Genomic DNA, 115,343 nt, shown 5'->3' with positions numbered 1-115,343 from the left:
GGGTCACTTTCCGCGCGATTATTCTTACTTTGTTCTTAACCGCTGTGGGCTGGTCTAACTATCTCGCCGTCGCGATGCAGCAATCTTTAACGCGTTATCTTAGCAACCTTGGTAAGTTGGCACTAGGAGCTGGGTTAGTATCACTAGGGTCATGGTTGATGTTTCCAAATAATTGGATCTTTTTTGGAATCTTGCACTTTATTCTTATCGCTGGCCTGGTTGGTCGCTCCATTGCTCACTTACCGGTACTCTCTGGTGCGCTAGGTATACTGCTAATTAGTTTGCCCTATATTTTGCCCCAGGTAGATATGAGCGAGCTACGTCGCTGGTTTTCAAGCGCTCTCGGTATGCCAAGGCAGACCCTCGACTATGTCGCCCCTCTTCCCTGGCTGGGTGTGGTGCTAGTCGGCCCGCTGCTGGGTAAACTCGGAGTACACCACATCCATTTACCTTCCACCAAAGCTGTCACGTGGGTGATATCATTGGGACGCTACGCGCTACCCATCTATCTCTCCCATCAGGTAATTTTATTCCTATTAGTTGCCCTAATTCATTTTGGTTGGCAATGGGTTCGTGGCTTGTGATAGGCCTGCGCACCTTGGAAAAAAACACAGAAAAAAGTTTTAGCACTTGCATTATCAAGGGTTCCGAAAGCTTGGGCGCAGAACGGTGAGTGAACACTTAGGCTTGGAAGCAGGTATAAATTTGGCAATTTTTCAAGCCTTGATTTTCTCGGATCAGGGAACTATTGTTGCGCCATTCCAATCAACTCATTACTACATCTAGTGCTAATAAACACCCTCTAGCACTAGATACAGTATTTATATTTATTACTTCATGGCATTAACGGGAAGCACGGCATGAGCACTTTGACAGTTACGAAGCGTAACGGCGCCACCGAAACAATCAACCTAGAGAAAATACATCGCGTGATCACTTGGGCCGCCGATGGTCTAGAAAACGTGTCTGTATCCCAGGTGGAATTAAAGGCTCAAATCCAGTTCTTCGAAGGTATACGCACGACAGATATTCATGAAACACTGATCAAATCCGCCGCTGACCTTATTTCAGAAGACACCCCAGATTACCAGTACTTAGCAGCTCGCCTGGCTATCTTCCACCTGCGTAAAAAAGCGTTTGGTGAATTCGAGCCACCACATTTATTTGATCACGTGAGCAACTTGGTCGAGCAAGGCCGTTATGATCGTCATATTCTAGAAGACTACTCCAAAGAAGAATTGGACACGATCAATGGCTTTATTGACCACAGTCGCGATATGAACTTCTCCTACGCTGCAGTAAAACAGCTTGAAGGTAAATATCTGGTACAAAACCGCGTTACTGGTCAGATTTATGAAAGCCCTCAGTTCATTTACATTTTGGTTGGAGCTTGTCTATTTGCCAAATACGACAAAGCGCAGCGTCTTGATTTGATCAAGCGTTTTTACGACGCTGTATCTCTGTTCAAGATTTCCTTACCCACTCCAATCATGTCGGGTATTCGTACGCCAACGCGCCAGTTCAGTAGTTGTGTTTTGATCGAGTGTGGTGATTCCCTCGACTCCATTAATGCAACCTCTTCTGCTGTGGTGAAATATGTCAGTCAACGGGCTGGTATCGGTATCAACGCGGGCGCGATTCGTGCTTTAGGTAGCCCAATTCGTGGTGGTGAAGCCTTTCACACTGGTTGTATCCCGTTCTACAAGCATTTCCAAACGGCGGTGAAAAGCTGCTCCCAAGGTGGGGTGCGTGGCGGTGCTGCGACAGTCTTTTACCCTATCTGGCACTTGGAAGTAGAAAGTCTATTAGTATTGAAGAACAACCGTGGCGTAGAAGAGAACCGCGTTCGTCACCTAGACTACGGCGTTCAATTCAACCGCCTGATGTACCAACGCCTAATCAAGGGCGGCAACATCACCCTATTCAGTCCATCTGACGTGCCTGGGTTGTATGATGCCTTCTTCGCCGATCAAGAAGAGTTTGATCGTCTGTATACGCAGTACGAGCAAGACCCCAATATTCGCAAGAAATCACTAAAAGCGGCGGAGCTATTTACTCTATTTGCCTCTGAGCGCGCCAGCACAGGCCGTATCTACCTACAAAACGTTGACCACTGTAATACCCATAGTCCGTTTAACCCGAAAGTGGCACCGGTGAAACAAAGTAACCTTTGTTTGGAAATCGCGCTACCGACGAAACCTCTAGAACGCGTTGATGACCCGAACGGGGAAATCGCGCTATGTACCCTATCTGCATTTAACCTAGGTGCACTAGAGAACCTAGATGAGCTCGAAGAGCTGGCGGAATTGATTGTACGCGCTTTGGATAGCTTACTTGATTACCAGAATTACCCCATTCCGGCAGCGCAAAGAGCCACTGAAATGCGTCGTACATTGGGTGTCGGTGTGATCAACTACGCATACTACTTAGCCAAAAACGGCGTTCGTTACTCAGATGGCAGCGCCAACAACCTAACCCATGAAACCTTTGAGGCGATTCAGTACTTCCTACTAAAAGCGTCAAACAAATTGGCTCAGGAATTTGGCCCATGTAAAGCCTTTGACGAAACTACTTACGCGCAAGGGCTCTTGCCAATTGATACCTACAAAAAAGATATTGATGCCATTTGTAGTGCCGAACTTAAGTACGACTGGGAGAGCCTACGTAAGAGCATAGTAGAGCATGGCTTACGTAACTCTACTCTGACAGCTTTAATGCCGTCTGAAACCTCGTCTCAGATTAGTAACGCAACCAATGGTATTGAGCCTCCACGTGGCTACGTCTCGGTAAAAGCCAGTAAAGACGGAATTCTGAAGCAAGTGGTACCGGAATTCGAACGTTTACGAGATCAGTACGAGCTACTTTGGTCTATTCCTTCTAACGATGGATATCTACAACTTGTGGGAATCATGCAGAAATTCGTTGATCAAGCGATTTCAGCTAACACCAACTATGATCCATCTAAGTTTGAGTCTTCCAAAGTACCGATGAAGTCTATTCTGAAAAATCTACTCACCGCCTATAAACTTGGGGTGAAAACTCTGTACTATCACAACACCCGTGATGGTGCCGATGACAAACAAGACGACATGAATGACTGTGCTGGCGGTGCTTGCAAGATATAATTTTGATACATCCACTTTACGCCCTGCTGCGTAACGATAATGTTTAGAACGATTTAAGGCATCGGTAACGATGCCTTTGCTACGTAAGGAACTAAGTACTCGATGAGTTATTCCACATTTAACCGCAAACAATTTGATAGCCTGCAAGAGCCGATGTTCTTTGGTGAAAACGTCAATGTCGCGCGCTATGACCAGCAGAAGCACCCGATTTTCGAAAAACTGATCGAAAAACAGCTATCATTTTTTTGGCGCCCGGAAGAAGTGGATCTTTCTACCGATCGTAAGGACTACCTAAAGTTAGAGCCCCACGAGCAGCACATATTTTTGAGTAACTTGAAGTATCAAACCCTGCTCGATAGCGTACAGGGGCGATCCCCCAACGTGGCATTGTTGCCGATTGTTTCCTTGCCAGAGTTAGAAACCTGGATTGAGACATGGTCATTTAGTGAAACCATACACAGTCGTTCATATACCCATATCATCCGTAATATCGTTAATGATCCATCAAAAGTCTTTGACGATATTGTCGTTAACGAAGAAATCACCAAACGAGCTGACAGCGTATCTCGCTATTACGATGAGTTAATTGAGAAAGTCAGCTTATACAACACCCTAGGTCTAGGCAAACACCATGTGCCGGGCAAAGGTGAAGTTGACGTTACCTTACGCTCGCTGAAACGTACTTTGTATCTCACTATCGCCTCGGTAAACGTACTCGAAGCCATTCGTTTTTATGTCAGCTTCGCCTGTAGCTTTGCCTTCGCGGAACGCACGCTGATGGAAGGCAATGCCAAAATCATTAAGCTGATTGCCCGTGATGAAGCCCTTCATCTTAATGGCACGCAGCATATGCTCAACCTGATGGCATCAGGCCGTGATGATCCTGAAATGGCAGAAGTCGCGCAAGAATGCCGTGATGATGTGATCCGTATCTTCGTGGAAGCTGCTCAGCAAGAACGGGATTGGGCGAGTTACCTATTTAAAGATGGCTCCATGATTGGTCTAAATGCACAGATTCTTAGCCAATATGTGGAATACATCACCAATATTCGTATGCAGGCAATCGGTCTTGAGCCACAGTTTGCGACCAAAAACAATCCAATTCCTTGGATCAATGCTTGGTTGGTAAGTGATAACGTGCAGGTAGCGCCACAAGAGGCCGAAATCAGCTCTTACCTAGTCGGACAAATCGACAACGATTTAGACGAAGCGGATTTTGATGACTTCGACCTTTAAGGAAGACTCATTACATCGAGTCAAAATTGGCGCGAAAGAAGTGCTTGTGACTGAGGAAGAACCTCTTCTTCCTCAGTTGGAGCGCTCTGGCCTAGTTCTAGAATATCAGTGCCGAGAGGGCTACTGCTCTTCCTGCGCTCTTAAGCTCGTATGGGGCAAAGTCTATTACCCAGAAGAACCCATGGCCTGGGTACAAGGGGGCCATGTATTGTCTTGCTGTGCCTACGCCAAAAGCGATATAGAAATCGCTAGTCTCTAAGTGCTACATAGCTGCTATAAAGTCTTGTGGCAGTGGTGATCAAACAGGCTGTACCAAATAGATAAGCGAGGACAGCAAAACTATTTGGCAACAGGCACATCAACACAAACACCATAATGGTTTCGCTGCCTTCTGTAAGTCCCCCCAAAAAGTAGAGAGACTTGGGACCGTAAAGTTTATTCTCAAGATTACGTTTAGCTGCCATTACTGAAAAGGCAAGGAAAGTACTTCCGGTTCCCATAAAACTAAACAGCAAAAATGTGGCTGCCAAGGCGTTAGCTTGAGGGTTAGCAATGGCAAAAGCGAAAACGATACCGCCGTAAAAGATGAAATCTAATGTAATGTCTAAATAGCCCCCCAAGTCGGTGGCACCATTCAGACGAGCTAACGCCCCATCTATGCCATCAGCTAATCTATTAATTAGCACTAGAAAAACACCGAGTGTATAAAACTCATTGGCGATACTAAGCATCGCTAGCAAACCCACGATGAACCCACCAACGGTCACCTGATTTGCGCTAATCCCAGCGGCCTGAAAGCGCTTAGCAAGCTGCGTAAGCGGTTCACGTAAGTATGGTAAAACATGTCGATCTAACATCTAGATTCCTTTTCGCTGACGAGGACACCGTTATCTTGGTAACATACCCCAAATTTACTCATCATATTTAGACGACACTAGCCCCATGATATTTCACAAACAATATGGTTCCCAAGGTCCTGCATTAGTAGTCATACACGGATTATTCGGAAATGCCGACAATTGGCACACTCTGGCACAGTCGTGGGCGGATACGTTTACCGTATACTGCCTAGATTTACCAAATCATGGACGCTCTGACACATTATCGCCACTAGACTATCCCCTACTAGCCCAGCAGGTTGCCTCATGGGTTGACGCGCAGCAGCTCTCTCAATGCTTCTTGCTAGGTCATTCCATGGGAGGAAAGGTTGCCATGCAGTTTGCCCATGACCACCCAAATAGAGTGACAAAGTTAATTGTTGCCGATATCGCTCCGGTAACCTACCAAGGCAGCCATCAACAAATTTTCGCCGGTTTACATGCCATCGACGCCGCCAAGCCGACTACTCGCCAACAGGCCGATGCCATCTTAGCCGACTATGAAGATAACCGTGGTGTGAGACAGTTCCTCTTAAAAAGTTTAGTGCGAGAGCAGGATCACTTGCGCATTGGCATCAATTATCCTGCATTAGAGCAAGATTATAAGCAAATTCTTAACGCCCCTTCATTTGCTCGACCAATAGAGATTCCAACGTTATTTATCAAGGGGGAGCATTCAAACTACATACTCCCTGAGTACGCTGACGTAACACAACGCTGGTTCCACAATATTCAGGTGAAAATTATCCCTGGCACCGGTCACTGGCTCCATGCAGAGAAGCCCCAAGTATTTGGCAGTTTAGTAAAGCGCTTTCTCACAACCTGACTCGGGGCAGACACCGAACTTGTTAAACAGAAAGACATCCGTTGGTAAGACCAAACCATAGGTCTTTACTAGGTAGGGATTAAAAACAATTTTAAGCGGGGTTGGGTAAGTCGCCAGTGGCAGCTGGCCGCTAGCTTGATAGTAATTGATAGCCCTCAACACCCAATTTAGTTTTGCATCTAGGTCAGAGTAAACGGCAAATAAGGCCCCCGCTTTGACCATGGCAGCAGAATGAGGGGCGAGTAGCTTTTGTCGATGGAATGACATACGAATAGCATCGCGAGCAAATTCAGAGCTAAACAAGGTACTGTCATATAGAGATAGGGTTAAGCGACTGTCAGTAAAAGCGCGCTGTAAAACTTTCAGCGCTTCGACCTTATCAGCGCTCGTGGGGTACAACCTTAGAGATAAGCCGTGTTTTTTCGCATACTGGGTGACTTCTCTGGGATCCGACAACAAGGGTTCATAGTAGAACAAACTCAGAGGGGCAGGATCCTCCCAAAATGAAGCCAAAATCCCCAACCGTATATCTAAACTCCCCCCGGAGAACACCGCTGATGCAGAATGACGGCAGGATTTCTCAAAGAGACGAAACTCCTCTTCCCCAACAAACATAGCCACCACAGATCCTTTGGAAGCTTCACACGCTTGCTGCAACGACGATTTACCAATCGCCACCACAACATCGCCTTCTGTCACAGCAGACAACGGCTGTCCAACCAGCACTTGCTGACCCAACATGGATTCTAGCTGCATCGCCAGCATACGAGTTACTGTACCCTGCCCGTCATGGTGCAAAAAAACACTTGCAGTGACTGGCAGAGCAAAGACTAATCCAATAATAAACGCAAATATCCGTTTCACGAGATTACCTAGGTGCTAAAAAGTCACGTTGGCAAACGCATACAAACGATCTTTGTCGTCAGAAATATTTTCAGTAATGATATAGGGCTCCTTGTCCAAACGTTTACTGCCTCCAAAGCCTAGATCAAAGTAACTGGTTCTACCAAGTTTAAACTGATATGAGGCCCATAAATTCACATTTTTGTATACCCAATCTGGCATACCATACACATAGTAATAGCTAGTACTTAATTGCCATTTATCCGTTACGGGATAGCTAAATAGAACACTCGCGGTATTGATTGGCACCGTGTTTAGTGTGGCATTTTCGTCTGTCTGCGTATTCTGAGTAGCATAGGTAAGGCGCGCTAAAATTCCTGTTGGGGAACGCCAATCCACCTCCAACTCAGCTCCTTCGATTATGAAATCGATGGTATCGCCTTCGACTAAAACGCCAGTACTATCATAAGACATTGATTGTTTTGTAGCGCTATCTATCGAATTTAGATAGTTTTTACCTGATACCACCATTCCATCGAACACTTCGCGATATACCATTAGGTCAAAGCTCAAACCATAAGCAGGTAAATCGTGAAAGTAACCGATCTCATAGGAGGTAATCTCCTCGGCCTGCTCCCCGTTCACCGCATAGACAGAACGACTACGCACATCGTTAAAGACGTAACTCCAGTCCGCTTCTTGGTCAAACAAATCGGGGGTTCGGTAGGCTTTAGAAACATTGGCACGAACCGAATTTGATGGGCTAAATAGCCATGTCACGCCAGCTTGTGGGGACCAGTACTCGCCGCTTAACTTGCTCTTCTCCCACATACCCCCTAAATTGACAACCAGCTGATCACTAGGTTTGACCGACATCACAGATGAGGTTCTAAGCAGATTCTCTGTGTATTCACCGTTAAAATAGGTTTTAGAGTAAGCCTTGTCGATACGGTACAACGCGGAGTTCACCCATGAAAACGACGAGCTTGGTACCCAACTACTTTGTATTTCAAGATCTTGGCGCTGCTCATCAAGATCAATGAGTAAGTCTCCGGTGAGGTCCGTTAGCTCTCCTTTAAATAATCCCAAATTTATATCTTGAGGTAACTCTAGGTGATGTTTGTCGACCCATCTGCTTTCTTCATATGTAAATTGGGCCTTGAGCTCATGGTCACGAGAAGTTTGAACGGAATGAACTAAAGATACAAAAGACCTTTCAACATCTCGTAACGGAGCACTTTTGGGGTATGTCAAAGGAATCTTTTTATTACCAATTTTAACAGACAATTTGTCTAGCTCACCGGCTAACTGTGATCCACCGAACTCAATATCTGTGGTTGAATAGCGCCCTGTATGGTTTATTAATATATTAGCCGTATTTTTTTGGTGTCCATCATTGCGGACGATATCATCTGTACCATCGTAGCCTTCTTCCACGGTCTGAGAGGCTGAGGCCCGCAGTGACCATTGATCCCCCACAACACTGTATTGCCCATACAGGGAACGGCCGCCTGCGTCATTGGAAAAATACTTCGCTTTGCCACCCACGGTTTCAAGTGGTGAGCGAGTGATGATATTAATTACCCCGAGGAAGGAATTCGCACCGTATACCGCTGCATTGGGGCCTCGATTGACTTCAATACGCTCCACGTCATCCACGGCCAACGGTAACATTGCCCAATTCACCCCCGCATAAGCTGAGCTATAGACCGAGCGGCCATTGATCAGTACTTGCATACGGCGGAATCGGTCCAACTGAGTACCATGATAAGCCACGACCTTGCTACTAGAGCTATCGTAGGGACCGACAATAAAGCCAGGTACATATTGCAGTAGTTCTTCTACCGTTTGCGCATTGCTACGTCGAATAAACTCACTATCGAGTACTGATATGGTCGAAGATACTTCAACTCTAGGTTGGCTTAACTTTGCAGGCGTCACCACCATCGGAATATCCTGCAAAGCTAAGTCACTCATATTGTCTAGGGACAATCCATCGCCAATAAACATATCTTCCATAGATAAGGTGTCCGCTGCACAGGTCGCAGCAAACAAAACAGAGAATGCAATGGGTAATGTTTTGGACATAATTATTATTGATTTCGATAGGGGTCTGCCACATACGTCCCCAGTATGCGGATCTCCTCGGAAAAGAAACGAAGCTCGTCCAGAGCCGCCTGCATGGACGAAGATTGGTAGTGCGCCTCCACATCCACGTAAAACTGAGTTGCGGTAAACTTACCATTAACCATGTAGCTTTCTAACTTAAGCATATTAATGCCATTGGTGGCGAAGCCCCCCATAGCCTTATACAGCGCTGCGGGCAAGTTACGGACAGTAAATAGAAATGAGGTAATGTAACGCTCGTCGGGCATAAAGTCTGGTAATTTATGTTGTTTGGCAAAAACTAGGAAACGGGTCGTATTGCCAGCCACATCATTAAAATGGGAGCGTAAAATATCTAATCCATAGAGGCTCGCTGCTAACTCCGAGGAGATTACCGCTAAGCCTGTCGCTTTTGTTTGCGCCAAATGCTTCGCGGCACCGGCCGTATCGTACATAGCTACGTTGGTTGCGCCTAAGGCTCGAATATTGCCATCACATTGGGCCAACGCCTGAGGATGACTACCAATTCTAGTTACCTCTTCAAGCTGCATTCCCTTGGGACCAATAAGGCAGTGATTAATCGGCTCAAAGTGTTCCTGTACGACATACAATTGTGTATGTTTCAACTCCCGATAGATTTCTTCCACTCGACCTGCAGTTGAGTTCTCTACCGGTATCATGGCGTACTTTGCTTTTCCTTCTTCCACCATTTGTAGTGCTTGGTTAAACGAGGCACAATGAACAGCATTCCAATCAGGAAAGGTATGTTGGCAAGCAAGATGGGAATAAGCTCCTGGCTCCCCTTGATAAGCTACTGTTGTTTCGGTTGCGAGGGAAAAAGCCTCAGACATACATGAATTCCATTGTTGATCAATTGTGTAAGTTAACCCCGTAGTCAATTTACCATTTGACCTAGTTATTAGGCTATCTCTAAAGACCGATTACACTGATGAAAAAGATGATAATTGCCATAGTAAAGGGCTATCAATGGCTAATCAGCCCACTTTTGGGCAATAACTGTCGTTACTATCCGACTTGTTCAAGCTACATGATTCAAGCTATTGAACGCTTTGGCGTATTAAAGGGAGTTTGGATGGGCTTGAAACGTCTAGGACGATGCCATCCGTTTCATGAAGGCGGGATTGACCCAGTACCGGAAAAAGATGACCACAAACATTAAGTGGTCATCTTCTTTGATTAGTTATCGATTTGTAGCTTCAACTCGCTGGCTACCAATACCGCCTGAGTACGATTGTTGATATTCAGCTTGCGGAAAATTGCCGTTATGTGAGCTTTTACGGTCGCTTCAGAAATATTCAGCTCGTAGGCGATCTGTTTATTCAACAGTCCCTCGTGTAAATAACACAACACCTTGTACTGTTGCGGCGTCAATTCCGCGACCCGCTGCTGCAATTCCAGATCAGGTTTCGGCATATCCGCTATGGCTTGCTCCATGCCTTCCGGCAACCACATGTCGCCATCAAGAATAGCCTGAATGGCGGCGGCAAACACCTTCAAATCACTGGTCTTGGGAATAAATCCTAATGCACCAGCTTCGATTACTTTGGCAACTATTTCAGGTGCTTCACTGCCGGAGATCACCGCAATTGGCACTTCAGGAAAGTCTGTTCGAATACGGATCAGACCATAGAGTTCGCCGGCCCCAGGCATATTCAGATCAAGCAACAACAAATCTACGTCATCTTGCCCCTTCAGACATTCCAACGTAGATTCCAAGTCTTGAGCTTCCCGAATTGCAACGGCACCCAGCTCTTCTTGCAGGGCACCGCATAAGGCAGTACGAAATAATGGATGATCGTCAGCGATAACTAGTGATATCACACTATTTCCTTAACAGTTAATTAGACTTATCTATTTAACCTGTTATCGATCAAATCATCAACCACACTTGGGTCAGCAAGTGTGCTGGTATCACCGAGTGAATCATGTTCATTGGCCGCGATCTTGCGCAAAATACGGCGCATGATTTTGCCCGAACGGGTTTTCGGTAAACCACGCTCCGCCCACTGCACCATATCTGGTGTCGCAATAGGACCAACTTCCTGACGCACGAACATTTTCACAGATTTAGTGAGTTCTTCATCAGGAACAACCCCTGATACTGGCGTAACATAGACGTACAAACCCTGACCTTTCAGGTCATGTGGGTAGCCCACTACAGCGGCTTCGGCAACGGATGGGTGTGCCACTAGTGCACTTTCAATTTCCGCAGTACCTAGACGGTGACCCGATACGTTGAGCACATCGTCCATACGACCTGTGATCCAATATGCACCATCAGCATCGCGACGGGCACCATCACCGGTAAAGTATAAACCCTCGAAAGTACTGAAGTAGGTTTGCTCAAAACGCTCATGATCGCCATAGACGGTACGCGCTTGGCCTGGCCATGAATCTTTAATGACCAAACCACCTTCTACTTCCGCACCCATTTCAGTGATCTCTACACCATTAGCATCGACAAGCGCAGGGATTACACCAAAAAGAGGGCCAGTACAGCTACCTGGTTTCGGGTTTTGCTCAGTAACACGAGGCGTCATTAGGACACCACCAGTCTCGGTTTGCCACCAAGTATCGACTATCGGGCACTTACCGTTACCAATACGTTCGTGATACCAATGCCAAGCTTCTGGGTTAATCGGTTCACCAACTGACCCCAATACTCTTAAGGACTCACGGGTACTAGTGGCCGTTGGCTCATAACCTTTTGCCATTAAGGCACGGATTGCTGTTGGCGCTGTGTACAAGATAGATACATTAAATTTGTCTACCACACGCCCCATACGCCCGGAGTCTGGGTAAGTAGGTACACCTTCGAATAGAACAGATGACACGCCGTTTGCTAGCGGGCCATAAACAATATAACTGTGACCCGTGATCCAACCCACGTCAGCCGCACACCAGTAAACGTCATCGTCCTTAAGATCGAATACCAATTCATGGGTTAATGATGCGTAAACCAAGTAACCACCGGTGGTATGCACAACACCTTTTGGTTTACCAGTAGAACCTGACGTGTACAGGATAAATAGCGGATCCTCCGCATTCATCGGCTCTGGTGCACACTCTGTGCTCTGCTCAGCAGCAAGCGCCCCCCAATCAAGGTCACGACCTTCGACCCAAGGAATATCCGCCTGGGTGTAACGGTATACCAATACCTTTTCAACAGAAGGACAAGCATTATTTTCTAACGCTAAATCCACATTGTGCTTCAATTGAACTGGGTTGCCGGCACGTTTGCCTTGGTCAGACGTCAACACTACTTTGACTTCACAGTCATTTAGGCGGTCTGCAATAGCATGCGCTGAGAAGCCTCCAAAGATAACGCTGTGAATCGCACCAATACGAGCACAAGCCAACATGGCATAGGCCGCTTGTGGGATCATTGGCATATAGATAGCGACACGATCACCTTTCTTAACGCCTTGAGCCTTTAGCAGGTTGGCAAGACGCCCCACCTCATCGTGAAGCTCTTGGTAAGTGACTGAGGCTTCTAGGCCTTCTTTGTCACCTTCTAGGTAAAAAGCAACTTTGTCGGCTTTTTCTGGTAAATGGCGATCGATACAGTTATAGGCTGCGTTCAACTCACCATCTTCGTACCATTTAATATTGACATTACCCTTTGCGAAACTGGTGTTCTTCACCTTGGTATAAGGTTTAAACCAATCAAGACGAAGGCCTTCTTTGCCCCAGAATTCATCCGGAGTTTGGATTGATGCATCATAACGTTCGTTGAACTCACTGATGCTCACATTTGCGGTACGGTCTGCCATAAATTGCTCCATTTTTAAATTTGTTATGAGGATGCTTGGCTTAACTATAAGTCTGAGCCTAGCCTAAGCCATTCCACTTTAGTCTAACTAACTCACCACCCGCTCCAGGAGTCGTGACCAGCTAAACCCGCCCAGCATGGGCAAAGAAAGGCATCGACACAGGTTTCTTGTCACCAGCATTACCCCAACATTCACGCAGCTTCTGTTCAAAATTTTCCAAAATTTCTTGCCCACCATCGGCCACAAAGAACTGAGTAGCGGACCAGGTACGAATAAAGTCACAGGTTTGACCAAGCGTCCACTGGGTCTCTAGCTTGAAATCTGGCACTTCAATACGCTGAAAAGGGAACGCCATATCGTCGTAGCGCGTCCATAACAATCGACTCTGAGGAGGCCAATATGGCTTCAGCAAGGGCAACAAGGTTTCATCGACTAGCTGTCCCGCCACATCATCAAGACGAAACCAGTGATACCCCCAAACCACAATAACGCCGTTGGGTTTGAGCACTCGCTTTACCTCTTGCCAGAAGTCTGGCAAATCAAACCAATGCAGAGCATGAGCGACACAGATAGCATCAAAGTAGTGGTCAGGAAACGAGGTTTCTTCGGACTTTTGTACCGAATAATGAACTTTACGATGGGGGGTCGCCTTAGCAATTTGAGCGGCACTCAGGTCCGTTGCCTCGACTCGATCAAAGTAAGCTGCTAAGTCGATGGAAGCTTGGCCAGTACCACATGCGCAATCCCATACAACTCCGGTATTAGCTACTTGCTGAGAAAGCCACAAATACAATTCAGGGGGGTAACTAGGACGCACCCGAGCGTAATTGGCTGACAAATTCAAATCGAATATCCGGATCAAAAACTTCTCCTCAAGTAGCTGTAGGGTTGGTAGTCTTTAGCAGCGGAAGATAATTGGCTAAATAATGATGAAGACCTTTACACCCATTTCATCCATTAAATAGGGCATTTATTAAGGCAATGTAACACAACTTTATGAACTAATGGTTGGCACAAAGTCAAAGCTAGATAATAAAAATACCACCTTTACAGTACATTACTTTACAGCTGGTACAATTCATTACATTATCGATCTCTAGTTTCATAATGACCCGTCGTTAAACCGTACAGGGTTCGTTTAGGTTAAATAGGATTCACGTTATGAAGATCAACTCTAAGCTACTGATATCTTTAGTTGCAGCGACATGTACTGCCTCAGCAATTGCAGCGGAAAGCGTGACATCTACCGCGACGGTAGTCGTGCAAAACGCGTTTGTGCTGACTGAAAACCAAGCACTCAACTTCGGAACTATCCGAGCCAAAGCAGACACCTCTGGCAGCACCACCGCTTCACTTATTATTCCTGCTGATGGCAGCGCCCACTCAGTTACTCGCACGGGTAATTCCATCTCCCAATCCAATATCATCGAAATCACAGCAGGCGCCCCAGCCACTTACAGTGTCTCCAGTGCTGCCCCGTTGACAAATCTGACAATTACGTTGCCTACTACTGCTATTGCTCTTACCAACAATAACAGTGTAGCGTCCTTTACCATGGGGTCATTTGGCGCCTACATTACCAGTGGAGCTAATTCTGGGTCGGCATACAGCGCCAGCAACTTGCAAACTGATGCCAATGGTGCAGTGAACTTTTCTGTCGGCGCCACCCTAACGACCGATGGTTCTACTCCCGCAGCGGACTACACTGATGGCACATTTACTGGCACTTATACAATTACAGTTAGCTACTGATAGTAACGATGCGGAGTACCACGCTTGGTGTTCTCTCGCTCATTTTGATCTGCACGGCAACCTTCCTGTCTGATGTGGTCAAAGCGGATATCACTGAAGTAACCCCATTATCCTTTGGCACCATCGCGGTTACCCGGAACCAGAGTGTTGAATACGTTGCTATCGATTATAATGGCAACGTTTCGCGTTCTTCTGGCATTCATGTCATCTCTGCGCCGCAAGTGGGCGAGTACACGCTCTCCAATTATCCTGCCAACCAATTGGTGTTTTTGAGCGCTACCAGCGTGCAGGCAACTTCCAATAGCGTGATGATATCACCTGAACAATTTCGTCTTACGGCTACCAGCATTCCAAACTCCCTCACTACTGATGGAAGCGGCAATGGCAGTTTTTATGTAGGCGGCACCCTTAGCACATCGGGTAGCGGATCGACTGTCTTTGTTGATACGACTTATCGTATTAATTACCTGATTTCGGTGAATTATTAGTAGAACCTATGCTTATTCGAGCCTTCACCTCCATCTTACTTGCTTTTGTTGTCCATTCAGCTTGGGCTGACCTGCTAATTTCCCCCACCCGAGTGGTGCTGGATGAGCGTCAACGGCAAGCTACGGTCACTCTGATTAACTCAGGCAGTGTCACTCGTACCTATCGAGTTGGTTGGAGTCAGTTCGTGGCCTTACCTGAAGGTGGCTACCGGGAATACACTGACGAAGAGAAACGTCGATTTGCTGGCTTAGAGCGCTTTACCCGTATCAGCCCTAAACAGGTCACACTTGCTCCAGGCGAACGTCAAAGTATCAAAATCCTATTGCGCCAAAGACAGCCATTGCCAACTGGTGAGTATCGATCTCACTTAACCTTGACAGCTCTGCCTCCGGCGCAACTGCAACAAGAGCAAGAGAGTGGGCAAACGAAATTTAAGCTGAATATGTTACTCAGCTATACTTTTCCTGTGCTGTACCGAGTGGGTAGTCCAAAGGTAAGCGTGACCCTAGACAGGTTATCTATCGTCACCCGTAAAGAAAACAACGCGACCTTTGTGCGTGTCAATTTGTCTCACAACGATATGTACAGTACTACTGGTCGTCTCGTGGCATTATGGCAACCTCAAAGCGGTGAGCAACGCCAAGTGGGCTTGCTTAATGGCTATAATTTTTACCCAGAGGTCAGAGAAGGACAAACAGAGATACACTGGCCAGAGTTTCGACTCGAACCCGGCACCCTAACTGTTATCTATGAAGGGCAACAGGAGTTTCAAGGTACGGAATTTGCCAGAAAATCCCTAACCATCACCAAAGATATGATTCCCTAGGCAAATTTATGGGAAACGGCTGTCTTAAATGGTTACTACTCAATGCCCTGCTTCTTTGCCAAGTAGCTATGGCCCTAGACATAGACGGTCTACGAGTACTAAAAGACCGTTATGAAGCCGTAAACTCCCCCGCTGTACTCAAAGCCGCGGCAGAGGACGCCCTAGCAGATGGGGAACTGCTGATACTCGATATGTATTTGGGCAAGTATCATCTAGGCAGTATTTTGGGTATTAAGGACGGCAACTCGGCTAAACTGAGCCTTGCTGATATTAGCCGAGCACTGGATTTTCCCATTGAGGTTACGCTAGATCCTATCACAGCAACGGGCTGGGTAAGGGCTGAAGAAAACCGCTTTTCCATAGTCGAGTCAGATCCAGGATTCAACCTCAACTTCGAAGGAAAAACCGTACCAATTCCACTCGAAGCGTTAGCTTTGGAAGACGACCTGTATATTAGCAGTCAGTTGTTAGATTCTTGGTTTGCGCTACGCTCCCGCTATGACTTTCGTAAACTACGTATCGATATCGAGACCCTCAAACCTATCCCATTAGAACAAAAACTGGCTCGGCAGCAACGGGCACAGCAAAGTCGCAGCGACTTAAATACGGCACGTTTCCCTACTGAGCCCCATGACTACCAGCAACTCAGTACGCCTTTATTAGATATCCAATTAAGCACAACCAGCACACGAGACGAGACGAAAGCCAATCTATCTATGCTGGGTGCCAATGACCTCTCATATCTAAATGTTCAGTATTTTCTGGCACTTAATGAGCAGGGTGAAGTCAACAATGCCCGCCTACTAGCAGAGCGCCTTGACCCACAAGGGAGTTTACCGGGTAACGCCACAGCGATTACCTTTGGCGATATCTACTCCAGCAAACCAAGTCCACTAAGCACCAGCCTTGAAGGCATTGGCCTGCGTTTGCATAACTTCCCTCTCAATCATCAATTTGGCAACGAGGTAGAGCTTAGTGGGTCAGTACAACCCGGCTGGGATGTGGAGGTATATCGCAATAATTTGTTAATTGATAGTCAACTCGACATTCAAAGTGGTGAGTACCGCTTCCAACAACTGCCGCTACTCTACGGTGCAAATAATATCGAAATCGTTCTTTACGGGCCCCAAGGCCAAATTGAACGGCGCTACGATAGCTATTTTGTTGGTGCCGCGACGGGCGGACGTGGTCGTATTTATTATGACTTCAGCATCAACGACCAAGGACAACGCCTCATTGAAGAAACCAATAACTCAGTGCGTCAGGGGCTAACATTCAGCGCTCTTGGTCGCGCTGATTTAACCGATTGGTTTAGCGTTAATGTTGGTGCAAGACAACTGTCAGAAAGCGAGTTTACTGATTATAACCAGGAGGCATGGGGAACTCGCACTTCACTACTTGGTGTGGCTATGTTGCAAACCGACAGCCTACGAGAGCAAGGAGGCAGCTATGAAGACCATTATCAGTTTACTACCGGGATGGATGGACAGTCGCTCAATGTGAGTTATCGAGATAAACAAGTCATCGACAATGGCACCCCGACCCTCACCCGAGAAATCTGGCAGCTACGCCTAAATGGCTACAGTAAGGGTGATCGCACCCAGTCATGGGAGCAGTCATTTGAATATATCGACGAAAATAGCGTTAGCTATGGTCGCTATACGAATCAATTTGGCTGGAGCCTGAATGACCACTACTTCTCTCACCAATTGATCTTACAAAATAATCCAGTTATCGATACCAATGCTAGTGGCGAATTTAATTGGCAGACCTATTGGCAGCAGGTTTTCAGTCGCTTCTCTGTGGGTTATGACCTATCGCCACATAGCGCTTTCACGTCTTGGGCAATAGATCTAAATTCAAACCTATCCCCTACCACATCGATGAAAGCCAACTACACCGATAATCTGGCGCTCGATGTGCAGCAGGGCTATATTAGTCTGGGCTGGCGCCCGAGCGCTTTATCCGTGTCTGCACGCCTCGGAAAACACAGTCAAAATGGTGTGTTTGCTGCATTGTATGCCCAGACCAGTATCGGTAAAACACCTCAAAGTAACCTATTTACTTCGAATCGCTCATTAGTAAACCGTGGCAGTGTTGCAGTTCGAGTGTTCCATGACAAAAACAACAACCAAATTTACGACGCCGATGATCAGATGTTGCCCGGAGTATTAGTAAAAAGTATTCAACAGCCAACTCGGGCGCAAACCGATGAAAATGGTGTCGCGGTGTTGGCCTCGATCGCTACCTTCGATGCAACCGATATTGAGGTGGATACTGGAACCATCGCCGACCTGTTTCTAATGCCCGGCAGAGAAAGCCTTTCTGTTTCTCCGCGCCCAGGCGCCATTCAGTTGATTGATATGCCAATGGTAACGATTGGAGAGATTGAAGGCTTCATCAACAAGCGTAACAATAGCGGCAAATTACAAAACGCTGCCTACGTGCCCATCTCTGTCTATGATGAGAGTAACCAACTGGTAACGACAACCATGAGTGAGTTTGATGGGTACTATTTGGTATCAGACATCAAGCCGGGACGTTACCGCATTGAAATCGATTCCGACTATCTGTCTCAACATAACTTACTAGGCACTAGCCACATAGAGAAAATAGTGACACAGCAAAATCCGCTGGTTAGCGGTGCGAATTTTATTTTGCGGGAACCCATGTCAGCGAAGCGATTCGCGACGACGATTGGCCGCTTTAAATCGTTAGCCAGCCTAAAACTTTACTGGCAAATTCAACAACGGCAGGTGGATCAAGCGCTGGTTCAAAATTGGTTCTACACCAGTGCAGAAAACGCCAATGAACACCTTTTACACCTATCCCATCACGACACTGAGTCAGCGGCACAGGAGCGTTGTCAGCAAATTACTAACCTTGATTCTAAGCTAACCTGTGAAGTCACCGAAGTCACCCTTCAATAACTTCAACCATTGATGCGCAGATGCTAACAACCTAGCATCGACTAAAGCGGAGTAAATGGTTCCCCATCGTAACGAGATAATAGACAATCCATCTGCATCTGTTTTAAACGATTACAGAAATCATTGCTGTATGCGTTGCTGAGAAATGGCCCCACTTTTAATTGATAGTACTTTTTGTCACTCACCATGACCGCTTTGATACGAGGAGCAACCCCGACAAAAACTTCTGCATTTTCAGTGCTGATTTTACGCCACCCAGCCTTGGCCAAATTCATACTGGCGTAGGCCGCTAACTGCACTGCGTAAAGGTTTTGTTCATCACCGGGTGCTTGGTAAAACTGTGCCACCACGGCACGTGCTGGGGGGGTATCTTGAAAAGGCTTATCCGTGGTCGAAGGATCAGTCTTGGCGGTGCTTGCTCCCGATACCGGTTTTGTTTGTTGTGAGCCCGACAGCGGCGACGCCGAAGACTCTGGCGGAGTGACCGGAGCAGACTGAGCCAACTTGGCGCTTGGCACGATACGTGGAGACTCCACAATAACTTGCTCGTTTGATTCTGGGGCTGAGACGCTATCACTTGCAGGAGCCAAAACTTGTGTTTCATCTGGCGGCAGCTCGATGGAATCGACCAAGAGTTTTAAATCCCCTTCTAACGCCAGTACACGATCCAGTTGGGGTTTAATTGCTTGCCACTCTTCCCGCTGTTTGAGCAGTTCGGCTTGGAGTTGTTCATTGGTCATAACATCAGTGCCCCCTTGCTTGCTTGCGCAACCAGACACCACAAATACCCCACCTAGGGCCAACCACCATTCCTTTCTCACTACAGGACTCCCAAACCAATCAGCCTACTGACCAGTGACAGACAACACACCTATCACTACAAAAGCGTAGCGTACAAACTTACCAAGAAATACGTAAATTAAAAAGCGTCGCAACGGGTAATGACATAATCCAGCACAAACACAGAAAACATCTCCCACCACCGGCAGCCAACTAAACAACAGCGTTAAGGCACCATAGCGACGGTAGAAACCTTGTGCATAATTCAACTGGGATGGGCTAGGGTAAAAACGCGAGCCCTCGAAACGGTGGCTCCACACCCCAAGCCACCAATTGGTGACTCCACCTAAAGTATTCCCCGCAGCTGCTACGCCTAACCAAACCATCCAAAGCGATGAATACTCTGAAGTCAGGTAGCCAAGATAGGCTTCCGATCCCATAGGCAAAAGCGTGGCTGACAAAAACGCCACTGCAAATAAGGATAATGTCTCGATTAGCACGACTGCTGGCTAACCATTCAGTCTGATTGCGTGATGGAACTTCGCCCAAGAATCCAACGGGCTACCCAGTAAGCGACGAAAAAACAGATATAACCAGCGAATATGATATCACTTAAAAAATGACCGCCTTGCATCACTCGAATTAAGCCCATCGCCACACCGGTACCAACACCAAGAAAAAACCATCGGCGGCTAGCGAATACCCAACCTAACGCGAAGAAAGCATATCCCATCGCAGCATGGCCACTGACAAAGGAGCAGTTTTTGTCACACTGATCAGAGATCACCCAAGCAGGCGTAAATTGTTTTTCTCCCCCCAACTCAACCACATCTCTAGGTCGGGCTCGATCCCAATTATCTTTGAAAACCGTATGTACGATAATGCCGGGACCAAGTAGCAAGAACACGAGCAAAAACACCCACTTGCGCTGCTGCCGTTTGCTCCATGCTGGTGCAAAACGAAACAAGGGTAATAGGCTCATCACCAACAACAGGGGCAAAATAACCTTGGGCATTTCTTTAAACAGCCAATAGATAAACTGCACAACTGCGTTATCATTTGCAGGAAAACTATTCAGGCTAGCATTATAAAACCAACTCGATACGACAAGATCTAGCTCCGGCCATAGTGCAAACAGCACAACAAAAAACACAAAACTCCAGCTTGCCACTCCTGGACGCCAGGACATCGTCATCATCAAGTCACCTTTTTATGATTTACTTTTATGCTTGAACGGCATACGCCAGCTTCCCCGTTAAGATGAAAATATCTATGGGTGGGTAGCCAGCCAGCATCCAGGCCTTATAATTGCATGATACTAGACTCAACCGAACACGCCTAGCATGGGTCTTGGCAGTAAAGGTTGTGCGACTAGCCCTACAACCAAGAGAACATTACGTATGACACCGGAACATCTAAAACAGCTCGATGATTTTTATCACCATGTCAATTCCGTCATACTTTCAAGACAACATCCGGTAACGGGGTTATTCCCAGCAAGCACAAGTATTAATAGTCACGGCAACTATACCGATGCTTGGGTGCGCGATAATGTTTACAGCATTCAAGCGGTTTGGGCCCTTTACCTAGCGAATAAACGGGCGTCTGATCCCCACAAACGCGCCCATGAGTTAGAGTATGCCTGCATCAAAATGATGCGAGGTTTGTTGTTCGCTATGATGCGTCAAGCCCACAAAGTGGAGCGTTTTAAACACACGCTGAACCCGTTAGATGCGTTACACGCCAAATATGATACCAAAACGGGCTTAGAGACCGTGGCGGATGACGCTTGGGGACACCTACAGGTGGATGCTACCAGCTTCTATTTGCTTATGCTGGCACAGATGACTAAAGCCGGTAGCGTGGTAATTTACACCCAGGACGAGCTCAACTTCATTCAGAACCTGATTTATTACATCTCGCGCACCTACCGCACCCCCGACTATGGCATTTGGGAACGCGGCAATAAGGTCAATAACGGTAAAGCGGAAATTAACGCCAGCTCCGTGGGGATGGCGAAAGCCGCGATGGAAGCACTGGATGGGCTCAACCTATTTGGCGAACAAGGTCCCGACTGGGCAGTGATCCATTCTTTCCCGGACGCGGTAGCACGGGCTGGCTCGGTGTTGGAATCTTTACTCCCAAAAGAGTCTCGCTCGAAAGAGGTTGATAGCGCATTACTTAGTATCCTTAGTATCCTTAGCTTCCCAGCTTTCGCCGTCAATGACGAGCAGTTGAAGCGTCGTACCCGCAAAGAAATCATGGATAAGCTTGCTGGCAACTATGGTTGTAAGCGGTTTTTGCTAGATGGACACCAAACCGTATTAGAAGACCCTAGCCGCATCTACTATGAATACGACGAACTGATTAACTTTGAGCACATTGAATCCGAGTGGCCGCTCTTTTTCACTTACCTGTATATCGACCGTTTGTTTGCCGGTGACTGGGAACGGGCCAACTTTTACCGCTATCGCCTTGAAGAGCTGATGGTTGAAAAAGACGGACAGCGATTACTTCCAGAACTTTACTATGTGCCGCAAGAATCCATTTTGGCGGAAAAAGAAAATCCGGGCAGCCAGAAACGCGTACCAAACGACAACCTACCTTTGGTCTGGGCTCAAAGCCTTTACATCGTTGGCCGCTTACTCGATGAAGAGCTGATTACCAAGCATGATCTTGACCCTCTAGGACTGCACCGTATCCAACATAACCGCCGTCGCATGAATATTTCCTTGGTGGTGCTCACCAAGAATGAACAAATCAAGGAGCAGCTGATTGCCAATGGTTGCTTATGCCAAACCATTGATGAAATTGCGCCAATTAAGGTCATCAGTTCAGAGCAGTTGATTGATGTGTATCGTCACTTAGGCACCTCCTCGGCGTTGGGCTTGAGCGGTCGACCAAGTCGCGCCCTGTATACATTGGGCACGTCTCAGACCTATTTGATCAACAACGAACGCCATTTATGTTTGGCTTGGTTCCAAAATGAAAATAAGGATTACCGCAAAGCCGACCCCAAACTATTCGAGCGTCACATCCTAAATGAATTACACATTCTATCGGATAATTGGTACTACCCAGCTAATGGCGTGTTTACGGTACTCATCGATGAAGTGATTGCTTCCATGCCAGGTGTGGATGACCTCTACCAGTTTATCCGTCGTTTACAGCAGGGAGAGTTTGGAGATCTGCGCATTTTACCCCAGTCAGCTAAAAACGCCTTCAAGTCTGGTAACCGTCGCTCCATGCGATTGAATACACCAGATTATTCTGCGATCAGCCCGAAACTCCCCGTTTACGAAACACCGTGGCCGCTCACTGAGGCAGCAGGGGATGATAAATCCTTTAACGCCCATGAATTGGATTCCAACAGTTTGCTGGCTCGACTGACGGATCACCCCACCCTATCACAGGCGATTGATATTTTGCTCGTGCTCGCACAGCGGGGCGCACTGTCGTTACCACTGCCTAATACCACGCCACACTGCACTGCCAACACCGTGCTAGAGTCCATTTATGTACGCACTATTATTGAACAGCGATGGCGTGATGCTCGACGTCTTTACGCTTTACTGCTGACACCGAGTACGGATCTGGCCACTTATATCGCCGACATCACAGTGCGCCAACGTACTTTGGTCATCGGTGATTGTAGCGCCAATGAATTCAGTATCAGCTCTCCACTTGATAAGGAAGACATATTCCAGCTACTACAACAAAGTACCAACAGCGGACTTGCTTTGGTGCTTTACCACGAATTAATAGCTGTGGTCGGAACATTAATTAAAGATAGCCCAGACTACTTCAGCGGCGTGCGCACCATACGCCTGCATAATCTAGCGCAACTGTGTTGCTATCAGTTGATGCCTAATAAAGAAAAGGCAACCATCGAAGATCTCGCCACCTGCTCCCCTTCGGAGCTTTATCGCGCCCTAGAAAATGTTTTGACAACCCAGCACCATGAATATGCCCATATCACCACTTCCATGAGCGTAGATCGACATATCCATCTGCAAACCGGAAAGCTCGACGATGTGGACTGGTTTGAATGGCGTGAAACCCAAGGTTTGATCACCAAGTTACCGGACAATATGCTGTTACCACTTTGGGACTGTTTAAGCCAAGCACAGCGTATCGTGTTCGGTGATAGTCAAAGCAACACCACCCTAGATTGTTCGCGCACTTTGAAATCCATGACGCCAGGTGAAGATACCTTCGCTTTACTAATCGAGCAGCTAACTGCAGACATTCACCCGAGTTGGTTTAAAAGTCTCATATTCGAAGGCTTATTTGCTTTTATTCAGTTTTGCCAGCAACACAAGGGCAAAGTCGTACTCGAAGAAGTGAATTTACCGGTTTTAGTTTCCAAAGCGGCAGCAGATCATGTACAACAACGTAAGATAGTTGAAGTAGAAGGTGCAGCATTAGATGAATTCGCCCAATTACCACCTAGTCGCACAAATTATTATTTGAAATGGGCTGTTAGCAAACTGCACAGTCAGCAACGTCACTAAATCGGCGTTCCATCGGTGGCTGCTTCTCGCACCACCGACTTGCACTCAAAATTTGGTTGGAGAAGTACATGGACCTACGCAATGATCTCGTCAACACTCGCTGCTCAGACCCGTTTGGCTGTTTGGGTTTACACCCAATCAAGACCGGTGGCTTACAGCTGACCGTTTGGCGCCCGGGTGCTCTGAGCGTCGAAGTACTCGCCATTGATACGGATCTGAGCCTAGGAAAAATGCTCCCGACGCCTCACGAAGGCTTGTTTGAACTTAGCTGGCCCCAAAAAACCGAGCACTTCCATTATCGTCTTCGCTTTAACTTCGGCGACCATGATGTCACCCTAGTCGATCCCTATCAGTTTGCTTCTACGACTTTCTCAGACCCTGACCATCACATCGCCAACCGGTATTTGAGTGAAGGCGCGATTCATCGCAGCGCACCAGTTTCAGATCGTTTGGCAATTGACGGGGTAAGATTTGCTGTCTTCGCCCCCGCTGCTCGTTCGGTGGCGGTAGTTGGAGATTTTAATGGTTGGGATGGCAGGATACATCCGATGGCCGCCAACGGGGATGGTGTATGGCGCTTATTTATCCCGGATCTAAAACCAGGGGATCGCTACAAATTCGAAATACGCAGTCAGGAAGATGAACTACTTCCACACCGTAGCGACCCGTTTGCTAAGCGTATCGAGCAATTTCCTTCCTTTGCTAGTGTCGTCCCCGAACGAAACCAATATGAATGGCAAGATAACCAATGGACGAATCGCCCCATTCGCGATGTTTACGAACAGCCCATGAGTATCTATGAAGTGCATTTGGGCTCATGGCGTAGGGAACAAAACAATCGCTCATTGACTTACATTGAGCTAAAAGAACAACTCGTCCCTTATGTGGTTGAAATGGGTTACACCCATATCGAATTGTTACCCGTCATGGAGCACCCATTTGATGGGTCATGGGGTTACCAACCGGTTGGCATGTATGCGGTGACCTCTCGCTACGGCACTCCAGAAGAATTTAAGGCGTTGGTGGATGCGTTTCACCAAGCCGGCATTGGTGTCATCATGGATTGGGTGCCGGCCCACTTCCCTGCCGATAGTCATGGTTTAGCCAATTTTGATGGCACCAAACAATATGAATACCCTGACCCACGTAAAGGCTGGCACCCAGAATGGAACTCGCTGATATACGACTTCGGCAAAGACCATGTGGTGAACTACCTGATCAGCAATGCGAACTATTGGTTAGACGAGTTCCATATTGATGGCCTGCGGGTGGATGCGGTGGCATCTATGCTGTATCTAGATTATTCCCGTAAAGATGGCGAGTGGATACCCAACGTTGACGGGGGCAACCACAACTACGAGGCGATTCGCTTCTTACGCCAGCTCAACGAGACCCTATATTTAAATCATCCACGCTGCTTTACCATCGCCGAAGAGTCCACTGCGTTCCCTGGTGTTTCCAAGCCAACTCATATGGATGGTTTGGGGTTTGGCTTCAAATGGAATATGGGCTGGATGAACGACTCGCTGGATTACATAAAACGTGATCCTTTATATCGCCAGCATCACCAGGGTCAGCTAACTTTTTCCATGGTGTATGCTTTCGATGAACAGTTTATTTTGCCGATTTCTCACGACGAAGTAGTTCATGGGAAGGGCTCCATGCTCACCAAAATGCCCGGAGATACTTGGCAAAAATTCGCCAACCTACGAGCCTTCACTAGCTATATGTACTTCCATCCCGGCAAGAAGCTAAATTTTATGGGCAACGAAATTGCCCAAGGCTTGGAATGGAACCATAGCGATACCTTGCAATGGCACCAATTGGATATTGACTTCCATCGGGCACAACAAGCAACTACCCGTGCGTTAAACCAACTTTATCGGGAAGAAAGCGCATTACATCTCGATCACCAACATCGTGGATTCGAGTGGCTCAGTCATGATGATCACCAAAATTCGATCATTGCCTTTGTCCGTTTTAATAAAGAACGTAATGAACACTTGGTGATCTTGGTTAATTTCACGCCGCTAACCCATGAAGGATATCGCGTCGCCACACCGGCTACTGGCAACTATCGATTGGTATTTAACTCAGATGCTGAAAATCTGTGCGGCAGTGGCTTTGTAGTGCCAGAGCATTATGAAACCGAAGAGGTACCAAGCCATGGCCGTGAGCAGAGTATTCTAGTTAGCATACCGCCATTGGCGGCCATTGCGCTGAAGTATCAACCAACAACACCATCACGGAAAAAATAGCCGCATGTTCTTTGGCAATTTCGAATTTGGGGTAGGTTCTGCTACCCAGCTAGGATCTGTTGTTACAGCAACTGGTGTGAACTTTGCGGTATATGCGGATCAAGCCGAACAGCTTCATCTGTGTTTATTTGATAGTGAAGATCAGCCCCAAGGTCAACTATCTATGTTTCGCCAGGCGGGTGGTTACTGGAGTATCGAAGTCTCCGGGCTAACAGCTGGGCAAGCCTATGGATTCAGGGCCGACGGGGCGTTTTGTCCTGAGCAGTTGGTCGTATTTAATGCTAATAAACTGTTGCTCGACCCCTATGGGAAGTCCTTGTCTCATACCCAGTGTTACCACCCTCACCTCAGTGCGATGGACAATAACGGCCAGTTTTGCTCCATAGACAGCGCGGACTTAGTTGCCAAAAGCATAGTAACCGCTACCTTAGAGCCGATTGAAACAGCTAGAAATCGAGTCGCCCCCCAACAACGCTGTCTCTACGAACTCCATGTAAAAGGGTTCACTCAACAGTTACCCATCGCCGACCATTTAAAAGGAAAATACCTCGGTTTAGCGGAACCTGCCGCTATTAACCATTTGAAGTCTTTGGGAATTACTACCATCCAACTGATGCCTTGCTTTAGTTTTATGGATGAAGCACACCTAGTTGCGAAAGGGTTAACCAATTACTGGGGCTATAACCCAGTGAGTTTTTTTGCTCCAGACCATAGATATGCCATTACAGACCCGATATCTGAATTTCGCTCTATGGTGGCGGCTCTTAGGCAAGCTGGCTTCGAAATCATTTTGGATGTGGTATATAACCATACTGCCGAAGGTGAACTTCAGCAGGCGATGCTAAACTTCCGTGGTCTTGCTAACACTACCTACTATCGCCATGAACAAGGGCGCTATCTCAATTTCACCGGCTGTGGCAATTGCGTAGATACCTACCAACCAATCGTGAGCCGATTGGTATGTGACAGTTTACGTTACTGGTACAACATCATGGGCGTAGATGGCTTCCGTTTCGACCTAGGCGTAGATTTGGGACGCACCCATCATGGGTTCGATCCTTACGCCCCGCTACTGACCGCCATAGCACAAGACCCTATTTTGAGTCAGGCTATTCTAGTCTCCGAACCTTGGGATATTGGCCCCGAAGGCTATCAGTTAGGGCGTTTTCCGGTGCCATTTTTAGAATGTAATGATCGTTACCGGGATACCGTACGACGCTTCTGGCGTGGAGACGAAGGCGTGGTCGCGGACTTTGCTACCTGCCTGATGGGGAGCAGAGATATTTTCCACAAGGGCAAACGCCCCGCTAACCATAGCGTCAATTACATCACCTACCACGATGGCTATACTTTACGGGACCTCGTCTCATACCACCGTCGTCACAACCTTGCCAATGGCGAGAATAATCGCGATGGTCATGGTGAGAATCTCAGTCAAAATTTCAGTCATGAAGGCGATACCGAGATTGCTGAAATCAATCATCAGCGACTGAATCAGCAACTGTGTTTTATTGCTACCCTCTTACTAAGTCAAGGAACTCCCCACCTACTTGGTGGTGATGAGCTAAACCGCAGTCAACGAGGCAATAACAATGCTTACTGCCAAGATAACGAATTGACCTGGCTGAACTGGCAAGAGAACTCCGAGAAAAGCCAATTAACGGAAGCCATTCAGCAATTACTGAAACTGCGTCGCAACTATCCGATGTTGGCTCAGGTGCACTTACAAGATGATGCCCTGTATAAAAATCACCCTTATCACCAGGTAAGTTGGGTTAATGAGTGTGGGCAACAGATGAGTCATGAGGATTGGCATGACCCGGAGCGAGATTTCCTTTCTGTCATAATGGGTGAACACTCTACGACCGACTGTTTATGGCTGCTGTTCTATCGCGATGATCAACCTCTTAGAGTCAGTCTTCCCTGTGGGTACGCCTTTGGCGATCAGCTTTACAGCACCAGGGAAATTAAGCAGCAAGACGGAACATTGCACCTAACTCAACGTTGCGTGGCGTTATTTACTTTGAAGGTCTCTTGATCGGCTATTCTGACGAAACGCGGTAACTGGTTACAAAAACACTACACTTTCTGTATCAATAAATGTTGTGGATCAATAAGCCCCCGTTGACCACAACCATATTAAATAAACTTACTTGCTTTTATCGCCTTGTCCCATCTGGTATAAAGTTAGATAGATTACAGAGAATGGAAGTGTAGAGATCCCGTGGCAGAAGTAACCGTACCGAATTTCACCGACGTAATTAAACAAGGAAGTAATAAACCCGCTGGCAACGATAAAAAGCGCGTGTTGATCATCGAAGACTTGGGCGAAATGCGCATCATGCTCAAATCCCTTATGGCTTCCATGGGGTATGCCAAGATTGATGTGGAGCCTTCCGGTCAGGGAGCCATAAAACGCATTCTTGAAGGGCGTTATGACATTGTCCTATCGGATTACAATTTAGGTGGAAGCATCGATGGTCAGCAGATTTTAGAAGTCACTCGCAAGACCTACTCCCTAGACCATTCCACAATTTTCATTATGATCACCGCCGATACCGCCTATGAGGCGGTGGTCAGTGTGCTTGAGTATCAGCCTGATAGCTATTTAGTTAAACCTTTCCCGCCAGAGGCCTTTTTTCGCCGCTTTAATCGGGTAGTACAACAGAAAAAGGCTTTTACCAAGCTTAATGAAGCACGCAAAAAGCAACATTGGGACGAGGTTCAGGAAGAAGCAAAGCATATCATGAAGCACCACCCCAATTATGGTAGCTTATGCTTGAAGTCAATTGGTGAAGCCTTGTACTCCAAAGGGCAGTATAAAGAAGCCAAGACCCACTACATGTTGATCGTGCAACGTCATAAGAACTTGGCTTGGGCCCATTTTGGTATCGCCCAATGCGAGCTGAAACTTGGCGCCATTGCCGCTGCGATTAAAAACCTTGAACAAACGATTACGTTAAGCCGCCATTTCTTGTCTGCTTACGACTTGTTGGCGGATGCCCACGAGATGCTTGAGGACTACGCCAGCGCCCAAGCGGCAATGAAATCCGTCTTAGAAGTTTCACCTCGCTCGGCGGAACGTAGTAAGCGATTAGGGGATTTAAGCGCAAAAATCCAGGACTGGGAAACCGCTGAACAAGCCTACTCACGGGTTATTCGTGTTAGTAGAGACACCGCCAACGAAAAAGTTGATATGTACTATGACCATCTTCAGGCCATTACTGCCCTAATTGCCAGTGGAGCCGACGGCAAGAAGTATGGCGAGAAATTTAAACGATCTCTCACTCGTCTGCGTATTATTGGTAAAGCGAGCCCCGTTGCCGTCACTAACTCGTTCCGTATCGAAGTACAGCAGTACGTCACCCGTAATCATATGGGCGAAGCCATCAAATCTTGGCAGACTTGGAACCGCTTGATTAAACAAGGCAAAGCATCACCGTTGACGGAAGCTCAAGAATACACCTTGAAAAAACGTCTCGGGGTCTTGTAATTCATGGGCACAATACAAGCCAATATGGCGTTCCAAAGCCTCACCCCTGATTTGGTGATCGATGCAGTGGAGCAATGTGGCAAGTTTAGCGATTTTCGGGTAACTGAACTCAATAGCTACGAAAATCGTGTTTTTCGAGTAGGTATAGAAGACAGCTCCCCTGTTATCATCAAGTTTTATCGCCCAGAACGCTGGCTAGATGTGCAATGTCTGGAAGAACTGGATATACTCGCGCGACTGCATGAAATCGGCATCCCCGTCACTACTCCAATTGCCGTAAATGGCACATACTTGCAGCAAATAAAGGGCTATCGTTTTGCTTTATTTGAACAGGTAGTTGGTCGCAATGCCGAACCCGACAATCTTGATCATCTTTACCAAATTGGTGAAAGCATCGGTCAGTTACACCAAGCTTGTCACGACAAGGTCGTTTGCCAACGCCCTGATTTATCACCGTCCCAGCGTATTGACCAAGCTGTTCAACAAGTACTTACCAGCAAACTACTTCCTATCGCAGCTCAAGCTAACTACCTCAGCGCGGTAGAACAGGCACAACACGTTTTTGCGGAAGACATGGCCGATTACCATTCCTATCCCAAATTTCTGATTCATGGGGATGCCCATGTGGGTAATATTCTGATATCCGAATCAGCCGCTTGTCTGATTGATTTTGACGATTGCCGTTTAGGCATTGCAGTTGAAGACTTGTGGATGCTGATGGGGACCCAGGCCCCGGAAGTCATGAGTGAGATTCTAGAGGGCTATGGTTCGTTTATGGACTTCGACACTAAGCAATTACAGCTGATCCCACTGTTAAAACTACTACGACATATACAGTACGCAGGTTGGCTTGCCCAGCGCTGGCAAGACCCAGCGTTCCCCAAAGCCTTTCCTTGGTTCGGCACAACAGATTACTGGCAACAACACATAAAACACATCAAGGAACTGTGTACGAAGCACTAACGGTTAAGCCCCGCTAGTTGTATGTGGACACTTCTATCAGATTTTGGTCTGGATCATTAAAATAAACCGACGTGATCTCACCGACGGCGCCCGTTTTGCTCACCGGCCCTTCTAAAATAGTAACGCCCTGTTCGCGAAGATGTCCGACAACCACGTCGATCGGCCAAGTGGAAATCAAACAAATATCCCCTGAACCTTGCAATGCGTGGTTGCGAAGTTCCTGCCCTAGGGTCTGGAAATTGATTTTCTGTTGGCCAAATCGAACAGCTTTTCGGCCATTAGCAAATTCAATCTCTTCCATACCCAGTACCCGCACATAAAATGCAACGGCTCGGTCAATATCCTGCACGGTTAACACGACATGGTCGATGTGACTGATCATAATTACTCCTGTGATGATAACGGCCAATAACTTCTAGCTTAGTCGTTATCCAATACAATCATCTTACCATTGGCAATCATGGCGCGCTTTTGTTGAGCTGACAAGCGTTTGATGTGGAGTTCTAGGCGACTCGCCACACGTCGGTCTGGGACGCTCTGTTGCCAGACTAATTGCAGTGGTCCTTTACCTCGTAGATATTTCGCTCCTAGCCGCCCCCCTTGCTCATGCTCGTTGAAACGGCGTTGCACGTCGGTGGTGATGCCAGTATACAAGGTCCCAGCTGCGGTACGAATCATGTAAACAAACCAAGCCAAACTCTATATCCCCTAGTTTCTAGTAGCTTTAGACAATACTTATACAATATATTGAGGAACTATTGTAAAGGGAGTGCAAGGCCACTCCAACGGTCACAATTGATCCGTTATTCTTATCATCTGCGTACCAGAGAAACCCACTTGGCGGAAAAGGAAGTTTATGCATCGCTCCTTGTCGAAATTGACTGTGACCCTATCATTGGCAAGCCTACTGACGGCATGTGCCAATATTGCTCCCGAACGTCATGACTATCAGTCTGAAGCTGGATCCATAACTCAAGACGCGCAACAGCAAGTGGAAAATCTAGAACTCTCTGGACTGCAACAAACCGTATTGCTCACGGATTTGATGCAATCCCAAGAATTATCTTCCTTGGTCGAGCAAGCTTTAACGGCCAATCCCAGTTTGCAAAAATCCCGCCTTGCAGTGGAGTCCAGCACTTGGAGCGCAAGACAAGCTGGCGCAGGACAATTACCAACCGCGTCCGCATCCTTGTCCGCCACAGAAGATGATGGCACCTCCACGACCTACAAAGCGGGGATCAATGTCAGTTGGGAAATCGATATTTGGCAACGCCTAGCCGATAGTAACGCCGCAGCGGACGTCTCCCTAGCCATGGAAAAACTCACTTATGACGGCGCAAGAGCAAGTCTCGTTGGCAATGTGATGAAACGCTGGCTGGGATTAGTGGCGGCAAACCGTGCCCACGCTATTCAGCAACAGCGCTTGGCGTTACTAGAAAAGAATGAAAACCTGATTATTGCTCGTTATCGTAATGGACTAGGCACACTTTCTGGTCTGGATAATGCGCGCACTCAAACTTCCCAAGCAAAGGCGACACTAGCCGAATATGCCGAGGAGATTGCCATTCAAGAACGAGCGCTAGCATTACTGCTAGGTAGAAATTCACTTTCTGAACCCATCGTTGCAGCAGCCTACCCACTGGTCATTTTACCGATCGTGGCATTGCCGGAACAGAACCTCGAGCAGCGTCCAGATGTTCAAGCGGCGCGACTCGCTATCAAAGCAGCGGATTTGAACGCAGATGCCACTTTCAAAAATCGTTTACCCTCATTTAGCCTTTCCGCGGCCTTAAATGACAGTGGCACCAGCTTTAGCGACGCCTTGTTTGTGTCTCCCATCTGGTCCCTAGTCGCACAGCTTTCAGCGCCAATCTATGAAGGTGGGAAGCGCAAGGCGCAAAGTGAGATTGCGAATATTGCCGTGGCGCAACGCTACCAAGAATATCGCGATACACTGCTAACGGCGGTAAATGAAATCAATAACAGCGTTGGTCAAGAAAAAGTTCTTTCTGCCCGAATTGGCCATACCACGAGTGCCATAGCGACCGCCGAGAGCGATCTTCGCCTTACCGAACAACAATATCGGTCGGGGCTGTCGTCACTGACTGACCTGATTAGCGCTCAGCAAACTCTGTTCGATCTGCAGGCACAGCTGGATACCTTACATTACCAACAACTTTCAAATCGCATTGACCTAGGTTTAGCCCTTGGTTTAGGAATCGCACAATCATGAGAAAAGCCTTCCCTTGGATCACCTTCTTAGCTGCGCTGGCCATACTAGCAGCGGCAGGCGTCTATATACAGCAGGCCATTGCAGCACAGCAGAATCAAGTGAAACAACAACGTCCTCCGGCACCTCAACCACCACTAGAAGTTTCCGTGGTTGAGGTGGTGACCACACCTCACTCAGCCCGAGTGAATCTAGTTGGCATTGCTCATCCACGTTATGAACTAACTCTCACGTCTCAGGTTAGTGGCGAAGTACATAGTTTGGGCAAAGAATATGAAGTCGGCCGCTTTATCAAGCAAGGCACTGTACTCATCACCTTGAAGAATCCAGAACTTATCGCGAACTTAGCCAGTGCAGAGAATAGTGTTGCCAACGCAGAATTAGCACTTAAAGAAGAAGAACGACAAGTGCAACAAGCCCAAGCGGAATGGCAAGCAGCAGGATTAACAGGGCAACCTTCGTCAGAATTGGTACTACGAAAACCCCAACTAGCTGCCGCACGAGCAGCATTGAAAGCGGCGCAAGCCAACCTACAGTTAGCCCGGGAACGCCAACAAGACCTTGTCATTCGTGCCCCTTTCGATGGGGTGATTACCGCTACCCAAGTTGCACCAGGGCAGTACATTAACGCTAATACTACGGTAGCAACAATTCATAGCGCCGACTATGCCATGATCGAACTGCAACCCAGCAATCAAGACTGGTTTAAATTACCCGCTACTGATGACATGGTGGAACAGCGTTGGCCAGCACAAGTCGAGAGTGTCGATAGTTCCGCTACTTGGCGTGGCTTTGTTGCCAGTGTGAGTCAGCATTTAGATAGTAACAGTCGCCTACGCTCATTGTTTGTACGAGTTGACGCGCCATTTGATCAAGTACAACCGTTACTTTCCGGTAGTTACGTATCGGTTCAGCTACAGGGCAAAACGATTGATGGGCTATGGCAATTACCCAACTCCAGCCTCAGTCAAAAAAGCGAGATTTGGTATGTTGACGAAAAGCAGCAACTTAAAAATTTCGCAGCCTCACCGGTCTTTGTGGACAACCGCTTTATTTATATTCGTCCACCGGTCCAGTTGGCATCGCAAAAACAACAGGTATTAACTCATCCCTACAACAGCTACTTGGTTGGCACAAAAGTCAGACCCTTGGTACAAGATAGCAACATCCTAGTGGCGGGGCAAAAGCAATGAGCATTCACCCTCCCCGCGGCATTATCCCTTGGTTTGCAGCTAACCCAGTAGCGGCCAATTTACTCCTGGTGCTCGTAATTGCACTGGGTATCATCAATATGGGTGACCTCAATAAAGAGGCATTTCCTAGCTTGTCACCCAATCGGATTGGTATCTCAGTTGGTTACGATAGTGGTTCTGCCCAAGCATCCGAGGAAGGTGTCGCGATTCCCCTCGAACAAGCACTACAGGGTATCAGTGGCGTTAAAAACTTAACCACAGTGTCTACTTCCTCCGGCGTTAGTACCAGTATTGAAATGCAAGATGGTTACGATATTGATGTCTTGCTTGATGATGTGAAGGACAAATTGGAGTCCGTGAGCGGTTTACCGGACGAAGCAGACACGCCCACAGCCGTCAAAGCAACTCGGGAAGAACACGCCCTATGGATCCAACTCTACGGCGACACAGACCAAAGAACCCTGCAGAATTTAGCGACTGAGTTAAAAAATGACCTTCTTGCCAACCAATATATTAACTCCGTCGCCATTACCGGTTGGTTAGATCCGACGATATTAATCGAAGTGGATCGTTCACTATTACAAGCATACGGATTGTCATTAACCGATATTGCTAATGCAATTAACGCAGAGTCGTCCCCTGCGCGTGTTGCCACCATTCGTAACGAATCACTTTACCTACATGTCCGGGCTTCCCAGCAAGCTTATCTCAAACAAGAATTTAGCCAGATCCCGGTCGTTAGCCAAGTCACTGGGGCACAGTTGACCCTAGGGGATGTCGCCATCATCCAAGACACCTTCGATACCGATAAATTTGTCTTATCTCGGTTCAATGGTCATCAAAGCCTGGCATTACAGGTAATAACCACCGGCGCTGATGACATTACCGACTCAGTAAAAGGCGCCCGAGAGGTAATCGATGAATGGATGGCAACAGGGCGTCTACCCGACTCCGTCTCATTATCTACTTGGTACGATCGCAGCGAGTCCATCAACCAACGTCTCGAACTGATGGTCAATAATGCCGTCACCGGTGTGCTGTTAGTATTCGTCTTACTGGCGGTATTTTTGAACATTACCGTGGCCTTTTGGGTGGCAATGGGCTTACCGTTTATTTTCTTCGGTACGCTTTATTTTATGGGTATCGAGAGTATTAACCTTAGTCTAAACCTCTTTACTACCTTCGGTTTTATTATGGCGCTGGGGATCGTTGTAGACGATGCTGTTGTGGTAGGGGAAAGCGTCTACTCGGTACGTAAGGAAGAAGGTGATACTCTGGCCAATACCATCAAGGGTACCCTGCGCGTAGCCGTCCCCACCCTGTTTGGGGTCTTTACCACGGTTGCCGCATTCTGGGCACTATCCAATATCGAAGGTCGAATGGGACAGCTTTATTCCCAGTTTGCAACGGTCGTCGCCATTTGTTTGGTCTTGTCGGTCATCGAGTCAAAGCTGATTTTGCCTGCTCACTTAGCCCACTTAAATACCCATCGCCGTAAATCTAGCAATCCTTTTTCGATCGTTTGGGGGGCTATCCAACACGGGGCTGATAGTGGCTTACTGTGGTTTAGTCGCGTACTCTACCGCCCTGCAATCGAGTTCTCTATCCATCATCGTTACGCCGTCGCCCTGGTGTTCGTGGCAATCTTTGGTCTCGTTATTAGCATGCCCTTTACTGGGGCCATTCGCATGAGCTTCTTCCCTAGCATTCCCGGTGATACGGTGCGTGCATCCCTTTCTATGTACAACGATGTGAGTTACGGTCAAACCCATAAAGCGCTAATGTTGCTAGAGCAAACCGCACGCAAAACCGATGAGCAGTTACGCAAAGGCGCTGGCGAATCAGGGATTCTAAACCTGCAAGTTACCTCTAGCGGAGACCAAGGTGGCAGTCTACGCATTGAGTTAGATGAAGACGCTTCCTACTCTGCTAGAGAATTTGCCAATCTTTGGCAAAAGCTAGCTGGCACGCCGGAAGGTGTCAGTTCGCTACGTATCAGAAGCCAGCGAGAAACCGTCGATGCCCTTCGGGTAGAGTTTCGGGGGAATGATGCTCAGCTGTTAAATGGTGCCATGGGGCAGTTTATGGAAAAACTTGCTGGCCTCCCAGCTGTAACGGGCATAGAAGAAAACGATGCACCTGTTGAAGCCCGTCTCGCGTTTGTACTCAATGCTCAAGGGCGTGCTTTGGGTCTCTCTACTTCCGATCTTGCTGGTCAAGTGGCACGTAACTTTGACGGTCAAGTGGTACAAAAATACCAGCGGGACAATGCGGAAATAGAAGTTCGCATCGGCTACCCCGAGGGTGAAAAAGAAAGCCCAGCCAATGTGATGAGCACTCTAATTCGCCTTAGCGATGGCACTTATGTGCCGTTAAGTAGCGTCGCCAGCCTACAACCAGAGGTGGCTGAGACTCGTATTACTCGAATTAACGGAAAACGCTCCCGTTACCTATCGGCAGAAGTAGACAAAGATGTCATGTCTTCCACCGAGGTAGTGACCTACTTGAAGAATGCGGTGGTGCCGGAGATGACGCAACGTTTCCCAAGTGTTGATATCTTTTTCTCCGGTGAAGCGGAACAGCGAGAACAAACCCAATCTTCCATGATCCAGATGTTTGCGCTTGCCATGCTGCTGATTTATGGACTGCTGGCAATCCCGTTAAAGTCCTATTCTCAACCCGTGATCATCATGATGGCGATCCCGTTCGGTATTATCGGTGCACTTCTCGGCCATTGGTTTAATGACCTTTCTCTTGGTATTTTATCTTTGAACGGGATCATTGCCTTGAGCGGTGTAGTGGTAAACGATAGCCTGCTGTTGACATCCCGCTATAACGAACTAAGAGCCGAGGGCATTGCCACCAAAGAAGCCATCTTTAAGTCATGCCAAGGGCGTTTACGGGCAGTGCTACTGACATCATTAACGACGTATGCCGGATTAATTCCAATCTTGGGAGAGACGTCACGACAAGCACAAATGCTTGTGCCTGCGGCTGTATCGCTGGCGTATGGAATACTATTTGCGACCGCCATTACTCTAATATTGATTCCGGTTTTGCTAATGGTTCAAGAAGATATACGACATGGTTTACGCTGGATAAAAAATCTAATCACGGGAGCAGAAAATGACAAAAAATCGGTTATTTCCTGATCAAGATCTCTCTATTTAGCGCTGACTGCTCTATACTCAAACTATCTCAAAGGAGGAAGTGTTATGAGTATCAGTATTTCAGGTTCGTCCTACGTTAACAGTGCCGCCACCCAGAGCTTGGCATCGTCTTCCGAAGCTTTGGCTAGTGGTAGTCGTATTAATAGTGCTGCTGACGATGCGGCGGGGTTACAGATATCTAATCGCCTTACCTCTGAAATTGATGGATCTGCTCAGTCCTTTGCCAATGGCATGTCTGGAATTTCGGTAACGCAAACCATAGACGGAGCGTTATCCGGCATCACCAATGACGTACAAGCGTTACGTGAACTTGCGTTGCAGTCAGGCAACGGCATCTACACAGCCAATGACCGCCAAGCGCTACAAAAGCAAGCCGATGAGTTGATGGCTAATATTCAAAACACCATCGACAATACGAATTTTGCGGGGCAATCTTTGCTTACTCAAGATGGTCAGATGGACTTTCAAGTGGGTACACAAGGGGCTGATATCGTTGGGGTAACGACTTACAACCTCAACAACAGTTTAGGTGCATCGGGTCTGACAGGAATAAATATCAGTGATCCAGCTACACTGGGGGCAGCATTGGATGCCATTGATACAACCCTGAATAACCTTGGCACTATGCAAGCTGAAACAGGCGCCACTCAGAATGCCTTTAGCAGTCGGGTTGATGCCTTGCTACAGGGCCAAGAAGCCGCCTCTGCCAGCCGCTCCCGGATTACAGATACGGATTTTGCTGCGGCTGTTTCCGAGCAAATCATCAGTCGTATTCAAGAGCAGTCTTCGCTAACGGTTCAAGCACAAGCGAATGTCGACTCCAAGCGTGCTCTAAGTCTACTGACTAGCTAATTAACCGCATACTGGGTAATTTACTTACAAACGGTCTCTTTGAGGCCGTTTTTTGTATTTATTGTTCACACTCTGTAACCACATTATTTACTCGTTTCGACTAAAGTCTCAATTCCCCTTTGACACGGCACTGCTACATTACAGGTGCAAATAAAAATAACTAAAAAGGAGATCGACCGTGTCAGATCATACTCAAAACCAAGAAAAGTACTGGCAAGCGAACGTTCGCTTGATCTTAGGTAGCCTCGTCGTTTGGGCGTTGGTGTCCTATGGTGGTGGTATTCTGCTACGCCCAATGCTTTCGGGCATTGAAATCGGGGGAACAGACCTAGGGTTCTGGTTTGCTCAACAAGGTTCTATTCTTAGCTTTATCGCGCTGATCTTCCATTACGCATGGCGTATGAATCAGCTAGACAAAGAATTCGGGCTTGAGGAGTAATTACCATGAGTCAATTCGCAATTAACTTGTTATTCGTAGGTGCATCTTTTGCACTCTACTTTGGTATCGCTATCTGGGCACGCGCAGGCTCCACTAAAGAGTTCTACGTTGCCGGTGGTGGTGTGCACCCGGTGATGAATGGTATGGCAACAGCCGCTGACTGGATGTCTGCCGCATCGTTTATCTCTATGGCAGGTTTGATCGCTGCCGGTGGTTATGCCAACTCGACCTTCTTGATGGGTTGGACTGGTGGTTACGTACTGTTGGCTATGCTACTTGCTCCTTACTTACGTAAGTTCGGTAAGTTTACCGTGCCAGACTTTATCGGTGACCGCTTTTACAGTCGTACAGCACGATTAGTGGCCGTTGCCTGTTTGATCATCGCTTCTGTTACTTACGTAATCGGTCAGATGACTGGTGCAGGTGTAGCTTTCTCTCGCTTCTTGGAAGTAGATAAAGAAACCGGCTTAATCATCGCAGCGGTAGTCGTATTCTTCTACGCAGTATTAGGTGGTATGAAAGGTATTACCTACACTCAGGTGGCTCAGTACTGTGTGCTAATCGTGGCATACACCATTCCGGCGGTATTCATTTCCCTTCAGCTAACTGACACCTTTATCCCTGCAATCGGCTTGTTCTCTGAACACACACAATCCGGTGTGCCTTTGCTACAGAAATTGGATGAAGTTGTTCGCGAGCTAGGTTTCAATGACTACACCGCAGATGTGGACAATAAAGTGAACATGGTTCTGTTTACCTTATCTCTAATGATTGGTACTGCAGGTCTACAACACGTTATCATCCGTTTCTTCACGGTACCTAAAGTAGCCGATGCTCGTTGGTCTGCTGGTTGGGCGCTAGTGTTCATTGCTTTGCTATACCTAACTGCGCCTGCAGTAGCGTCTATGGCTCGTTTGAACCTACTAACCACCATCTACCCAGATGGTCCAACTGAACAAGCTATCCAATACGACGAACGCCCTACTTGGATGCAAACTTGGGAACAAACTGGTCTTATTAAGTACGAAGATAAAAACGGTGACGGTCGCATCCAACTTTACAACGACACTGCAGCATTCAAAGAGGAAGCAGCATCTCGTGGTTGGGCTGGTAACGAGCTAGTGGTTAACCGTGACATACTAGTATTGGCGAACCCAGAAATCGCCAACCTACCTGGTTGGGTTATCGGTTTGATCGCCGCCGGTGGTTTAGCTGCAGCACTATCTACCGCAGCAGGCCTACTATTGGCGATATCCTCTGCAGTAAGTCACGACTTGATCAAAGGTTCGATCAATCCTGACATTTCAGAGAAAGGCGAGTTAACTGCAGCACGTATCTCCATGTTTGTCGCTATCATAGTAGCTACTTACTTGGGTATGAACCCACCAGGTTTCGCCGCACAGGTAGTAGCTTTGGCATTCGGTATCGCCGCAGCCTCTATCTTCCCTGCGCTTATGATGGGTATCTTCTCTAAGAAAGTGAACAACAAAGGCGCTATCGCCGGTATGTTGGCAGGCCTTGGTTCTACTCTAGTGTACATCTTTACGTACCTAGGCTGGTTCTTCATCCCTGAAACAAACATGCTAGCGAATACACCTGACAACTGGATCTTCGGTGTGTCTCCTCTATCATTCGGCGCGATTGGTGCAGTGATTAACTTCGCGGTAGCCTTCATCGTATCTGGTATGACAGAAGAAGTACCAGCTGATATCCAAGAACTGGTAGAAAGCGTGCGTTACCCTAAAGGTGCCGGTCAAGCAATTGATCACTAAGCCTTAGGTTGAGACTTGGGCGGGGCCACATATAGTGGCTCCGCCTTCTCCTTGAGTAAGTAATAACTATAACAAGAAGGTAAAGACGATGATTTGGGAATTAATTGCAACCGTATGTGCGGGTCTGGCTGGTGCCGGGATCGCTTTGTTCCTTCGTAAAATTACCCTACAAAAATCTCCGAAATGGCTGATCCCAACGTTTGCAGGCATCGGTATGCTCGGCTTCCAAATTCAAGCGGAGTACACTTGGTACGATCACCAAGCAAGCCTACTTCCTACCGGCGTTGAGGTTGTCAAAACGGTTGAAGAAGAGACACTGCTTCGTCCATGGAGCATGTTATACCCACAAACCACCCGCTTTATTGCTGCCGATGTAGATAACGCAGCAGTCAATAAACTTAATCCAGATATTGTTTTAGTGGATTTGTATTTCTTTGAACGACGCTCTATGGCAAAACGCGTCCCACAAGTGATTCACTGTGGACAAGCTGCCCGCGCCGATTTCACGAATCAGTTTGAGCTCCCCACTACCAACTCTCTGGACAAAAACTGGCAGAAACTTGGCCAAGATGATCCACTCGTACAAGCAGTTTGTCATTCCTGATTGATGAATTTAACTCAACTATAAGCGCAATATATATCGCTTTTTTAATCTGAGTCCCATAGTTAACATGTGTTCATCAACTGAGCACATGTCTACAACTGTGAGGACACTATGAATAAAACTACCGCTGATCTAATCAAACAAGCAGACTTCCAATACTTATCTGACCTAGATCGTGACTTGGCAATCGCCCAAGCTGAACGGGCTCAAGCTATCATTTCTCTTTTAGACGGATTGGGTAAAACAACGTTATCCGTAACTAAATACTTTATTAAATTAGTAGCACACTTCGTTCAGAACGCGAAAGCCACGCCAGCAGCATCTCTGCCAACTAAATAAGTGCTCTTAGCGCCTTGGCGCGAACACATCACAAAATCTGTAGACAAAAAAATGCCCACATCACAGTGGGCATTTTATTTTCAATAACGAAATACCAACTTAGTGGTGATGACCACCTTCGCCATGTACATGACCATGTTGGATTTCTTCGGCAGAAGCTTCACGCACGGAAACCACTTCCACATCAAAGTTTAATGTCTTGCCGGCAAGCGGATGATTACCATCTAGTTCGATACCATCATCGGCGACACCAATTACCATAACAGGCTGCTGACCCATTGGAGTCTGCGCCATAAACTGCATGCCAACTTCAATTTCATCAATGCCTTGGAAGTTTTCACGAGGCACAACTTGAATCAATTCTTCACGCTTTGGACCATAGGCTTCATCAGGAGCGACTTCTACTTTCAACGTATCACCAGCCACTTTGCCTTGAAGCGCTTTGTCTAGCCCTTCGATAATATTTTGCGCACCGCTCAGAAATACTAACGGCTCTAAACCAACGGAAGAATCTAAGGTTTGACCACCTTCGTCGGTCAAAGTGTAGTGCATACTGACAACGGTATTTGGGGCGATTTGCATCGTCAACTCCTGCTCGCTTTTGTAATGGAGGCTGACCTCCAGTGAATTTAGACTTCCATCATACTTATCTGTTTTCCTGATGACCACCTTAGAAACGACAAACGCCACACAGATTGCAGCAAATCAAGAACGGATCATGCCGTAGAAGAGTTTGCCACCTTAGTAGTAGAGGAGCGTCTTCGAGATTATGATACATTGTCCGTTACCCAAACTGGCTGTGGAACCATCATGACATTCTTCTGGATAATTCTTGCCATCCTTTACATGCTGGGGTTGTTTTGGATTGCTCTTTGGGGCGATAAAGAAAATTCCATTGCTAGACGCTTAACACGCCACCCAATTGTATACAGTCTATCGCTGGCTATTTACTGTACTGCTTGGACGTTTTATGGCGCCATCGGTGAAGCCTCCCGTTCCGGATGGAGCTATCTGCCGATCCTACTTGGGCCAATTTTGCTCTACCTGTTTGCCTACCCTTTTATTGGCAAGCTCATTACGGTGAGTCATAAACAAAATATCACTTCAATAGCCGACTTTATTTCCTCCCGCTATGGCAAGCGCCCGATGACGGCGCCATTGGTTATCCTCATTGCTATGTTGGCTGTTATCCCTTACATCGCCCTACAGCTTAAAGCAATCGGGTCCACTTTCGCCCTATTTGTAAATCAAAACGAAAGCTCCGCTAGCGCTGTGGTCATGATCGCCACCTTTATGATCGGTGTGTTTGCCATGCTCTTCGGCACTCGCAAGGTCGAAGTAACCGAGTACCGCTCCGGCATGATGCTAGCGATTGCGGCGGAATCTTTGTTTAAATTAGTCGCTATTGTCGCGGTGGGTATAGTGGCGCTGATGGCGAGCCAAGATATTAGCGTTGATAACTGGCATACTCGCTTCGACCCGCAGATATGGAATCTTGAGCAAACTCTTTCGTTTCCGTTTTTGATGCAAACCGCTATGGCCGCAGTAGCGGTGATATGCCTGCCACGACAGTTTCATGTGACAGTAGTCGATCATCAAAATCATCGCCAATCGCGTATGTCCCGCTGGGTGTTTCCGCTGTACCTGTTGATTTTTGCCTGTGTGATTCCACCTATAGCGATTGTGGGACAAAGTCTATTCCCAGCTGAAATTAATGCGGATACCTACGTTATTCAGTTTGCTCTACAGTCAGACAACCTACCACTGCAGATGCTGATATTTCTTGGGGGGATGTCAGCCACTACGGCGATGGCCATCATTGCAACGTTTGCCCTAAGCATCATGATTTCCAATGATGTGGTTTTACCTATCATGCTCGCCCGGGGCACTGGCCATAACGCAGCTTTACCAATCTACCGTCGCCGAATTCTTACTATCCGCCGTATTGCAATGGCAGGTATCTTGGCGCTCTCTTTCCTCTACTATCAGGAAATGGCAAATAGTGAGTCCTTAGCAGGGACGGGGCTGATTGCTTTTTCATTGGTGTTACAACTCTTGCCCGCCGTCTTAGGGGGACTATATTGGAAACGGGGCCATGCCTACGGCGTCTACGCTGGCCTCACCCTCGGCTTTCTTTGTTGGTTGCTATGGATGATGTTGCCGGTGATTTCTAATGTGGACTGGAATATTGGCGACGCCAGAACCCACTCCGAACTTATTAGCTATGGCGCCTTAATTAGCTTGATCGTGAATATCGTCGGTTACATTGTCGGCTCATTATTGTCCACGGAACGATTTGTTGATCGTATTCAGGCCACCGCATTTGTTAATCCAACCTCAGAAATCGAAAACCGCTTTTTCAAACCAAAAAGTAAGGCGATCAACAGCGATCTGTTTGTCCTGTTGGAAACCTTTCTTGGCAAACAAAAATGTCGAGAAGTCATTCGTAACTTTGAAACAACCTACAGCGATCCGTTACCCGCCAATGCGACACCCAACCGTCTTTTCATAGATTATTGTGAGCGCGTGCTTGGTGGTGTATTAGGTGGTTCGTCGGCACGCACCATCATTACTTCTCTCTTGGTTGATAAACAGATCCGTGTGGAAGAGATGGTGACTTATCTGGATGAAACCACTCAAGCCATCCAGTTTAGTCAGAATTTGCTGTTTATTTCTCTGGATAATCTTGACCAAGGTATCAGCGTGGTCGATAAAGACTTGCGTATGGTCGCCTGGAATAAGACCTATATGTCTCTTTATCCCTATCCAGAGGGGATGCTTAAAATTGGTTTGCCAGTGGAAGAACTGATCCGCTACAACGCAGTAAACGGCGAGTGTGGTGTTGGCGAAGTGGAAGAATTGGTCAACAAACGTTTGGAGCATTTACGCAAAGGAACCGCCCATCGTTTTTTACGTCGCCGTGCCAATGGCAGGGTGATTGAGATGGTGGGTAATCCTTTACCTGACGGTGGTTTCGTTACCAGTTTTACTGATGTGACCGAACACATCGAAATTCAGCAGGCACTTCAGGAAAGCAACATTGACTTAGAAAAGCGGGTCATGGCGCGTACCCAAGAGGTACAAAGCATTAATAGCGAGTTGATACAGGAAATACAACGTCGCGCCCAAGCAGAACAAGAACTCATGACCGCTAAAGCGGAAGCAGAGCGGGCAAACGCCTCCAAAACCGAGTTTCTCGCCCTAGCGAGTCACGATATTCTGCAGCCCTTGAACGCCGCCAAACTGTATATGGGGGCATTGCAAGACAGTAAACTCGAACCAGATGACCATGTGACCCTACAGCGCTTGGCTGATTCTTTGGACTCTACAGAAACGCTAATCTCGACCCTATTGGAAATCGCTAGGCTTGACCAAGGCGCAATTAAACCGCGCCTAATTGATACGGATATCGCGCCGATTCTCGCTCCTATTATCCAAGAGTTCGGCATGATTGCCGCAGACAAAGGTATCCAACTTTCTACGCATATCCGCCCTTGCCGTGTTCACAGTGACCCGATTTATTTACGTCGCATCGTACAGAACTTTGTTTCTAATGCAGTAAAATATACCCAACGCGGGCGTGTATTAGTGACCGCACGACCAAAGCAACAGGGAGTATTGATTCAAGTATGGGACACGGGTGTCGGTATTCCTGAGGCAGAACAAAGTAAAGTATTTGATGATTTTTATCGCTGGGAAAATAATCGCGAACAAGGTATCGGACTTGGTCTCGGTCTGGTACGCCGCATGCAGCGTATCCTCGGACTGACCACAACCGTTCGCTCGGTACCCCATAAAGGCAGCTGTTTCAGTATTATGGTTCCCCACGCTCTAGCAGCTGAATCAGCCGCAGATACTACCTCTGCGGATACCTTGCCGACATCGCCAATTGGACAATATTTTTGCCACGTGTGGTGTATTGATGATGATGATAAAAATCTCGCAGCGATGGAAACCCTTCTCAAGAAATGGCAATGCGAGTATCAGTTGTTCAATAATATTGAGGATGTGTTAATCGCAAAAACTCAAGCTACCCCCGAGTTACTGCTGGTCGATTATCAACTAGGGGCGGATCAAGATGGTTTAAGCTTGATCACTCATCTACGTCAGCATTTTGCGCTGGATATTCCTGCCGTGCTGATCACCGCAGTGCGAAGCGAGGAACTGACACAACAGTGTCAGCAATTAGGCGTGACTTACATGCCGAAACCAGCGAAACCAGCAAAATTACGAGCATTAATACAACATATTCATGCCCACCGACCAGAAAGTTAGTCATTTGGTGGGCAACAATAGTAACTCGTTTACATGGGAGATAATCAGCACGAACTGGGGCGCTGAAGACCGCAACCACTAAGAATAATGTCGCACACGGTATCTCCTACACGCTGCTGATCCGATTCTGACATAACATCACGCCCCGTTAAGGCCTGAATTTGTGCCTCAAAATCTGCATAATGCTGAGTGGTCGCCCAAATCATAAAAATAAGGCTGGTGGCATCCAAAGTCCGCATTTTGCCAGCCGCCATCCAACTCTCTAACACTGCCACACGGGATTGAAACCACGTACTCACTTCTGTGCGTAGGTTCTCGCCAATAAACGGTGCTCCTTGAATAACTTCTTGCGCAAAAATACGAGAAGAACGAGGACTAGCGAAGCTTTGTTTCAATTTGGTACGAATGAAGCTGTCTAATACGGTTGCCGGATCATCTTCACTAGTCGCCTTATCGAACAAATCGTTCCAAGACTCCGCAATATTGCTTAGCACTTCCTTATACAAATTTTCTTTGGAATGGAAATAATAAACAATATTAGGCTTAGGCAGCTCTGCCCTGGTCGCAATGTCTTGCAAACTGGCACCTTTGAAACCTTTCAGCCCAAATTCAATTTCTGCTGCTTCCAGTATGCGTGAAACAACTTCTTCACGATTTGCCTGACGTTTACTCATATCAAATCCTTTACTACTGCAAATGCTCACGTTGCTAGACAGTTAACGTGTCAAATGATCTAAATCTTTACCCACTAATGAATGCTGAGACAACTCATAGGCGCGGCCAAATCCTTTTACATAACGCCCTGATAGCGGCGTAAGCGCAAACATATGAAAGTCTGCTAACTGCCCCAGCTGTTCAACAATTTCTCCATGTCGTTCTGCGAGTGCGGAAAAAGCTAATTGCCAGCTATCACTCCCCCGAACCACCGGGGACACGGACATTTCGTATTGTAATCTTTGGCGGGCATAAATTTGCTCGGTAGCAGCTTCATCAGCTACCAGTAACACAGACGCCACATCAGAGACAAACAAAGCTTGCGTATGTTTAGCCAACTCGCTAACCAATATGTACAAAGACTCGCCCACTCGGGCAAAAGGTGCGTAGGATGCCAAGGGCTCCCCAGCGGTATCTTTCACCGCGATCATTATCGACTTTTGCTGTTGTAAAAACCTGTCTACTTCCGCCAGGATTTCACTCGCCAAACGTTGATTTTTCATCGTCAGTCACCTGTTAACCAAGCAGCGCAGTCATCTCTTCGGCGCTAGTCAGCTTGCCTTCATCGTCAATATTTGGAAATACTGCCAACGTAATACTGTCTTGCAACAGACTTGGCAGCCACTGCCCTTTAAAGGTATCAAGAGAAATAGCTACCGGCTCACAATCTTCCCATTCTTCAATGGCCCACTGGGCAGCGAAATCTGCATCCGGCCATACCATGACGCAGTCGCCGTCATCGGTTTCAACCATGACAAATCCTTGCTCGTTTTCCAATGTCCATACCTGTCCCGTGGCTTTGACAGTGTTCACAAAATAGCCTAAGCGTTCTTGATCCGGTGCAGCTAAAAGTGCAATACGTTGATCTAATGACAATTCTGTTGACATAAGTAGCATCCTATTTAGGAGTGGAATAGTGAAATCTCTGCGGGAGTTAGCTCACGATATTGACCTTCGGACAAGTCTGCCAGGGTCAACTCACCTATGGCCTCCCGATGCAAACCCTCGACATGATTACCTACCGCAGCAAACATCCGCTTTACTTGATGATAACGCCCTTCTTCAATCGTTAATAACACCTCTTGGGGTGTAATCCGTTGCACCTTTGCCGGAAGAGTCGGCTTGGATTCTGAACGTAACAATATCCCTTGTTCAAGTTGCTTAAGCTGCTCATCCTCAATGGGACGAGCTAACCAAACTCGATAGCGCTTTGGCAAATGATGTTTAGGGGAGGTAATGCGATGTAGCCATTGACCATCGGTGGTGAGTAATAGTAGCCCTGTGGTGTCTTTATCAAGTCGCCCCACGATCTTTATTTGGTTGCGCCATTCTTGCGGTAGTAAATCCAATACAATGGGCTGAGTGGGGTCTTCGGTAGCACACAAATAGTTGGCTGGCTTATGTAGCATCAGATAACGCTCACCAGCGATCTGGCACGGCTCACCATTTAGGGTAACTAGTGCGCTTGGGGCGATTTTGCTATTGCCTTTGCGTACGACGACACCGTCTACCTGCACTTTACCGACGCTAATGGCCGTCTTGGCATCTTTGCGGCTTAAAGAAGTCGCTTGAGAAATATATTGATCTAGACGCAAAGTAGGTCCCGCTCGTGAGCTCCGGTTAGTCAGAGCGGGAATGATACCTGAGTGTACGCTATTGGCAAACGGGATTAGGGTTGTACGAGGTAACGACCCGGTTTGTGATTCACTGTAAGAATAAAATTAAGTGCCACAGCCCCTAAGATAGAAATCACGATAAGCCATGGATCGACGATAAACAAAGACAAGAACAAGACAATGCTATCCACCGCCATCTGGAACTTGCCAATAGAGATTCCACGGGTTTCACTCAGATAACGGGCAAGGATATTCAAGCCCCCCAAGCTCGCGTTGTGACGGAATAGCATTAGGAAGCCAACCCCCATCAGCAAGCCACCTGCTCCACCAGCGTACAGTGGGTGTATGTCACTCAGGGAAATAAACAATGGTGTGATATCGGAAAAGAACGATACACAAAATACCGCAATAAAAGTCTTGATGGTAAAAGCCCAACCAATACGACGAATCGCTAACCAATAGAAAGGTAGATTGATCAGGAAAAACGCTTGACCAAAAGTCAACGGCGTCGCGTACTGGGCGAGAAACGCCAATCCAGCTGTGCCGCCGCTCAACAGGCCGACTTGGGTGAAAAAGTTAACCCCCAGAGCAATAAGAAGCGTTCCCCCCAAAATAGCTTGGGCATCTTCAAAAAAGGTATGACGACGAATATCAGCACTGGCTGTTGTCATGGTTAAACTCCCACTAAGAATACGATACTGCCGCGTATTCTAGTCAAAAGCTTAACCGCTCTCTATCAACAGCGAGGGGATAAATTTGAACGTAAACCCCATATTTGTCTAAAATTTTATACAGCTTTCAGCTTACCATTCAATGCCAGCTTGAGCTTTCAACCCTGCCCGAAACGCGTGACGTTCATCCGCGATTTTACTGTGGGTATCCACCATCTCCATCAGTTCACGAGGTGCCGTGCGACCAGTCATCATTACATTCTGGTGATTCGGTCGTGTGTTAAGAGCTGCGATCAAATCCGCCACCTCAAGATGACCATATTTGTACATGTAGGTAATTTCGTCCAGGAGGACAAAGTCGATATTCGGATCTTGTAAGTAGATCAAAGCCTGCTGCCAGGCCTGCTCTGCGGCCGTTTTTTCCAGCTCCGGGTCACGGGTTTCCCAAGTAAAACCATGGCCCATCACGTGAAACTCAACGTTGGGGTGAGAAGCGAAAAACAACTGCTCCCCAGTTTCTTTGCGGCCTTTGATAAACTGAATAACCGCCGCACGCTTTTGATGGCCTAAGCTACGGGCCATGGTGCCAAAGGCACTGGAGCTTTTGCCCTTGCCATTGCCAGTGAGCAAGATCGTCACGCCGCGCTCTTGGGTCGCTGCGGCGATACGGGCATCAACTACTTCTTTTTTTTTCAGCTGCTTAGCAATGTAGGTGCTACGCTGTACTTCATTTTCTTGGCTCATGGGGAAGCTCCTCTGTAGTGGCTGCGCGTTTTTTGTAGAGTAACCAACTCGGGTAATAAAGCCCCTTGTGAATAGCGAACAATCTCAGCACAACGATCAGTGTAGTGGCATAAATGGCATTGTAAGGATGACTAGGAAACACATCATTTAGGAGGACGATAAACAGTGCACCTAACAACGCTGGCGTGGCGTAGAACTCCCGTCCCAGTACCAAGGGCGCTCGATTGCTAAGTAAATCACGGATAATCCCCCCGGCGATTCCGGTAATGACCCCCATGGTCACCGCAATGGTTGCAGAGAATCCGAGACGCAATACATTCTCTGTAGCGACGACCGTAAACAAAGCAAGTCCAAAGGAGTCAGCGTAATGGAAAATGGTTTGACGGTTTTCGATAAAACGTACTGCAAAGAAAGCAAACACGGAAGATGCTGCAGCAACCCAAAGATAGGAGGTATCTTTGACCCAATACACTGTCTCGACCGATAAAATAACATCACGAATAGTGCCGCCACCGAGGGAAGTGACCATCCCGAGCACCACCAAGCTAAACAAGTCCATATCCCGCTTGCCGGAAGAAATCACGCCAGTGATAGCAAATGCGGCAATACCGAACATACCAAGCCAATACAGGATCATAAGGGAAACCACATTGTTGAGTTTAAGCTCGGCTGCCCAAGCAATCTAAGGTGACAAACTCACCGTTAATAGTCAGCAGAGTATAACTGAGGAAATCAGGATTAATCGGTGAACATTTTTCAAGTGGCCAGCAGCATAATTCGCTCACAATGACCTTAATTACACCTGAATGGGTAACCAACACACAGTCTCTGTCCCCCTCCGCCATAGACTTTATTAAAGGCATTACTCGGGACTTGAGATCTTGCAGAGACTCTCCCTGATAGGGAGCGGCGGTCGCAAGCTCAGCACTCCAAGAGCGAATTTCAGGTTCCGGAATATCTTGCCACAGGCGCCCTTCCCAGTTACCAAAATCCAATTCCTGTAACTCAGCAATCGGAGCGCTGTGTTCATCTAACATTTCTCCCAATAACCGTGCTCGGGACAGTGGACTGTGAAAATAGCTGGCGTTCGGCAGGCACTGACGTAGCAGAGCACTCAGACGAGACGCTTCTTCCTGCCAGCTGGTCAAGATAGGAACATCAGTACGTCCATAACAAGTGCCGCTCACCACATCGGGCTTAGGGTGACGCACGAGACACAAACGCATTAGGCACTCCACCCTAGCAAGGCGAATAAAATAACAACTTCAGCAAGCTGTTCAGAGGCGCCAAGAATATCACCGTTATAGCCCCCGAGTTTACGTTTTACATACCAGCCGAATACCACAAATAATACGCCTAACGAAAACGCCATAAAGATGGTAGAAATCACTCCAGTCAGGAGTAACAGCACCACAATCGCAGCACCGGTAATCGGTACCTGAGCCCATGACAACTTACTAATCCAAGCGGCGGACTTGCTGCCTTCAGTGGTTACATAAGACAAGGTCTGAATCAAGAACAGCGGCAATAGTCTGGCGCCCATATGCACGGCAAGCCAACCAGCGAACACGGTCCAGAGCCCCTGCTCCCATTGCCCAACCCGAAGCCATTCACTAAGCAACCACCATTTGAGGCTCAACACTCCCCATGCGGCGAGTACGCCAAAGCTGCCGACACGGGAGTCCTTCATAATTTCAAGGCGCTGAGAAACTGTCCAGCCGCCCCAAAGACCATCGGCACTGTCGAGCAAACCATCTTCGTGAAACGCACCGGTCACTAGCATCGCAATCAGGATCATTAATAAAGCTTGCAAGCTCTCAGACCATGAGTCGACCAACAATGGTAGAGCGCTGATAAGTCCAACAACTAATCCGACCCAAGGCAAATAAGCCAATGACCATTGCGGGGCGACTTGAGTTTGCCAATCGACCTTGAGGGGGATGCGAGTGTAGGTCACTACTGCCCGTTTAAAAGCAAGCCAATGAATATCAGCTGGAACCATCTGCAACACCAGCGGATTCAAAGCTCGCCATCTGCCCCAAGAACACACAGGCACTTTGCAACAATGGATACGCTAAAATGGCGCCTGAGCCTTCACCCAAGCGCAACCCTAAATCAAGCACGGGTTCCGCATTGAAGTGTTCCAATAACGTCTGGTGAGCTTGTTCATTAGACTGATGGGCAAACAAGGCATAGTCCAACACATGCTGATTGACTTGCTCAGCAATCAACAGGGCTACGGTACAAATAAAGCCATCCACTAGGAAAGCTCTACCATGAGCGGCAGACTCCAACATAGCACCAGCAATAGCGAGGATTTCTAACCCGCCAAATTCTTGTAATACCAGTTCCAACGGCCAAGCACCGGGACTACCGCCGTGCTCTTTCTTAACTCGATCAAATGCACGCTGAATCAGCATGGCTTTACGCGCCACACCGTCATCATCCAGTCCGGTACCACGCCCGACAGTTTGCTCGGGGGATATACCCAAAATGGCACTCATCAAGCAGGAGGAAACGCCAGTATTGCCGATCCCCATCTCGCCAAACAAAAACAGTTCGGTACCGTATTGTTCAATGCTATGGCGCACTCGTTGACGCCCGACAGTCAATGCCTGCTCCACTTGCTCCAGCTCCAATGCCGGACGTACGGTAAAGTCGTAGGTACCACGGGCAACCTTGGCGCGACATAACAAGGGATGAGCGGTGAACTCGACGTTCACTCCCACATCAACAACTAATAAAGGAACATGGTGTTGCTGGCAAAACACGCTAACTGCGGCCCCACCATGGAGAAAGTTATGTACCATTTGCGGGGTAACTTCCGCCGGGAAAGCACTAAAACCTTGTGCACAAACACCATGGTCACCGGCAAACACCAACATCTGAGCTTTACTTACACTGGGTGTTAATGTTTGCTGAATGGCAGCTAATTTAGCGGCGTATTTTTCCAACAAACCCAACGATCCTAAGGGCTTCGTTTTGGTATTAATTCCATGAGCTATCTGCTCATCCATCGCCCCACTAACGGGAGCAATTTTGCAAGTCGACAACAAAACCATACTTCCTGATCAAAACACACAAAGATTGTTAAAACCGCGCTTACTTGCTTAGACGCTGACGTACCACTTCATACAAGCACACGCCAGTAGCGACGGATACGTTTAAGCTGGACACCACGCCTGCCATTGGCAGCTTGATAAGGTAATCACATTGTTCGCGCGTCAAACGACGCATGCCATCGCCTTCGGCCCCCATGACGATAGCCGCCGGGATAGTTAGATCATGCTCGTAGATGGTCTGTTCTGCCTCGCCAGCGGTACCGAAAATCCAGATGCCTTGGTCTTGCAGTTTCTTCATAGTGCGAGCCAAGTTGGTCACCGAAAAAACCGGCACGCTTTCCGCCGCACCGCAGGCCACTTTGCTCACCGTCGCATTTAATTGGGCGGATTTATCCTTCGGAATAACTACCGCATGGGCACCTGCCGCGTCAGCACTACGCAAACAGGCGCCAAGGTTGTGGGGGTCAGTAATACCATCGAGAATCACGATCAGCGGTGTGCCATCAATACCTTCCACCAAACGGTGCAAGTCGGCCTCACCTTGGGCTTTGGCCATAGCGGTTAGGGCTACCACGCCTTGGTGAACGACCCGTTCTTTATTCTTGGTGAACAGCTGATCCAACTCTTTGCGTGGCACATACTGCACACGAACCTTTTGCTTTTGACATAGCTGCGCCAAGCGTTGGGTTTTCTTGTCGTCTCGCCCTTCTTGAAAGCGAACTTCTTGGATACCTTCCGGTTGTTGCGTTAGCGCCGTTTCCACGGCATGGATACCATAGATCCATTCTAAATCTGACATTGACTCATTACTCTGACGGTTTAATCTTGCGTACGACGCTTGGCGTTACTTTTCTTAGCCGCTTTCTTTTTCACCTTGGCTTTCTTCGGTGCAGCCGCTTTAGCCGTGCGACCTTTGTCCGTTTTCGCTTTTAAGGTCTTTTTCTGGCGTACTTTTTTCCCTTTAGAGGGTTTCTTACGGGCTTTTTTCGGTTCCGCAATCGCCTTATCAGGTTCACCTTGAGACGCTTTAGGAGTTCTCTGGGAGGATTCCGGCTTACGCTTTTTCGGCCGGGCACCTAATTCCATCGGTGGCAACTGGGCTAGCTGCATTTCAAGCTCGGAAAGCTCATCCCGATTCATGCGGGATTTTTTCGGCGCTGTACGGCTGGCAACTAGGTTAAAGTCGATCTTACGTTGCTCCAGGTTCACCTGCGCCACTTCAACTTGCACCTTATCCCCAAGGCGATAGCGCTTGCCGGTGCGCTCTCCAACGATGGATTGCAGCTCTGGATCATGGATAAAGTAATCTTGTCCCAGTGCCGAAATGTGCACTAAGCCCTCTACATAAATGCCCTGCAACTCAACAAAAATCCCAAACGGTGTTACCGCGGTGATCACTCCGTCGAATTGCATACCGATATGTTGCTCTACGTACTGACATTTGAGCCAAGCTTCTACATCTCGAGTGGCTTCGTCAGCGCGGCGTTCAGTCATGGAGCAGTTTTCGCCAAGCTCATCCATATCGGCATCCGTGTAGCCATAGATTTTGTTAGCTTTTAATGTAGTACCACCGGGAGCACGATAAACTTGGGATACCTTGGGCGCCCCTTCACCGCGAATCAAATAGCGAATTGCCCGATGTACCAATAGATCAGGGTAACGACGAATAGGCGAAGTAAAGTGAGTATATGCTTCATAACTCAGGCCAAAATGGCCCACGTTATCTGGTTGATAAACCGCTTGGGACATAGAGCGCAACAGCATGGTTTGAATGCTATGAGCATCGGGGCGCTCGCGGATTTTATCGGCCAAATCCGCGTAGTCCTTCGGCGTGGGCTTAGAACCGCCGCCGAGCTCTAGGCCTAACACAGACAAATAGGTACGTAGGGCCATCAGTTTGGTTTCGCGCGGGCCTTCGTGGATACGGAATAAGGTAGGTAAGTTTGCTTTTAGCAATAATTCCGCTGTAGCCACGTTGGCGCAGAGCATACATTCTTCGATTAGCTTGTGGGCGTCGTTGCGCTCGATCGGCACGATCTGATCAATCTTGGCAAACTCATCGAACACCATGCGAGTTTCAACGGTATCAAAGTCCATGGCGCCGCGTTCTTCCCGCGCCGCACGGAGTACCTTGTAGAGCTCATAAAGATTGTCGATATCACCGACTAAAGATTGGTAACGCTCCCGTAATTCGAGGCCTTGATCGTCCGGTTCAGGAGCGATCATTTTCGCAACCTTGGTATAAGTTAGACGAGCATGGGAGTTAATGATGGCTTCATAGAACTTATAGCCACGCATTTTACCGCGCGTCGTTAATGACACCTCCGCCACCATAGCAAGACGATCGACATTCGGGTTCAAGGAACACAAACCGTTAGACAGTTGCTCCGGTAACATGGGGACGACGCGACCAGGGAAATACACGGAGTTGCCCCGTAAAATCGCCTCTTCGTCCAAAGCCGAGCCTTTTTTCACGTAGTGGGAAACATCGGCAATCGCCACAAACAGCTTCCAACCACCCGGTGTTTTTTGACAGTAGACCGCATCATCAAAATCACGAGCATCTTCACCATCGATGGTGACAAAAGGAGTTTGGCGCAGATCGACTCGCCCAACTTTGTCTTCTTCGACGACTTCTTTACCTAGTGGCTTTACTTGCTGTAGCACCGCTTTCGGCCATTCGTTCGGAATTTCATAACGGTGAATGGCAACATCGATTTCCACGCCGGGGGCCATAAAATCGCCGAGGATCTTCTTGATAACCCCTTTTGTTGGCTGATGACGATCGGCAAAGGAGATAATTTCCACTAACACATATTGACCATGCTTCGGAGCAAGCCCAGATGGCTGATCAATAATAATGTCTTGGCTAATGCGAGGATTCTCAGGTGTGACAAAGCAAGTTGCGCTTTCTTCGTAATAACGACCGACTAATTGGGTGTGCTTACGCTCCAATACCTCAACAACAACACCATCTAAGCGACCTTTTACCGTTCTCCCAGATAGACGCACGGTAATACGATCACCATCCATTACGGACATCATTTGACGTTGTGATAGAAAGATATCATCCGCATCTGCCCGTAGCAGGAAACCGTGTCCTTCTTTCGTACCCTGCACTACACCTTCAATAATGTCCGATGCCGTAATCGGTGAGTACTCATCCTGACCGTTGTTTTGCAACTGATGATCGCGACTCATGGCGATTAGCCGGCGACGCAAGGCTTCGATTTCATCCTCCGCTTTTAAGCCAAAGGCTTTGACCAGTGCAGCATGGGATTGCGCAAACCCGACACTGGCGATGTATTCCAATATGTATTCACGGCTCGGAATGGGGTTGTCGTATTTGGCTGCCTCGCGGGACTGATGCGGGTCGTTATGATGATGTTTACTCAAAGTATCGGAATCCTTGCTTTATATAGATGGACGTAGATGTTTTTCGCATTACTAGGTCCGAGAATTTATGCAACAAATTATACGGGATTGTTACGACTCGGCTCCAGTTAAGAGTAGAAAACTCCTATTGAATTTGCGAACTATTGGTAATTACACAACAAATTACCCAAATAGCGCTCATTCCCTATCATTTTGGGCCCGATCAATTCTCGTCGCAAAAAGGCAATCCCATGCAAATGTGTCGAATACCGCCCAAAACCTGACCATAACTAATCGATTGATCGAATTTACTGATATTTTTCTAACAAAAACTCAACTGCGATTCCGCGCTAAATGCATATCAGCCATCACTTTGGTGGAAATTTCTTCCACTGATAATCGGGTCGTATTCAGAAAGGGAATGCGTTCTTGCCGATAAATGGCCTCTACTTCATCTACTTCATAACGACATTGTCGCGGCGAGGCATATTTACTAGATGCCATGCGTCCAGTGCGGATTTCATGCAAGCGAACAGGGTCTATAGTTAAGCCATATAGCTTCTGCTTATGGGGGCGTAAAATTTTCGGCAGCCCCACTTGAGTAAAGTCATCTTCATTCAGCGGATAGTTCGCCGCCTTGATGCCGTATTGCATAGCAAGATACAGGCTGGTCGGTGTTTTGCCCGAACGTGACACTCCCAATAAGATGATTTCTGCTTCGTCATAATTTTTTATGGAAGCCCCGTCATCATTGGCTAGCGCGTAGTTGATGGCATCAATACGGCTGTCATAAATCCCTTCTTTGATACCATGGGCTTTTTGAGCTTGGGGCTGGGCGGGGACACCAAGGGCCTGTTCAATCGGCGATAATAAATCGCCGAATAAGTTGTAACTATGAGCATTGCAAGCTTCGATTATGGCACGAATGGATGGATCGGAAATGGTAAAGAACACCATGACTTTTTCCCCCGCATCTACCTCTTCTTGTAGTTGGCGACAAAAGCCATGGGCCTGATCTTCGGTACTAATAAAAGGCACGCTTTCCTTGCGAATCGCAATATCAAAGAAGGATAACATGGCCGAACCAAATACCTCGGCAGTGATCGCCGTACCATCGGAAACGAAATAGACCTTCATACTGTTTTCACTCATTTTGTTGTTATGTAACGACATTAACCAATCCGATTGAAATAAAACTACATCGAATAATCGACTTTATTCATCGATCTCCTCCTTTCTACAATGAGCCCAGACACCAGCCAAAAGCAAGTGTCACGAGTCAAACAAAACAACAACGAAAGCAACCATATTCTGGAGTATGCTGTGAGTAAATTTATTAAGTGGTTTAGCGATCTTCGTCTGGATGATGTAGGCGAAGTGGGTGGTAAAAACGCGTCACTTGGCGAGATGATTTCCAACCTATCTGATCTTGGTATTCAAGTACCAAACGGCTTTGCGACCACTGCCTATGCGTATCAAACCTTTTTGGAAGAAAGTGGTTTGAACGACCGTATTCACAACCTACTCGACTCGCTGGACGTGGATGACGTTCAGGCGTTGGCTGAGGCAGGCAAAACCATCCGTACATGGGTGGAAGACGCACCATTTTCTGCTGAGTTTGATGCCGAAATCGAAGCGGCTTACGCGGAGCTCAGCAACAATCTTGACGGTGCTTCCTTTGCGGTGCGCTCTTCCGCTACTGCGGAGGATTTACCAGATGCGTCTTTTGCTGGACAGCAAGAGACCTTCCTAAACGTCACTGGTTTGGACGCTGTGAAAGCCTCTATTAAGCGCGTTTTTGCCTCCCTCTACAACGACCGCGCCATTTCTTACCGTGTCCACCAAGGCTACGAACACAAAGGCGTTGCCCTATCGGCTGGCGTGCAAAAAATGGTACGCAGTGATATTGGCGCATCCGGGGTACTATTCACCCTAGATACGGAATCTGGTTTTAACGATGTAGTATTTATTACCGCATCCTACGGACTTGGTGAAATGGTCGTACAGGGCACCGTAAACCCTGACGAGTACCACGTCCATAAACCTACCCTAAGCGCCGGGCGCCCAGCGGTAGTACGTAAAACTCTAGGCAGTAAAGCCCAGAAAATGGAGTACGCTGAGGCAGGCTCCGACGAGTTTGTTAAAGTGGTGCCGGTTGCTCTCACCGAACAAAATCGCTTTGCTCTCACTAATGGGGAAATTGAAGATCTGGCGCGTCAGGCCATGATCATCGAGCAGCATTACCAACGCCCGATGGACGTGGAATGGGCCAAAGACGGACTCGATGGCAAAATTTACATTGTCCAAGCTCGACCAGAAACAGTACGTTCACAAGCCAACAGCCAGAGTATGGAACGTTACTCCTTAAAAGAAAGTGGCCCAATCTTGGTCACCGGTCGCGCCATCGGCCATAAAATTGGTGCCGGCACAGTCAAAGTCCTGAACTCTATTCACGAAATGAATCGTATTGAGCCGGGCGATGTATTAGTCACCGACATTACTGATCCTGATTGGGAACCAGTGATGAAGAAGGCTTCTGCCATCGTCACTAATCGCGGTGGTCGTACCTGTCACGCTGCCATTATTGCCCGTGAATTAGGTATCCCAGCCGTAGTAGGTACTGGCGATGCCACGAAATCCTTAAAAGACGGAGATCAGGTGACCGTGTCCTGCTCCCAGGGGGATATGGGTTTTGTTTACCAAGGCAATCTCAAGTTCGATGTGATCACCTCTGAAGTGGGCAATATGCCGCAACTGCCAGTTAAGGTGATGATGAACGTCGGCAACCCTAACCGTGCATTCGATTTCGCGATGCTACCCAATGCTGGCGTTGGCTTGGCACGTTTGGAGTTCATCATCAATCGCATGATCGGCATTCACCCGAAAGCCCTGCTGAATTTCGACGCCATGGATGCCGGTTTGAAAGAAGAGATTCGCCACCGTATTGCAGGCTATGCCGGCCCAGTGGAATTCTACGTGGACAAATTGGTGGAAGGGGTCGCTACCCTAGCCTGTTCTTTTGCCGATAAACCGGTGATCGTGCGTCTATCTGACTTCAAATCTAACGAATACCATAACCTAGTGGGCGGCCCTCAGTTTGAACCAGACGAGGAAAACCCAATGCTTGGTTTCCGCGGCGCAGCCCGTTATATCGACGAGTCGTTCCGTGATTGCTTTGCATTAGAGTGTGAAGCGATTCGCCGTGTACGTAATGAAATGGGCTTTACCAACGTCCAGATCATGATTCCATTTGTACGCACCTTGGAAGAAGCCAAACAAGTCACTGAGTTGTTGGCTGAGCAAGGACTAGCCCGAGGCGAAAACGGCCTAAAAGTCATCATGATGTGTGAGTTGCCATCAAATGCTCTACTAGCTGATGAGTTCTTGGAATACTTTGATGGTTTCTCCATTGGCTCCAACGATTTAACTCAGCTAACCCTTGGCCTTGATCGTGATTCCGGCTTGATTGCGGACAAATTTGATGAGCGTAACCCGGCAGTTAAAAAACTATTAAAGATGGCCATTGAAGCTTGCCGTGCTAAAGGCAAATACGTTGGCATCTGTGGTCAAGGCCCGTCTGACCATCCTGATTTCGCCGATTGGTTGGTGGCTCAAGGCATTGAAAGTGTGTCCTTGAACCCAGATACCGTGGTGGAAACCTGGCTGCATCTAAACGAAGTATTGCAGAATAATTCGTTGGATCAGAACGCTGTTTAATCGCAGCAGTAACACTCTCTAGGTTTTTTAGCCCCGCGATTGCGGGGCTTTTTTTTGCTACGCCTTACAAACATAAGATCTTCCTTACATAGCGTTACCCGAAGTCATCACAACCCCACTAGTAAGATTTATGAACTAAGCTTTAATGTAGAACACAAACTACTATAAAAATCACCAAGGCGAATATGATGATGGATGAACTATCTCGACTACGAGCAGAAAATGATCAGTTACGCCGGCAAATCGCTTTATACGAAGCTAATGAGCGAAACGATCCCGCTGATTCCGTTGCCTTTTATCGCTATTCCTTTGATGTCGCTACCCATGAAGTATTCTGGATGCGTGCTGACTCCACACTCATTAATATTAACCAAGCGGCCTGTGAAGCACTAGGATATTCCCGTGAAGAGCTAATCGGCCTTAAAGTATGGGATTGGGACAAAAATGTCACACCGGAGACTTGGCCTGCTATTTGGGAACAGTTGCGAACCCATAAAAAAGCCAGATTTGAGTCGACTCATACGTCCAAGCAAGGCAGATCGTTCCCAGTAGAAATCTACACTCATTATTTCACCATGCACGACGAAGAGTTTGCCGTTGCGCTGGTCATGGACATTACCGAACAAAAAAATACCGAGAGGAGTCTAAAGCTATACCAGGAACAGCTTGAAGAACTGGTGAATGTGCGTACCAAAGCATTGCAAGAAGCACAGATTCGCAACGAAGCTATGATCGCAGAGCTGACCGCAGCAAAAGAGAAAGCAGAAGCCGCCACCGAAGCGAAGAGCCGCTTTTTAGCCAACATGAGCCACGAAATTCGTACCCCTATGAATGGGGTGATGGGCATGGTCAACTTGATGCTGGAAACCCCGTTAAACAGTGATCAAAAGCAAATGGCTAAACGCATTCATCATAGTGCGAACTCATTAATGACCGTCATTAACGATGTGCTCGATGTGTCAAAGATTGAATCCGGCCGGCTACAATTTGAGCACCAAGAGTTTGATCTTGCAGAAATCCTCAGTCAATTTGCACAAAGCCTAGAGCACCGAGTACAAAAGAAAAACCTCAATCTTATTTGCCCCACGCAGCCTTTAACTCACCAGTGGTTTGTCGGTGACCCTATGCGCATCCAGCAAGTACTCTATAACCTTGCAGGAAATGCCATCAAGTTCACTGAGCAAGGTGAAATACGTATCCACAGTGAGGTTGCAGAAATCAAAGCCCACCGAGTGCGGGTCCGTTTTGCCATTGAAGATACTGGCATCGGCATTAAGCTGATTGACAAGAAAACCCTATTTGATCGCTTTACCCAAGAAGATAGCTCTACGACACGCCTCTATGGTGGCACGGGACTTGGGCTGAATATATCGAAGCAGATTGTAGAACACATGGGAGGGGAAATTGGCGTTGATAGCGAGCCAGGTAAAGGCTCTCGATTCTGGTTCGATGTATGGTTAAGCTTTGCTCCGAAGGATAATCATATTGCATTCAGACGTAATAAAAAGCTCGCTGGAACGCGTATTGCCGTTGTGAATGCTTGCACTACCCGTACTCAACAATTGGCCGTGCTATTTCAAAAGTGGCATATCGAAGCCAGCTTCCATACCACCAATGATGAAGCCATTGCCGCCCTATTAGAAAGTAAACCGCGACATCGTATCCTATTTAGCTTCAGTCGGGATGCCGTCACGCCAGCACAACTTAAGGGTGAGGATATCAAGGTCCTTGTCTCAAACTATGTTGGATCCACCATTAATGATCAACAGCTCAACAACCAAGTCATCAGTGCATCCATAGTCAGCCAATATAGTCAGCCGGTTTTGTTTGAAATACTCCAGCGAGTCATTGAGCCGGAGAACCCAGACTTAGCCAAAGATAACGCGCGCCATTTATCTGTCGCACCAACGTCATTCTCTGGAAAAATCTTAGTAGCGGAGGATAATTCTACCAATCAGTTGGTTATAAAAGGCCTACTTACAAATTTAGGATTAGCAGTGGATGTGGTCGAAAATGGACAAATGGCCGTGGAACAAGTGGGTAGAGAACAATATGATCTGATTTTCATGGATTGCAACATGCCGGTGTTGGATGGCTATGAGGCAGCCCGCGAGCTGCGGTTGCAATTTGGCAGTGGCGTAGGAGCGCCCCCGATTATTGCCTTGACTGCCAATGCCATGGCCGAAGATCGACAAAAATGCCTACTCGCGGGGATGAATGACTACCTGGCTAAACCGATACGCAAAGATCAGCTAGTAGCGACCTTGAAGCGTTGGCTCACTCCCCCCTAAAGCAGCAATTGCAACCATTGATGCAGTAGCCGCCCCGGCATAAATGCAAAACTGCCAGCGATGATTAATCCTCCCACATAGAGGCCGATCATAGCTTTCGCGTGACGCTTAATATCTCCCCGTGAAATCGCCAACCAAGCCTCTAGCACACTATAAAACGCCAATAGGCTAAACAGATGGATAAAGCCAAAATGATCTAATATGGTCGGCCCCAATTGGGCTGGCATAAACAGGCTAATCACGGCAGTCAGCAGCATGGCTACCATATAAAAACGCCCCAACTGCTTGTGCAATGAGCTGCCCTTGCGCACCAACATCAGATAGGTGCCTACCGCAAAAGCTGGCAACACAGTAGCAAGATGCCAATAGGCTAACGTGTAATAGTAATCCACCAGACCACTGGTTTGCGCTACCGAAAGGCAAGTAGCCAATAATACCAAACTCGCCAAAATTGGATAAATTGCCAGTTGCTTTGTCATCGTCGACTCCTTGAATAATATGAACAAAGCTTAACTGGCTGAAAATGGCGCCACCGGAGAATGCGATAAGCGGTTGTGGCGCATCGTCAGTGACATTAATTCGGTTTGAAACGCCCCGCAAAACGGCGGCTGACAGGGAGCACGTCACGACTTTGTTTCAAATGAATACGCAATTGCCCAGTGAAAGTTTTCTCCACCCGGGCAATGTGCTCTACCTGAACCAAGGTCCCCCGGTGAACGCGCCAGAATAGATCAGGGTCCAGCTCTTCTTCTAGTTGACGTAGGCTTTTGCGGATCAGGTACTCCCCTTCCGTCGTTTTCACCGTGATGTACTTATCTTCTGCCTGAAAGTAGAGCACACTGCTCACATCAATCACGTAAACATCATCCCCTTTACTGGCGTTAAACCAGCGGCTAGCAGTACTTGGACGTACCTGCTGCGACAACAGCTGACTAAGCTTAGTCAAGGTTTGCTCTTCTATTCCAGAACTTGATGTTGATTGTAATAGACGATCACGGGTCTGCTCCAAACGACGCTCATCGACCGGTTTCAACAGATAATCCACTGCCGCTAAGTCAAACGCCTGCAGAGCGTATTCATCGTAGGCGGTTAAAAAAATGATTTTTGTCTGTGGCGCGACACCCGTCTGTTGCAGTCGTTTAGCTACTTCCAGCCCAGTTAACTCAGGCATACGAATATCTAAAAAAGCGATATCAGGCTGCGCTGCGGTAATAAGTTCCAACGCTTCGTTGCCATTTGACGCCATGGCAATCACTTCGAGATCAGACCAGATTTCCGCTAGGATCTTTTTTAGGGTTAAGCGAAGGATAGGCTCATCATCGGCAATAATGGCTGTTTTCGGGGAACTCATTGCACAAGACTCCTTGGCATTTTAATCAACACTTGCGTACCAGCTTGCTCGGTCAATGGCTTGATCTGCAAACTGGCTTGTTCACCGAACAATAGATGCAAACGCTCACGAACGTTGGATAACCCTACTCCATGACCAGTAATTTTGCTTGCGCCAAACCCGGTGCCAGTATTGTTAATGTCTAGCTGAATAAAGTCGCCTACGATCTGCGCCTGCAACCGGACTTTCCCCCCCGCTGAACTGGGTTCGATACCATGCACCAACGCATTCTCTACCAAAGGCTGCAGCAATAATGGGGGGCAAGCACACTGGGCGATCTCTTCCGGCAACTCGATTGTGTATTCGAGGCGCTCCCCTAGACGAATGGCTTGTATATCCAAGTAATGACGAATGAGATTGAACTCTTGCTCCAAGGTGCCCTGCTGGGAGCGACTACGCTGCAAACTGACCCTGAGCATCATCGCTAGAGACTGGATCATTTGCTTTGCCTGTTTAGGCTCTGTGTCGACCAAACCCTGCATGTTCGCTAGGGTATTGAAGAGAAAATGGGGCTCGATTTGACTTTGTAGTAGTTTCAGTTCGCTCAGCGCTAATTGCTGATCTTTGCGTGCTGTCTGGGCCACTTGTTCCGCCACCTCCCGACGCAGCTTCTGCACTCGATAGGTAGACAAAAATAGGTAGAAAACCACGCTACAAATCACGAAGGAAAATACCAAGTTAAAGAGAATCATGCCCCAATAGGCGTCGAGACTCTGCCAGCTCCAGGCAGGCAGCATCACACTAAGCAGATGCGCCATGCCAATCACAAAGCCACCGATAAGCCCAATAGTATTGCGCAGCCAAGAGGGAATCGACCAAGGCAACAGGTAAACAAGATTGACGATCAAGATGATCGACAGACCAAAAGCTAGCCCGATACGCAAATTGATCCAGTAGCCTTCATCGTTGGTAAAATTGGTAAAGGAGGCGATCAGAGCACATATCACCAAGGTCGTGACAAATTCCTTGATAAAACCCGACATATGCTCCGCCCTATACCTATCTATAGATAGTGTGCTTTTAAAGTTAGAACGCTTGATTGAAGTTGACGTACACTTCGCTATCGCCATTTTCGGCAATACCGTAGTCGAAGCGCAGTTTCATTGCGCCATCTGGTGGTAGGCCAAAGCGCAGACCCAAGCCACCATTGGTTAACGTTTCCCACTCTCCATCCATCTGTAAAGTGCCGGTCTCGATAAAGGTTGCCCCAGAAATCCATTTCCAGATAGGAAAGCGCAACTCTAACTGGCCGGCCAGTTTGGCATCTCCTTCATAGCGATCATTCACATAACCACGTAATTGGTTCGAGCCGCCCAAAGAAGAAGTAAAGACGTTACCGTCACTTGCTTCCGCCTCAATACGTGAAGCCAGTACCGACTCAGAGAATACTGCCTGGTAGTGTCGGTAATCGGCTTGTACTAACCAGCCTGGATCACCAATAGCTTGGGAATGTAGGGCATCCGGCAACACACTGGTTCGGGTGGAGAACATATCACCGGCGCTGGTGTTAATGGAGCGATCACGACGATCTCGTTGAATTCCGATGCTAGGGTATCCTTTAGTGAAGCCCCCATCTCGGTCATGTTGCTCGGTTTCCAGACGCACACCATAGAACCAAGACCAATCTTTGTGATCTTTGAGAGGGAATGACCATTCGCTGCCAATACTGGCTTGCAAGCGATCAAAGCGCTCGTATTCGTCACTTCCATCGGGAAATTCGTAGTCAAAAAAATTGTTTAAACTGACAACTAATTTGCGTTGCCGCTGATCTTGGTAAGTACGGTTTTCAATCGCTGCTAAGCGTACATAACCATCGAAGGTGCCCATAAAAAAACCTTGGCGAAATATTTTCTCGCCGGGTTTTACTTTGTCTTCATCAGGGTAAGAGAATAAGGCAGCCCCGAGAATGGTTTCGAATACAGGGTCGTAAGCGAATACAGGGGCGAAAGCAAACTTATTCCCGTCACTTGCGGCTACGCCACCGCTTAGTAATAAAGCCGCGACACCAGCTTGGGCCTGTCTTGATATCCACATGGTGATTGCATCTCCTTAGTCAGTCATTCCATCGTAACGCAAAGCCGATGGTGCTTCCTTAGTTTTGGGATAAGCGGCGTGGTAGCGCCGCCAATAGACTACTGTGTACGTCACCGGTCAAAAATCAGATTAACGTGATTTTCTTGATTTACTCTTGCTTCCGCTAGGTCTTGGCGCTGCGGGTTTGTTGCTCGTTGCCACAACGCTGCTATTCCCACCGCTTTGTTTTTGACGCCGACGCTCGGCTTCCCGATTTTTTTCGTTGGTTGGTCGATTAGAGCTGTGTGACGCGCCGGTTTGCTGGCCCGGTTTGGCTTTTACCGGGCGGCGACCATGACGCTTATCTTCCTCTTCTGGGGGAACCAGTTTATTCGCCCCATGACCGATCAAATCGGCGCGTCCCATTTTCTTTAAGGTATCACGCAGCGCTGGCCAGTTTTTCGGGTCGTGGTAGCGTAAAAAGCCCTTATGCACTGTGCGAGTATCATAATCTTTAGCGGTCTCTACGTTTTCACTTTTATAAGTCACTTTGCCCAGTGGATTCTTGCCCGAGTGGTACATGGCAGTGGCTAAGGACATGGGCGACGGATAGAAGGTTTGTACCTGATCGGGTTTGAAGTCGTTTTTCTTTAGCCAAAGCGCCAAGTTCAACATATCTTCATCGGAACTACCTGGGTGAGCCGCGATAAAGTAAGGAATCAAATGCTGGGTTTTGCCGGCTTCCCGAGAAAACTTATCAAACATGCGTTTAAAGCGATCGTAGGTTCCCATGCCTGGCTTCATCATTTTCGCCAGGGTACCTTCCTCAGAGTGTTCTGGGGCGATTTTCAGCAAACCTCCCACATGATAGGTGACCAACTCCCGTACATATTCTGGATCTTCTACCGCTAGGTCATAACGCAAGCCAGAGGCAATAGAAACCGTGTGAACACCCTCGACCGCTCGCGCTTTACGGTAAAGCTCTGTGGTCGCACTATGATCGGTTTTCAGATTGACGCAAATTTCTGGATACACACAAGACAACTTCCGGCAGGATGCTTGAATCTCGTCATCCTTACAGTTCAAGGTGTACATGTTGGATGTGGGGCCCCCCAGATCGGAAATATGACCAGTGAAACCCGGCACTTTGGCTTTAATATCTTCTATTTCGTTGAGAATGGATTCATGGGAGCGGGACTGAATGACCCGCCCCTCGTGCTCGGTAATCGAACAGAAAGTACAGCCGCCGAAACAGCCGCGCATAATATTGATCGATGTTTTGATCATATCGTAGGCAGGGATACGGGCCTTCTTGTACTTCGGATGGGGAACCCGAGCATAGGGCAAACCAAATACTCCATCCATTTCTGGCGTTTCCAAGGGGATCGGTGGCGGGTTAACCCAAATCTCTTTTTTGCCATGTTTTTGGATCAAAGCACGAGCATTGTGAGGGTTAGACTCCAAGTGCAATACCCGGGACGCGTGAGCATATAACACCGGGTCTTTGGCGACTTTATCGAATGACGGCAAACGAATGTAGGTTTTCGCCTCGTCTAACTTATTACCTCGACGCAATGGCGCTGGAATCACGCGGATCGGCATCACATCGTCGTCTTCTTTTTCCCCCGTCTGACACTTTCCTTCTGGAATGTATTCGTAGGGGCTGTATATTTGATCCACTTTCCCAGGCCAATCTACCCGAGTCGAATCAATTTCTGTAAAACCACCCGGTGGCGTATCGCGCACTATGGTGGTTCCCCGCACATCGGTTAGTTCATCCATGGTTTTCCCAGCAGCTAGAGCGTGGGTTACTTCAATAATCGCTCGCTCGGCGTTGCCATAGAGCAAAATATCGGCGGTGGAATCAATCAATACCGAACGACGTACCTCATCAGCCCAATAGTCGTACTGAGCAATACGACGCAGACTAGCCTCGATACCGCCGATCATTACAGGTACATCATGAAATGCTTGCTTACAGCGCTGTGAATACACAATCACGGCTCGATCTGGACGCTTGCCCCCCATTCCATAAGGCGTGTAAGCATCGTCATTCCGCACTTTACGATCGGCCGTATAGCGGTTAATCATAGAGTCCATATTGCCTGCGGTAACACCGAAATAAAGATTCGGACGCCCAAGACGCATAAAATCATCAGGACTACGCCAATCCGGCTGGTCAATAATACCTACCCGAAAGCCTTGAGCTTCTAACACCCGCCCCATTACCGCCATACCAAAACTGGGGTGATCCACATAGGCATCGCCAGTGACAATAATCACATCACAACTGTCCCAGCCTAAGGCATCCATTTCTGCGCGAGTCGTCGGTAAAAACGGGGCAACTCCATAACACTCCGCCCAATAGGGAGGATAGGAGAACAGATCAGGGGCGGTTTTATGTCGTTTGCTCATGGTAACTCTATGGGTAATTAGGAATGTTGGAATTATCCCAGAATTTTAGTCAGGTATATAGGTTTGTACCTTACTCGCCTATACTAAGATTCATTTTATTTTAGGAGTGATTATGGATTTGGAAAGCGCACCGGATCATATCAAGCTAGCGGTTGATTTAATCGAGCTACTCGAGACCAACGAGGTCGATATTAACGTGGCAGTGAAGGCGTTGGAGATAGTGCTGAACGATTTTAAGAACAAGCAGAACCAGTAAGCCCCGGTATTCCGGGGCTTACTTAGGTACTACTTCTTCGGCGCGAACGGATTATCCGACGATTTAAACTCGAAGCTAATCGGTGTGCCGGTAATATTCAAAACCGTGCGGAACTTGTTCTCCAAATAACGCTTGTAGCTACCTGGTAAGGCATCGGTCTGATTACCATGCACTACGATTCGTGGTGGGTTAGAGCCCCCTTGGTGAGCGTAACGTAGTTTGATACGGCGCCCCTTAACCATCGGCGGTTGATGCTCCGCAACAGCGTCTTCAAGGATGCGCGTTAGACGGTTTGTGGTCCATTTGGCGTAACAAGATTCGTAGGTTTCTTCGATAGTGTCATATAAATCACCGACACCAGTACCGTGTAACGCCGAGATGTAGTGTACCTTAGCGTAAGGCACGAAGCCCAAACGACGCTCCACTTCTTTCTTGATGTGTTCCCGATCTTCTTTGCTCAGACCATCCCATTTGTTAATCGCAATGACCAAACCACGACCCGCATCCAAGGCATAGCCAATCATATGTAAATCTTGCTCAACCAGATCTTCGTGGGAGTCAATCACACAAATCACCACGTTAGCATCTTGAATGGCTTGCAGCGTCTTAACAATGGAGAATTTTTCCACCACCTCTTTGACATGTTTACGACGGCGGACACCCGCTGTATCAATCAAGGTGTAAGGTTTGCCATGACGCTCGTAGGGAATGTAGATACTGTCCCGGGTCGTACCCGGCATATCGAACACTACTACACGATCTTCACCCAGCATACGGTTCACTAGGGTTGACTTGCCCACATTGGGACGACCGATTACACCGATGCGGATACCTTTTGCATCAATTTGGATCGCTTCCCGCGCCGCTTCTACCTGCTCGATAAAGGGCGCCAATACCACATCAATCAGCTGACGTACGCCCTTACCGTGGGCTGCAGCGATAGAATAGAGGTCGCCCAGTCCCAAGGAGTAGAAATCGGCAAGCGCAATATCTTCATTGATACCGTCAGTTTTATTTACCACTAGGTAGACAGGTTTATTACTACGACGCAGGTGGTTCGCAATCATTTCATCGGCAGGGTTAAGGCCATGACGACCATCCACCAGAAACAGAACCGCATCCGCTTCTTCGACTGCCAGTAGTGACTGGCGGGCCATTTTTTCGTCGATTCCTTGCTCATCGCCGGTAATACCACCGGTATCAATAACGATAAACTGGTGCTCCCCCATCTTGCCATCACCGTATTTTCGGTCACGGGTGAGACCGGGGTAGTCCGCCACCAAGGCATCGCGCGACTTGGTAAAGCGGTTAAACAAGGTGGATTTGCCAACATTGGGTCGACCGACCAATGCAATCACTGGAATCATTTTTTTACCTATAAAAATACAAAAGTGGCCGCCTTCTGTTCACACAGAGGCAGCCGCTTGCAAAAAGCCAAAGCTACGAATTAGTAGCTGAGGGCTGTAATTTTAGAATCTGGCGTAAGTATAAACAATTGTTGGCCATTCGACACCATACGACTTCCAACAGGAGCCACAGTATCTGCCAAGAACCAAGCCTTTACCTTGCCAGTATCGCGATCAAGTAGGTGGACGTAACCGCTACGATCTACCACGGCTACGTAATCGCGGAAATAAGTCGGAGAGATTAGCTCACGCCCAACCAACTCTTCGTTTTGCCAAATGACTTCGCCATTTTTTGCGTTAAGCGCATGAACCGTGCTGTCTTGCTCAACGGCGATCAGTACATCATTTTCTAGTGCAACACCGACGCCACTCGGAATATTACGTTGCCAAACTGCGCGCCCGGTAGTTAGGTTAATCGCACTCAATGTACCGTTGTAGGCCACTGCGTAGACCATACCATCGCGAACAACTAGGCGCCCATTCACATCCGTTAGACGCTCTATCTCATAGCGGCCTTCCGCTTTACCCACTTCAAATGACCACAGCTTAGTACCATCCACCAAGTTGTAGGCATTTACTGTACCATTAGCAAAGCCTGCGATTAGGGTGTTCCCCACAATCACTGGGGCACTGGTGCCACGCACGGTCAACGCTGGTAAGTCTTCTTTATCACGCCACAAGGTATTGGCAGACTGAGCATCGATGACAGATAACCAGCCATCTCCGGTTTGTACGGCGATACGACCGTTTGCCACCGCAGGCTCAGCGAGGATTTCAGAAGTCAGTGTTTTTTCCCATAGTACAGACTTTTGCTCTAATGACACCGCCACCAGTTGGGCATCATAAGTACCAAAATAAGCCGTGCCATCTTTCACCGTCACTCCGGCGCTAGGCTCAAAGTCGGTTTGAATATAATCAACTCGGCGGCCAGTTTCTTGCTGTAAACCATATACAGAGCCATGTTCTGTGACGAAGTACAATTTTTCATCCTGAGCAACTAAGTTGAACCGCTCACTGGCTTCCCCTGCACGACCGTCAACACCACGACGCCATGAAGTATCCAAGTACACTTCGTTCTCGATCGCAGTAGGTGCTGAAAGTGGGCGCTGTACGGCACACCCTTGCAATAAAGCAGCGCCGATTAGCACTGCCGCTGTCATAGCTTTCAACATATTAGCTATTCACCAAGTCCTTCAATTTAATATCTAATAATGGATGATTCACACTACCGTTGAGATTACTTGTAGCCTTTTCATAAGCCGCGCGAGCATCGTCCCGTTTACCTTGAGCGAGCAGAATGTCACCCTTTAGCTCTTCTACGGAAGAAGTAAACTCAGCGTTGTTAATCGAACCTAAAACAGCCAACGCCTCGCCATAATTTTTCTGTTCCGCAAGCAGCCGAGCAATACGAATGTCTGCGATCACTTTGAAGGTAGTATCCTCCGTTGCTGCTTTCGCACTGCGTAGAGCATCCAAGGCAGCATCGTAATCACCATTTTGAGCATCCACACGGGCCGTCAACAACTGAGCAAACATGGCATAACCAGTATCGGCGTAGTCATCCGCCAATTGTTTTGCAACGAAGCGCACGGATTTTTGATTTTCTTCCTTGGACAAATCGGCTGCGGACTGCATCATGGACTGATACAAAGAAGAGGCTTCAGCCATATGATTGGCCTGACTGGTTTGCCAAGCCTGCCAACCAAAATAACCGCCCACACCAACAGCCACTGCCAACACAAGGGAAGTGCCGTTCTTTTTCCACCAGTTTTTAAACGCTTCGATTTGTTCTTCTTCAGTTCTTAGCTCAGACACAAAGGCTTCCTCTTAATGCTCTTGCTTGGTCACAACCCAATTAAAAATGTGACGCTAAGTATTGGGCTACCTGTTCAGTAGCAATCGTTTCCTGCTCACCCGTTGCCATGTTTTTGACTTGGCAAACACCCTCCGCTACTTCGTTTTCACCCAAAATAAGCGTAAAGCGAGCTCCGGAGCGATCGGCTTTTTTCATTTGGTTTTTGAAATTACCACCACCACAATGACGCAACACAGTCAAACCGGCGTATTCATTGCGAAGACGCTCAGCTAAAACTGAAGACGCCAATTCGGCTTGTTCGCCGAGACTGACTACGAATATATCTACTTTGTCTGCAGCCTGCTCAGGGACCAGATTTAAGGTTTCTAGCAGTAATACCAAGCGCTCGATCCCCATAGCAAAACCGACAGCAGGAGTCGCTTTACCACCTAACTGCTCTACGAGGCCATCATAACGCCCGCCAGCACAGACCGTTGCCTGGGCACCAAGATGAGTGGTCACCCACTCAAACACAGTTTTGCCGTAGTAATCCAAACCGCGCACCAGCTTACGGTTAATAACAAATGGCACACCATTCGCAGTCAACAATGCCTGCAAGCGCTCAAAGTGTTCGCGGGATTCTTCGTCAATGTAATCTTCGAGTGACGGAGCACCGGCTAACACGGCTTGGGTACGCTCATCTTTGGAATCCAGTATGCGCAGCGGGTTTGTGGTTAAACGGCGCTGACTGTCCTCATCGAGCTGATCTTGGTAGTCACTTAAGTAAGTCACTAAAGCTTGCTTGTAGGCTTCCCGAGCCGCTGCCACACCGATGGTATTCAGCTGCAATTCCACATGCTCCAACAAACCGAGTTTCTGCCATAGACGCGCCGATAGAATAATCAGTTCAGCATCGATATCAGGAGTAGACATACCGAATGTTTCCACCCCGATCTGGTGGAACTGACGGTAACGGCCTTTCTGCGGGCGCTCATAACGGAACATGGGGCCCACATACCAAAGACGCTGGGTTTGGTTGAAAAGCAAACCCGCTTGGTCAGCTGCACGCACGCAGCTTGCCGTGCCTTCTGGGCGTAAGGTTAAAGACTCACCGTTACGATCGTCGAAGGTATACATTTCTTTTTCAACGATATCCGTGGTTTCACCCACACCACGCTTAAACAGCTCAGTGTGCTCAACAATAGGAAAGCGGATTTGCTGGTAGCCGTAGCTCTTTACCACGTCAGCTACGGTGGCTTCTAAATATTGCCAAATTGCCGTTTGGCCTGGGAGAATATCGTTCATCCCGCGGATTGCTTGTAATTTACGACTCACTTGATATAGCCCTTAAGCTTTTGCTATCAGATTCGCTTGCTCTTGCTCTTTTGCAGCAGCCTTCTCACGAATCATGCGTTCTAATTCCTCTACCAGCTCATCGTTTTTCAACTTGCTGGCAGGTTTGCCATCCAAATACACCAAATTATTCGGCGTGCCACCGGTAAGCCCTAAATCAACTTCTTTGGCTTCACCTGGACCGTTAACGATACAGCCGATAACAGCCACATCCATCGACACACGTACATCATCTAGGCGTTGCTCTAGCTCATTCATCGTTTTAATCACGTCAAAATTCTGACGAGAGCAGCTTGGGCAGGCGATGAAGTTAATACCACGACTACGTAGTTTCAAACTACGCAACATATCCCAACCCACTTTGATTTCTTGCACCGGATCCGCCGCCAGAGACACCCGAATGGTGTCACCAATACCGTCCATCAAGAGCAGACCAAGACCAATAGAAGATTTAACGGTACCTGAACGCAAACCACCGGCTTCGGTAATGCCTAGATGCAGTGGATTGTCTATTTGTGAGGCGATTTTGCGATAGGCTTCCACAGTCATAAAAATGTCTGAAGCCTTCAGGCTTAATTTAAATTCCTGGAAATCCAGCTCATCAAAATATTCGATCTGACGAAATGCGGACTCAACTAAGGCATCCGGTGTTGGCTCACCGTACTTTTTCTGTAAATCTTTTTCCAATGACCCCGCATTAACACCGATACGAATTGGGATGTTTTTATCACGGGCACAATCAACAACGGCACGGACTCGATCTTTGTTACCGATGTTACCGGGGTTAATGCGCAAACAATCCACGCCATACTCGGCCACTTTTAACGCGATTTTATAGTCGAAGTGGATATCAGCAACGAGCGGTACTTCGACCTGCTGGCGAATATGTTTAAACGCCTCTGCCGCATCCATCGACGGAATCGAAACTCGCACAATGTCCGCGCCCGCGTCTGCAATAGCACGAATTTGCGCCACGGTGGCATCTACATCACAGGTTTCTGTGTTGGTCATGCTTTGCACGCTAATCGGCGCACCGCCACCTACTGGAACATTGCCCACCATTATCTGCCGCGAATGGCGGCGCTTGATTGGAGATTCAAAATGCATATTGGTCTCTTATTTCAATTCGAAACGGGCTAAATCTTTACGGATAAAACGACTGTAATCAAACTCTTCACCTTTGTACTTAAGACTTGATACCCCTGGCACATAGCCCAGCACAACACGGTAAGGTGCAACACCAGATAAGGTCAAAGAGCTGCCGGATGATTTCACGCCAGAAAACAGGATACGGCCACTGCTATCGCGAATCTCTGTCCAACAATCTGCCGAAAAGCGAATTTCGATATCATCAGTATAAGCTGGCTCAACGATAGCTGGTTGTTCCGGCTCTGGCTCTGGAATTGCTGTCGCCTGCACCACCTGCTCGGTGTTTACACCCGCATCCTCTAGCAAAGCGCGAGTCTCGGCAGATAAACCAGTAACCACTTCTTCTTCAGGTAAATCCAACTCGGGCATAGTCAGCTCAGGGAGCTCAGCTAACGTAGGGCTGGTGTCTGAGTCAATGGGCTCTGGTTCATTGGTCACCACGGATAACTCAGGCACAGTCGATTGAGATTCTGACTTAGCGGTGCTTTGCTGCTCGAACTCTGGCCACCAGAAGGCGACAAAGATAATAATCGCCACTACTACAGCGGTAATAAACATGACCATAGGGTCACCGTATTGGGCTTGCTTGCGCACCTGATCAACCGGCTTCACGGTTGGCTCTACCGCCGCTTGCTGATCGTCAAAAGCCGCTAAAATCTCTTTAGTATCGAGATTCAATAGGCGACAGTAAGATTTCAAATAACCCCGAGCAAAAGTTGACGAACGGAAACGCTCAAATTGGTTCGCTTCTAGAGCGGATACTTGCGAGGTTGGGAGTTTTAACTCTGCGGCAACATGCTGTAAATCAAACGCCATTTCCAAGCGTTTTGACTGTAATAAATGACCAATATCTATACTTGGAGCCGAGTCAATGACGGGCTGATCAAGTTCTTGTTCAGTGTTCATGGCGATACCTTGATGGTAGTGGGCATACAGATGGCCACGGCCTTCCACCAAAAAGGTCTAAACTGCGCCGATGTAGTGGCAACAATTGACTGGAAGAAGCACCTAAAATAAGCAAAAGCTCGGAGCCCACGGTAAAAATAACAGGCCAACTCTGTTGTTAGTCGGTATTAAATCAAGATTGTACGCTGCCTTCAAACCTCTTACACATAAAAGCCTAATTTCTTTTCAATTAGACGATCATTTGCCACAAAATGGAGGGGAACACCCAATAACCGGAGCCATTCCCCCACAATTTGTATACTAATTATCGGTGACCTGTTTCAGTTCAATGTACTTATCAGAGCGTCTGGTACGATCAAGGAAATCCCCGACCAACTGACCACAGGCCGCATCGATATCATCACCACGAGTCGTACGAACCGTTACCGTGTAACCGGCATCAGCCAAGATCTTCTGGAAGCGACGGGTCTGGTTATTAGAGGGTTTCTCGTAGCCAGAATTTGGGAACGGATTGAATGGGATTAAATTAATCTTACATTCTAGGTTTTCTAACAACTTCGCCAACTCATGGGCGTGATGCTCTTGGTCATTCACACCGGCAATGACGGTATATTCAATGGTAATATGACGCTTATCCGGCAGGTTATCCAAGTAGTGCTGGCAGGCCGCTAGCAACTCTTCAATAGGGTACTTTTTATTGATCGGCACTAACTCATTGCGCAGTTGGTTGTTAGGGGCATGCAAAGAAATAGCCAAAGAAACATCGGTTCGCTTTACAAGATCATAAATACGCGGCACTACACCAGAAGTACTTAACGTCACGCGACGCTTAGATAAGCCATAGGCATTGTCATGCATCATTAGGGTCATGGCGTCGACGACAGGCTCAAAGTTCATCAGGGGCTCACCCATCCCCATCATCACTACGTTGGTCACACGACGGGGGCCATTGTGATCCATCGGACCAAATGACTTAATCGCAATCCATACCTGGCCGATAATTTCAGCCGCAGTGAGATTACGGTTAAAGCCCTGCTTACCGGTGGAACAAAAGCTACAATCTAGAGAACAACCCACTTGCGAAGAAACGCAAAGTGTCGCCCGTTCGCCGTCTGGAATCAGCACCGCCTCAACACAGTTGTTACCGCCGCCTGCGGTGCGAATGACCCACTTACGTGTACCATCATTAGAAATATTCTGTGACACAATTTCTGGCGCCCGAATTTCACAAATATCTTCTAATTTCGCCCGTAACTTCTTACTGACGTCGGTCATTTCCTCAAAACTTTCGGCACCTTTTTGGTGAATCCATTTCATCACCTGAGTAGCACGGAATTTCTTTTCACCGATAGACTCAAAGAATTCGATCAGTTTGTCTGGGGATAGGCCTAGTAAGTTTACTTTCTGTGTGTCGGTCATAGCTCAAATCACTGCGGTTAGTGCATATAGTGTAGACAAAAAAGCTTCTGAAAAGAGAGTGCTTTTCAGAAGCCTCTAAAAAATAAGCGGGCAATCTATGGAGATAGGCCCGCTTATTTTCCAACCAGTTAAACTGATTGCAATCAGATCAATTACTTACCGAAGAAGTAGTTGATTTCGCGCTCAGCAGAAGCGGCAGAGTCAGAACCGTGAACAGCGTTCGCGTCGATAGACTCAGCGTAGTCAGCACGCAAAGTACCAGCAGCAGCTTCTTTAGGGTTAGTGGCACCCATTAGCTCACGGTGACGAGCAACTGCGTTTTCACCTTCAAGAACAGATACAACAACTGGACCAGAAGTCATGAAAGCAACCAAATCTTTGTAGAATGGACGCTCTTTGTGCTCAGCGTAGAAGCCACCAGCTAGCTCGTCGTCTAGTTGGATCATTTTCGCTTCAACGATTTTCAGACCAGCACGCTCGAAACGAGAGTAGATTTCACCGATAACGTTTTTAGCAACAGCGTCTGGTTTGATGATAGATAGAGTGCGTTCTAGCGCCATGTTAATCTCCAAGTTATATTTTGTGGGTAGGTTTCTCACACTACCCCAACGAAAAAGTTTGCGTGCGGATTATACGCATGTCTGTATGAAAATCACATGACTTTCACTGAAAATTAGACGGCTCTTAGTTGCGTCACTGCATTCCCTATGGTCTTTACCGCAAAATCCACTTCTTCTTCCGTCGTAAAACGACCCACGGATAATCGCAGTGAGGCATGGGCCAGCTCATTACTTAAACCTATGGCTTTCAATACGTAAGACGGTTCAACACTAGCCGAAGTACAAGCCGAGCCGGAAGAAACGGCAATATCAGTCAAGGACATCAGCAGCACTTCTCCGTCAACACCATCAAACCCGACGTTAATTACGCCAGCCACCCGCTGTTCACTGGCACCGTTTAGATGAACACCGCCAAGCTCTTGCAGCCCCGTCCAGAGGCGCTCACGCAGTCCACGGATACGCTGAGCATCTGCTTCCATATGTTCTTTCGCTAGGGCAAAGGCCTCCCCCATCCCCACGATCTGGTGAGTGGCTAAGGTCCCCGACCGCATCCCCCGCTCGTGGCCACCACCGTGTATTTGTGCTTCTAAGTTCACTTTTGGAGAACGTCGCACATAGAGCGCACCAATCCCCTTCGGACCGTAGGTTTTATGAGCCGTCAAAGACATTAGGTCGATATTCATACCATTAACATCAATCGCCACCTTACCGGTGGTTTGTGCGCCATCCACGTGTAAGTAAATACCGCGACGGCGGGTTTCTGCACCAATAGCAGCAATGTCTGTTAATACCCCTAGCTCGTTGTTGCCATGCATTAGGGACACTAGAATGGTGTCCTCTCGCAAAGCGGCAATGACCATGTCGACGGTAATTTCACCTAACCCATTGGGTGTTAAATAGGTCACCTCAAAGCCTTGTTTTTCTAACTGACGGCAAGGGTCTAGTACCGCTTTGTGCTCAATCAATGAGGTGATGATATGGCGACCTTTCTTCTGGTTCGCTAGGGCAACCCCTTTGATGGCTAAGTTATTGGCCTCCGTCGCACCAGATGTCCAGACAATTTCCCGTGCGTCCGCACCAATCAGCTCGGCCACCTGCAAACGAGCCTCTTCCACCGCTTCTTCTGCCCGCCAACCGTATAGATGGGAGCGGGAGGCAGGATTACCAAAATTGCCATCTTGGGTGAGGCAAGCCATCATTTTTTCCGCTACACGCGGATCAACTGGCGTGGTGGCAGAATTGTCTAAATATACCGGCGTCTGCATGACACTCCCCTTGTTTAGAAATGGATTACTGGCTAACCGACTGAGCAAGCCCTTGAATACGGCCGACAATAGCACGTAAACCGTTACCACGAGTCGGGCTCAAGTGACGCTCAAGATCCAAGTCACTGAAGTACTGATCAATATCGAAACCGAGAATCTGAGCAGGTGTTTTCTGATCATAGGCAGCCAGCACTACACCGAGCAGCCCCCGCACGATCACAGCGTCACTATCGACACTAAAGGACAATAGCTCCCCTTCAGTATGTGGCTGAATCCACACATTGCTCTGGCAGCCTTTTACAAGACGCTCAGGTGTACGCCACGCTTCCTCGAACTGCGGCAACGATTTCCCCAGATCGATGATGTATTTGTACTTTTCCTCCCAGTCATCAAAGAAGGAAATATCATCGATGATCTCTTCTGGCGTCGGTAGTGACATGTGGGCCTCTCTGTAGTTTGAACAAAAGAAAAACGGCCCTGCTTAGGCCGTTTGTCATTATAAGGACTTTAGTAAGCGATTTCTAAATCAGAAAAACAAACCCGCTTCCAATTGGGCTTCTTCGCTCATCATCTCTCTCGACCAAGGCGGATCAAACACCAACTCAACGTGAACAGCGGCAACATTTGGCACCTTAGCAACTCGATATTTCACGTCACTCACTAATACCGGCCCCATGCCGCAACCTGGTGCAGTCAGTGTCATATCAATCGTGACCCGCTTCTCGGTCTGATTGACATCCACTTTATAAATCAGCCCTAGTGATACTAGACTGATCGGAATTTCCGGGTCATACACACTATCGAGTGCTTGCCAAACCTGCTGTTCATTAATCTGACCAGAACCGTCATCGGTGAAATTTAGTACTTCTGCTTCTTGGCCGATAGCATCCGCATCGGTGCCGTCAATGCGCAACATGTTGCCCTGAAACGTCACCGTATAATTTCCGCCTAGGGCTTGATTGATAGTGATAAATTGCCCGGCAGGAATGACTGTTGGGTCACCACTTGGTACCCGGCGTGCAGGACAATCACGCTGGGTTACGACCATTTTTTGCATGTTAATTCACACTAAAACTTTCGCCACAGCCACACTCAGCTACGACGTTAGGGTTGTTAAATTTGACGACTTGATTCACGCCTTCGCGCACTAGATCAATTTCCGTACCGCGCAAAAGATTTAAAGATTCATCATCAATCGCGAGCTTGATGCCATCGCAATTTAGTACCACATCACCAGGCTCGGGAGCACTGACAATATCCAACACATAAGCATAACCGGTACAGCCGCTTTCTTTGGTGCTTAGACGCACCATATCAGCCTCTGCCGTCAATTTACCAGCAAAGAAACGATTGGCAGATTTAGTCAGGGTAATGGGCTGATTCGGGTCAAAAGTCTCTGTCATTTTGTACTACTCCTAAGCGAGCATCATTTGCACTTTACGCAACGCTTTAAAAAAGGCTTCTACCTCTTCCAAGGTGTTATACACCGCGAAAGACATACGCGCTGTGCCCGGCACGCCAAAGCGATTCATTAACGGTTGAGCACAGTGATCACCAGTGCGGATGGCGATACCTTGACGATCTAGCAAAAAGCCAATATCGGCAGGATGCCCTTCACTCATTACGAAACTAAATGCACCTACCTTGTGGCGAGCTTGACCAATCATACGCAGCCCCTCCACCTCTTGGGCAAGCTCCGTAGCCCGGGCAATCAACGCCTGCTCGTGGGCCGCAGCACCGACCAAATCCAACTCACTGAACCAGCGAATAGCTTCGCCTAGGGCGATAGCATCCCCCACATTCGGAGTACCCGCTTCTAGGCGATAAGGCAACACATTCCAAGTGGCATCTTGCAAGGTCACAGTAGCAATCATCTCGCCGCCGGTTTGCCATACGGGCCATTCGGAGAGCAATTCTTCACGCCCCCACAGAATGCCAATCCCCATCGGGCCGTAAATTTTGTGGCCAGAGAAGGCGTAGAAATCACAGCCGACTTCTTGCACATCGACACCACCGTGGGCAATACCTTGGGCACCATCGACCAGCACCCACGCCCCCACTGCTTTCGCCATGGCAGTGAGCTCTTTAATCGGATTCAAAGTACCTAGGGCGTTAGATACGTGGGGAAACGCTACAAACTTGGTATTACTGTTAAGCAGCGACTGATATACCTCTAGGTCGAGCTCACCCTGTTCGGTCACCGGCACCGTATGAAAGGTTGCACCAGAAGCCTTACAGGCTTGCTGCCAAGTGACGATATTGGCGTGATGCTCCATCCCGGTAGCGATCACTTCATCGCCAGGCTTAAGCAATTTGCCTAAGCCATTGGCCACGATATTAATACCTTCAGTGGTGCCTTTGGTCCAAATCACTTCCTCACGCTTGGGAGCGTTAATAAAGTGCTTAACTATATCACGAGCCGCTTCAAACTTACGGGTCGCTTCGTCCGCAAGACGGTGGGCACCGCGGTGCACATTGGAGTTGCACTCAGTGTAATAGGCAACTAGCGCATCAATAACACACTGGGGCTTTTGGGTCGTCGCAGCGTTATCTAAATAAATCAGCGGATTACCATCGATTTCCCGTTTCAAGATCGGGAACTGTTCGCGGACTAAAGCAACATCAAAGCTCATTCTGTTCTCGCTTACTTAACTTCCATTTGAGCAAAACGCTCGCGGATAATCGGGCGCACCCACTCAGCCAAGGTAGGGTTAGGCATTTGGTCAATCAATTCATTGATAAAGCCAAAGTTCAGCATCACTTGCGCTTGGCCTTTAGTCAGACCGCGACTGCGTAAGTAATACAGAGCCTTTTTGTCGATCTCGGCAACCGTCGCGCCATGCGCACAACGCACGTCATCGGCGTAAATTTCTAACTCAGGCTTAGTGTTGATTTCAGCCTTATCCGACATCAGCAAGTTACGGTTATTGAGCTCTGCCAGTGTCTTTTGCGCATCACGATGAATGTGAATCCGACCATTAAAGACTGCTCGGCTACGATCCGCCGCTATACCTCGGACGTTCTCCTCTGTCGTACAGTTTGGAACCTCGTGCTCCACATTTGCATGCAGGTCAAATAGCTCCTGCCCATCTAATAAGTAGATGGCGTTGAGCTTGGCATCCGCCTTTTCACCACGATGGATAATATCCGTGTCCAGACGCTGCAAGTCGCTACCAAAACCGATAATGGTGCTATTTAATTGCGCCCGTTCTAACAGACAGAAATGGGAGCCGCCGATGGAAACTTGATTACCGGACTGTAACGCAAAACGGTAGTGCTCAAGGGTAGCATCAGCACCAATACGAAACTCGGTGTAGGCGGTGGTCAACGAGCCAGACTGACTTTCTGCATGCTCATATACGGTAACTTTAGCGTTTTGTGCCACATCAACCAGCACTCGAATGTGACCTTCTGCTCCTTCACTCATCAGATTACTGATACGCAAAGGCTGCTCAATCACCGCTCCAGCAGCTACTCGTACAACGGCAACATCCGCCGCCAACACATCATTCACTAAACCGAAGATATGACGCTCAGGCTTAATGGTGCCGAAGAGGCTGGACTCTTGCATTTCAATGACAAGTCCGTCGGGCAATTCTTCCGGCAGAGACACCAATACACCATCAACGAATACCAATTCCAAAAACTGGAGATCCGCGATAGAGACAGGTTCTAGCTCAGGAGATAATTCTTTTATCTGAGCCGAGCTGCGCTCTACTGCACGTAGCGGGGTATAACGCCATGCCTCGGTTTTACGATTCGGCCATTTGATCTCTTGCAGTAATGCCAAAGAGGCGGCACGCTGATCAGAAAAACCATCCTGAACCTGCTGCCCCCGAGCGATGGCACCTTGTAACCATTCACTCATGGATTAGTCCTCTAGTTCGTCTTCACGTGGCTCAGTTTGTAGCCAAGCATAGCCTTGCTCTTCCAACTCTTTCGCCAAAGAAGCATCACCGCTTTTCACAATTTTGCCATCTGCCAATACGTGTACAAAGTCGGGCTTGATGTAGTCCAGCAGACGCTGATAGTGAGTCACAACAATAAAGCTGCGCTCTGGGCTACGCTGACTGTTAACACCTTCAGCAACCACTTGCATGGCGTCGATATCCAAACCAGAATCCGTTTCGTCAAGAATGCAAACTTTTGGCTGGAGCAAAATCATTTGCATGATTTCGTTACGTTTTTTCTCACCACCAGAAAAGCCTTCATTGACGCCACGCTTCAAGAAGGAAACAGGCAGGTTCACTTGCTTGCAGGCTTCCTTCGCCAGCTTCAAGAACTCGGCAGAAGTAAGCGCCTCTTGACCACGAGCTTCGCGCTGGGCGTCAACGGAGGCTTTCAAAAATTCTAGGTTGCTTACCCCAGGGATCTCCACTGGGTATTGGAAAGCTAGGAACAAGCCAGCTCGGGCGCGTTCTTCAACATCCATTTCTAGCAGGTCTTCCCCATCTAGGGTGACGCTACCACTGTTCACTTCATAACCATCGCGGCCAGATAGCACGTAGCCTGTGGTACTTTTACCGGCACCATTTGGGCCCATAATGGCGTGCACTTCACCAGGCTTAATCTCTAAGTTAAGGCCTTTTAGGATGTTCTTTTCTTCTACACTGGCATGTAGGTCTTTGATAGACAGTAATACGTTGCTGTTAGACATGTTTATCGGGTTCCTTAACTTAACCGACTGAGCCTTCAAGGCTAATTTCAAGAAGTTTGCCTGCTTCGACCGCGAACTCCATCGGAAGCTCTTTGAATACTTCTTTACAGAAGCCATTAACGATCATGGAAACAGCTTTTTCGGCATCTAGACCACGTTGCTGACACAGGAACAACTGATCGTCACTTACTTTAGAGGTGGTCGCTTCATGCTCGACAATGGCCGATGGATTGCGACTCTCTACATACGGGAAAGTGTGGGCGCCACACTGATCACCGATCAAGAGCGAATCACATTGGGTGAAGTTACGGGCACCATCAGCACCTGGATTCATGCGCACAAGGCCGCGGTAGGCATTGTTACTCTTACCCGCAGAGATACCTTTGGAAATAATTGTCGAGCGCGTGTTTTTACCGATGTGAATCATCTTAGTACCAGTATCCGCCTGCTGACGGCCACGAGTCAGCGCCACTGAGTAAAACTCGCCTACACTGTTATCACCTTTAAGCACACAGCTCGGGTACTTCCAGGTTACCGATGAGCCAGTTTCCACTTGGGTCCAAGAAATCTTGGCATTGGTGTGACACACGCCACGTTTAGTAACGAAGTTGTAGATACCACCTTTGCCGTCTTCATCACCTGGATACCAGTTCTGAACTGTTGAGTATTTAATTTCAGCGTCATCTAGGGCGACCAATTCAACAACGGCAGCGTGTAACTGGTTTTCGTCACGTTGAGGTGCAGTACAACCTTCGAGGTAGCTGACATAGGAACCTTCGTCAGCGATGATCAAAGTACGCTCAAACTGACCGGTATTTTGCTCATTAATACGGAAATAGGTAGAAAGCTCCATCGGGCAACGGGTGCCTTTGGGGATATAGACAAAGGAGCCATCAGTAAATACTGCACAGTTGAGAGCAGCGTAATAGTTGTCTTTTGTTGGTACGACGCTACCCAAATACTTTTTCACCAATTCTGGGTGCTTGTGTACTGCTTCAGAGATCGGGCAAAAGATAACCCCTGCTTCTTCTAGTTTTTCACGGAAGGTAGTGACTACCGACACAGAATCGAATACTGCATCTACCGCAATACCAGCAAGCATCTGTTGCTCTACCAGAGGAATACCTAGCTTTTCGTAGGTACGCAGCAGTTCTGGATCAACCTCGTCCAATGACTTTGGTTTGTCCTTCATACTCTTAGGTGCAGAGTAATAAGAAATGCTTTGAAAATCGATCTTGGGGTAACTTACGTGAGCCCAACTTGGCTCTTCCATCTCTAACCACACACGGTAGGCTTTAAGACGCCATTCTAGCATCCACTCAGGCTCACCCTTTACCTCTGAGATACGGCGTATCACATCCTCGTTCAACCCTGCTTCGAAGGTTTCGGACTCGATCGCGGAGACAAACCCTGCTTCGTACTCGCGCGCTAACGCCTTATCAATCTGCTCGGTCATATCAAACTCGCTCAATAACTAGAAAAGATACACTTTTCCAAATTAGATAGTTCGTGGCGCTATCCAATGATAGCGGCATCAATCTTTGACTCATCGTGGCGATGAGGATGTTGTTCTTGGCGCCCTGCCACTGATTTAACTTCGTCTCGGTTGACGAGATTTTCTAGACTAATCCGACTAAGAAAATCGTGAATTTGGTCACTCAAATCACACCACAAGTGATGGGTTAGACAGGTTGTACCCGACTGACAATCACTCCGTCCTTTGCATCCGGTGGCATCCACTGATTCATTAACCGCGTCAACAATTTGCGCCACAAAAATAGCGCTTTTTTCGCGGCTCAACTTATAGCCACCACCAGGACCACGGATACTGGTCACTAGTCCGCGTTTACGTAGCTTCGCGAATAGTTGCTCCAGATAGGACAATGAGATCCCTTGACGACAGGAAATATCAGCCAATGATACTGGACCCTTATCCGTATGTAATGCCAGATCAAGCATAGCAGTTACAGCATAGCGACCTTTGGTTGTCAGGCGCATAATTTCGCTCTCGCATACCAGTTCAATTGCCACTAGTATACAAAACCTAGTATTTTGATCAAGTATATACCTGACTAATTTGGTTGGTTATAGCTATGGTGTTGGCTAAACACGACATTTTAAGGGCTCACATACAAAAACTAAACATTCTTATACGCATAATTACTAAGGAGTCGTAAACCTTTGCCGTTATGTTCGGTATAACGCAAAAGTAAATTCCACAAACCACTTTACCAAAACTGGAGGACAATCCGATGGCACGCAAACCTGAAGCCGCCCCTGAAGAAGTACAGGAAAAGCCAAAGCGCAAGTTACCTTTGGGCAAGATTGCCGGATTTGGTGGAACCTTTCTTTTGAGCGTTGCGGTATCTTCTGGCATCACCATCTGGCTAACCTCTAATGGTGATGTGGGGGAATTAATTTCATCGCAGATCAACGATACAGAAGCGCAGATTCAAGCCTTGCGCCAAGAAATAGAAATCCAGAACGCAACCATCACCGCATTGCAAGAAGAGAGCGAAGTCCTACGCACCTACCTTCGTCACAGTAGCTCCACCGCCCTGAAAAATATTCTGGTAAACCAAGAAGAAAATATTCAGGGCTTTTTGGCTGTCATGCGCCAAGCCATCGGCGACCTCGGGGACATGCTGCCACAAAGTTCAGAGTGGGAAACCTTATATCAGTATCAGACGGACTTGGCATTAAAAGCGAGTATGGAAAGGGCGACTCTGTTACGTCTATTGAAAACCGGTGAGCCCCCAAAGATTGAACCGAGTTTACCGGCTCAATCTGGTGACACTACCGCCCAATAATCAAAACGTTAGGAGAAGCCCTTTAGGAAAGGGCTTCTTCGTGGTGAGTCAATTGGCGGGCTTTGCGATCTCGCTGTGCCATGTAAACCAATGGCCCAATGATCAACACCGCACCGAGCAATAGACTCCAATCTGGCGTCTCCTCAAATAGTGCCCAGCCAGCTAACATGGCGAACAGCAGACCAGAATATTCTGCACTCGACACTTGGCTGGATGCCACATACCGATACCCAATCACACAGCCAAGACTGTAAAACACCGAGCAAATAGCAGAGCCGAAACCAAGCATAACCTGATCCATAGTTAACACACCTACCTCGGAGTAGGCCAACGCCCCAGCTAATGGCAATGCACACATTTGCGATAGGAACAAACCATGCAGTGCTCCCTGATGTTTGGGTAGTTTACGTACCAATAGACTGTTGACCGCCAAAAAGAACGCAAAACCGACCGCACTCACCATGGGCCAGCCCAGATACTCTGGTTTTAGAATAACCAAAATACCGGCAAAGCCCGAAACTGCTGCCATTACCACCGTCTTAGTTAATCTCTCACGATAAAACACCACTGCCAGCAGAATGATAAAAATTGGGCAGGTGTAAAATATGGCGTTTGCCGTCGCGATAGGTAAGTTCGATAGAGAGATAACCAGCAACACCGCCGTTAGTACCCAGATATTACCCCGTAGCATATGGATTCCCATCCCTTCCATGGGCTTCGTCCAAAGGGATTTCGCCACAAATGGCAGCAAAACTAAACACATAAACAACAAGCGCACAAATGTGAACTGAAAGATGGGCACATCGGCCCCCGCAAACTTGATAAATACGTCGCAGACTGTGGCCACTAAGTTGGCTAGCAACAACACCAAAATTGCACTACTAACGGTTTTTCCAGACATAACCCCTCCTTATCTGAGAGGGGCATTATAGGTAGGGATAAAAATCCAATAAAATGATATATTTTTCGTTAGTATTAGTTTTTTGGATACTTAATGATGAGCTTACCTCCCCTTAAATCGCTACCTGTATTTGAAGCTGTCGCGCGGCTAAATAGCTTTTCCCATGCAGCCGCAGAATTGCGTATTACCCAGAGCGCTGTCTCCCATCACATCAAGGCGCTGGAAGATCATCTGGGCGAGTCTCTGTTCGTACGCTCCGGACGCAAACTGGAATTGACCTTAGAGGGGCAACAATATCTAGATACCATCACTAGCTCGCTCAATCAGATCGCCCGCGCTACCGATCTCATAAAAGGTGCCAGTGAGACCCGCTTGCGCCTAACGGTATACAGTTCTTTTGCAGTGTATTGGTTAATACCACGTATGCCAGAATTGAAACGGCGCTTCCCGAATCTAGAACTGACATTGGAAATGTCCTATGCGGAACCGGAACTGTCTGATCGGGTAGCGGATTGCTTTATTACCATAGATAAAGAGAAACGAGGATTTCATTTTGATTTGCTCTACAAAGAGCGTTTATTTCCAGTATGTAGCACCGCCTACCTAGAGGAAATCAAACACACTTTGCATGTACATGATGACCAAGAGCTGCACGCTCACCTTGCCGCCTCCCCCCAAAGCCTTGCCAACTTCCCTCTACTTACGTCATTTAGCATGTATGAAAAATATACCGAAGAATGGCGACGTTGGTTTGCCAGTATGGGGACAAACCTACCTCCAAATGCTCAGTTCCACCGCTTTAGTCACTTGATGCTCGCCTACGAAGGCGCTAAACATGGTCTAGGAGTTGCTTTGATCAATGACTACATGCTGCAGAGCAATAGTGACGATGGTCTCGTCAGATTACCTTGCTCCCATTACGCTACCGAAGATCACTTCTACTTTGCTTACAAACACAGTCGCCGTCATGAGCCCGCCATTGCTCAACTCAAACAATGGATTCAACAGGAATCAAGCAGCCTTAGAGTGTAAATATTGCGTATAGATTGCCCCCTTTAAGAGTTCATTAAGTTTTCCCGACCACCCTGTAATCACACACATTCTATGGTGGTATTTATGATGACTTGGTCGAAAAAACTTTTCATAACGTTGACGAGTACGCTGGTGACGAGTGCCGTAGTCGCGACTCCCTTGACAGCCCCCCAGCAAACTAGTGTTGATCAACTACTAAAGAGCTATCAAGCTCAAGGAGCAAGCACCCCATCAATAACTGCCGGCGCTGAGTTCTGGCAAACCAAAGGTGACAACGGTATCGCCTGTACCGCCTGCCATGGACAAGATTTAACCCAAGCTGGCAAGCACATCAAAACTAAACGAGCCATCGAAGCGATGGCCCCGAGTGTTAATCCAGAACGTCTCAGCGATGTTGGCAAAGTCGAAAAGTGGTTCAAACGCAACTGCAAGTCCGTCTGGAATCGAGAATGCACAGCGACAGAAAAAGCCAATGTTCTCGCTTGGCTAGCCACTCAATAATTGAAGGAGAAAATCCATGCAAACTGCGAATATGACCAACAATATTAAAAAGCTATCTCTCATCACCTTGGTTGTGGCAGCCAGTAGCACTGCAATGGCCAGCGACGGCGGCTTTTTTAGCAATGTGTTTGGCGGCAACGGCTACCAACCAACTGGCCAGGGTCAAGAAATCTACCAAGAGGAATGTAGCGCCTGCCATTTGGCCTACCCAGCGCCACTGCAAACTAAGGACAAGTGGTTGAAGATTATGTCTTCATTAGATGATCACTTTGGTGACAATGCCGAGCTGGCAGCAGAAACCCAAAAGACTATCACGGACTACCTGATTGCTAACGCTGCTGACACCAATGGCGAAAGCAGTAAACTGTCCAAATTTGCCCGCCGTAGCCGCGACAACGGCAGCTTACGCATCACCGATTTAGAAGGATTTAAACGCAAACACGATGAGATCGATAAAATGCGTATGGTGGTAAATAACCCGGATGTTGGCAGCTTTAGCCAGTGTAGCGCCTGCCACGGTGACAATGCACAGAAAGGGATTTTCGACGAAGACACAGTAAAGATTCCAAACTTTGCCCGTTGGGATGACTAAGACTAGCACCTTATTTGCTGTGTATAAAAATGCCCTAGGCACAAAAGCTTAGGGCATTTTTTTTTGGTTCGTGGCACTTGGCTTTGCAGTAATCGCTTTACAGACGGCTCTTACCATAAACGAATTGACCATTTTCCACCGAGGCTTGTGGCCCTGGAACAGCGGCACCGGTTTGCGGTGATACTGGGAAAATGGCGTTGATTTGGCCAGTACCCGAACTACCGAAATACGGGGTGATCACTTCCGCTTTCTGATCGTACTCCGACCAACCTAAGGCACCTAGCAGCATAGCAGTATCATGCATAAAGCCTTCACCATGACCTTTCGCCGCGTATTCTGGTAGCATGTCGCAGAAGGTTTTCCATTCTGCATTTTCCCACATTTCCACCACACGACGGTCCGTTTCTTCGAGGAATGGACTCCAGATCTTATCTGAGAAATCTGGCGCCTGACCATTTTGCGCGAAGCGGTGGGACAGAGAGCCGCTGGCTAGAATTGCCACGGTTCCGTCGTAGTGTTTCTCGATCGCTTCCCGCAATGCCCAACCAAAACGGGCAGAATCATTCAGGTAATGAACGGTAAGCAATGCCGACACGGAAATACACTTGAAGTGGTTATCTTCATTCATATAACGCATTGGCACTAGGGAACCATACTCCGGTGCCAAGGTGGTCGCATCGTGAGCCATGGTTTCGACGCCTTGCTCATTACACACTTGAGCAATAATGCGCCCTAATTCAGGATTACCGTCGAGATTGTATGGCATGTTGTTGATAAAGTGCGGCAGCTCGTTGCTGGTATACACACCTTCCCAGTGCGGTGCACAGTTAATGTGGTAGCCAGCGTTAACCAACCAATGAGTATCAAATACAACAATAGTATCGACTCCTAGCTCTCGGCAGCGGCGCGAGATCTCGTGGTGGCCGTCAATAGCCGATTGACGACACCCTTTACGTGGGCCATCTAATTCCGACAAGTACATGGAGGGTACGTGAGTAATCTTTGCGGCGAGTGCGAGCTTGCCCATGGTTATTCTCCGATCAAATTATCTATATAACATTTCCGGCAAAAACAAGGCGATCGAGCTAACAAACACGATCAAAGCTAAACGCACCATATCAGCACACCAAAATGGCACTATGCCTTTGAATATGGTTCCTGCTTTTACATTGTTTAATACCGCACTCTTTACCATCAGGTAAACAGAGCATGGATGTTGTTTTTATTAAACTTCAGCACCGGGTCCAGCTCAGTCAGTTCAAATGAGATTTGTACATAACTGCTATCGGTGATGGGTTTCATCCAGTCACACAAAATTTTGAAAACATTTTCGGCCACTTCCTGACGCAGCTCGAAACTGCGACCGTGTCCGATTTTTAAATTGAGATTGAGTAACGCAAAATCGTCGCGACCATCGGCCACGCGAAAGTGGTCAACTTTAATTGCGCGGCTGCGCACTCCCCCTAAAGGAAAATGCCCAGTACCTACCACATATTCATGTAGCGCTTTGAATAGGGGCTGAAAATCCAACCGATCTTCTAGGTTTGCGCTGTATTCGACGACAAAATGGGGCATAACAACCTCTTCTACACACACGCTAGGAGGGACAGGGTGTCCCTCCTGCCATTAACTACTGTTGCACTAGACGCCCCATTTAGGGATGTGATGTGAGCCCATGCTGATACAGATGTTCTTCGGTTCACAGAACACTTCGAAACTGTAATCACCGCCCTCGCGGCCAGTACCAGAAGCTTTCACACCACCAAATGGTGTGCGCAAGTCACGGACGTTTTGACTGTTCACAAACATCATGCCGGCTTCAACGCGGCGTGCGATGCGATGCACTTTGCCAACATCTTGGGTCCATAGGTAGGAAGCCAAACCGTAGTCGTTGTCGTTTGCCATACGGATCACGTCTTCTTCGTCTTTGAATGGAATCAGAACCGCCACTGGGCCAAAGATTTCTTCACGAGCGATACGCATATCGTTGGTCACATCGCGGAATACGGTTGGACGCACGAAGTGGCCATTTTTCAGGTGATCAGGCAATTCATTGACTGGCTTATCTGGACCACCGGAAACGAGCTTGGCACCTTCTTCCATACCGATGCGAATGTAACCGGTAACCTTGTCCCAGTGACCTTGGCTGATCAATGAACCTACTTGAGTGTTCAGATCAGTTGGATCACCAACACGGATCTTGTTGGCACGTTCGGCAAAGTCAGTCGCAAACTTGTCGTAGATACCTTCTTGCACGAAGATTCGAGAGCCAGCAGTACAACGTTCACCGTTGATAGAGAAGATACCAAATACGGCAGCGTCGAGTGCTCGCTCGTAATCGCAGTCATCAAAGATCATCACTGGTGATTTGCCACCAAGTTCCATAGAGAACTTTTTCAGACCAGCATTGGCGATAATGTGTTTACCGGTAGCAGTACCACCAGTGAAAGAGATCGCATGCACGTCTTGGTTGGTAATCAGAGCGTTACCCGTGGTGCCACCAAAGCCGTGAACCACGTTGAATACACCGGCAGGTACACCTGCTTCCAAAGCTAGGCGACCAAGAAAATCAGTCGTCAATGGAGACAATTCTGACTGCTTCATCACCGCCGTATTACCCAGTGCCAAGCATGGTGCGGTTTTCCAAGTACCCGTCATGAAAGGCACGTTCCAAGGAGAAATCAAGGCACACACACCGGTTGGTTGGTACATGGTGTAGTTCAACATCTGGTCATCCATTGGGTAAGTATGACCATTCATTTGTTTCGCTTTTTCAGCAAAGAAATAGAAGTTGTTCGATGCTCGTGGCACCAACGCATTGAGTGTTTGGTAGATTGGCAGGCCAGTATCGGCCGTTTCCATACGCGCCAACTCTTCCACGTTATCAGCAATTAAATCACCAAGCTTTTCAATGATTTTGGAACGCTTTGCTACTGGCATATTGGCCCAAGCTGGGAAAGCATCTTTTGCTGCTTGAACCGCTGCTGCGACCTGTGCATCTGTTGCATGAGCCACTTCTGCAAGCACTTCGCCTGTGGCTGGATTGACGGTTGTGAAGGTTTCCGGGCTTTCCACCCATTTACCATTGATAAGATTCTTGATCATTGCCTTGTGTCTCCTCGTTGGTGGTGCGTTGTTACTGTTTTAACACCACGATATGATTAACATGTTAATTAAATTAATACTGAACATGTTAACTTGTCAAGACGGATATATCATTCAAAGGTCGTAGGCGTTATAAAATGATCATAGCCATTGACGAATGTTGACACAGGCCCTTTAGACGTCCTAAATGTGGCATTGTTGATAACAAAAATAACCCCATCTCGATTTGGAGAGCGCACCATGACGATGAGTTCATTGTATGAAACGCTACCTGACCTGATAGACAGCGTCAGCGGAAACCAATTCTATAAGCAGGTGGAGAATTGTTTTAACCGTCTGTCGCCCTTGGCAGGATTTAAAATCTTCAGTTACCCCAAAGCAGATCGACCGCAGCTACTGGGCACCGATAACTACTCCGAGATGGACCATCTCTACTGCGAATCCGCCTATTTGATGGACCCCTTCTATCACGTGATCTGCTGTCGCACCCAGCAGGAGCTGGTTACTTTGGATAGCATTATTCGCGATGATTTCGAAAGCTCTAGCTACTATGACAAGTTCTACCATCGTATCGGATGGAGCAACGAGGCCAACTTTATTGTCAGTGTCAGCCAGGAGCGCACCATCGCCGTAGCCTATACGAGTGACGAGATTCCGCTTCATCATTTGAACCGGGAGCTGACGCCATTTCTAAAATCTATTCGTTCGGCCATACGCCTGCATGAAAAGTGGATTGCCTGCGCTGTAGATAACCAAGGCCTCCCCGTCGAAACCGGCCATATCATCGACGTCGTCAGTGCCGACAAATCACGCCGAGATACAAGTCGCAGCTTAGCCGCATTTGACCTAACCAGACGGGAGCGTGAAATTGTGGAATATATTCTGAGTGGTCACCCTACCCCAGAAATTGCCAACCTTTGTTTTGTCTCAGAGGGGACGATCAAAAACCACCGCAAAAATATCTACCGTAAACTTGGGGTCAAATCACAAGTAGAATTGTTCAGTAAATTTCTCAATTAATAGACCAAATGTATTGACAAAAAAGCCTGTTTTGCGGAACTATAGTTAACATGTTAACTAACATTTGGTGATAATAACAATGTACACATACAGACTCGAAGAATCCGGGCAGGCTGTATCCAAAGCCTCCAATGCCAGTTTTGAAGTCGAACTGGCTCAACCTCTGCTGCCACCAACGACAGGATCAGTGCTTGGTGTCGCACTGAACGACAAAACCCTCGTTGCCAGCCTAGCAGACGCATTCAACGACAAGCCGTACGTTGCGCCACCAAAAACCCCGGTACTGCACATCAAGACAGATAACACTCATATCGGTCATGGCCAGACGATTAAAATCCCTGCCGATCGTGGCACTGTCTACGCTGGCCCAGCCCTAGGTATCGTGATCGGTAAGCAAGCTTGCCGGGTGAGCGAAGCACAAGCACTAGATTACGTACAAGGCTATACCGTAGTAAACGAGGTGTCCTTGGCCGAGGTTTCCTTCTACCGTCCTGCGGTGAAAGCTAAGTGCCGTGACACGTTCTGCCCAATGGGCCCTTGGGTTGCCGATAAGTCTTTGATCAGCAATCCGAATGATCTGACTATCAAAACCTACATCAATGATGAGCTAGTACACGAAACTGGCACCGATCAACTGGTTCACAGCGTAGAAAAAGTCATCAGCTATATTTCTAGCTTTATGACCCTATCTGAAGGTGATGTGATTATCGCTGGTACACCACTTCGCACCGATGCCTTAGCAATCAAAGATGGCGACATCGTGATGGTTGAAATCAGCAATGTGGGCCGCCTGGCCAACCCAGTCGAGACAGAATAATAGGAAACGCCATGAAACACGCACGCGTACTTGTAAACGGCCAAGCTGCCGATGCCACCATTAATACAGAAAACCAAGTTGTATTGACTGACGGCACCCTACTCTCAGAAGGCGAATTTAGCTGGTTGCCACCCTGCGATGGTAAAATTTTCGTTCTTGCGATTAACTATGCTGATCACGCTGCTGAGTTGTCTTTTAAAGCGCCAGACGAGCCTTTGGTATTCCTAAAAAATCGTAACTCACTGATTGGTCACCAACAAAATACCTACCGTCCCGACAACGTTGACTACATGCACTATGAGTGTGAGCTTGTGGTGGTCATTGGCAAAGAGGCGAAAAACGTTTCTGAAGCCGAAGCGATGGACTACGTCGGTTACTACACCGTCGGTAATGACTACGCGATTCGCGATTACCTAGAGAACTACTACCGCCCTAACCTACGGGTGAAGAGCCGTGATACTTGTACTCCAATTGGTCCTTACATGGTTGATGCGGCCGATGTTGCTGACCCTCACAACTTGGTATTGCGCACCTATATCAATGGTGAATTGAAACAAGAAGGCAACACCAAAGACTTGGTTTTCAACATCCCTCAGCTAATTGCCTACCTGAGCGATATTATGACCCTATCTCCTGGGGATATGATTTTTACCGGCACACCAGAAGGCCTTGCCGATGTGAAACCGGGCGATGTTATCACTACGGAAGTGGAAGGCGTTGGCGTGCTGACCAATACCATTATTTCCGAATCTGAATACTTGGCAGAGCTCCCACAATAAGGACGAATCATGCTAGCAAAAGATATTATCCGCTCCTGTGCTGAGCGTCTGCATAAAGCAGAACAAGAACGCGTACAAATCCGTCAAATTTCGCTGGATTACCCAAACATCACCATCGAAGACGCCTATGCGATTCAGCGTGAATGGTTAGACATTAAACTGGCGGAAGGTCGCAGCATCATCGGCCATAAAATTGGCTTAACTTCCCGCGCTATGCAGATGAGCTCCCAGATCGATGAGCCAGACTATGGCACTTTGCTCGACGACATGCTCTACCATGACGGTTGTGAGATCGATACAGATAAGTTCATCGTGCCACGTATCGAAGTGGAGTTGGCTTTCATTTTAGACAAACCGCTAAAAGGGCCCAATGTCTCTATCTTTGATGTTTACGAAGCGACCGGTTACGTAGTGCCAGCATTGGAACTAATCGATGCTCGTAGCCAATCAATTGACCCCGAGTCTGGTCGTCCGCGTAAAGTATTCGACACTATCTCGGACAACGCAGCCAATGCAGCCATTATTTTAGGTGGCCGTCCGATTAAGATCGGTGATATGGATTTGCGTTGGGTATCTGCCATTATGCAGCGTAACGGCATTATCGAGGAAACCGGTGTTGCCGCCGGGGTACTAAATCATCCAGCCAATGGCGTGGCGTGGTTAGCCAACAAGCTGGCGCCATTTGATGTGCAACTCGAACCAGGCCAAATCATTTTGGGTGGCTCGTTTACCCGTCCGGTTGCCGCCCGTAAAGGCGATACCTTTAATGTGGATTTTGGGCCGCTTGGTTCCGTGTCTTGTTACTTTAAATAAGGATTAAGACATGGCTGCACCAAAGAACACATTTAAACAGGCGTTGCGAGATAAACAACCACAAATTGGCTTGTGGTTAGGTTTGGCAAATAATTACACCGCTGAGCTCATTGCCTCAGCGGGGTTTGATTGGCTATTGATTGATGGGGAGCATGCTCCGAATACCTTGCAGACCATGGTTGGTCAGTTGCAGGCCATCGCTCCTTTCCCAAGTCACCCGATCGTTCGTCCAGCTTGGGCTGATCATGTTGCACTTAAGCAAATTTTAGACTTAGGTGTGCAAACAGTGCTGGCGCCAATGGTAGATAATGCGGACCAGGCTGAGCAAATCGTAAAAGCGGCCCGTTACCCGCCACAAGGTATTCGAGGTGTCGGTAGCGCCTTGGCTCGTGCATCCCAGTTCAATCGTACGCCAGAATATCTGACCACTGCTAACGAGGAAATTTGCGTACTAGTGCAGATTGAATCAGCTAAGGCTGTGGCGGAGTTAGACAATATTCTTGCCGTTGATGGGGTTGACGGGGTGTTTATTGGCCCTGCTGATTTAAGTGCATCATTAGGTTATATTGGTCAGCCGAACCACCCTGAGGTGGTAAAAGTGATTGAGGAGAGTATTGCCAAAATCGTTGCCGCTGACAAAGCACCAGGCATTTTGATGGCAGACAAAAGCGCAGCCAAACGTTACATCGAGCTAGGCGCCCTATTTGTCGCCGTCGGCAGCGATACGGGGCTGTTAATGAACAGTACCAAGCAGCTTGTTAATGAGTTCAAAGCAGATGGCGTCACGACCACGGAGTCGGCACCTTCTGTCTACTAGGTGTTTTTCAAGAGCTAGGCTCTTGTGCAGCGATCACCCTTTTTTGCCCAGTTCGCTGGGCTTTTTTTTGCCCGTCGTATTACACTCTAACCCGATGTTACTGCCCTGAGTTCGCCCATGAGTAAAGAATGGATCCCCAATATCAATATCGGTCAGGACTACGATTCTGCTTATCGAGACGCTTCGATACATTTCGACAAATTAGGTAAATTGGCGGACTTTTTTGGTCGTGACATGCCCATGCATCTACATGCCGACTACTGCCAAATCCATTACATTCAAACGGGTAATACCCTCTTCAATATCGATCAGAATAGTTTTGCAACGCAGGGGGGAGCGGTATTTTATACCCCTGCCAGTACCCCCCATGCGTTCCTTACCGAACCTGAAGCACCCGGCTATGTGCTAACAGCCCATAGGTCTTTGATACAGGCATTTCTTGATCGCTTAGACCGTTATTCCAATAACAATCTCTTACTGATGCCGATCTGCTTAGCACAACAGAGCCTAAAACCAGATGAATGGAAGCCAGTTGCCAGTATTTTTGAATTGATGATGGGAGAGTGGCGCCACCAAAGCGACTTTAAATTGGAGGCGCTGGAATCTTTATTCGAATTGTTGCTCATACAGTTACTACGCCTTGCTGATGCAAAGTCACCACGTTACCAACACACCCATGGAGAAGTCGTCACTTTTCGCGAGTTCAGTCAGCTGGTTGAAAAACACTTCGTTGAGCAAAAACAGCTTACCTGGTACTGCGAGGCATTAAATATTAACGAAAATCGACTTAATTACATCTGTCGTAAAATTGCTCAAGTCAGCCCTAAGAAGATTATTAATGGACGCAATTTACTCGAAGCGAAACGCTTACTCTCTCATACCAACATGAATCTGACAGAAATTGCCTATACCCTAGGCTATCTTGATCCCTCCTACTTCTCGCGGTTTTTTTTCAAACACACAGCTATGACGCCGAGCGAGTTTCGCCGCACCCACAGAACCTCATAAGGCCTTGCTTCAGATCAAGGCCATATCGCGTTTTCTCTAAAAGCCATTGACCAATTTTTTTAACCGCCATATGTTTACTTAACATGTTAACTAAAATAATATTGAGGAGTACAACATGGGTAAGTTATCAGTCGCAGCCAAAATTACACACGTACCAACTATGCTACTGTCTGAAAAGCCTGGGAAATTACAGGGTTGCCGACAGTCTGCTATTGATGGTCATAAAGAGATTGCTCGCCGAGCTCGCGAAGCCGGCGTGGATACGGTGATCGTGTTGGATACGCACTGGTTGGTAAACGCTGGCCACCACATCAATGCGAATGCGAACTTTAAGGGCGTTTACACTAGCCATGAGTTCCCACACTTTATTCAAAATCTTGAATATGAGTACCAAGGGAACCCAGCACTAGGGGATGCCATTGCCAAGATTGCGGTGGAAAAAGGCGTACACATGTTGTCGCACCAGGTTGAAACCCTAGATTTGGAATACGGCACCTTAGTGCCAATGCGTTATATGAATGAAGACAAAACCTTTAAGGTGGTGTCAATTGCGGCTTGGTGTACGGTGCATAGCCTAGAAGAATCACGTTTGATTGGTGAAGCAATCCGCGAAGCCATCGAAGCCAGTGATAACAACGTCATGTTATTGGCATCTGGCTCTATGTCTCACCAAATTTGGGAAAACCATTTGTATGCTGCCAATAACGGAACCTTCACGATTTCTCGTGAATTCCACCGTCAAGTCGACCTCCGGGTACTCGACTTATGGAAGGCAGGTGAAACGAAAACATTCCTAGCCATGTTGCCAGAATACGCGAAATTCTGTTGCGGTGAAGGTGGTATGCATGACACAGCGATGCTGTTCGCTGCCCTAGGCTGGGACAAATACGAAGGTAAAGCTGAGATTCTGACGGAGTACTTCCCAAGCTCTGGTACTGGTCAGACCAACGTTATCTTCCCTGTTGAGTAAGAGTATGACTACAGCAGCGATCCAACAAACTGTTGCTGCTACCGAATCCGCCATACAGCTTTGTATGGCGGCTATGGAGCAAGCAAAATCCCTACAGATTCAAATTTGTGTGTGTGTCGTTGACCTCGCAGGTGAGCCACTTGCAGCCATTCGTATGAATGGCGCACCACTTATCTCTCCGGAAGTCGCTCGCAAAAAAGCCTTTACTGCCGTTTCTTTTGGCAAGCCGACGTTGGATTGGCAGACGAACTTAGCCAACCGCCAAAATGTGCTGCTCGGCTTACAAAGCGAACCTAATTTCACTTTCCTTGGTGGTGGTCTTCCCATCAAGGTCAATGACACCGTTGTCGGCGCCATCGGCGTATCAGGAGGCAACGAACAGCAGGATATTGAATGCGCTACCCACGCCATTCAATCGGTATTTCACAATAATTAAGAGAGAATCCCACGATGTTGAAAAAGCAGTATCCGTTCTACTTAGCCAGCAAGCCTGTCTATGCCAACGAAGATTTGGAAGTACGTAACAAATTCAACGATGAGCTAATCGCTACTGTCGCTTTGGCATCGGCTAGCGATATCGATCAAGCGATTGCTGCCGCAGATAAAGCCCAAGCGGCAATGAAAGCACTACCTTCCTATAAGCGCCAAGCCATCCTGAATCATTGTGTAGCACGCTTCAAAGAGCGCTTTGAAGAGCTAGCCCAAGCCCTTTGCCAAGAAGCGGGTAAGCCTATCAAAGACTCCCGTGGTGAAGTAACTCGATTGATCGACACTTTCCAAATCGCTGCCGAAGAAGCCACTCGTATCTACGGCGAAGTAATGCCACTGGATATCTCTGCCCGGGCCGAAGGTTACCAAGGTATGTGGAAGCGGGTACCGATTGGCCCATGTTCTTTCATCTCACCGTTCAACTTCCCGCTTAACCTAGCAGCACACAAGATTGCTCCAGCAATCGCTGCCGGTTGTACGTTTATTCTAAAGCCTGCTTCTCTAACACCAATCAGTGCGCTTATCGTAGCGGAGATCCTAGCGGAAACCGACCTGCCTGAAGGGGCATTCTCGATCCTTCCTTGTCGTCGCGACGGTGCGGATCTATTTACTACTGACGACCGCCTGAAACTGCTTAGCTTTACTGGTTCCCCTGATGTGGGTTGGGATCTGAAGAAAAAAGCAGGTAAAAAGCCAGTGGTACTGGAGCTAGGCGGCAACGCCGCTTGTATCGTTGACGAAGGTACCGACCTGGATGATGCGGTGACTCGTATCATCTTTGGTGCTTACTACCAGTCCGGTCAAAGCTGTATCAGCGTACAACGCATCATGGTACACGAATCACTGTTTGAAGAAGCCAAAACCAAGCTTACTGCAGCCGTTAAGGGGTTGGTAATGGGTGACCCAGCAGATGAAAATACCTTCATCGGTCCAATGATCTCGGTAAAAGAAGCTGAGCGTCTACACGGCTGGGTGGAAGCAGCTCAAGCAGCGGGCGCCACCGTATTGGCCGGTGGTAACCGCAATGGTGCTATGCTCGAAGCAACGCTACTTACCGACGTAACAGATGAAATGGACGTTTACAATCAAGAAGCCTTTGGCCCAGTAGCGATCATTTCCAAGTTCTCTGACTTTGATGCGGCACTCGAAGAAGTGAACAATTCAGACTTCGGCCTACAAGCGGGTATCTTTACCAAAGATATCTACAAAGCACACAAAGCTTGGGATGTGCTTGAAGTGGGTGGCGTAGTGATCGGTGATGTACCATCTTGGCGTGTCGACCATATGCCCTACGGTGGTGTAAAAGACTCTGGCCTTGGCCGCGAGGGTATTCGTTACGCGATTGAAGATATGACAGAGATGAAACTAATGGTGTTACGTACGCCTAAGTAAGCTCTCCCGTTCATCCAAAAAGCCAACACCACGTTGGCTTTTTTCGTTTCAGAAAGGATTAGCTATGTCCACCGTAACAACCTCTATAGGTAGGTCTAGACTGCTGATACCCTTGCTGGGGTATTTAGTCGCCTTTGGTCCGCTTTCTGTTGATATGTATCTGCCGAGTTTGCCTACCATCGCGGCAGACCTCGACAGCCCCCAGTCAACTATCCAATACACGATCACTTCCTTTTTAGTCGGTATGGCTATCGGTATGCTGCTCTTCGGCCCTTTATCCGATTTGCTTGGCCGCAAGAAATTATTGCTTGTTGGTACCTTCTGCTATGTACTCGCCAGTATCGGCTGTGCCCTAGCCCAAACTGGTGAATCTTTGGTCATGTTAAGGTTTGCCCAATCCCTAGGAGCAGCTTCTGCTGCGGTATTGGCTCGCGCTCTGGTGCGAGATTTATTTGGTACTCAGCAAGCTGCTGGTATTCTATCGACAATGCATATTATTTCGATGATCGTGATGCTGATGGCGCCGATTCTCGGTGCTTACATCGTACGATTTTTTGATTGGCGTTGGATTTTCTATTTTTTAGGAGCTTTTTCCGCCGTGGCCTTTATTGGCATTGCTCTCATCATCCAGGAGCCTAGTCGGGAAAAAAATGCCTCCTTCAACATCAAGGACTATTTTCGGGCCTATGGCGAGTGCCTATCGATCCCTGCTGTTACCTTCTATATCTTAACCAACGGTTTTTCATTTGCCGGTATGTTTGCTTTTATCGCGGCTTCTGCATTTGTCTACATCGATGCTTATGGCTTCAGCGAAACAAGCTACGGATTTTTCTTCTCTGCTAATATCGGGGCCATCATTCTGATGACAGTGCTAAACAAACGCTTGGTAAAGCACTACTCCTCAAGTAGAGCATTGCACGCTGCCTGTTTAGTTTCACTAGGCGCCACCATCGCCATGTCTCTCATCGCGCTATTTTTCCATGAGTTGCCTTTGCTATTCTTGCTTGGCACCATGCTCTATATCAGCGTTACCGGCTCTATTGGTGCCAACTGCCTCGCCATTTTGTTCAGCATCGTGCCAGAACGGGCAGGTACCGCAGCAGGATTATTGGTGGCTGGGCAATTTGCTTTTGGTGGGCTGTGTAGCTATGTCACGACACTGGTATTTGATGGATCAGCGGCTTCATTACTATTGGTAATGGCGGGGTGTGGTAGTGCCTGTGTGGTCTGCTATCTGTTTACTCAAGGGGGCTTTGGTCATATCAAGACTTAGTTAGCCATAAAAAAGGCTGGGACAACAACCCAGCCTTTGCTCTTCAAACATTAAGAGGCAATGCCGTTCTTTATGAGCGACGCACCTTGCTGGCAACAAATACCACGATTGATAACACCGTAAATACCAACAAGGTCAACGAGATTGGCCGATCTATAAAGATGGAAAAATCCCCATTCGACACACCTAACGCCTGACGCATACGATTCAAAAATACAGGACCCAATACTAAGCCAAGAATAATGGGTACTGCCGGTATGTTATTGCGTTTCATCACATAACCAATGATGGAGAAAAACAAGGCGATAAGTGCATCACTGATTTGATAGTTCTGGCTGTAGGCTCCAAGGAAGCCAAGCACAAAAATCAAAGCGCCAATAAAACGCCCACGCACACGGGTAATATTAACGATGTATTTGGAAGCAAACGTTAGGTAAATGAACACCACTGCGTTCATAAAGAACAAGGACACATACAAGCCGGAAATGAATTCCGGATGCTCGGTAAACAAGCGCGGGCCTGGGATATAGTTGTGTACCATAAATACCGATAACAACATCGCCATCAAGGCATCTGCAGGGATACCAAACGCTAATAGTGGAATCAATACAGAAGCCGTCACAGCATTGTTTGATGTTTCAGAGGCGACAATACCTGCTTCGGCTCCGTTGCCAAACTCTTCCGGCTTTTTAGAAAATTTCTGCGCCAAGGTGTAGGAAAAGAACTGGGAGCCAAACTCCCCTACCCCAGGCAGTAGTCCCATCACTACCCCAAGAATGGCAGAACGAATGGCCGTGACTTTATTTCTAAGCAGTACGGTGAAACCGTCGAAACGACCACTTCCCTCTAATTTGGTTTTGAATGAATCTCCAGACTTGGTTGAGAGTAATATGTAGGCTTGTGACATAGCAAATAAACCAATCACAGCAGGCACTAGGGGGACGCCAGCCAACAAAAACGACTGATCAAAGGTGTACACCTGAGTATTGTACGAGCGGTCAATGCCAATTGTTCCGAGAAACATACCTAGACCGATCATGGCTGCCGCTTCTATGGCATAGTTGTTGTGGGCTAGTACCACAAACACCATCCCAAGTAGCGCCAACATGGCAAACTCCGCCGAACCAAACAGTGTTGCTACTTGGGACAGAATTGGGGCAAAGAATACTAACGACAACACACTAACAATGCCGCCAAAAAATGACGATGTATAAGCAATAGAAAGTGCTTTCTTCCCCTCTCCACGTTTCGCCATGGGGTAACCATCATAGGTGGTGAGCACCGCCACCGGTGTACCTGGGGTATTCATCAATATGGCCGGTATGGCCCCCCCATACCAAGCGCCGCCATAGACTCCGAGCAGCAACGTCACCCCAAAAAGAGGTTCCATAGTAAACGTCAAAGGTAACAGGATCGCCATCACCCCAGCGGGTTCTAAACCGGGAATCGAACCGATGGTGACCCCTATCAAAGCCCCAATTAGTACGGCCCAAATCACGCCGCCGCTAAATACTTCATTGAAACCTAAACTTAATAGTTCCATTTTCTTTCTCTAAATCTGTTTACAGATATTGGTTCATAAACCAAAGCCATTGACCACTGAACAAGGCCTCATACAGCATTGGATCAGGGAACCAGATGTTCACCCCAACTCGGAAGATCAGCACAATCAAAGTAACCGCTGCGAACGCGTTTAACGCCCAGATCCAATTGAGCAGTCGACTGAGCCACAGCAGTGCCAAGACAAATAGCAAGGTGGCGAGTGCGAAGCCAATCACACCAACGCCGTAGATATAAATGACAAACAAGACGCAGGTCACCAACACCACATGGTAGTGGCCAAGATTACGAGCCAGCGACTGGGCCCAGGTCGGCTCATCCGGTAGGCGTCGCCAGATAGTCAGCAATTTGATCAGTGAAAAAACGCTAATATACCAAGGCCAGTAAGCGGCGCGATATAAGGTTGCGTAAACCAGTCCCGGTGACGCACAACAGTAGTCGTGTGATCAGCAAAAGAGATGATCAGGTAAGTCGATAGGATCAACACGATCACAAAGAACAACTTAGATTTGCGGTATTCCATGTGGGTCTACGGCCTCCGAACTTGTTTAAGTTGGTTGGCAATCGGCATAATCAACACTGGACAGGTCGAGTTATGAATCACTTTTTGTGCGGTAGAACCAAGAAAGAATCGGGATAACGCATTCACCCGGCGATCTCCCATCACAATCAAGTGGGCATCTAATTGCTGAGCGACTTCCACAATCTTGTGCGCTGGATCGCCAAATACCACAACGATTTCAATCTGTTCCTCGTTGAAATTGGATACTGCCTCGACCTCCTCCACAACAAATCGATGAATCCGTTGTTTCATGTATTCATATAGCTCTTGTTTGAGCGCACCAAGGTGTTTGTCGTGGGCTTTTTTTAATTTAAACCCTCCTAGGGTTTCATCTTGTCCCCGATGAAATTGATCTGACACATGCAGAAAATGGATTTTTCCTTGGGTGAGCACAGCCTGCTCGATAGCTGCACGGAATACCACTCGGCTACCTTCTTCCAAATCAGAAGCGTAGAGAATATTTTTCATTAACGACTCCTACACAGAGACAAATGGAAACAAAACAGCCACCGCTTGGGTGGCTGTTTAAATCGATTGATAACTACTTAGCGCGGTTAACAACCTTGCGCACGGTGTATTCCAATAGGCCTTCGATGCCGAACTCTACCCCTAAGCCAGAAGACTTATTACCGCCAAATGGTACATGTGGCAGCACTTCCGCATGGTTATTCACCCAAACCGTACCTGAGTCGAGTTGATCCACCACCCAGTCTAGCTCATCACCAGGTTCACCCCATACTGAGCCGCCAAGAGCAAACTCCTCATGAATAGCGTGTTCCATAACTTCTTCCACACTGTCAAACGGGATAATAGGTAGGACGGGGCCAAATTGCTCATCACACACGACTGGCAAGGTATGATGTGGATCTTTCACCAACGTCGGAGCAATGAAGTACCCATCCAGACCTTCGGGTAGGTTAGGTTCGATAACTTCCGCACCGGCAGCTTTAGCCTCGTCAATCATAGCTCGTACACTGTCGTACTGTTTTTGGTTCTGTACCGGACCAAACGTCACACCAGCGTCCATACCGTTACCCACAACTTGCTGGGCAGCAATGTCTGCCAAGGCGTTACTCAAAGCTTCGTATTTAGAACGATGTACGTACAGGCGCTTGAGACAGGCACAGGTTTGCCCCATGTTGAGGAACGATGTCATAAACACCTTCATAGCGATTTGGTCCACATCAGCACTGGCCAAAACAATACCGGCGTCATTGCCACCCAGCTCCAATGTCGCTTTCTTTAGGTCAGCAGCGGCGATCTTCGCAAGATGCTTACCGACACCGGTCGACCCAGTGAAGACCAACTTTTTAATGTCCTTGTGCTGCACTAGTGGCTCGCCGATCTCTCGCCCTCCGAGTACGACCTGAACCAAGTTGGGCACCGTGTGCTGATTGATGATTTCGGCGAGCTTAATGGTATTCACCGGCGTCAATGACGAAGGCTTCACGACCACACTGTTACCCACTTTGAGTGCTGGCATGATATGCCAAACAGCGATCATTAATGGCCAGTTCCAAGGCGTTATCGAAGCAACAACCCCCAAAGGCTCACGACGCACTTCTACATAGCGCTCAGCACTGTCTTCAATGACCTCTGGCTTTAGCTCAAGACTCGCGTTATAGCGGGTCCAAGCTGCTGCCCCTCCTACCTCCATCTGCGCCAATGGCAAGGGTTTACCTTGTTCCGCTACCACGATTTGTGCAAGCTCTGGGGCGGCAACCTCGATCGCATCGGCAACCGCCATTAGGGCAGCGGTACGCTCAGCGTCTGTTTTCTTGCGCCACATTTCAAATGCCACTTTGGCTTTCGCTACGGAGCTATCCAAACCAAGATGATCGGTAGATTCCAAAGTACGGAAAACCGCTTTAGTGGCAGGGTTAATTACTTCTATTTGCATTGTTACATCACCATTATTGTTATTAGCTACTCTCGCTGGCACCCATTATTACTGGGCGCTTTGAGCCAATTTCTGGGCATTGGCGTAGTCCAGCTCAATCACTTTTGCCGCATCATCCATATTGGTCCAGTAAACACCGGCACCCGTGGTTTCCTGAAGCTCGATAACCTGTGGCGTTTGCAGCGCATCCTGAGCGATGGCAGCGATCTTTTCTTTGATTTCACGAGGGGTACCTTTAGGAACAAACAAACCATTCCACAAGGTTTGGGCAATGCCCGTTGCTTCATTCAACGTTGGCACGTCAGGGTGGGTAACCAGGCGGTTAAAGGTATAGGACGTTAGCAATTTCACATCGCCGGAATCTAAACAAGGAAGAATCAACTGAGTGGTGGTATTGATAATATCCGCATCACCATTAGCCAACGTTGCACAGTCAAGTGCATCAAAGGCTGAATCTGCAGCAATCTTAATACCCTCCTGATCAGCCGCTTTAAATGTCAACGCGGTTGGTAGAGCTTGATAACCGAAATGACCAAGGCTGATATCGTGGGACTTTGAGTAGTTAGCAAGCTCCGCCAGGTTGCTATAAGGAGCATCGGCTTTGGTTGCTAATACAAACGGATAATCAAGGAAGATGCCAACGGGCTCAAAGTCATCGGCAGTATAGGGTGCATTACCACCAACCACTTGGGAAGTTACCAAATCCACCACGAACGAGCCGATTACACTGCCATCGGGACGAGACTGAGCAACCGTAGTGGCACCCAGTACACCGCCACCGCCTGGCTTATTCACCACACTGGCAGGGACTCCCGTTTGTTTGGACATTTCCTCGGCAATAGCGCGGGTCAAGACATCTTCCAAATCACCTGGTGGCCAAGGCACGATAAAACGCACCGGGCGATTCGGATAATTGGCAGCCGTGGCTGATACAGCAATACTCAGTAGTGCCGCACCGGAAACGAATTTGACTAGCTTACTCGCTGATTTTTTCATTGTTGTAGATTCCTTTTGTTTGCGATAAGTCAAAAATTACACCTGTCGATGCCAAGCCTCTATGTCCCCTTAGGGATATTTTTTCCAATTAAGCTTCCGTTCAAAAGCAATTCGACTGAGTAACCAAAACCGCCACACGAATAACATTTTCAGGAAAAGTCCTATCCATTGGCGAGAAACGTCCATTCATTCTTCGTCGCTAAGGGCGAATAATGACTTCACTCGGTACTGCACCGACACTTAGTAAAAAAACAATAACGAGGTTGCTCATGAAACGTGCTAATCCACTATTAAACGATCTACAGTCCGTTCTTCCCCAAATTGCTGCTAACGCCAGCAAAGCAGAGGAACTCAAGAAGGTTCCCCAAGAAAACATCGACTTACTCAAAAGCGTGGGGTTACATAAAGCATTCTTGCCCAAAGCCTACGGTGGCTATGAGATCTCGCTACCAGAATTTTGCGACTGTATCGCTGCCCTGGCTGGTGCTTGCTGTAGCACTGCCTGGGCCTTTAGCCTGCTTTGTACCCACAACCACCAACTGGCTATGTTCTCCAAGCAAATGCAAGATGATATTTGGGGAGAGAATCCAGACGCTACCGCCAGCAGCAGTATTGCCCCGTTTGGTCGCTATGAAGAGACCGAGGGTGGCATCATTTTTAATGGTGACATGAAGTGGAGTTCCGGCTGCGACCACGCTGAATGGGCAATTGTTGGCTTCCTACGGGACAACCCAGAAGGCGCGAAAGACTATTGCTTTGCTGTTATTCCACGCTCTGATTACACCATCCTTGAAGACTGGGATGCGATGGCCATGAAGGGCTCTGGCACGAAAACCTTGGCAATCAAAGACGCATTCGTTCCTGAGCATCGCATTCAAAAAGCGAAGGATATGATGGAAGGTAAATCAGCCGGATACGGTTTATACCCAGACAGCAAAATTTTCTATGCACCTTACCGCCCTTACTTTGCCTCTGGCTTCGCGGCGATGGGTCTAGGTGTAGCAGAACGTATGCTGAAGGTGTTTAAAGAAATCACGGAAACTCGTGTACGGGCTTATACCGGGGCCAAAGTAGGCGCTGCGACTCCAGCATTAATGCGTTTGGCTGAGTCAACCCATCAGGTTATGGCGGCGCGGGCATTTATGGAAAAAACGTGGGAAGAGCACGCCGCATTTGCTGAAGCGAAACGCTATCCAACTCGTGAAGAACTTGCCTACTGGCGTACCAATCAAGCTTATTCAGTCAAAATTTGTATTGAAGCCGTTGATCGCCTATTCAACGCCCTTGGCGCTAACCAATGGTATCTGGATAAGGAAGCACAGCGTCTGTTCCGCGATAGTCATATGACTGGTGCGCATGCCTACACTGACTACGATGTATGTGCCCAGATTCTTGGCCGCGAAATCATGGGCTTGGAACCGGACCCAACGCTACTGTAAGTCACGTCCCCCACTATCAAGGGCAGGCAGCCTCGGCTCCCTGCCCTTTTGTTCCCCGATTAAAATAAGAGAGAAACATCATGAGCTTTGATCCAAAAGAATTTCGTCGCTGCCTTGGCAATTTTGCCACTGGAGTAACAGTCATCACGGCCAAAGATGACCAAGGCAATCAAGTAGGTGTCACCGCCAACAGTTTTAACTCCGTATCACTGGACCCGCCTCTCGTACTTTGGAGCATCATCAAACAGTCTGGCAGCTACCCTGTTTTTGAACAGGCGACCCACTTCGCGGTGAATATTCTCGCGGCTGATCAGATTGACCTATCCAATCACTTTGCTCGTCCTAGTGACGATAAATTTGCCGATATTGACTATGTTGCCGGTGTCGGCAACTCACCAATTTTGGCAAATACCGCCGCCAATTTTCAGTGTGAAAACTACCAAATCGTTGATGGTGGGGACCACTGGATCATGATTGGTAAAGTCGTAGCCTTCGAAAACCATGGTCGCGCACCACTACTTTATGTGCAGGGCAGCTACGCTGGCGCCATCCCCTTTACTGGAGCCCAAACCAGCGATAAAAATGTTGCTTCTACCGCAACCTTAGAACGCCTCCACAACAGCGCTATCTACCTCATGAATAAGGTGCTGCAAAAAATCCAAGAAAACTACCTACCTAAGCAGTCATCAACCGGATTAAACACCAGTGAAGCACGCCTACTGTTGGTTCTGAGTGATACCGATAACGCCACGTTGGAACGACTGAAAGATCTCGTTACCATCCCCTCTGCAGATGTAGAAGCCGGTGTCGAGCGGTTATTATCATTTGGTTTAATTGAGTCTAGCTTATCGTTAACTGCTCGGGGCAACGAAGTGGCCGAGCGTTTATGGAATATCTCCGAGCAACAAACCGAAGAAGTGTTTGCTGCCTTTAGCGAAGAGGAGTACCAGAGTTTTAAGCAACAGCTACAAACTCTACTGAAACAGCTCTCTTAGAGCCTATGCTGTATTGGCAATAATGCTTTTTGCTCCTATAAGCCAAGGTCATCATCGACCTTGGCTTTTTTATTTATTTTTGGTCAAAAAAAAGCGCAACTGAGTTGCGCACAAAAAGGGTATCACCCTGTAGAAATGATCCTAAATTAAACTTTCGGAGGGCTTTCCCCTGGGAGCTGTACTGAAATCAATGAGCGGTGTGATCAGCACAGAATTAGAATAAATCATATACATACTCGGTTATATGTCCCTTTCGAGACATATTCACATCTATTAAAGACGACTAAAGCGATAGGGAGTGGGGTCAACAATTGGCTCTTCTTCTAACACTAAATCCGCAGCTAATTGCCCAGCGGCAGGGCCGGTACCAAAGCCATGGCCAGAAAAGCCCGTAGCAATGGTCAGCCCCGGAATTTGGTCAATACGCTCAATCACTGGGTTAGAGTCTGGAGTCACTTCCAGAATCCCTGCCCACGCCTCAGCAATTTGGGCTTGCTCGAAAACAGGCCAAGCCTGACGCAAATTCGTTAGCGCTTCGTTGTTGAGAATAGGGTTTGCCGCTGGATCATTAATACGGTATTTCTCAAAGGGTGTTATTGTAGAAGCATCCCAAGTTTTCGCCATGCCAAGCTGTTTGAAGAACTCTTTACCGAACTTGATACGCAAGAAACTACGTTGCGTTTTCAACTGTTCCAAGTAGCGCATCCCAATCAATAGATGGTCAGGGGTGACATGAGCATCCAAGCCTCCCCGTTGGGTAACGATGTAACCTCCATCATCATGCTTACGGAAAGAGAAATCTGGGCCACCAACGGCAATATCACTCGGCCCCTCCATCGGCGTAGTGCGTAACACAGAACACACTAAGGGCAACGTTGGCAGCGATACCCCAAGATTTCCTAAAAAACGTCGGGACCAGGCACCACCACATAGTAATACCTGCTCACACCGAATTTCCCCTTTCTCCGTTGCCACACCAGTAACCTTACCGCCTTCCAGTAACAGGGTTCTCACAGCGCAATTTTGCACAATGGTCACTCCCTTACGCTGGGCCGCTTTGGCAATCGCTGTCGCTGCCTTTGCTGGTTCAGCACGACCATCAGATGGGGTATAAATCCCCCCCTTCCAATCTCCTTTCCCACCGGGAACTAGGACATCGATATCCTTAGCCGACATAAGGCGAGAGTCCAGTTGCAAATCAGCAACCGAGTTAAGCCAGTCGTCATAGATAGACATTTGCTCATCTGAACGGGTTAGGAACATGATGCCATTTTGGCGATAGCCGACATCCTCTCCAACCCGCTCGGCCATGTTGACCCACATCTTGTCAGCCGCCGCAGCTAATGGCACATCATGGGCATGGCGGCTGGTTTTACGAATCCAGCCAAGGTTACGGGAAGACTGCTCACAAGCAATATGGCCTTTCTCGATCAACACTACGTCGATATTCTTTTCCGCCATCGCTAATGCCGCACTGACACCAACAATTCCCCCGCCGATGATGACCACCGTTACCTTTGCCGGCAAGATATCTGGTGTCGCTATTTTCTCCAACAATTTGGTCATTGCTCGTTTTCTCCTATGTGGGCATTGCCAACCAAGTAACTAGAATCATTGATCCAGTTTGATGTGCTCGACTTTTGCTTCGCTGGCACCACGGTAAGCTGTCACCTCCAGTTCAACTTTATAAACAGTCGAGCCCAGGGGAGGACAAGTCACCGTTGTGGTAGGGTCTACACCACGGAATTTCTTACCAATAAACTCCATCACACTTGGCGTGTCCTCTGGATTTTGAATAAACACACGGGACATCACGACATCTTTAAGCGATGCGCCAACGGCCTGCAACGCGGTTTCAATATTCTCAAAGACCTGCTCAGTTTGTTCGAGCACATCCTCTGGAATCGTTTTTGTTACGGGGTTGCGGCCCGCCGTGTTCGAAACAAATATCCAGTTATCAACGGCTACCACGCGGGAGTAGCTAGCAATCTCTTCAAATTGGGAACCGGTTTTGACTTTAGTAATTTTCGCCATGGGATATACCTTGTTAAATCGAAAGGAAACGGAACTGATCACCAGCCCCAATAGATAAGTTATTTCAGGGCTGGCTCTTGCCAGAGGTTCAAAGACACACCGATGCCTTTGGCAAGTGCATTGCGATAGATCTTGGTGGCCCAAGCCACGTCCTCTACGGGCATCCCCCCGGCCGACATCACGATGATCTCTTCGTCATTTAGACGTGCAGGAGAGTCACCAGCAACGATGGCTCCAAGATCTTCCAATTCTTCTTTGCTCATCAAGCCATCTTCAATCATGTCCATGAAGCGCATTCCGACCAGTGGAATATGATGGTGGGCAGGCTTAGGCACCTCTTCGTACCAAGCTTCGTACAAGCCAATACTATCCATGACTTTACGCACCCCTGCGCCGCTCATACCGTCGTCGAGCATACAACTGGCAGGCATCGCCAGATAAGCGCCAGGCTTTACCCACTCTCGTTTTACTATTGGGTATTTAGAGGGATCGCCTACCTCGCCGGAATTACAGTAAGTGACTATGTCACAACCACGTACCGCTTGTTCTACGGTATCCACGACCTCAACATTGGTAATTTGCGGATATTCTTTGGCTACCCATTCCAAGAAAGCATCAATATTCTTTTGTCCCCGACCTTTAAGTTTTAAGGTATCGATATTCGGGCGTACCGCCATAAAGGAAGCTAGAGACGTTCGTCCCATCACTCCAGGACCAAGCAAGCCAACTACTTTGGCATCTTGGCGGGCAAGATAGCGCGCTCCGACTCCGGGTATCGCACCGGTGCGGTATGCGGATAACAAATTGGCAGACATATAAGCCAAAGGTGCACTGGTCTCGATATCATTAAGAATAAACATCAAGATAGACCGTGGTAGGCCACGCTCGCGGTTTGCGATATTGGAGCCATACCATTTCACACCACAAGTCTGAAAGTCTCCACCTAAGTAGGCAGGCATTGCCATCAAGCGACGGTCTGCGGTGGGTTTGGGCATGGTTGGAAACGGGGAATGCTCAGGGAAGGTGACCATCGCGCCATGGGAGTCACTATTGGGACCTGCCATGCGATAATCACCTTTGTGTAGCAATACAAACATCTCTTCCATGGTATCAACACAGGCTGCCATATCCGTGACGCCAGCTTTAATCATGTCCGGTTCGGACAAATAAATAAAATCGATTTGGGTACTCTCGGTTGCTTGGTTTTGTGACATACTGAAGCCCTGATCTTTTATGGGTTGTTATTATTGGCATAGCGCCCCTAGGTGGAGAGCTATGGTCAAACACCGTGTTAAAACAACTTCATGCTAGTCAGGGGCATTACTGACGTATTGAATATTTACGACAAGCCATGCAGATCGATAATGTAAGCAGACCCAAACTGTAGTGACCAATGACCTTATTCACCCAACAAGCAACCAAGCACTATGCGGAACAACCTTGGTTTGTATTGAATGCTGCATCAGGGTTTACCTTGTGTCCTTCTGCTCATCCGGCCGTGTCCCACTACTACAGTTTTATGGTGGATATCAATGTTGAGGCCACCTATGCGGTACCAGATGGATGTGTTGACCTCATTTTTGATACCAATGAAGAGAGCGCCTCTGCAGCCATTTGCGGTACTACTTTAGAGGCCAGTGATGCACTGTTTAAACCCGAACATCGCTATTTCGGCGTACGCTTTAAGCTAGGAATGCTGCCAGAGTTTCTAAATGTTAGAGCTAACGAGGTAATTAACCAGACGATAGATTTGGGAGACACAACGATCACCGCCCATGCGTTAATCGAAACGATGGCGAGTTGCCCCAGTTTTGCCAAGAGGGTCGAATTTTTTGAAACGATACTGAGCAAAGCCGCGAGCTTCGAGCCAAGTGCGTTAACTCAATTTTCGCTGCAGCAGTTGATTCAGCATCAGGGTAATATGCGTATGGAATCGTTAGAACAGCTAACTGGCTACAGCTTACGAACTATACAGCGACAATTTAAACAGGATATTGGACTACCCCCCAAAGTCTTTGGACGCATAATTCGTTGTCAGGCGGCATTGCACTCTCTACATAAACTCAATGGAGTCAGCTACTCTGATTTAGCATTTTCGTTAGGGTTTAGTGACCAGCCTCACTTTCTTCGCGAATTTAAAAAACTCGTCAGCACGACACCACTGGCCTATCAAGACACCATAAGAGCCTCAGGTTACAACGATAAAATTAGCTTAGTCGCTAACATCTCCCAAGATAACAAAGGGAGCATCCCCACGAGCAAAAATTTCCATCAAGATGATAAAAGCTAATTAAAGCGAAAGCTGAGGAAGGGCACGAAGCCCCCTATCTGTCATTTTTTGGCTAAAGGCAGTATTTTTATGGTGCTGGGGGCTCCAGCCCAACAAGAAACGATGAAAATCCGCCCAAGCTACTGCGAATAATTCATACCACTCACTGCAAACCGCATCAGACAAATCTGGAGATTCCCCCTGAGCTATCAGGCACCGGTTCAACTCGGAGAAGTAATACTCTAGCAAGTATTCAATATGCAGATCTAATGTACGCTCGTCTAGGCAGCTGCCAAGAAAATAAGCAACATCCTGGCTACCAATCCCTTTACCAACATATTGAAAGTCTACCGCTGCGACTTGACTCATATCCTCACTGAAACAGAAATTCGCTACTTTTGCATCACCGTGCACCAGCGTCTGGAAACGGGCCTGCTCCAAACAACGGTCAATCTCTTGTGCATGTTGTTTTAGCGGCCCATCTACCATGGCTCGCCACTCATCGGGGCGTGTATTCAAATGCCAGTAGGTACCCCGTGACCATAATCCAGCAGGCCAATCCGCTGCGGGCTCAGCACATAGAAATTCACTATGAAAACAAGCCAACCACTCTAGGCACACTAATGACTGCTCAACTGATAGTTCGTCGCAACGTCTATCAAAGCCTACACTATCTAAATCTTCCAGCAATAAATGCAAGCATTCACTATCTTCATAGAAACCAAAACATTTCGCCGTTCTGGCTGTGCTAGTGCAACGCTTATTCCAATGCTGATACCAGTTCCTCTCGACTTGATAAGAATCGAGTTTACGCTGATGGGCATGATCCGAATGCCAACCTCGGGGATGATGAGATTGTTGGTCAAAGCGGATACTCTTTAAAACAACCTTATCAATTCCCTCAACCCCACCGACACGATAGCGTGACAAATTACCATAACCACTCCATAGACTTTGAATATGTCCGAGATGTGTAACACTGCGGGCGGCTAGGGTTCTTTTTATAAAGATATCCGGTGTCATACGGTTTTTACATTGATGAATGGTAGGAGCTATTTTACGCAATAATAGAATGAGTTAGGAGCTGTTACGGAGCGACTTTACAAACTTGCTTGGATTGCGGGGCCAGTGGATTGGGGTCAGACCCTGAGGTATCCCCACAAAATTTCAATATAGATCAGAATGTTAGATAAAGAAGGGAACGTTCATGACTCTTGGCGATCAATAATTTCGCCAAAAACAACTCACCGCCAGAGCCATGAACGCGACTGCTATATTGAACAAAATCTTACCCATTGTCAGCCCCAATATGCATAAAACTCGACGCAAAGCTTTATCGGCTTGTGTCCTCAGTTTAGCTCAAGGCAGTCCTTGCACTGTGACCAGCATTGGTCGAGGGATACTGTCAAAAGCGTATGAAAAACACCGTATTAAACGATCTGATCGATTACTTTCCAATCCAAATTTACGTCGTGAAGCGTTGTCGATCTACGCCTACATTTGCCAGCTGTTTGTCGTTCGGCGACGACCGATTATCAGTGTCGATTGGTCGGATCTCGATGCACGTGGTCAATACTTCTTGATTCGCGCCAGTACCGCCTTTGAAGGACGCTCGATTACTCTCTATGAAGAAGTGCATGACAAAAGCACTAAAGAAAAGCAAAAAACACATCAGAGATTTTTACAAATCCTTAAAGCGCTTCTACCGACTAACACTAAGCCTATCATCGTCACCGATGCGGGATTCAAAACACCATGGTTAGACGAGGTCCTCGAGCAAGGATGGGATTATGTTGGTCGAGTTCGCAAGCCCCGTAAGTACTATGACAGTACTCAGAATACTTGGCATTGCATATCTACCTTGTACCCCAAAGCAAGCAATGATCCCCTATCGCTAGAGTTAACCCATCGTAATTCTTCTCCACGAACAAACCAGTTCGTGCTCTATAAAAGCTCATATAAAGGCCGTCAAGCCGTCACCCAAAAGGGACAGAAACGCAAATCTGGTACTTCTTTAAAAGCGGCGAGAGGAGCCAAAGATCCGTGGTTACTGATATCGACTCTTCCTGTAAATCGCCACTTTGCCAAGCGGTGCGTCAAAATCTATGAAACTCGAATGCAGATTGAAGAGGGTTTTCGTGATATGAAGAGCTGCCGATTCGGGCTTGGGTTTGAGTTAAGCTATACAGTTAAAAAGGAGCGTCTGATTAACTTAATGCTACTCACAACGCTTACAGCAGTGCTACTGATCTTGGTGGGTAAAGTCGTTGAGGTAGCTGGCTATGCGAAGCGCTTCCAAGTCAATACTGTACGCAAGCGAAGAGTTCTGTCTTACTTCTATCTTGGAAAACGAGCCGTTACAACTCGCTTCCAGATAACAAAAAATGAATGGCGGGACGGCATCAGGCAGTTGCTCCAGCAGATGGAGAAAAGAGTCTGATCATGGTTAAAATTGTGGGGATACCTCAGGGTCAGACCCCCTCATAGCCTCAGCATCCCACCCCACCACAGTTCTGGCGGGGGTCTGCCCCCTTGTCAGGAGATCGACTCCTACCAAGAGCGAGGCATCAGGCACTGTTCCGCAGCGACCTTACAAGCTTGCTTGTGGAGCTAGGAACAGTAGCCTGATGGCGAGTGACGGGGATCAACCCATATCAGGGTCAGCCCCCCTGGAGAACAGCTTCCAGCTCAACCACCGTTTTTCTGGGGGTCTGCCCCTTTTGCTATTTCGCTTTTCAGCAGGCACAAAAAAGCCCTGACCGTTTCCGATCAGGGCTTCTGTGTTTGAAGCTTGACGACGACCTACTC

At 47.8% G+C, this 115,343-nt stretch carries 107 protein-coding genes and 1 pseudogene (1 of these 108 running past the window's edge); 45 read left to right on the top strand and 63 right to left on the bottom strand.

The annotated features are described in order from the left end of the window. The 4 genes from FJM67_RS04530 to yfaE form a co-directional block, all read left to right on the top strand. Positions 1-584: the 3' portion of a heparan-alpha-glucosaminide N-acetyltransferase gene (locus FJM67_RS04530; RefSeq protein ID WP_140587483.1), read on the top strand. The gene continues 142 nt to the left of window position 1, outside the view; only the last 584 of its 726 coding nucleotides appear in the window; the start codon falls outside the window, past its left edge; the stop codon is at positions 582-584. Positions 585-860: 276 nt separating this feature from the next. Continuing rightward, positions 861-3,125, top strand: coding sequence for a class 1a ribonucleoside-diphosphate reductase subunit alpha (nrdA, locus tag FJM67_RS04525; RefSeq protein ID WP_140587482.1), 2,265 nt, complete (start codon positions 861-863; stop codon positions 3,123-3,125). Between the two features lie 102 nt (positions 3,126-3,227). Beyond that, entirely contained in the window at positions 3,228-4,361 is a 1,134-nt protein-coding gene (gene nrdB / locus FJM67_RS04520) for a class Ia ribonucleoside-diphosphate reductase subunit beta (RefSeq protein WP_140587481.1), read from the top strand. Beyond that, positions 4,345-4,620 (top strand): class I ribonucleotide reductase maintenance protein YfaE, encoded by a 276-nt coding sequence (yfaE, locus tag FJM67_RS04515; RefSeq protein WP_140587480.1) that lies wholly within the window; start codon positions 4,345-4,347, stop codon positions 4,618-4,620. The genes nrdB and yfaE overlap by 17 nt, the downstream gene beginning before the upstream one ends. Here yfaE and FJM67_RS04510 read toward each other — a convergent pair. Then, positions 4,610-5,218: a CDP-alcohol phosphatidyltransferase family protein gene (locus tag FJM67_RS04510; RefSeq protein ID WP_140587479.1), complete on the bottom strand. Its 609-nt coding sequence runs from the start codon at positions 5,216-5,218 to the stop codon at positions 4,610-4,612. The two genes, yfaE and FJM67_RS04510, sit on opposite strands and share 11 nt — an antisense overlap. 85 nt (positions 5,219-5,303) lie before the next feature. Here FJM67_RS04510 and FJM67_RS04505 point away from each other — a divergent pair, with 85 nt between their 5' ends. Next, a complete protein-coding gene (locus FJM67_RS04505) occupies positions 5,304-6,065 on the top strand; it encodes an alpha/beta fold hydrolase (protein WP_140587478.1) in 762 nt (253 codons plus the stop codon). Here the strand turns inward: FJM67_RS04505 and FJM67_RS04500 are convergent. The 3 genes from FJM67_RS04500 to FJM67_RS04490 are packed head-to-tail and all read right to left on the bottom strand — an operon-like array spanning position 6,039 to position 9,865. Then, the gene (locus FJM67_RS04500) at positions 6,039-6,929 is read right to left on the bottom strand and encodes a hypothetical protein (RefSeq protein WP_140587477.1); all 891 of its coding nucleotides are present in this window, start codon (positions 6,927-6,929) and stop codon (positions 6,039-6,041) included. The genes FJM67_RS04505 and FJM67_RS04500 overlap by 27 nt on opposite strands. Before the next feature lie 15 nt (positions 6,930-6,944). Then, positions 6,945-8,996: a TonB-dependent receptor plug domain-containing protein gene (locus FJM67_RS04495; protein WP_140587476.1), complete on the bottom strand. Its 2,052-nt coding sequence runs from the start codon at positions 8,994-8,996 to the stop codon at positions 6,945-6,947. 5 nt (positions 8,997-9,001) lie between these two features. Beyond that, positions 9,002-9,865 carry a prephenate dehydratase gene (locus FJM67_RS04490; RefSeq protein WP_140587475.1) on the bottom strand — a complete coding sequence of 288 codons (864 nt, stop codon included), beginning with the start codon at positions 9,863-9,865 and terminating at the stop codon, positions 9,002-9,004. A gap of 98 nt (positions 9,866-9,963) precedes the next feature. On the opposite strand from FJM67_RS04490, the gene yidD reads away from it, so the two are divergent. Beyond that, the gene (gene yidD / locus FJM67_RS04485) at positions 9,964-10,194 is read left to right on the top strand and encodes a membrane protein insertion efficiency factor YidD (protein WP_140587474.1); all 231 of its coding nucleotides are present in this window, start codon (positions 9,964-9,966) and stop codon (positions 10,192-10,194) included. Positions 10,195-10,211: 17 nt separating this feature from the next. Here yidD and FJM67_RS04480 read toward each other — a convergent pair whose 3' ends face one another. From FJM67_RS04480 to FJM67_RS04470, 3 genes are all read right to left on the bottom strand, one after another. Further along, on the bottom strand, positions 10,212-10,856 hold the full coding sequence (locus FJM67_RS04480) for a LuxR C-terminal-related transcriptional regulator (protein ID WP_140587473.1): 645 nt from the start codon (positions 10,854-10,856) through the stop codon (positions 10,212-10,214). Between the two features lie 26 nt (positions 10,857-10,882). Further along, positions 10,883-12,808 carry an acetate--CoA ligase gene (gene acs, locus FJM67_RS04475; RefSeq protein WP_235889984.1) on the bottom strand — a complete coding sequence of 642 codons (1,926 nt, stop codon included), beginning with the start codon at positions 12,806-12,808 and terminating at the stop codon, positions 10,883-10,885. Positions 12,809-12,929: 121 nt separating this feature from the next. Continuing rightward, on the bottom strand, positions 12,930-13,670 hold the full coding sequence (locus tag FJM67_RS04470) for a class I SAM-dependent methyltransferase (RefSeq protein ID WP_235889983.1): 741 nt from the start codon (positions 13,668-13,670) through the stop codon (positions 12,930-12,932). Positions 13,671-13,969: 299 nt separating this feature from the next. On the opposite strand from FJM67_RS04470, the gene FJM67_RS04465 reads away from it, so the two are divergent. Genes FJM67_RS04465 through FJM67_RS04450 form a run of 4 tightly spaced genes read left to right on the top strand, consistent with a single transcriptional unit; the run spans position 13,970 to position 18,805 of the window. Beyond that, a complete protein-coding gene (locus FJM67_RS04465) occupies positions 13,970-14,560 on the top strand; it encodes a DUF4402 domain-containing protein (RefSeq protein ID WP_140587471.1) in 591 nt (196 codons plus the stop codon). Between the two features lie 8 nt (positions 14,561-14,568). Next, positions 14,569-15,048 (top strand): DUF4402 domain-containing protein, encoded by a 480-nt coding sequence (locus FJM67_RS04460; RefSeq protein WP_140587470.1) that lies wholly within the window; start codon positions 14,569-14,571, stop codon positions 15,046-15,048. Between the two features lie 8 nt (positions 15,049-15,056). Beyond that, complete coding sequence (locus FJM67_RS04455; RefSeq protein ID WP_140587469.1) at positions 15,057-15,875, top strand: fimbrial biogenesis chaperone; 819 nt, start codon at positions 15,057-15,059, stop codon at positions 15,873-15,875. A gap of 8 nt (positions 15,876-15,883) precedes the next feature. After that, on the top strand, positions 15,884-18,805 hold the full coding sequence (locus tag FJM67_RS04450) for a hypothetical protein (protein WP_140587468.1): 2,922 nt from the start codon (positions 15,884-15,886) through the stop codon (positions 18,803-18,805). Between the two features lie 41 nt (positions 18,806-18,846). Here FJM67_RS04450 and FJM67_RS04445 read toward each other — a convergent pair whose 3' ends face one another. Genes FJM67_RS04445 through FJM67_RS04435 form a run of 3 tightly spaced genes read right to left on the bottom strand, consistent with a single transcriptional unit; the run spans position 18,847 to position 20,783 of the window. Then, on the bottom strand, positions 18,847-19,626 hold the full coding sequence (locus FJM67_RS04445) for an SPOR domain-containing protein (protein WP_140587467.1): 780 nt from the start codon (positions 19,624-19,626) through the stop codon (positions 18,847-18,849). Between the two features lie 24 nt (positions 19,627-19,650). Then, positions 19,651-20,046: a YqaA family protein gene (locus FJM67_RS04440; RefSeq protein WP_219845886.1), complete on the bottom strand. Its 396-nt coding sequence runs from the start codon at positions 20,044-20,046 to the stop codon at positions 19,651-19,653. A 56-nt stretch (positions 20,047-20,102) separates the two neighbouring features. Then, positions 20,103-20,783, bottom strand: a complete 681-nt coding sequence (locus tag FJM67_RS04435; protein WP_140587465.1) for a phosphatase PAP2 family protein — start codon at positions 20,781-20,783, stop codon at positions 20,103-20,105. A 202-nt stretch (positions 20,784-20,985) separates the two neighbouring features. Between FJM67_RS04435 and FJM67_RS04430 the strand changes: the two genes are divergently transcribed. From FJM67_RS04430 to FJM67_RS04410, 5 genes are all read left to right on the top strand, one after another. Beyond that, a complete protein-coding gene (locus FJM67_RS04430) occupies positions 20,986-24,099 on the top strand; it encodes a glycoside hydrolase family 15 protein (protein ID WP_140587464.1) in 3,114 nt (1,037 codons plus the stop codon). 68 nt (positions 24,100-24,167) lie between these two features. Further along, complete coding sequence (gene glgB, locus FJM67_RS04425; protein ID WP_140587463.1) at positions 24,168-26,357, top strand: 1,4-alpha-glucan branching protein GlgB; 2,190 nt, start codon at positions 24,168-24,170, stop codon at positions 26,355-26,357. Positions 26,358-26,361: 4 nt separating this feature from the next. After that, positions 26,362-28,395: a glycogen debranching protein GlgX gene (glgX, locus tag FJM67_RS04420; protein ID WP_140587462.1), complete on the top strand. Its 2,034-nt coding sequence runs from the start codon at positions 26,362-26,364 to the stop codon at positions 28,393-28,395. Between the two features lie 186 nt (positions 28,396-28,581). Next, positions 28,582-29,850: a response regulator gene (locus tag FJM67_RS04415; RefSeq protein ID WP_235889982.1), complete on the top strand. Its 1,269-nt coding sequence runs from the start codon at positions 28,582-28,584 to the stop codon at positions 29,848-29,850. Between the two features lie 3 nt (positions 29,851-29,853). Beyond that, positions 29,854-30,813 carry a serine/threonine protein kinase gene (locus FJM67_RS04410; RefSeq protein WP_140587461.1) on the top strand — a complete coding sequence of 320 codons (960 nt, stop codon included), beginning with the start codon at positions 29,854-29,856 and terminating at the stop codon, positions 30,811-30,813. A gap of 13 nt (positions 30,814-30,826) precedes the next feature. Here FJM67_RS04410 and FJM67_RS04405 read toward each other — a convergent pair whose 3' ends face one another. Together FJM67_RS04405 and FJM67_RS04400 are read right to left on the bottom strand one after the other, a co-directional pair. After that, a complete protein-coding gene (locus FJM67_RS04405) occupies positions 30,827-31,195 on the bottom strand; it encodes a VOC family protein (protein WP_140587460.1) in 369 nt (122 codons plus the stop codon). Positions 31,196-31,233: 38 nt separating this feature from the next. After that, a complete protein-coding gene (locus tag FJM67_RS04400) occupies positions 31,234-31,509 on the bottom strand; it encodes a GIY-YIG nuclease family protein (protein WP_328591923.1) in 276 nt (91 codons plus the stop codon). Positions 31,510-31,669: 160 nt separating this feature from the next. On the opposite strand from FJM67_RS04400, the gene FJM67_RS04395 reads away from it, so the two are divergent. The 8 genes from FJM67_RS04395 to FJM67_RS04360 all read left to right on the top strand — a co-directional run bounded on the left by FJM67_RS04395 (position 31,670) and on the right by FJM67_RS04360 (position 41,412). Continuing rightward, positions 31,670-33,046 carry a TolC family protein gene (locus tag FJM67_RS04395; protein WP_140587459.1) on the top strand — a complete coding sequence of 459 codons (1,377 nt, stop codon included), beginning with the start codon at positions 31,670-31,672 and terminating at the stop codon, positions 33,044-33,046. Beyond that, positions 33,043-34,236 (top strand): efflux RND transporter periplasmic adaptor subunit, encoded by a 1,194-nt coding sequence (locus FJM67_RS04390; RefSeq protein ID WP_140587458.1) that lies wholly within the window; start codon positions 33,043-33,045, stop codon positions 34,234-34,236. Before FJM67_RS04395 ends, FJM67_RS04390 begins: the two co-directional genes overlap by 4 nt. Continuing rightward, positions 34,233-37,388, top strand: coding sequence for an efflux RND transporter permease subunit (locus FJM67_RS04385; protein WP_140587457.1), 3,156 nt, complete (start codon positions 34,233-34,235; stop codon positions 37,386-37,388). Before FJM67_RS04390 ends, FJM67_RS04385 begins: the two co-directional genes overlap by 4 nt. Positions 37,389-37,451: 63 nt before the next feature. Continuing rightward, positions 37,452-38,258, top strand: a complete 807-nt coding sequence (locus FJM67_RS04380; protein ID WP_140587456.1) for a flagellin N-terminal helical domain-containing protein — start codon at positions 37,452-37,454, stop codon at positions 38,256-38,258. Positions 38,259-38,436: 178 nt separating this feature from the next. After that, positions 38,437-38,697, top strand: coding sequence for a DUF4212 domain-containing protein (locus FJM67_RS04375; RefSeq protein WP_140587455.1), 261 nt, complete (start codon positions 38,437-38,439; stop codon positions 38,695-38,697). Between the two features lie 5 nt (positions 38,698-38,702). Further along, positions 38,703-40,469, top strand: a complete 1,767-nt coding sequence (locus tag FJM67_RS04370) for a sodium:solute symporter family protein (RefSeq protein WP_140587454.1) — start codon at positions 38,703-38,705, stop codon at positions 40,467-40,469. Between the two features lie 88 nt (positions 40,470-40,557). After that, positions 40,558-41,073, top strand: a complete 516-nt coding sequence (locus tag FJM67_RS04365) for a hypothetical protein (protein ID WP_140587453.1) — start codon at positions 40,558-40,560, stop codon at positions 41,071-41,073. Between the two features lie 111 nt (positions 41,074-41,184). Continuing rightward, positions 41,185-41,412, top strand: a complete 228-nt coding sequence (locus FJM67_RS04360) for a hypothetical protein (RefSeq protein WP_140587452.1) — start codon at positions 41,185-41,187, stop codon at positions 41,410-41,412. 99 nt (positions 41,413-41,511) lie between these two features. Here the strand turns inward: FJM67_RS04360 and FJM67_RS04355 are convergent, their stop codons facing one another. Continuing rightward, positions 41,512-41,994 carry an FKBP-type peptidyl-prolyl cis-trans isomerase gene (locus tag FJM67_RS04355; protein WP_140587451.1) on the bottom strand — a complete coding sequence of 161 codons (483 nt, stop codon included), beginning with the start codon at positions 41,992-41,994 and terminating at the stop codon, positions 41,512-41,514. Between the two features lie 228 nt (positions 41,995-42,222). Here FJM67_RS04355 and FJM67_RS04350 point away from each other — a divergent pair, with 228 nt between their 5' ends. Further along, on the top strand, positions 42,223-45,687 hold the full coding sequence (locus FJM67_RS04350) for a hybrid sensor histidine kinase/response regulator (RefSeq protein WP_140587450.1): 3,465 nt from the start codon (positions 42,223-42,225) through the stop codon (positions 45,685-45,687). A 44-nt stretch (positions 45,688-45,731) separates the two neighbouring features. Here FJM67_RS04350 and FJM67_RS04345 read toward each other — a convergent pair whose 3' ends face one another. From FJM67_RS04345 to FJM67_RS04285, 13 genes are all read right to left on the bottom strand, one after another. Beyond that, the gene (locus tag FJM67_RS04345) at positions 45,732-46,361 is read right to left on the bottom strand and encodes a TetR family transcriptional regulator C-terminal domain-containing protein (RefSeq protein ID WP_140587449.1); all 630 of its coding nucleotides are present in this window, start codon (positions 46,359-46,361) and stop codon (positions 45,732-45,734) included. A gap of 42 nt (positions 46,362-46,403) precedes the next feature. Further along, positions 46,404-46,904, bottom strand: coding sequence for a HugZ family pyridoxamine 5'-phosphate oxidase (locus tag FJM67_RS04340; protein ID WP_140587448.1), 501 nt, complete (start codon positions 46,902-46,904; stop codon positions 46,404-46,406). A 13-nt stretch (positions 46,905-46,917) separates the two neighbouring features. Beyond that, a complete protein-coding gene (locus FJM67_RS04335; RefSeq protein WP_140587447.1) occupies positions 46,918-47,289 on the bottom strand; it encodes a DUF2750 domain-containing protein in 372 nt (123 codons plus the stop codon). Between the two features lie 14 nt (positions 47,290-47,303). Continuing rightward, a complete protein-coding gene (locus tag FJM67_RS04330; protein ID WP_140587446.1) occupies positions 47,304-47,996 on the bottom strand; it encodes a pseudouridine synthase in 693 nt (230 codons plus the stop codon). A gap of 74 nt (positions 47,997-48,070) precedes the next feature. Continuing rightward, positions 48,071-48,688, bottom strand: coding sequence for a YitT family protein (locus tag FJM67_RS04325; RefSeq protein WP_140587445.1), 618 nt, complete (start codon positions 48,686-48,688; stop codon positions 48,071-48,073). Between the two features lie 132 nt (positions 48,689-48,820). Then, a complete protein-coding gene (gene cobO / locus FJM67_RS04320; protein WP_140587444.1) occupies positions 48,821-49,432 on the bottom strand; it encodes a cob(I)yrinic acid a,c-diamide adenosyltransferase in 612 nt (203 codons plus the stop codon). Further along, positions 49,416-50,069 (bottom strand): trimeric intracellular cation channel family protein, encoded by a 654-nt coding sequence (locus FJM67_RS04315; protein ID WP_140587443.1) that lies wholly within the window; start codon positions 50,067-50,069, stop codon positions 49,416-49,418. Before FJM67_RS04315 ends, cobO begins: the two co-directional genes overlap by 17 nt. 22 nt (positions 50,070-50,091) lie before the next feature. After that, positions 50,092-50,658, bottom strand: coding sequence for a histidine phosphatase family protein (locus tag FJM67_RS04310; RefSeq protein WP_140587442.1), 567 nt, complete (start codon positions 50,656-50,658; stop codon positions 50,092-50,094). After that, on the bottom strand, positions 50,658-51,434 hold the full coding sequence (locus FJM67_RS04305) for an adenosylcobinamide-GDP ribazoletransferase (protein ID WP_140587441.1): 777 nt from the start codon (positions 51,432-51,434) through the stop codon (positions 50,658-50,660). The genes FJM67_RS04310 and FJM67_RS04305 overlap by 1 nt, the downstream gene beginning before the upstream one ends. Then, positions 51,421-52,494 carry a nicotinate-nucleotide--dimethylbenzimidazole phosphoribosyltransferase gene (cobT, locus tag FJM67_RS04300; RefSeq protein WP_181161428.1) on the bottom strand — a complete coding sequence of 358 codons (1,074 nt, stop codon included), beginning with the start codon at positions 52,492-52,494 and terminating at the stop codon, positions 51,421-51,423. Before cobT ends, FJM67_RS04305 begins: the two co-directional genes overlap by 14 nt. Before the next feature lie 40 nt (positions 52,495-52,534). Continuing rightward, positions 52,535-53,293 (bottom strand): 23S rRNA (guanosine(2251)-2'-O)-methyltransferase RlmB, encoded by a 759-nt coding sequence (rlmB, locus tag FJM67_RS04295; RefSeq protein WP_140587439.1) that lies wholly within the window; start codon positions 53,291-53,293, stop codon positions 52,535-52,537. Between the two features lie 20 nt (positions 53,294-53,313). Next, on the bottom strand, positions 53,314-55,890 hold the full coding sequence (gene rnr, locus FJM67_RS04290) for a ribonuclease R (protein ID WP_140587438.1): 2,577 nt from the start codon (positions 55,888-55,890) through the stop codon (positions 53,314-53,316). 312 nt (positions 55,891-56,202) lie between these two features. Further along, complete coding sequence (locus tag FJM67_RS04285; protein ID WP_140587526.1) at positions 56,203-57,006, bottom strand: pyruvate, water dikinase regulatory protein; 804 nt, start codon at positions 57,004-57,006, stop codon at positions 56,203-56,205. A gap of 186 nt (positions 57,007-57,192) precedes the next feature. Here FJM67_RS04285 and ppsA point away from each other — a divergent pair, with 186 nt between their 5' ends. Both ppsA and FJM67_RS04275 read left to right on the top strand, forming a co-directional pair. Further along, on the top strand, positions 57,193-59,586 hold the full coding sequence (gene ppsA / locus FJM67_RS04280; protein WP_140587437.1) for a phosphoenolpyruvate synthase: 2,394 nt from the start codon (positions 57,193-57,195) through the stop codon (positions 59,584-59,586). Between the two features lie 185 nt (positions 59,587-59,771). Next, the gene (locus FJM67_RS04275; RefSeq protein ID WP_140587436.1) at positions 59,772-61,877 is read left to right on the top strand and encodes a PAS domain-containing hybrid sensor histidine kinase/response regulator; all 2,106 of its coding nucleotides are present in this window, start codon (positions 59,772-59,774) and stop codon (positions 61,875-61,877) included. On the opposite strand, the gene FJM67_RS04270 is transcribed toward FJM67_RS04275, so the two are convergent. From FJM67_RS04270 to FJM67_RS04250, 5 genes are all read right to left on the bottom strand, one after another. Continuing rightward, positions 61,874-62,356 carry a DUF2306 domain-containing protein gene (locus FJM67_RS04270; protein WP_140587435.1) on the bottom strand — a complete coding sequence of 161 codons (483 nt, stop codon included), beginning with the start codon at positions 62,354-62,356 and terminating at the stop codon, positions 61,874-61,876. The genes FJM67_RS04275 and FJM67_RS04270 overlap by 4 nt on opposite strands. Positions 62,357-62,451: 95 nt before the next feature. Beyond that, positions 62,452-63,228 (bottom strand): LytR/AlgR family response regulator transcription factor, encoded by a 777-nt coding sequence (locus tag FJM67_RS04265; RefSeq protein WP_140587434.1) that lies wholly within the window; start codon positions 63,226-63,228, stop codon positions 62,452-62,454. Then, positions 63,225-64,250 carry a sensor histidine kinase gene (locus tag FJM67_RS04260; protein ID WP_181161427.1) on the bottom strand — a complete coding sequence of 342 codons (1,026 nt, stop codon included), beginning with the start codon at positions 64,248-64,250 and terminating at the stop codon, positions 63,225-63,227. The genes FJM67_RS04265 and FJM67_RS04260 overlap by 4 nt, the downstream gene beginning before the upstream one ends. A gap of 43 nt (positions 64,251-64,293) precedes the next feature. Beyond that, positions 64,294-65,301, bottom strand: a complete 1,008-nt coding sequence (locus FJM67_RS04255) for a BamA/TamA family outer membrane protein (RefSeq protein WP_140587432.1) — start codon at positions 65,299-65,301, stop codon at positions 64,294-64,296. A 129-nt stretch (positions 65,302-65,430) separates the two neighbouring features. Further along, complete coding sequence (locus FJM67_RS04250) at positions 65,431-67,695, bottom strand: YgiQ family radical SAM protein (protein WP_140587431.1); 2,265 nt, start codon at positions 67,693-67,695, stop codon at positions 65,431-65,433. 112 nt (positions 67,696-67,807) lie between these two features. Here FJM67_RS04250 and FJM67_RS04245 point away from each other — a divergent pair, with 112 nt between their 5' ends. After that, positions 67,808-67,951: a YbaM family protein gene (locus FJM67_RS04245; RefSeq protein ID WP_140587430.1), complete on the top strand. Its 144-nt coding sequence runs from the start codon at positions 67,808-67,810 to the stop codon at positions 67,949-67,951. 29 nt (positions 67,952-67,980) lie between these two features. Here the strand turns inward: FJM67_RS04245 and der are convergent, their stop codons facing one another. From der to iscR, 17 genes are all read right to left on the bottom strand, one after another. Beyond that, entirely contained in the window at positions 67,981-69,318 is a 1,338-nt protein-coding gene (der, locus tag FJM67_RS04240) for a ribosome biogenesis GTPase Der (RefSeq protein ID WP_140587429.1), read from the bottom strand. Positions 69,319-69,398: 80 nt separating this feature from the next. After that, positions 69,399-70,529, bottom strand: coding sequence for an outer membrane protein assembly factor BamB (bamB, locus tag FJM67_RS04235; protein ID WP_140587428.1), 1,131 nt, complete (start codon positions 70,527-70,529; stop codon positions 69,399-69,401). Position 70,530: 1 nt separating this feature from the next. Further along, positions 70,531-71,172 (bottom strand): YfgM family protein, encoded by a 642-nt coding sequence (locus FJM67_RS04230; protein ID WP_140587427.1) that lies wholly within the window; start codon positions 71,170-71,172, stop codon positions 70,531-70,533. A gap of 40 nt (positions 71,173-71,212) precedes the next feature. Further along, positions 71,213-72,487, bottom strand: a complete 1,275-nt coding sequence (gene hisS / locus FJM67_RS04225; protein ID WP_140587426.1) for a histidine--tRNA ligase — start codon at positions 72,485-72,487, stop codon at positions 71,213-71,215. A gap of 12 nt (positions 72,488-72,499) precedes the next feature. Continuing rightward, positions 72,500-73,612 carry a flavodoxin-dependent (E)-4-hydroxy-3-methylbut-2-enyl-diphosphate synthase gene (gene ispG, locus FJM67_RS04220; RefSeq protein ID WP_140587425.1) on the bottom strand — a complete coding sequence of 371 codons (1,113 nt, stop codon included), beginning with the start codon at positions 73,610-73,612 and terminating at the stop codon, positions 72,500-72,502. A 9-nt stretch (positions 73,613-73,621) separates the two neighbouring features. Next, positions 73,622-74,560: a RodZ domain-containing protein gene (locus FJM67_RS04215; RefSeq protein WP_140587424.1), complete on the bottom strand. Its 939-nt coding sequence runs from the start codon at positions 74,558-74,560 to the stop codon at positions 73,622-73,624. Positions 74,561-74,860: 300 nt separating this feature from the next. Next, positions 74,861-75,979 carry a 23S rRNA (adenine(2503)-C(2))-methyltransferase RlmN gene (gene rlmN, locus FJM67_RS04210; protein ID WP_140587423.1) on the bottom strand — a complete coding sequence of 373 codons (1,119 nt, stop codon included), beginning with the start codon at positions 75,977-75,979 and terminating at the stop codon, positions 74,861-74,863. A gap of 152 nt (positions 75,980-76,131) precedes the next feature. Further along, the gene (gene ndk / locus FJM67_RS04205; protein WP_140587422.1) at positions 76,132-76,539 is read right to left on the bottom strand and encodes a nucleoside-diphosphate kinase; all 408 of its coding nucleotides are present in this window, start codon (positions 76,537-76,539) and stop codon (positions 76,132-76,134) included. Between the two features lie 113 nt (positions 76,540-76,652). Beyond that, complete coding sequence (locus tag FJM67_RS04200) at positions 76,653-77,804, bottom strand: IscS subfamily cysteine desulfurase (RefSeq protein WP_140587421.1); 1,152 nt, start codon at positions 77,802-77,804, stop codon at positions 76,653-76,655. 25 nt (positions 77,805-77,829) lie between these two features. After that, positions 77,830-78,243, bottom strand: a complete 414-nt coding sequence (locus FJM67_RS04195) for a SufE family protein (protein WP_140587420.1) — start codon at positions 78,241-78,243, stop codon at positions 77,830-77,832. 87 nt (positions 78,244-78,330) lie between these two features. Continuing rightward, a complete protein-coding gene (sufT, locus tag FJM67_RS04190; protein ID WP_140587419.1) occupies positions 78,331-78,861 on the bottom strand; it encodes a putative Fe-S cluster assembly protein SufT in 531 nt (176 codons plus the stop codon). Between the two features lies 1 nt (position 78,862). Next, complete coding sequence (locus FJM67_RS04185; protein WP_140587418.1) at positions 78,863-79,207, bottom strand: HesB/IscA family protein; 345 nt, start codon at positions 79,205-79,207, stop codon at positions 78,863-78,865. 12 nt (positions 79,208-79,219) lie between these two features. Then, on the bottom strand, positions 79,220-80,437 hold the full coding sequence (locus FJM67_RS04180) for an aminotransferase class V-fold PLP-dependent enzyme (protein ID WP_140587417.1): 1,218 nt from the start codon (positions 80,435-80,437) through the stop codon (positions 79,220-79,222). Between the two features lie 11 nt (positions 80,438-80,448). Continuing rightward, positions 80,449-81,672 (bottom strand): Fe-S cluster assembly protein SufD, encoded by a 1,224-nt coding sequence (gene sufD / locus FJM67_RS04175; protein ID WP_140587416.1) that lies wholly within the window; start codon positions 81,670-81,672, stop codon positions 80,449-80,451. Between the two features lie 3 nt (positions 81,673-81,675). Beyond that, a complete protein-coding gene (gene sufC, locus FJM67_RS04170) occupies positions 81,676-82,461 on the bottom strand; it encodes a Fe-S cluster assembly ATPase SufC (protein WP_140587415.1) in 786 nt (261 codons plus the stop codon). A 19-nt stretch (positions 82,462-82,480) separates the two neighbouring features. Continuing rightward, on the bottom strand, positions 82,481-83,917 hold the full coding sequence (gene sufB, locus FJM67_RS04165; RefSeq protein ID WP_140587414.1) for a Fe-S cluster assembly protein SufB: 1,437 nt from the start codon (positions 83,915-83,917) through the stop codon (positions 82,481-82,483). Positions 83,918-83,976: 59 nt separating this feature from the next. Then, positions 83,977-84,459, bottom strand: a complete 483-nt coding sequence (iscR, locus tag FJM67_RS04160) for a Fe-S cluster assembly transcriptional regulator IscR (RefSeq protein ID WP_140587413.1) — start codon at positions 84,457-84,459, stop codon at positions 83,977-83,979. A gap of 254 nt (positions 84,460-84,713) precedes the next feature. On the opposite strand from iscR, the gene FJM67_RS04155 reads away from it, so the two are divergent. Further along, on the top strand, positions 84,714-85,271 hold the full coding sequence (locus FJM67_RS04155) for a hypothetical protein (RefSeq protein WP_140587412.1): 558 nt from the start codon (positions 84,714-84,716) through the stop codon (positions 85,269-85,271). Between the two features lie 22 nt (positions 85,272-85,293). Here the strand turns inward: FJM67_RS04155 and FJM67_RS04150 are convergent, their stop codons facing one another. Further along, a complete protein-coding gene (locus FJM67_RS04150) occupies positions 85,294-86,172 on the bottom strand; it encodes a DMT family transporter (RefSeq protein WP_140587411.1) in 879 nt (292 codons plus the stop codon). A 93-nt stretch (positions 86,173-86,265) separates the two neighbouring features. Here FJM67_RS04150 and FJM67_RS04145 point away from each other — a divergent pair, with 93 nt between their 5' ends. From FJM67_RS04145 to FJM67_RS04135, 3 genes are all read left to right on the top strand, one after another. Then, a complete protein-coding gene (locus tag FJM67_RS04145; protein WP_235889981.1) occupies positions 86,266-87,204 on the top strand; it encodes a LysR substrate-binding domain-containing protein in 939 nt (312 codons plus the stop codon). A gap of 132 nt (positions 87,205-87,336) precedes the next feature. Further along, positions 87,337-87,705, top strand: coding sequence for a DUF1924 domain-containing protein (locus tag FJM67_RS04140; protein ID WP_219845884.1), 369 nt, complete (start codon positions 87,337-87,339; stop codon positions 87,703-87,705). Positions 87,706-87,721: 16 nt separating this feature from the next. Beyond that, complete coding sequence (locus tag FJM67_RS04135; RefSeq protein ID WP_140587409.1) at positions 87,722-88,297, top strand: diacylglycerol kinase; 576 nt, start codon at positions 87,722-87,724, stop codon at positions 88,295-88,297. A gap of 97 nt (positions 88,298-88,394) precedes the next feature. Here the strand turns inward: FJM67_RS04135 and hpaD (FJM67_RS04130) are convergent, their stop codons facing one another. The 4 genes and pseudogenes from hpaD (FJM67_RS04130) to hpaE form a co-directional block, all read right to left on the bottom strand. Continuing rightward, a complete protein-coding gene (gene hpaD / locus FJM67_RS04130; protein ID WP_140587408.1) occupies positions 88,395-89,324 on the bottom strand; it encodes a 3,4-dihydroxyphenylacetate 2,3-dioxygenase in 930 nt (309 codons plus the stop codon). 18 nt (positions 89,325-89,342) lie between these two features. Continuing rightward, positions 89,343-89,489: pseudogene (locus FJM67_RS17935) on the bottom strand (C4-dicarboxylate ABC transporter permease); the annotation flags it as partial. A gap of 2 nt (positions 89,490-89,491) precedes the next feature. Further along, positions 89,492-89,872 carry a 5-carboxymethyl-2-hydroxymuconate Delta-isomerase gene (locus FJM67_RS04120; RefSeq protein ID WP_140587407.1) on the bottom strand — a complete coding sequence of 127 codons (381 nt, stop codon included), beginning with the start codon at positions 89,870-89,872 and terminating at the stop codon, positions 89,492-89,494. A 66-nt stretch (positions 89,873-89,938) separates the two neighbouring features. Beyond that, positions 89,939-91,402, bottom strand: coding sequence for a 5-carboxymethyl-2-hydroxymuconate semialdehyde dehydrogenase (gene hpaE / locus FJM67_RS04115; protein ID WP_140587406.1), 1,464 nt, complete (start codon positions 91,400-91,402; stop codon positions 89,939-89,941). Between the two features lie 240 nt (positions 91,403-91,642). On the opposite strand from hpaE, the gene FJM67_RS04110 reads away from it, so the two are divergent. From FJM67_RS04110 to FJM67_RS04065, 10 genes are all read left to right on the top strand, one after another. Further along, the gene (locus tag FJM67_RS04110) at positions 91,643-92,422 is read left to right on the top strand and encodes a helix-turn-helix transcriptional regulator (protein WP_140587405.1); all 780 of its coding nucleotides are present in this window, start codon (positions 91,643-91,645) and stop codon (positions 92,420-92,422) included. A gap of 79 nt (positions 92,423-92,501) precedes the next feature. After that, complete coding sequence (locus FJM67_RS04105; protein ID WP_140587404.1) at positions 92,502-93,239, top strand: fumarylacetoacetate hydrolase family protein; 738 nt, start codon at positions 92,502-92,504, stop codon at positions 93,237-93,239. Between the two features lie 11 nt (positions 93,240-93,250). Continuing rightward, positions 93,251-94,018 (top strand): fumarylacetoacetate hydrolase family protein, encoded by a 768-nt coding sequence (locus tag FJM67_RS04100; protein ID WP_140587403.1) that lies wholly within the window; start codon positions 93,251-93,253, stop codon positions 94,016-94,018. Positions 94,019-94,027: 9 nt separating this feature from the next. Next, entirely contained in the window at positions 94,028-94,831 is an 804-nt protein-coding gene (hpaH, locus tag FJM67_RS04095) for a 2-oxo-hept-4-ene-1,7-dioate hydratase (protein ID WP_140587402.1), read from the top strand. 10 nt (positions 94,832-94,841) lie between these two features. Beyond that, positions 94,842-95,648: a 4-hydroxy-2-oxoheptanedioate aldolase gene (gene hpaI, locus FJM67_RS04090; RefSeq protein WP_140587401.1), complete on the top strand. Its 807-nt coding sequence runs from the start codon at positions 94,842-94,844 to the stop codon at positions 95,646-95,648. Positions 95,649-95,765: 117 nt separating this feature from the next. Beyond that, positions 95,766-96,656 carry a 4-hydroxyphenylacetate catabolism regulatory protein HpaA gene (hpaA, locus tag FJM67_RS04085; protein WP_140587400.1) on the top strand — a complete coding sequence of 297 codons (891 nt, stop codon included), beginning with the start codon at positions 95,766-95,768 and terminating at the stop codon, positions 96,654-96,656. A 115-nt stretch (positions 96,657-96,771) separates the two neighbouring features. Continuing rightward, positions 96,772-97,626, top strand: a complete 855-nt coding sequence (gene hpaD, locus FJM67_RS04080) for a 3,4-dihydroxyphenylacetate 2,3-dioxygenase (protein ID WP_140587399.1) — start codon at positions 96,772-96,774, stop codon at positions 97,624-97,626. Between the two features lie 4 nt (positions 97,627-97,630). After that, positions 97,631-98,062, top strand: coding sequence for a GlcG/HbpS family heme-binding protein (locus FJM67_RS04075; RefSeq protein ID WP_140587398.1), 432 nt, complete (start codon positions 97,631-97,633; stop codon positions 98,060-98,062). A 14-nt stretch (positions 98,063-98,076) separates the two neighbouring features. Next, positions 98,077-99,507 (top strand): aldehyde dehydrogenase family protein, encoded by a 1,431-nt coding sequence (locus FJM67_RS04070; protein WP_140587397.1) that lies wholly within the window; start codon positions 98,077-98,079, stop codon positions 99,505-99,507. A gap of 64 nt (positions 99,508-99,571) precedes the next feature. Continuing rightward, a complete protein-coding gene (locus FJM67_RS04065) occupies positions 99,572-100,780 on the top strand; it encodes a Bcr/CflA family multidrug efflux MFS transporter (RefSeq protein WP_140587396.1) in 1,209 nt (402 codons plus the stop codon). Positions 100,781-100,850: 70 nt separating this feature from the next. On the opposite strand, the gene FJM67_RS04060 is transcribed toward FJM67_RS04065, so the two are convergent. The 6 genes from FJM67_RS04060 to FJM67_RS04040 all read right to left on the bottom strand — a co-directional run bounded on the left by FJM67_RS04060 (position 100,851) and on the right by FJM67_RS04040 (position 105,798). Beyond that, positions 100,851-102,323 (bottom strand): tripartite tricarboxylate transporter permease, encoded by a 1,473-nt coding sequence (locus FJM67_RS04060; RefSeq protein WP_140587395.1) that lies wholly within the window; start codon positions 102,321-102,323, stop codon positions 100,851-100,853. Between the two features lie 19 nt (positions 102,324-102,342). Beyond that, positions 102,343-102,687, bottom strand: coding sequence for a hypothetical protein (locus FJM67_RS04055; RefSeq protein WP_235889980.1), 345 nt, complete (start codon positions 102,685-102,687; stop codon positions 102,343-102,345). Positions 102,688-102,692: 5 nt separating this feature from the next. After that, positions 102,693-102,863, bottom strand: coding sequence for a hypothetical protein (locus tag FJM67_RS17475; protein ID WP_181161426.1), 171 nt, complete (start codon positions 102,861-102,863; stop codon positions 102,693-102,695). Positions 102,864-102,869: 6 nt separating this feature from the next. Further along, positions 102,870-103,370 (bottom strand): universal stress protein, encoded by a 501-nt coding sequence (locus tag FJM67_RS04050; protein ID WP_140587393.1) that lies wholly within the window; start codon positions 103,368-103,370, stop codon positions 102,870-102,872. Positions 103,371-103,443: 73 nt separating this feature from the next. After that, on the bottom strand, positions 103,444-104,802 hold the full coding sequence (locus tag FJM67_RS04045; protein WP_140587392.1) for an aldehyde dehydrogenase family protein: 1,359 nt from the start codon (positions 104,800-104,802) through the stop codon (positions 103,444-103,446). A 48-nt stretch (positions 104,803-104,850) separates the two neighbouring features. Beyond that, positions 104,851-105,798, bottom strand: a complete 948-nt coding sequence (locus tag FJM67_RS04040) for a tripartite tricarboxylate transporter substrate binding protein (RefSeq protein ID WP_140587391.1) — start codon at positions 105,796-105,798, stop codon at positions 104,851-104,853. Positions 105,799-106,067: 269 nt separating this feature from the next. On the opposite strand from FJM67_RS04040, the gene FJM67_RS04035 reads away from it, so the two are divergent. Next, positions 106,068-107,237: a p-hydroxyphenylacetate 3-hydroxylase oxygenase component gene (locus tag FJM67_RS04035; RefSeq protein WP_140587390.1), complete on the top strand. Its 1,170-nt coding sequence runs from the start codon at positions 106,068-106,070 to the stop codon at positions 107,235-107,237. A gap of 80 nt (positions 107,238-107,317) precedes the next feature. Beyond that, entirely contained in the window at positions 107,318-108,232 is a 915-nt protein-coding gene (locus tag FJM67_RS04030; RefSeq protein WP_140587389.1) for a p-hydroxyphenylacetate 3-hydroxylase reductase component, read from the top strand. 273 nt (positions 108,233-108,505) lie between these two features. Here the strand turns inward: FJM67_RS04030 and FJM67_RS04025 are convergent, their stop codons facing one another. The 3 genes from FJM67_RS04025 to FJM67_RS04015 are packed head-to-tail and all read right to left on the bottom strand — an operon-like array spanning position 108,506 to position 111,480. Then, positions 108,506-109,798 carry an NAD(P)/FAD-dependent oxidoreductase gene (locus FJM67_RS04025; RefSeq protein ID WP_140587388.1) on the bottom strand — a complete coding sequence of 431 codons (1,293 nt, stop codon included), beginning with the start codon at positions 109,796-109,798 and terminating at the stop codon, positions 108,506-108,508. A 45-nt stretch (positions 109,799-109,843) separates the two neighbouring features. Beyond that, positions 109,844-110,266, bottom strand: a complete 423-nt coding sequence (locus FJM67_RS04020; protein ID WP_140587387.1) for a RidA family protein — start codon at positions 110,264-110,266, stop codon at positions 109,844-109,846. A 59-nt stretch (positions 110,267-110,325) separates the two neighbouring features. Next, positions 110,326-111,480: a tyramine oxidase subunit B gene (locus tag FJM67_RS04015; RefSeq protein ID WP_140587386.1), complete on the bottom strand. Its 1,155-nt coding sequence runs from the start codon at positions 111,478-111,480 to the stop codon at positions 110,326-110,328. A 179-nt stretch (positions 111,481-111,659) separates the two neighbouring features. Between FJM67_RS04015 and FJM67_RS04010 the strand changes: the two genes are divergently transcribed. Beyond that, on the top strand, positions 111,660-112,556 hold the full coding sequence (locus FJM67_RS04010; protein ID WP_140587385.1) for a helix-turn-helix domain-containing protein: 897 nt from the start codon (positions 111,660-111,662) through the stop codon (positions 112,554-112,556). On the opposite strand, the gene FJM67_RS04005 is transcribed toward FJM67_RS04010, so the two are convergent. Continuing rightward, positions 112,557-113,558: a phosphotransferase gene (locus FJM67_RS04005; RefSeq protein WP_140587384.1), complete on the bottom strand. Its 1,002-nt coding sequence runs from the start codon at positions 113,556-113,558 to the stop codon at positions 112,557-112,559. A 355-nt stretch (positions 113,559-113,913) separates the two neighbouring features. Between FJM67_RS04005 and FJM67_RS04000 the strand changes: the two genes are divergently transcribed. Beyond that, positions 113,914-114,975, top strand: a complete 1,062-nt coding sequence (locus FJM67_RS04000) for an IS4 family transposase (protein WP_219845882.1) — start codon at positions 113,914-113,916, stop codon at positions 114,973-114,975. Positions 114,976-115,343 lie beyond the last annotated feature (368 nt).

The organism is Maribrevibacterium harenarium (assembly GCF_006385675.1).
In the GTDB taxonomy this organism is placed as follows: Bacteria; Pseudomonadota; Gammaproteobacteria; order Pseudomonadales; family Marinomonadaceae; genus Marinomonas; species Marinomonas harenarium.
The sequence above is the reverse complement of the archived record's forward strand: the minus strand, read 5'-3'. Positions and strand labels throughout refer to the sequence as shown.

Bases quoted from the DNA above. Each gene is read 5' to 3' on its own strand.
- rlmN (WP_140587423.1), bottom strand. From the start codon at position 75,979: ATGACCGACACACAGAAAGTAAACTTACTAGGCCTATCCCCAGACAAA.
- FJM67_RS04405 (WP_140587460.1), bottom strand. From the start codon at position 31,195: ATGATCAGTCACATCGACCATGTCGTGTTAACCGTGCAGGATATTGAC.
- FJM67_RS04010 (WP_140587385.1), top strand. From the start codon at position 111,660: ATGACCTTATTCACCCAACAAGCAACCAAGCACTATGCGGAACAACCT.
- FJM67_RS04120 (WP_140587407.1), bottom strand. From the start codon at position 89,872: ATGCCCCATTTTGTCGTCGAATACAGCGCAAACCTAGAAGATCGGTTG.
- FJM67_RS04465 (WP_140587471.1), top strand. From the start codon at position 13,970: ATGAAGATCAACTCTAAGCTACTGATATCTTTAGTTGCAGCGACATGT.
- FJM67_RS04365 (WP_140587453.1), top strand. From the start codon at position 40,558: ATGATTTGGGAATTAATTGCAACCGTATGTGCGGGTCTGGCTGGTGCC.
- FJM67_RS04185 (WP_140587418.1), bottom strand. From the start codon at position 79,207: ATGACAGAGACTTTTGACCCGAATCAGCCCATTACCCTGACTAAATCT.
- FJM67_RS04285 (WP_140587526.1), bottom strand. From the start codon at position 57,006: ATGAAGGTCTATTTCGTTTCCGATGGTACGGCGATCACTGCCGAGGTA.
- FJM67_RS04455 (WP_140587469.1), top strand. From the start codon at position 15,057: ATGCTTATTCGAGCCTTCACCTCCATCTTACTTGCTTTTGTTGTCCAT.
- FJM67_RS17475 (WP_181161426.1), bottom strand. From the start codon at position 102,863: ATGGAATACCGCAAATCTAAGTTGTTCTTTGTGATCGTGTTGATCCTA.
- FJM67_RS04350 (WP_140587450.1), top strand. From the start codon at position 42,223: ATGACATTCTTCTGGATAATTCTTGCCATCCTTTACATGCTGGGGTTG.
- FJM67_RS04380 (WP_140587456.1), top strand. From the start codon at position 37,452: ATGAGTATCAGTATTTCAGGTTCGTCCTACGTTAACAGTGCCGCCACC.
- FJM67_RS04075 (WP_140587398.1), top strand. From the start codon at position 97,631: ATGACTACAGCAGCGATCCAACAAACTGTTGCTGCTACCGAATCCGCC.
- sufT (WP_140587419.1), bottom strand. From the start codon at position 78,861: ATGCAAAAAATGGTCGTAACCCAGCGTGATTGTCCTGCACGCCGGGTA.
- FJM67_RS04110 (WP_140587405.1), top strand. From the start codon at position 91,643: ATGACGATGAGTTCATTGTATGAAACGCTACCTGACCTGATAGACAGC.
- der (WP_140587429.1), bottom strand. From the start codon at position 69,318: ATGATTCCAGTGATTGCATTGGTCGGTCGACCCAATGTTGGCAAATCC.
- FJM67_RS04395 (WP_140587459.1), top strand. From the start codon at position 31,670: ATGCATCGCTCCTTGTCGAAATTGACTGTGACCCTATCATTGGCAAGC.
- FJM67_RS04265 (WP_140587434.1), bottom strand. From the start codon at position 63,228: ATGAGTTCCCCGAAAACAGCCATTATTGCCGATGATGAGCCTATCCTT.
- glgX (WP_140587462.1), top strand. From the start codon at position 26,362: ATGTTCTTTGGCAATTTCGAATTTGGGGTAGGTTCTGCTACCCAGCTA.
- FJM67_RS04145 (WP_235889981.1), top strand. From the start codon at position 86,266: ATGATGAGCTTACCTCCCCTTAAATCGCTACCTGTATTTGAAGCTGTC.
- acs (WP_235889984.1), bottom strand. From the start codon at position 12,808: ATGGCAGACCGTACCGCAAATGTGAGCATCAGTGAGTTCAACGAACGT.
- ndk (WP_140587422.1), bottom strand. From the start codon at position 76,539: ATGGCGCTAGAACGCACTCTATCTATCATCAAACCAGACGCTGTTGCT.
- FJM67_RS04070 (WP_140587397.1), top strand. From the start codon at position 98,077: ATGTTGAAAAAGCAGTATCCGTTCTACTTAGCCAGCAAGCCTGTCTAT.
- FJM67_RS04505 (WP_140587478.1), top strand. From the start codon at position 5,304: ATGATATTTCACAAACAATATGGTTCCCAAGGTCCTGCATTAGTAGTC.
- FJM67_RS04450 (WP_140587468.1), top strand. From the start codon at position 15,884: ATGGGAAACGGCTGTCTTAAATGGTTACTACTCAATGCCCTGCTTCTT.
- FJM67_RS04335 (WP_140587447.1), bottom strand. From the start codon at position 47,289: ATGTCAACAGAATTGTCATTAGATCAACGTATTGCACTTTTAGCTGCA.
- FJM67_RS04390 (WP_140587458.1), top strand. From the start codon at position 33,043: ATGAGAAAAGCCTTCCCTTGGATCACCTTCTTAGCTGCGCTGGCCATA.
- FJM67_RS04255 (WP_140587432.1), bottom strand. From the start codon at position 65,301: ATGTGGATATCAAGACAGGCCCAAGCTGGTGTCGCGGCTTTATTACTA.
- FJM67_RS04180 (WP_140587417.1), bottom strand. From the start codon at position 80,437: ATGAGCTTTGATGTTGCTTTAGTCCGCGAACAGTTCCCGATCTTGAAA.
- FJM67_RS04250 (WP_140587431.1), bottom strand. From the start codon at position 67,695: ATGAGCAAACGACATAAAACCGCCCCTGATCTGTTCTCCTATCCTCCC.
- FJM67_RS04195 (WP_140587420.1), bottom strand. From the start codon at position 78,243: ATGTCACTACCGACGCCAGAAGAGATCATCGATGATATTTCCTTCTTT.
- FJM67_RS04045 (WP_140587392.1), bottom strand. From the start codon at position 104,802: ATGCAAATAGAAGTAATTAACCCTGCCACTAAAGCGGTTTTCCGTACT.
- FJM67_RS04025 (WP_140587388.1), bottom strand. From the start codon at position 109,798: ATGACCAAATTGTTGGAGAAAATAGCGACACCAGATATCTTGCCGGCA.
- hpaI (WP_140587401.1), top strand. From the start codon at position 94,842: ATGGCTGCACCAAAGAACACATTTAAACAGGCGTTGCGAGATAAACAA.
- FJM67_RS04135 (WP_140587409.1), top strand. From the start codon at position 87,722: ATGCAAACTGCGAATATGACCAACAATATTAAAAAGCTATCTCTCATC.
- FJM67_RS04430 (WP_140587464.1), top strand. From the start codon at position 20,986: ATGACACCGGAACATCTAAAACAGCTCGATGATTTTTATCACCATGTC.
- FJM67_RS04260 (WP_181161427.1), bottom strand. From the start codon at position 64,250: ATGTCGGGTTTTATCAAGGAATTTGTCACGACCTTGGTGATATGTGCT.
- FJM67_RS04310 (WP_140587442.1), bottom strand. From the start codon at position 50,658: ATGCGTTTGTGTCTCGTGCGTCACCCTAAGCCCGATGTGGTGAGCGGC.
- FJM67_RS04510 (WP_140587479.1), bottom strand. From the start codon at position 5,218: ATGTTAGATCGACATGTTTTACCATACTTACGTGAACCGCTTACGCAG.
- hpaD (WP_140587408.1), bottom strand. From the start codon at position 89,324: ATGGGCAAGCTCGCACTCGCCGCAAAGATTACTCACGTACCCTCCATG.
- FJM67_RS04105 (WP_140587404.1), top strand. From the start codon at position 92,502: ATGTACACATACAGACTCGAAGAATCCGGGCAGGCTGTATCCAAAGCC.
- iscR (WP_140587413.1), bottom strand. From the start codon at position 84,459: ATGCGCCTGACAACCAAAGGTCGCTATGCTGTAACTGCTATGCTTGAT.
- FJM67_RS04410 (WP_140587461.1), top strand. From the start codon at position 29,854: ATGGGCACAATACAAGCCAATATGGCGTTCCAAAGCCTCACCCCTGAT.
- FJM67_RS04040 (WP_140587391.1), bottom strand. From the start codon at position 105,798: ATGAAAAAATCAGCGAGTAAGCTAGTCAAATTCGTTTCCGGTGCGGCA.
- bamB (WP_140587428.1), bottom strand. From the start codon at position 70,529: ATGTTGAAAGCTATGACAGCGGCAGTGCTAATCGGCGCTGCTTTATTG.
- sufB (WP_140587414.1), bottom strand. From the start codon at position 83,917: ATGACCGAGCAGATTGATAAGGCGTTAGCGCGCGAGTACGAAGCAGGG.
- FJM67_RS04370 (WP_140587454.1), top strand. From the start codon at position 38,703: ATGAGTCAATTCGCAATTAACTTGTTATTCGTAGGTGCATCTTTTGCA.
- FJM67_RS04035 (WP_140587390.1), top strand. From the start codon at position 106,068: ATGAAACGTGCTAATCCACTATTAAACGATCTACAGTCCGTTCTTCCC.
- hpaH (WP_140587402.1), top strand. From the start codon at position 94,028: ATGCTAGCAAAAGATATTATCCGCTCCTGTGCTGAGCGTCTGCATAAA.
- FJM67_RS04315 (WP_140587443.1), bottom strand. From the start codon at position 50,069: ATGATCCTGTATTGGCTTGGTATGTTCGGTATTGCCGCATTTGCTATC.
- FJM67_RS04385 (WP_140587457.1), top strand. From the start codon at position 34,233: ATGAGCATTCACCCTCCCCGCGGCATTATCCCTTGGTTTGCAGCTAAC.
- FJM67_RS04030 (WP_140587389.1), top strand. From the start codon at position 107,318: ATGAGCTTTGATCCAAAAGAATTTCGTCGCTGCCTTGGCAATTTTGCC.
- sufC (WP_140587415.1), bottom strand. From the start codon at position 82,461: ATGTCTAACAGCAACGTATTACTGTCTATCAAAGACCTACATGCCAGT.
- sufD (WP_140587416.1), bottom strand. From the start codon at position 81,672: ATGAGTGAATGGTTACAAGGTGCCATCGCTCGGGGGCAGCAGGTTCAG.
- FJM67_RS04270 (WP_140587435.1), bottom strand. From the start codon at position 62,356: ATGACAAAGCAACTGGCAATTTATCCAATTTTGGCGAGTTTGGTATTA.
- nrdA (WP_140587482.1), top strand. From the start codon at position 861: ATGAGCACTTTGACAGTTACGAAGCGTAACGGCGCCACCGAAACAATC.
- yidD (WP_140587474.1), top strand. From the start codon at position 9,964: ATGAAAAAGATGATAATTGCCATAGTAAAGGGCTATCAATGGCTAATC.
- FJM67_RS04060 (WP_140587395.1), bottom strand. From the start codon at position 102,323: ATGGAACTATTAAGTTTAGGTTTCAATGAAGTATTTAGCGGCGGCGTG.
- FJM67_RS04015 (WP_140587386.1), bottom strand. From the start codon at position 111,480: ATGTCACAAAACCAAGCAACCGAGAGTACCCAAATCGATTTTATTTAT.
- hpaA (WP_140587400.1), top strand. From the start codon at position 95,766: ATGAGTAAAGAATGGATCCCCAATATCAATATCGGTCAGGACTACGAT.
- hpaD (WP_140587399.1), top strand. From the start codon at position 96,772: ATGGGTAAGTTATCAGTCGCAGCCAAAATTACACACGTACCAACTATG.
- FJM67_RS04215 (WP_140587424.1), bottom strand. From the start codon at position 74,560: ATGAACACTGAACAAGAACTTGATCAGCCCGTCATTGACTCGGCTCCA.
- hpaE (WP_140587406.1), bottom strand. From the start codon at position 91,402: ATGATCAAGAATCTTATCAATGGTAAATGGGTGGAAAGCCCGGAAACC.
- FJM67_RS04490 (WP_140587475.1), bottom strand. From the start codon at position 9,865: ATGTCTGAGGCTTTTTCCCTCGCAACCGAAACAACAGTAGCTTATCAA.
- FJM67_RS04020 (WP_140587387.1), bottom strand. From the start codon at position 110,266: ATGGCGAAAATTACTAAAGTCAAAACCGGTTCCCAATTTGAAGAGATT.
- FJM67_RS04345 (WP_140587449.1), bottom strand. From the start codon at position 46,361: ATGAGTAAACGTCAGGCAAATCGTGAAGAAGTTGTTTCACGCATACTG.
- FJM67_RS04155 (WP_140587412.1), top strand. From the start codon at position 84,714: ATGGCACGCAAACCTGAAGCCGCCCCTGAAGAAGTACAGGAAAAGCCA.
- FJM67_RS04325 (WP_140587445.1), bottom strand. From the start codon at position 48,688: ATGACAACAGCCAGTGCTGATATTCGTCGTCATACCTTTTTTGAAGAT.
- FJM67_RS04005 (WP_140587384.1), bottom strand. From the start codon at position 113,558: ATGACACCGGATATCTTTATAAAAAGAACCCTAGCCGCCCGCAGTGTT.
- FJM67_RS04275 (WP_140587436.1), top strand. From the start codon at position 59,772: ATGATGATGGATGAACTATCTCGACTACGAGCAGAAAATGATCAGTTA.
- FJM67_RS04200 (WP_140587421.1), bottom strand. From the start codon at position 77,804: ATGCAGACGCCGGTATATTTAGACAATTCTGCCACCACGCCAGTTGAT.
- FJM67_RS04065 (WP_140587396.1), top strand. From the start codon at position 99,572: ATGTCCACCGTAACAACCTCTATAGGTAGGTCTAGACTGCTGATACCC.
- ispG (WP_140587425.1), bottom strand. From the start codon at position 73,612: ATGCATTTTGAATCTCCAATCAAGCGCCGCCATTCGCGGCAGATAATG.
- FJM67_RS04100 (WP_140587403.1), top strand. From the start codon at position 93,251: ATGAAACACGCACGCGTACTTGTAAACGGCCAAGCTGCCGATGCCACC.
- FJM67_RS04050 (WP_140587393.1), bottom strand. From the start codon at position 103,370: ATGAAAAATATTCTCTACGCTTCTGATTTGGAAGAAGGTAGCCGAGTG.
- glgB (WP_140587463.1), top strand. From the start codon at position 24,168: ATGGACCTACGCAATGATCTCGTCAACACTCGCTGCTCAGACCCGTTT.
- cobT (WP_181161428.1), bottom strand. From the start codon at position 52,494: ATGGTTTTGTTGTCGACTTGCAAAATTGCTCCCGTTAGTGGGGCGATG.
- FJM67_RS04305 (WP_140587441.1), bottom strand. From the start codon at position 51,434: ATGGTTCCAGCTGATATTCATTGGCTTGCTTTTAAACGGGCAGTAGTG.
- cobO (WP_140587444.1), bottom strand. From the start codon at position 49,432: ATGAGCCAAGAAAATGAAGTACAGCGTAGCACCTACATTGCTAAGCAG.
- FJM67_RS04460 (WP_140587470.1), top strand. From the start codon at position 14,569: ATGCGGAGTACCACGCTTGGTGTTCTCTCGCTCATTTTGATCTGCACG.
- FJM67_RS04355 (WP_140587451.1), bottom strand. From the start codon at position 41,994: ATGCAAATCGCCCCAAATACCGTTGTCAGTATGCACTACACTTTGACC.
- nrdB (WP_140587481.1), top strand. From the start codon at position 3,228: ATGAGTTATTCCACATTTAACCGCAAACAATTTGATAGCCTGCAAGAG.
- FJM67_RS04495 (WP_140587476.1), bottom strand. From the start codon at position 8,996: ATGTCCAAAACATTACCCATTGCATTCTCTGTTTTGTTTGCTGCGACC.
- FJM67_RS04340 (WP_140587448.1), bottom strand. From the start codon at position 46,904: ATGAAAAATCAACGTTTGGCGAGTGAAATCCTGGCGGAAGTAGACAGG.
- FJM67_RS04360 (WP_140587452.1), top strand. From the start codon at position 41,185: ATGAATAAAACTACCGCTGATCTAATCAAACAAGCAGACTTCCAATAC.
- yfaE (WP_140587480.1), top strand. From the start codon at position 4,345: ATGACTTCGACCTTTAAGGAAGACTCATTACATCGAGTCAAAATTGGC.
- FJM67_RS04435 (WP_140587465.1), bottom strand. From the start codon at position 20,783: ATGATGACGATGTCCTGGCGTCCAGGAGTGGCAAGCTGGAGTTTTGTG.
- rlmB (WP_140587439.1), bottom strand. From the start codon at position 53,293: ATGTCAGATTTAGAATGGATCTATGGTATCCATGCCGTGGAAACGGCG.
- FJM67_RS04245 (WP_140587430.1), top strand. From the start codon at position 67,808: ATGGATTTGGAAAGCGCACCGGATCATATCAAGCTAGCGGTTGATTTA.
- FJM67_RS04150 (WP_140587411.1), bottom strand. From the start codon at position 86,172: ATGTCTGGAAAAACCGTTAGTAGTGCAATTTTGGTGTTGTTGCTAGCC.